This is a genomic window from Sphingomonas sp. BRN-1R (assembly GCF_057748035.1).
The window spans coordinates 2868520-2978695 of sequence record NZ_CM173236.1 but is presented as its reverse complement, the minus strand read 5'-3'; the positions used below and the strand labels follow the sequence as shown (position 1 = coordinate 2978695).

The window sequence follows — 110176 nt, the reverse complement described above, 5'->3', positions numbered from 1 at the left end:
CCTCACACCGGCGACCATTCGATCGAATCCTCGCCCTCGTCATCCGCAGCGACCGCTGCCGCCTCGGGGCCGATGGCTTCGAGCAGCCGGTCGAGCGCCCAGTCGGTGCCGGTGCCGGCAGCGCCCGAAATGGCGATCACCTCGGTGCCGCTTGCCTCTTCGAGTTCGCCGAGCAGCGCGGCGATCAGTTCTTCATCCAACGTGTCGATCTTGTTGAGCGCGACCACCACCGGCTTGTCGGTCAGCCCGCCGCCATAGGCTTCGAGTTCGTCGCGCACGATGCGGTAGCTTTCCGCCACGTCATCGTCGTTCGCGTCGACCAGATGGAGCAGCACCTTGCAGCGCTCGATATGGCCGAGGAAGCGGTCGCCGATGCCCGCGCCGTCCGCCGCACCTTCGATCAGGCCGGGGATGTCGGCGACGACGAATTCGCGTTGGTGGTGCCGCACCACGCCGAGCTGCGGGCGCGTCGTGGTGAAGGCATAGGCACCGACCTTGGCCTGCGCGTTGGTGACGGCGTTGATGAAGGTCGACTTGCCGGCATTGGGCAGCCCGACGAGCCCGGCATCGGCAAGCAGCTTGAGCCGGAGCCAGACCCAAGCCTCTTGATACGGCCAGCCGGTGCCGTGCTGGCGCGGCGCGCGGTTTGTGGAGGTCTTGTAGGTGGCGTTGCCGCGCCCGCCGTCGCCCCCGCGCAGGAACACCTCGCGCTGGCCGGCATGCGTGAAATCGAGCAGCACCTCCTCGCGCTCCTCGTCCATGATCTGCGTGCCGATCGGCACCTTGATAACGAGATCGTCGCCACCGCCGCCGGTACGGTTCGATCCCGAGCCGCCTTGCCCGCGCGGCGCGCGGAAGTGCTGGGTGTAGCGGAAGTCGATCAGCGTGTTGAGCCCGGCGACCGCCTCGAAGATGATATCGCCGCCCTTGCCGCCGTTGCCGCCGTCGGGGCCGCCATATTCGATGAACTTCTCACGCCGGAAGCTGACGGCGCCGGGGCCGCCCGCGCCCGAGCGGACGAAGATTTTTGCTTGATCGAGAAAATGCATAGGCGCGCTCTAGCGCTTTAGCGCAGCTAAAGCGAGACCAGAGCGCGCCCGGCCGGCGTCGCTACAAGCGACGACCGACGACGCGGCTTCGCCGCGGCGTAGCCCCGGCCTAACTCCGTTCGTGCTGAGCGCCTCCGGGCACGCCCTTCGACCACGCTCAGAGCGAAGGGGAGGGGCGGTACTAAACCTCCCCCACAGCCAGTCGCGACGCCACCAGCGCCCGCGTCGCCAGCCCGCGCGCGGTCTCGCGCGGCAGGCCCAGCGCCTTCGCCATCGCAGCGCCAAGCAGTGCATCCCCCATCGCCACCAGCACCAGTTGGAGCGTCTCCGCGCGGATCCGCTCGGCATCCGGATCTCCCTCGGCAAGATCGTCGACCAGGCGGTGGATTGCGCTCAGCACCGGATCGAGCGCATCGTGGTTGCCCGACAGGATCATCCAGCTCGCCATCGCGCCGGCGCCCTGCGCGAAAGCCTCGAAGGTGAGGTCGACGACTTCGCGCGGATCGGCCTCGCCGGCGCGCGCGCGTTTGGCGGCGTCGCCGATTCGCGCGGTGATCGTGTCGGCGAGATGCGTGATGAGCGCGCTCTGCAACCCGCCCGCGCTGCCGAAATGGTGGAGCAGATTGGCATGCGTCCGCCCGACCCGCGCGGCGACCGCTTTGAGCGTCACCGCTTGCGGCCCATCGGCGATGAGGATGTCGCGTGCGGCTTCGATCGCGGCGAGGCGCGACTGCTCGGGGCTGAGCCGTTTCGGTGTTATTGACACGAGTGTAAGTAGTACCTAGATCGCGGCTCGAAGCAATCTGTTTGGAGGTTTCCGTGGCGAAAGCAACCACGCCCGCCGATCTCACCATCACCCCGCGCGACCTTCGGTTCGGTCGCGGCACGCGCATGGCGCGTTGGTGGATGAACGGCGATCCGATCGCGACCGCGTTCTTCAACGCGCTCTCCATCACCTTCCCCAAGGGTGAAGGCTATTTCATCGACAGCGTGCGCGCGTTCCGCGAGGGCACGCCGCCGCGCCTCGCGGCCGAGATCAACGCCTTCATCAAGCAGGAGGTGATGCACACGCGCGAGCATGTCGCGTTCAACCGCCACGTCACCGATCAGGGTTATGACGTGTCGCTGCTCGATGCCCATGTCGACGAGGCGCTCGCGCTGACCGTAGGAAAGCCGCCGATCGCCCGGCTTGCCGCGACGATGGCGCTCGAACATTTCACTGCGATCCTCGCGCACGCGCTGCTCGCCGACCCGCGTTACCTCGAAGGCGCCGAGCCGGAGGCGGCGGCGATGTGGCGGTGGCATGCCGCCGAGGAGATCGAGCATAAGGGCGTTGCCTACGACACCTGGCTGCACGCCACGCGCGACTGGCCGCGATTGCGGCGCTGGGCGGTCAAGGCGCTGGTGATGCTGACGACGACGCGCAAGTTCTTCGTCGGGCGCTATCTCGGCATCCTCGAACTGCTGCGGCAGGACGGGATTACCGGCGTGCGGGCGCATCTCGACGTGCTGCGCTACGCGTTCGTGCGGCCGGGGATGGTGCGCCGAGTCTTCGGCGCATGGTTCGGGTATTTCCTGCCCGGCTTCCATCCTTGGAACAGCGACGACCGCGCGCTGATCGCGCGGGCGGAGAGCGAGTATGCGGCGGCGGTGCTGCCGGGCGCGGTGACGGCTTAGGTCCGACTGCGGCGAAGGCGCATTCCCGCTCCAGCCGTTCCTGCCGAGCGTAGTCAGTCGGGACACCCGCGTTACGCTGCGGGCCTGTCCCTCGCCTCCGCTTGGGAGGAATGGAACTGACCCCGGGCCGTCGCCCCGGCGCAGGCCGGGGCGGCTGCGTAATATCGCGACCGGCTTGCCCCACACGCAGCGGCCCCGGCCTGCGCCGGGGCGACGGTCAGGCGGCGAGGCTCATGTCGGGCATCGCTCGGTCCGCGTCGAGATCGCACGTCAGCAGCACGCTGGCGACCTCACGACCGCGCGCGCGCGAGAAGGTCGATACGGAACCGGTTTCGCGGAAGCCGAGCTTGCCGAGTACGCGCGCCGACGCCGCGTTGTCCTTGAAGTGGCGGGCGCGCAACCGCTTGAGGCCAAGCGCATGCCGCGCCATGTGCAGCACCGCATGGCCCGCCTCGGTGGCGTAGCCGCGCCCCCAGGCGCTCGGGGTCAGCCAATAGCCGAGTTCGGGCACGCCACCCGCCGCGGGTTCGAGCGAGATCGCGCCGATCAGGCGTGGGGCAGGGCCGTCGTGCGCGAGGATCAGCAGCGTCACGTCGTGCGGTCGGCGCGGGATCGCCAGCCAATCGTGGGCGTCGGCCTCCGCATAGGGCCAGGGCACGCGCGAAAGGTTGAGCGCGACGCTCTCATGCGCGACCGCGCGGGTGACGGCGGCCGCATCCTCCGGCCAGCCGGGGCGCAGCGTCAATCTCGGGGTCCGGGCGAACATCTCGAAAACTCTCCTCGTCGGTGCGCTGCGCCTGCCATGCCGGGATGACATGGGGGCGACAGCGCCGGGGAGGGAGCGTGAAAAAAGGGAGCCGGGGCGACCCGTCTCCCTTTTACGATGTCTTGCCGACATCCGGATCGCCCTGGTGGGCAACCCGGCCGGTTGCCCGTTATTCTGCGGCTTGCGCCAGTGCTTCGACCGAGCAGAACTTGCGGCCAAGCTTGCCTTCCTTGAACACCACGCGGCCCTCGACGAGCGCGAAGAGGGTATGGTCGGTGCCCATGCCGACGTTGGTGCCCGGGTAGAACTTGGTGCCGCGCTGGCGCACGAGAATGTTGCCCGGAATGGCGATCTCGCCACCGAACTTCTTCACGCCAAGACGACGGCCGGCCGAATCACGACCGTTACGCGACGAACCGCCTGCTTTCTTATGTGCCATCTCGTGAGACTCCTTACGCCTGCGCCGACTCACCGCCAATGGCGGTGATCTTCAGGATCGTGTGCTGCTGACGATGCCCGTTCTTGCGGCGGTAGTTGTGACGACGACGCTTCTTGAAGACGATGACCTTCTCGGCCTTCGCCTGCGCAATGATTTCCGCCGAGACGGTAAGACCGTCGACCGACTTCAGCTCCGAGCCTTCGCCCGCAAGCAGGACGTCGCCGAGCGTAATCGACGAACCGGCTTCGCCATCGAGCTTCTCGACGACGATCTTGTCTCCGGCGGCAACACGGTATTGCTTGCCGCCCGTGCGCACGATTGCGAACATGGCCCTCATCACTTTCAAAACAGCGGTACCCCACGCTCGGGACGCACCCGGCGCGGGAAAGAAGCGCCAGCTATGCCAAGGTGGCCGCGCTGTCAACCGCAGAAGCATCGAGCCGACGCGGCACGAGGCGCGTTGCAATTTTGCATCATATCGCTGCGAAACCAACTTTCTTCGCAATATGCATCCGGAAACGTGAAGTTTATATTGCATTGCGGCAAGGCTTATGGCCTGTTTCCTTTTGTCGGCAGAAATCGTGATGAATCGGCTGAGTGCCGGTTCGATGTGATCGAGTCGGCAAACGAATGCGCACGGTCGCACAGGCGTATTCGTTTTAGGGGTTCAAGTTCAGTCTCACGATTCTTTGTAGATGCTGCTTTGCGGCAGGGGACGTTGTGCGTGGAAGGAGCGTCGCGTGGCCGCTCCGTGAAAGTGAAATACATGGGCCGGGTAGGTGGCGACATGAACTAACGGGAATGAACGTCTGACATTTAATACTAGACCGGGGGACACCATTAGATGTTGAGGAACTCGATTTCTTTGTTCGCACTGGCTTGCGCGAGCGTGTGGGGCGCACCGGCCCTCGCGGCAACCGCGCCCGCTCCGGCGGTCGAGCCGCCCGCAGCGGCACCGCCCCCCGCCGACCCGGCGGAGGAGACCGCCGCGGCCGACAACGACATCATCGTCACCGGCACCCGCACGACGGGCATGCGCGCCGCCGACAGTCCCGCGCCGATCCAGATCCTCGGTAACGACGCGCTCAAGCGCACGGGTTCACCCGATCTGATCCAGAGCCTCGCGCAGAACCTGCCGTCGATCCAGGCGCAGTCGTTCGGCAGCGATCTCCAGGCGCACAACCTCCAGCTCAAGCTGCGCGGCCTGAGCCCCAACCACACGCTGATCCTCGTCAACGGCAAGCGCCGCCACGGCACCGCCAACGTGTCGGTCGCGGGCGGCCCCTATGGCGGCAGCGCCGCACCGGACATCAGCTTCATCCTGCCCGATTCGATCGACCACGTCGAAGTCCTGCAGGACGGCGCCGCCGCGCAATACGGCACCGATGCGATCGCCGGCGTCATCAACTTCATCCAGAAGACGGCGGACCACGGCGGCGTGCTGAGCGCGACCGGCGGCCGGTATTTCGATCAGGGCGGCCAGTCCTATACGGTCAGCGGCAACATCGGTATCGCACCGTTCGATGGTGCGTACCTCAACATCACCGCCGAGAAGAAGTTCAAGGATTACAGTTTTCGCGGCGACGTGAACCCGCAGGTCTATGGCACCACCGCCGGCGCGCTCGCCTATCTGGCGAAATATCCGCAGATCAAGAACCTGCCCTATTATCCCTACACCAACCGGATCGAGGGCGATCCCAAGATCGACCAGACCTCGGTGATGTACAATGCCGGCTACAAGTTCGGCGATTTCGAACTCTACAGCTTCGGCAGCTACGGCCACAAGATCGCCAGCGCCTATGAGAACACGCGCCCGCCCGACACGGTGGTGAGCGGCGCGAACACGATCGCGGCGGGCGGCGTCGCCGGCGTGCCGCTCTATCCGGGCGGGTTCCAGCCGCAGGAGTCGATTCGCGAGACCGATTATTCGTTCACCGGCGGCTTCAAGGGTGCGTTCGGCGACACGACCTTCGACATCGCCTCGACCTATGGGCGCGATTTTGTCGGCGTGTACGTGCTCAATTCGGCCAACGCGCAATTGTACCGCGACACCGGCACGACGCCGACCACCTTCCACGATGGCGATTTCGTCAACAGCCAGTGGGACAACACACTCGACCTGACACATCCGTTCGACATCGGGCTGGCGGGCGATCTCAACGTCGCGGGCGGCCTCGAATATCGGCACGAGAAGTACCAGCTCCTCGCCGGCGACCCTGCCTCTTATTATGGCGGCGGTGCGCAATCCTTCTTCGGGTACAGCCCCAATGACGCCAGCTCGCACACGCGTGACGTGTTCGCGCAATATCTCGACCTGAGCGTCAAGCCGATCGAGCCGTGGCTGATCGACGGCGCGGTCCGTCATGAGCATTACAGCGATTTCGGCGACACCACCGTGTTCAAGCTGACCACCCGCTTCGATCTGTCGAAGGCGTTCGCGGTGCGCGGCACCGTCTCCACCGGCTTCCGCGCGCCGACGCTGGCGGAGGGCTTCTACTCCGGCATCAACGTCGGCCCGAGTTCGGTCAGCGGCGTGCTGCCGCCCAATTCGGCGGGAGCGGCAGCGCTCGGCTTCGGCGGGTTGAAGCCGGAGAAATCGACCAACTTCAGCCTCGGCTTCGTCGTCAACCCGGCCCCGCGCGTGACCTTCACGCTGGATGGCTACTGGATCGAAATCCGGAACCGGATCGTCATTTCGAGCAGCTTCTCAGGCTTCAGCGGCGGCTATTGTCCGCAAGGGTACACCGCCACCGGTTGCCAGCCGTTCAACGCGGACAATTACGCGATCAACAACCAGCAGGTCGTGCTTAACGCGGTGGCCGGCGCGCTGGGCGGCAGCATCCCGAGTTACGTCCTTCTCAACAACCTCGGCACGCGCAACATCGACGGTTCGGTCTCGATCCAGTCGTTCGTCAACGGCGTGAAGATGCGCACGCGCGGCATCGACTTCGTGGCGAATTACTCGAGCGATTTCGACAGCCTCGGCCATGTCGATTGGGCATTCACCGCGAACTACAACGACAACAAGGTGCTCGGCATCAACCCGCTGCCCTCGGCGCTGTACACCAGCACGACACAGCCGACCAAGACCCAGTTGATCGACCGCTACAGCGTGAGCCAGCTCGAGGAGAGCACGCCCAAGTTCCGCGCGACCGCTTCGGCCTATTGGGAACTCGGCCGGTTCAGCGTGAACCTGCGCGAGAGCTTCTATTCGGTGACGAAGAACCTGACCGCGACACCCGGCAACAGCCCGCTGAAGGGCGCGGACTATGAAATCCGCATCGCTCCGGCGTTCCTGACCGATCTCGAACTGGGCGTTCAGGTGCTCAAGCCGCTCAAGCTCTCGATCGGCGCGAACAACCTGACGAACCATTATCCGACCAAGACGTCCTACGAGTACATTCGCGGGCCGCAGCTCGCCTCGGGGTCGCGCACCTACTCGACCAACGTCTATCCGACCTTCTCGCCGTTCGGCATCAACGGCGGTTACTATTACGCCCGCGCTACGCTGCGCTGGTGAGGTTCGCGGGCGGCGGCCGGCAGGTCGCCGCCCGGCACTCGCTGATCCCCGGCGAGGGCCGGGGGCCAGTTGAATAGGCGGTCGTAATAGAGTGCAGCGCTTCCCTGCCGCCGTTCCGGGACCGGACCCCGGCCTTCGCCGGGGATCAGCTAAGCGTCAGCGGGAAGGGCAACCTTGCCCCAGGCGTCGATCAGTGACGGTGTTCGCGGCGCAGCGTGTAGCGCCCATCGGCATAATCGGTGAACAGGCCGGAGATCGCGGGATGGTCGACCGGTTCGTCGGTGTCGTCCGCCACCAGGTTCTGCTGGCTGACATAGGCGACGTAGGTCGATTCCATGTTCTCCGCGAGCAGGTGGTAGAACGGCTGGTCCTTGCGCGGGCGGGCGCTCTCGGGGATCGATTCGTACCATTCCTCGCTGTTGGCGAAGACCGGATCGACATCGAAGATCACACCGCGGAAATCGAAGCTGCGGTGGCGCACCACGTCGCCGATCGCGAAGCGCGCGTGCGCGATGGCGGGGAGGGGCGTGCTGTCGTCGAAAGGGGGAACGGAAAGGGTCGATCGCTGCATGAACCCCAATCTAGGGCGTGTTCGCGGCTGCACAAGAAGATTGCGACGATCGGACTTGTGCGGGGAAGAATCTTCGATTAGTAGCGCCCGCTCACCGACCGGTACGGGGTCGCGGCTTCGGCTTGCGGACTCGTATCAACGACCTCGCGGAGAGGTGGCAGAGTGGTCGAATGTACCGCACTCGAAATGCGGCGTGGGTGCAAGCTCACCGTGGGTTCGAATCCCACCCTCTCCGCCACTTCCTGTTTTGATTGGGATCGTAAGACCGCCGCATGGCTTATAAGGAACCTTCGTTCAAAGATCGCGCGTCGCTGTCGGCGGATGCGAAGCAGCGCGCACTCGAAAAGCTGAAGGCCAAGCCGCCGCTCGACCCTGAAGTCGTCGCCCAGCGCCTGGCCGCGCGCGAAGCGAAGGAGGCCGCCGAGGCGCAGAAGCGGGCCGACAAGAAGGCCGCGATCGAACAGGCCAAGCTCGACAAGATCGCCAAGGCGGAAGAAGCCAAGCGTGCCGCAGAGGAAGCCGCGCAAAAGGCGCAGATGACCGAAGCCGAGAAGAAGGCCGCGCGCGACGCACGCTATGCGGCGCGGAAAGCCCGCAAGAAATAATCTTCGTCGCCCCGGCACGGGCCGGGGGCGCAGCCGTTCCCCGTCGCCCCGGCGTAGGCCGGGGTCGCTGGGTTAAGACCACCCGATTCGCCAAGCTAGACAGCGGTCCCGGCCTGCGCCGGGGCGACGCTCCGGCTCAGCGTTCCGGCAGATTGTCCGCCAGTTCCTTCAGCCACGCCGCCGCCGTCCCGTCCGACGGCGCGCGCCAGTCGCCGCGCGGCGACAGCGCACCACCCGCCGACACCTTCGGCCCGTTCGGGATCGCCGAGCGCTTGAACTGGCTCGTCACGAAGAACCGGTGAAGGAACTTCTCCAGCCACGCGCGGATCACCGGCAAGTCGTAGGCGACCCGCGCCGCCTCCGGCACGTCGCGCGGCCAGCGCCCCGCCGCCGCATCCTGCCACGCATGCAGCGCGAGGAAGGCGATCTTCGACGGCGCCATGCCGTGCCGCACGACATAGTGCAGGAAGAAATCGTTGAGCGCATACGGCCCGATCTTCGATTCGGTGCTCTGGATCAGCCCGTTGGCATCGGCCGGCACCAGCTCGGGTGAAATCTCGGTGCCGAGGATCGCGGCGAGGACGTGATTGGTTTCCTCATCAAACTGGCCGCTCGAAATGCACCAGCGGATCAGGAACTGGATCAGCGTCTTGGGCACGCCTGCATTGACGGTGTAGTGGCTCATCTGGTCGCCGACGCCATAGGTGCACCAGCCCAGCGCCAGTTCGGACAGATCGCCGGTGCCGACCACCAAGCCATTGTGGTGGTTGGCGAGACGGAACAGATAGTCGGTGCGCAAACCCGCCTGCACATTCTCGAACGTCACGTCGTACACCGGCTCACCCTCGGCGAAGGGGTGATGCATATCGGTGAGCAACTGGCGCGCGGCCGGGCGGATGTCGATCTCCTCGGCGGTGATGCCGAGCGCACGCATCAGCGTCCACGCATTGCCCTTGGTGCCCTCGCTCGTCGCGAAGCCCGGCATCGTATAGCCGAGAATGTCCGAGCGCGGTCGCCCGAGCCGGTCGAGCGCCTTGGCGGCGACGATCAGCGCGTGCGTCGAATCGAGCCCGCCCGAAATCCCGATCACCAGCCTCTGCGCGCGCGCCGCCTCCATCCGCTTGGCGATGCCCTGCACCTGGATGTTGAACGCCTCGTAGCAATCCTCGTCGAGCCGTTCGGGCGTGTTGGGCACGAACGGGAAGCGGCGGACTTCGCGGCGGAGCCCGACATCGGCGAAATTGGGCCGATGCTCGAACGCGATGCGGCGGAAACGTGTCTCCGGGTGGCCGCTAAGAATCGCCGAATCGTTGAACGTGCCGACGCGCAGCCGCTCCTCGATCAGTCGCCCGCAATCGATATCGGCATAGACCGCCGCATCCGCCTCTCCGAAGCGTGCCGATTCGACCAGCAACTCGCCCAACTCGTGGATCATGCCCTGGCCGTCCCAGGCGAGATCGGTAGTGCTCTCGCCCGGCCCGGCGGCGGAATAGACATAGCCGCATACGCCGCGCGCGCTCTGCGCCGCGCACAGCAGCGCGCGCTCGCGTGCCTTGCCGATCACGATGTTCGACGCCGACAGGTTGCAGCACACCAACGCGCCCGCCAGCGCGCCGGCGGTGGAGGGCGGGGTGGGCGCCCAGTAATCCTCGCAGATCTCGGCATGGAAGACGAAGTGCGGCAGGTCGGACGCGGCGAAGATCAGGTCGGTGCCGAACGGCACGGTCTGCCCCGCGACGTTCGTGTCGAGCCCGGTCAGCCCCATGCCGCTCGCAAACCAGCGCTTCTCGTAATATTCGCGGTAGTTGGGCAGGAACGTCTTGGGCACCACGCCCAGCACCCGCCCGCGCGCGATCACCACCGCGCAATTGTAGAGCCGGGCGTTTCGCACCAGCGCGGCGCCGACCACCAGCACCGGCCGCAACGCCGCGCTCGCCGCGACGATCTCGCCGAGCGCCGCATCGGTTGCGCGCCGGATCGCATCCTGCATGTGCAGATCGTCGATCGCATAGGAGGTGACGCCGAGTTCGGGGAACACCAGCAGGTCCGCGCCCTCGGCATCGCCGGCGCGCGCCAGCGCGATCGTCGCGGCGGCATTGGCGGCGGGATCGCCGACGCTGGCGCGCGGGGTGCAGGCGGCCGCGCGGATCATGCGGTGGTGGTGGATCGAGTGGAACGGATGCGTGTTCGCCATGGCCGGGCGTAACCTCCTTCACGCGGGATTGTCACGCATGCTAACGTCGCAAACGGCCTAACGGGAGCAAGAACCATGAAGATCAGCGCGCGCAACCAGATTTCCGGCACCGTCACCGCGATCACGCCGGGCGCGGTCAACGGCACGGTCAAGGTCGATATCGGCGGCGGCACCATCGTCACCTCGAGCATCACCGAGGAAGCGATCGCGGATCTCGGCCTCGCGATCGGCGACAGCGTAACCGTGATCGTCAAGGCGAGCGACGTGCTGATCGGCAAGTGAGCGTCCTGCGCGTCGGTGCGCTCAAGCTGAAGGCGCAGCTCTATTGCGGCGAGGAGCCGGCGATCGGGCCGGGTAAGGCCGATCTGCTTGAAGCGATCGATCGCACCGGCTCGATCTCGGCGGCGGGGCGCGCGCTCGGCATGAGCTATCGCCGCACCTGGCTGCTGGTCGACAGCATGAACCGCTGCTGGCAGCACCGGCTGGTCGACACCACCGCAGGCGGCGGTCAGGGGCGCGGCGCGCGGCTGACCGAGACCGGGCGCACCGTGCTGGCCGCCTACCGCGCGCTGGAGACGCGGCTGGCGGAGGCGGCGGCGAGCGACGACTTCAAGGATCTCAGCCGGCTGCTGCGCGACACGCCGCTGCCGCCCACCGCCTGAGCCGCACGCTTTTACGAGTTGACGCACCGCAGCAAGCACATAGTTTGCCCCGCATTCAACAAGGAGAATGTGGGTGGCGGTTTCAAACGGGGTGATACTGGCGGCGGCTGCGCTTGCGGCGCTCACACCGGCAGTCGCGGTGGCGGCGTCGCATCCGGCCGCCGAGGCGCAGGCGCTCGACATGGCGAAGAAGACGATCGCCTTCCGATCGGTGCGCGGCCCCGGTAACCAGACGCCGCAGGTGCTCGCCTATCTGAAGGATCAGCTCGTCGCCGGCGGCTTCAAGGCCGAGGACGTGACGATCACGCCCGTGGACGACACCGCGTACATGATCGCGCGCTGGCCGGGCAGCGACCCCAAGGCGAAGCCGCTCGTCATCTCCGGCCATATGGATGTGGTCGAAGCCAAACCCGCCGACTGGAAGCGCGATCCGTTTACGCCCGTGGTGGAGAACGGCTATCTGTTCGGGCGCGGCGCGACCGACATGAAGTTCGAAGGGGTGATGGCGGTCGCGTCGCTGATCGAACTCAAGCGCGAGGGGTATAAGCCGCGCCGCGACATCATCATCGAATTCTCGGGCGACGAGGAAACCGTGATGAAGTCCAGCGAGATCATCGCCGGCAAGCTCACCAACGCCGATATCGTCATCAACATCGACGGGGGCGGCGGCGAACTCGATGAGAAGACCGGCAAGCCGCTCTACTATAGCTGGGAAGGCGCCGAGAAAAGCTATTCCGATTTCGAGCTGACCGTCACCAATCCGGGCGGCCATTCCTCCGCGCCGCGCAAGGACAATGCGATCAACCAGCTCGCGGCGGCGCTCGTCAAAATCGGGCGCTATCAGTTCAAGCCGGAGGTGAGCGACCTCACGCGCGCCTATTTCGTACAGGCCGCGAAATATGAGAGCCCGCAGATCGGCGCGGCGATGCGCGCGTTCGCGGCGAATCCGGCAGACCCGGCAGCGATCGCGACGCTCACCGCCGACCCGTCGACGATCGGCAAGATCGGCACCACCTGCGTCGCGACGATGATCGGCGGCGGCCATGCCGAGAATGCGCTCCCCCAGCGCGCGACCGCCAACATCAACTGCCGCATCTTCCCCGGCCACAAGCCGGCCGACATCATGGCGGAGCTGGCGCGGGTCGCCGCCGATCCGGCGGTGACGTTCAAGGATGTGACGGCAGGCTCGGTCGCCACGCCCGCGTCGCCGATGCGGCCCGATTTCATCAAGGCGGTGACGACCGCGATCGGCAAGGTCTATCCCGGCGTGCCGGTCTTCCCCGCGCAATCCTCGGGCGCGAGCGACAGCATGTGGTTCCGCGCCAAGGGCGTGGACAGCTATGGTGCCAGTCCGCTGTTCATCAAGCCTTCGGACGAGTTCAGCCATGGCCTGAACGAGCGCACGCCGATCGCCAACGTGGCGCCGTCGATCACCTATTATCTCTCGCTGGTGACGGACCTCTCGAAATGACGATGCGCGGCGCGGGTGTTGACCCGCGCCGCGCCCGTGCGGCTTAGAACCAGGAGACGGCGGCCCAGATCAACGGCACCCATAAGGCCAGCGACAGCGGCACGGCGAGGGTGAGCGCGCGGATCACCTCGGTCTCATGACCGAGATCGCGCGCGATCGGTCGGCGCATCGGTGCGGCCCGCCACATCGGGCGCGGCAGCGCGCGGGCCCGGCTGGGATGTTGAGTGCTGCGGGTTTCCGCAAAGGGTTTCATCGGGCGACCTATCGAGTGGCGTTGCTACGTGTGATGTGATGGTTGCCCATTCACCCGTCAATGCCGCCGCAAGTCACGGTTTTTGCGAGACTTTATTGCATTGCAGCGTAGCGTTATGATGGCGTTGCCGATTGCCCGCATCGCGTGCCCGATTTCAGCCGTTTCTGCGCGCTTTGGATCGAAAATGGTGCGGCTTACCCATTTTGCGCCGCACTGTAGAAGACCGAAATAAATTTTTCGGTTCGTCGCTCGCCGGGCTCGTTTGGTCGCTCTTACGCCGGCCGCGTGATTCGGGAGCTTTGGCACCGGCGGGCAGAAAGCCCTTTTGCGCCGACATGGTTTATCGAGTCGCGCTACCTCTCTACCCCCGCTAAAAAGCGCGGCGATGCCCCGCTCCGTCACACACTCTGGGCCGACCCAGACCAGCCCCCGCTGGCCGCCGCGTCTGATCGAAGCCGCGCTCGCGCTGCACGACAACCGCCTGTCCGATGCCGAGCCGCGGCTGCGCGCGCATCTGAAGGACGACCCGTTCGACGTCGGCGCGATCCGCATGATGGCCGAACTGGCCGGGCGGATCGGGCGCTACAAGGATGCCGAAGCGTTGCTGCGCCGTGCGCTGGACCTGTCGCCCGGTTTCACCGCCGCGCGGGCCAATCTCGCGATCGTGCTCCACCGCCTCAATCGTCCGGTCGAGGCGATCGAGCAGCTCGATATCGTCAATGCGGACGAACCCGATCAGCTTGGTCACGCCAATCTGAAGGCGGCGGCGCTCGGCCGGATCGGCGGCTTCGACGAGGCGATCGCGCTGTACGAACAGGTGCTGGCGAAAGCCCCCGAGCAACCGCGCGTGTGGATGAGCTACGGGCACATGCTCAAGACGGTTGGGCGGCAGGCGGACGGCATCGCCGCCTATCGCCGCGCATTGTCGCTCGCGCCCGCACTCGGCGAGGCGTGGTGGAGCCTCGCCAATCTCAAGACGATCCGCTTCGACGATGCCGATATCGCCGCGATGGAGGGGGCGCTCGCGCGCGCCGACATATCGGACGAAGATCGCTTCCACCTCGATTTCGCGCTCGGCAAGGCGCAGGAGGATCGCCGCAATGCCGCCGCCGCCTTCGCGCATTATGCCGCCGGCAATGCGCTGCGCCGCGCGTCGGTGGTCTATGCGCCAGACGAGACCGAACGCTTCGTCGATGCCAGCATCGCGCTGTTCACGCCCGAGTTCTTCGCGGCGCGGGGCGGGCAGGGGCATCCCGCGCCCGACCCGATCTTCGTGCTCGGCATGCCGCGCGCCGGCTCGACGTTGGTTGAGCAGATCCTGTCGAGCCACAGTCAAGTCGAAGGCACGTCGGAGCTGCCGGACATTCCCGCGATCGCGCGGCGGATCGCCGGCTATCCGCAGGCGGTGGCTGATCTGACACCTGACCAGCTTGCCGCGATGGGGGAAGAATATCTCAAGCGCGCCGCGATCCAGCGCCGCACCGACAGGCCGTACTTCATCGACAAATTGCCCAACAACTGGGCGCATGCCGGGTTGATCCGGCTGATCCTGCCCAACGCGAAGATCATCGACGCGCGCCGCCACCCGCTCGGCTGCTGCTTTTCCAACTTCAAGCAGCATTTCGCGCGCGGGCAGGCGTTCAGCTACGACCTCGCCGAGATGGGGCGCTACTACCGCGATTACGTGCGGTTGATGGCGCATTTCGATGCCGCGATGCCCGGCCGCCCGCACCGGGTGATCTACGAGAGCATGGTGGACGATACCGAGGCTGAGGTGCGTGCGCTGCTGGTGGCGTGCGGGCTGGAGTTCGAACCCGCGTGCCTCGCCTTTCACGAGACCGAACGGGCGGTGCGCACCGCCAGTTCCGAACAGGTGCGCCGCCCGATTTTCAGCGAGGGCAAGGCGGCGTGGCTGCCGTTCGAGCCCTGGCTCGATCCGCTGAAAGCCGCGCTGGGCGACGTTTTGCCTTCCTACCCCGACGTTCCGCGCGGCTGAGCCCGAGCCTCCAGCAACAGAGCGTTGCAATTCTGCCACGCGCGCGTCGTGAAATGACACGGGCATGACATGGCCGATTGACGATTGCTGCACCGCCGCACACCCTTGGCAGGAACGATCGGTTCCTTGGGGGAATGGGAATGACTTTTCGGGGTGGCGCGGTCGCGTCGATGTTGCTGGCGTCGGCGGCCTTTGTACCGGCGCTCGCTCAGGCGCAGACGCAGGCCGACGTGCCACCGCCGTCCGCAACCGCTCCGGCAACCGACCAGCAGCCCGATACCGCCGACATCGTCGTCACCGCGCAGAAGCGCGAGGAGAGCCTGTCCAGCGTGCCGATCAGCATCCAGGCGATCGGCACCAAGCGACTCGATCAGCTCAACATCAGCAATTTCAACCAATATACCCAGTTGCTGCCCTCAGTCGCGTTCCAGACGACGCAGCCGGGCTCGACCACCGTCTATATGCGTGGCGTGGCATCGGGCGGGGACGGCAACCACTCGGGCTCGTTGCCCTCGGTCGGCTTCTACCTGGACGAACAGCCGATCACGACGATCGGCGGCACGCTCGACATCCACATCTACGATATCGCCCGGATCGAAAGCCTCGCCGGGCCGCAGGGCACGCTCTACGGCGCCTCGTCGGAGGCGGGCACCGTTCGCATCATCACCAACAAGCCCGATCTCAGCCACTTCTACGGACGTGTCGATGGCGAGGTGAACACGGTCGATCACGGTGGCGTCGGCGGCAAGATCGAGGGGATGATCAACGCGCCGATCAACGCGATCATGGCGTTGCGCGTATCGGGCTTCTACGAGCGCGACGCGGGGTACATCGACAACGTGGCCGGCTGCCGCAGCTACCTGCCCGAGCCGACCGCGACCGCCTGCACCGCGACCAACGGCGGCATCGTCGTCAACAATGCAGCTTTCGTGAAGAAGGACTATAACGAATCGGACCTGTGGGGCGGCCGCGCGGCGCTGAAGATCGACCTCGACGATAGCTGGACGGTCACGCCGACCGTTCTCTACCAGGAGGCGAAGTACCACGGCGCCTATGCGATGGACCCCAAGGTCGGCGATCTTGAGGTGCAGCACTTCTTCCCCGAATACCGCCACGACCGCTTCGTCCAGGCGGCGCTGACGATCGAGGGCAAGATCGGCAATTGGGATCTCACCTATGCCGGCGCCTATCTCGACCGGCAGGACCAGCAGTCGAGCGATTACACCGATTATGCCGAGGCCTATGACGCGCTCTATGCGTCGGTGGGCGGCAACGCCGGCTATTTCTACTTCCACGACAAGAACGGCAATACGATCGACCCGCGCCAGAACATCATCGGCACGGATCATTTCAAGAAGATGAGCCAGGAACTGCGCGTCGCCTCGCCGCAGGACGAGCGCTTCCGCGTGGTGTCGGGGCTGTTCTATCAGCGCCAGAGCAACCTGATCCACCAGGACTATCAGGTTCCCGGGCTCGCCCCCGAACTGTCGGTCAACGGCCGTCCCGGCACCTTGTGGTTCACGCAGCAGCACCGCGTCGATAAGGATTACGCGATCTTCGGCGAGGCATCGTTCGATATCGTGCCGACCCTGACGTTCACCGCCGGCGGTCGCGGCTTCATCTATGACAATTCGCTGATCGGCTTCTACGGCTTCGGTCGCAATCCGGGGGATGGCTTCACCGCCACCCCGTACAATGCGGCCGGCAGCTCGCGCACCGGTGCGGCGGCATGCTTCACCACCACCGGGCAGCGGCTCGGCGATGCGCTGGCGGCGGGAGTCGTCAACCCGACGCTGCTACCCTCCTCGGTGGCGGGCGCGCCGTGTACCAACCTCGGCAATTACGTGCTCGGTTCGGGGGTCGAGCCGGTCAAGGCGTCGGGGCAGGGGTTCACCCACAAGCTGAACCTGACGTGGAAGCCGAGCAAGGACTTTCTGCTCTACGGCACCTGGTCGCGCGGGTTCCGGCCGGGCGGCATCAACCGCCGCGCCGATTCGCCGCCTTATGCGTCCGACTTCCTGACCAACTACGAGATCGGCGCGAAGACGACGCTGCTCGGCGGCAAGATGCACGTCAACGTCGCCGCCTATCAGCAGAATTGGGACAAGTTCCAGTTCTCCTTCCTCGGCGCGAACAGCTTCACGATCATCAGCAACGGGCCGAACGCACGCATCCGCGGCGTCGAGGCGGACGCGAACCTCACGCTCGGCGGCCTCGTGCTGACCGCTGCGGGCGCGTACACCGATGCCAAGACGCTCAACGATCTGTGCGCCACGCAGGTGTGCAGCGGCGACGGCAGCGATATCCTCGCGCCCAAGGGCACGCGCCTGCCGATCACGCCGCGCTTCAAGATCAATGGCACCGCGCGCTACACGGTGCCGGTCGGCAGCGCCAAAGCCTATGCGCAGCTGCTCGTCGCGCACCAGAGTTCGGCCTCCTCGGACATCCGCCTCGTCCAGGCCGCGCAACTCGGCCGGTTGAAGCAATATACCACCGGCGATCTGGCGGTGGGCGCGGATTTCGCGAGTTTCAATCTCGAGTTGTTCGTGCAGAACCTGTGGGACGAACGCGCGCAGCTATCGCGCTATGAGGAATGCGGCAGCTGCGGGCAGCGGCCGTACATCGTCACCAGCACGCCACGAACGATCGGGGTACGCGGCGGGATGAAGTTCTGACGGGCTCCTGAGCGGAGGGAGCGGGCGCGCCGGAGCTTTGGGGAAGGCTCCGGCGCGCGATCGGGCGTGTCGCGGCTTCACCTGTCATATTTCAGGCGCGCGGCTAACATGGATCAGCACGATCGCCGCGCGGTCTTCACCCGTTGTTTAAGGCCGCGCTGATAGCCGTGTCTCGCGAGGGATGCCCCCCGCGCGAGGGTAAGCGTATGCAGTCAGGGTGCCAGGGTTGTCGGTCGGAAGGTCGCACGTTCGATATCGCGATGGCGTTCCAGCCAATCGTCGACGTCGAAACCGGACGCCCGTTCGCCTACGAGGCACTAGTTCGCGGCAGCAACGGCGAAAGCGCGGGCGAGGTGCTCGGCTACGTCACGCCCGACAACCGCTACGCGTTCGATCAGCAATGCCGCGTGGCGGCGATCGAGGGCGCGGTGGCGGCGGGCATCCTCGATACCGATGCACGCCTGTCGATCAACTTCCTGCCCAATGCCGTCTATTCTCCCGTCGCCTGCATTCAGCTGACGCTCAAGACCGCGCGTGCCTGCGGGTTTCCGACCGACCGGCTGATCTTCGAATTTACCGAGAATGAGGAGATGGCCGACACCGAACATGTTCGGAACATCGTCGACACCTATCGCAAGATGGGGTTCGGCACCGCGATCGACGATTTCGGGGCCGGCCATGCCGGGCTCGGGCTGCTCGCCAAATTCCAGACCGATTACATCAAGCTCGACATGGATCTGGTGCGCGGGATCGACGGGAGCTTGCCGCGCCGCATGATCGTCGAAGGCGTGCTGCGGATCGCCGCGTCGCTCGGCATCGTCGTCATCGCCGAGGGGATCGAGGCGGTAGCCGAGTATGACGTGCTGCGCGCGATGGGCGTCCGCTATATCCAAGGGTATCTGCTGGCACGTCCGGGCTTCAAGGTGCTGCCGGAGATCGTGATGCCGGGCGGGCGGTACGCGGCGGTCGCCTGAGGGATGTCGTAGGCGGTGTGATCGGGTGAGGCTGACACGAGAGGTAATCCCGCGTCTTCGTCGGACGGGTTCGGCTGCGCCGACCCGCCGGGCACCCCGCAAAGTCATACTTTGCGGGGTGCCCCTCGGCCGGTCGAGCACCGTCTCGCGAACAGCAGGGCTATTCGCGTGCGGTCAGCAAATGACGCGTAGCGTTATTTGCTTCGCTCGACCTGCTCGAATTCCAGCTCGACCGGCGTCGCACGCCCGAAGATCGACACCGAAACCTTGACGCGACTGCGGTCGAAATCGAGTTCCTCGACCACGCCGTTGAAGCTCGCGAACGGACCGTCGAGCACCTTGACCGAATCGCCGATCTCGAAATCGACCTTGACCTTCGCCTTGGGGGCGGCGGCGGCTTCTTCCTTGGAGTTGAGCATCCGCGCGGCCTCGGCCTCGCTGATCGCCTGCGGCTTGCCCATCGAGCCGAGGAAGCCGGTCACCTTGGGGGTGTTCTTGACGAGGTGGTACACGTCGTCGTTCATGTTGAGCTTGGCGAGCACATAGCCCGGCATGAACTTGCGCTCGACCGCGATCTTCTTGCCGCGCCGCGCCTCGGTGACGGTTTCGGTCGGTACTTCGATCTGCTCGACGAGCTGCTCGAGGCCCATGCGGGTCGCCTCGGCCATGATCGAATCGCGAACCTTGCCCTCGAAACCCGAATAGGCGTGGATGATGTACCAGCGTGCCATGTGTCGTCCCGTAATCAGTTTGCGAGGCTGAGCAGAAATTTGACGATCAGTTCGAAGATCGTGTCGATCCCGAAGAAGAACACCGCCAGCAGGGTGGTCATGATCATCACCATCACGCCGGTCATGATCGTTTCGCGCCGCGTCGGCCACACCACCTTGGCGGTTTCGGCGCGCACCTGCTTGTAGAACTCCATCGGGGTCGTCTTGGCCACTGTCTGCACTCGCCTTTGTTCGCCGAAAGCGGGACATGGGTCCGCCGTCCGGCCCCGCCAAGGGGCCGACGACGTATGTTCCCGATTTCGGAATGGGAAAGCGTTACTGCCGGCGATCCGGAAAATCAAGCGCGGCGCGTAAGAGAGTGGCAGGGGAGCTCGGACTCGAACCGAGGGCCTTCGGTTTTGGAGACCGACGCTCTAACCAACTGAGCTACACCCCTGTGCGGAGGCGGTCTTTAGCGCCGCCTCCGAAGGACTTCAAGCGGCGATATCGTATGGCTTGATCTCGCCGTTCAGATACAGGTTGCGCGCCTTCGCGCGGCTGAGTTTGCCCGAGGAGGTACGCGGCAGCGTGCGTGGCGGAATCAGCTCGATCACGCAGTTCATGCCCGTCACCGATCGCACGCGCTCGCGAATCTCGTCGCGCAGCCGCACGCGCTCGGCATCGTCGCTGCTGCGGCACTGGACGAGCACGGCGGGCGTCTCCTCGCCGCCGGGCGTGGTGATCGCGAACGCCGCGATATCGCCCGCCTTGAAGCCCGGAAGCTGCTCCACCGCCCATTCGATATCCTGCGGCCAGTGATTGCGGCCGTTGACGATGATCATGTCCTTGGCGCGACCGACGATGTAGATGTAGCCGTCCGACATGTAACCCATGTCGCCGGTGTCGAGCCAGCCGTCGGTGAGGCACGCGTCGGTCGCCTCGGAATCGCGGAAGTAGCCGACCATCACCGACGGGCCGGAACACCACACCTTGCCAATCGCGCGTTCGGGCAGAGGGGTGCCGTCTTCCTCGCGGATCTCGACCTTCATGTCGCGCACCGGCTTGCCGCAATTGACGATGGCGCGGTAGCGCTGCGGGCGGTCCTGCCCGGCGGCGACACCCGAAAGCTGCGTCTCCTCGACCAGCTCGACCCGAATGCCTTCGCCCGGCGGCATGATCGACACCGCCAGCGTCGCCTCGGCAAGCCCGTAGCTTGGCAGGAACGCGCTCGCCTTGAAGCCGGCATCGGCGAAGGCGTCGACGAAATCCTGCATAACGTCGGGGCGAATCATGTCCGCGCCATTGCCCGCAAGCCGCCAGCGCGACAGGTCGAACCGTTCGGACGCGCGCGTCTGGCTGGAGATGCGGCGCGCGCAGATGTCATAGCCGAAGGTCGGCGAATAGCTGATCGAATTGCCCGGATTGCGGCTGATGAGATCGAGCCAGGCGAGCGGGCGGCGCGCGAAATCCTCGGTCTTGAGGTAATCGGCCGAGACCTGGTTGGCGACCAGCGACAGGAAGCAGCCGACCAGCCCCATGTCATGATACCAGGGCAGCCACGAGATGCAGCGGTCCTGCGTGCCAAGCTGCATGCCATGGCTGTGCGCGGCGAGATTGTTGAGCAGCGCGCGGTGGGTGATGACCACGCCGTGCGGGAAACGCGTCGAGCCGCTCGAATATTGCAGATAGGCGATGTCGTCGGACGAGGCGGCGGGCAGCGGCGCCTCTGGCGCGGGGCGCTTGGCGAAACTGTCCCAGTCGAACCCTTCGGTGCCGACCAGCCGCGCGGCTTCGCCGGCCATCTGGGCCAGCTCGGGCGGATAGACCAGCATCTTGGGGTCGCAGCTCGAAAGCTGGACGCGCAATTGCTCGATATAGGATTCACGCCCGCCGAACGAGGTCGGCAGCGGCAGCGGCACCGGCCATGCACCGGCATAAACCACGCCGAAGAACAAGGCGGCGAATTCCGGCCCGGTTTCCGCCACCAGCGCGATGCGGTCCTGCGGCTGCACGCCCGCCGCGATCAGCCGCCGCGCGGCCGCCAGCGCATCGTCGCGCAGCTCGGCGAAGGGGTAGGGGCGCACCAGATTGCCGCGCGCATCGTGGAAGTTCAGGCCGCGCGCGCCGGTCGCCGCATAATCGAGCGCTTCGCCCAACGTCGCGAAGTCGGCAAAGCGCCGGACCAGCCCATCTTCGGTCGGGGTTGAGGCAAGTGCCAGTTTTTCCAGCGCTTCTCCTGAGCCCGCAATCTTCGTCGTCATTATCGTCTGCGCCCTTGGTTGCGGACTTCGTCCAGCTCCGCCGCGATCTAAGCGTGCACCCCTGCTCTCGCCAAGCGTTCAAAATCGGTTTCGACTGTGGCACAATGATGGCGCAATGTCTCGCCCCAACCCCGACAGCCGCCGCCAGGCGCCGCCGCCGCTCGATCAGGCCGCGCTGGAGCGGCTCGCGTTGCGCTATGTCGAGCGCTTCGCGACCACCCGCGCCCGGCTGGCCGAGTATCTCGCGCGCAAGATCCGCGAGCGCGGGTGGGAGGGGGCGAGCGCCGACCCGCGCGCGCTGGCGCAGAAGCTGGCGGACCTCGGCTATATCGACGATCGCGCGTTCGGCGAAGCGCGCGCGGGGGCGATGATGCGGCGCGGGCTCGGGCGGCGGCGGGTCGACGGGGCGATGCGCGCGGCTGGGCTCGATGCGGAGGACGCGGCGGCGATCGCGCCCGGCGTCGCCGCCGGTGCGGATGCGGCCGCACTCGCCTTCGCCAAACGGCGGCGGATCGGCCCGTTCGCGACCACGCTGCCCGATCGTCCTACCCGCCAGAAGCAGATCGCGGCGATGATCCGCGGCGGCCACGACATGGATCTTGCGCGAAAAATCGTGAATATGGCCCCCGGAGAGACGTTGGAGCCGTTCGACTGACCTTTTGCACGGAGCCCCGGCATGCTAATCTCCCGCCACGGGGGATTGTTATTCATGCGTAACGAGACACTCTCTGCTGCGGATCAGAGCGGCTGGAGCGAAACGGATGGAGGCGGCGTGCCGGGCGAACCGCAGGGGCTGCCGCATAGCGGCGTGGTCAAATGGTTCGACGTCACGCGCGGCTTCGGCTTTCTCGTCGCCGACGATCCGGCGGCGGGCGACATCCTGATCCATTTCTCGGTGCTGCGCCTGCACGGCCGGCGCAGCCTGCCCGAAGGCGCGCGCGTCGAGTGCCTGGCGGTGCCGCGCGATCGTGGGCTGCAAGCCAGCGAGATCCTGACGATCGACCTCACCAACGCCGTCGAGCCGCCGGTGCGGGTGCGCACGGGTGGGGAGCGGGTCGATCCGGTCGCGCTGATCGCATCGGCCGGCGCGTTCGAGCCGGTGCGGGTCAAGTGGTTCAACCGGCTGAAAGGCTATGGTTTCCTGCTGCGCGCGCGCGACGGCAGCGACGTGTTCGTCCATATGGAAACGCTGCGCCGCGCCGGGCTGGGCGAGGTCGAGCCCGACCAGCCGCTCAGCGCGCGCATCGTCGATGGCGGCAAGGGGCCGCTCGCCGTGCTGGTTCAGGGGCCGGCGGGTGATGATCGCGGTTGAAGGCGGCGGCGCCACAGGCTAAGCGGCGGATATGGGACTGAACCTCAATCCATTCACCTGGTGGACCGGCGCCACCCTCGGCACCGTCATCGGGCTACGCGGCAAGACGCAGGTCGGCGAAGATGCGCTCGGCAACGTCTATTACCAGGGCGGCCGCGACACCGCGGGCAACCCGCGCCGGTGGGTGATCTACAACGGGTCGAACGACGCGAGCCGGATCGCGCCCGAATGGTTCAGCTGGCTGCACCATCAGGTCGACGACGTGCCCTCGCGCGCGCTGCCCGCGCCGCGTGCATGGCAGAAGGAAGCGACGCCGAACCTCACCGGCACCGCGCTCGCCTATCGTCCGCCCGGCGCACTCGAAAAGGGCGGTCACCGCGCGGCCGCGACGGGCGACTACGAAGCCTGGACGCCCGACGCGTGACGATGCGGCTGCTGGGCGGGGCGGCGCTCTGCGCGCTGCTCGCCTGCGGCGGATGCGGCAAGGGCGATCAGGCGAGCCCCACGCCCGAGGAGAAGGCGACGCCGCGCACCGCGCTCGATGAGGAGAGCGGCCCGTCCGACATCGTCACCGTCGATGTCAACCACGATACCGATCCCTCGCTCGGCGCGACGCCGATGGCGCAGCGCGTCGCGGTGCTTGGCGTGCTCAACAAACGCAACGGTGCAACACGCGAGGTGACGCTCAAGCCCGGGCAGGCGGCACGGATCGGCGATGCGGTGATCCGCCTGCGCGCGTGCGAACAGACCGCCCCGTGGGAGCCCGACCATTATACCGGCGCGTTCGTCCAGCTCGACGTCAAGCAATATGATCTCAAGTGGCACCGCGTGTTCTCGGGCTGGCTCTACAAGGAGCGGCCTTCGCTCAACGTCGTGCTCAACCCGATCTACGACGTCTGGCCCAAGAGCTGCGCGATGACCTTCCCCGAAGGCGGCCCCGATTCGGTCGCGATCGGCAACGAGGCGGGCGCTGTACGGTCGAGCGCGAAGAAGTCGGCCGGGCCGGAGGGCGACACCGCCCCGGCGACGGCGACCGACCCCTCCAATGCGGCCGACAGCAGCCCGAGATAAGCCGCACGCGACACCTCCACCGCGCCGAGCGAGGCGAGGTGATCGGTCATGAACTGACAGTCGAGCAGCGCGAACCCACCAACGCGCAGCCGTGCCACCAGCCATGCGATCGCCACCTTGGAGGCATCGCGCGCGCGGCTCACCATGCTCTCGCCGAAGAACGCCCGGCCGAGCGCGAGGCCGTACAATCCACCGACCAGCCTGGCGCCGTCCCACACCTCGATCGAGTGCGCGAAGCCCATCGCGTGCAATTCGCAGAACACGCGTTCGATCTGGCCGTTGATCCAGGTGTCGGGGCGATTGGCGACGCTCTGCGCGCACAAGGCGATCATCTCGGCAAAGGCGGTGTCGGCGGTGACGCGGTAGCGATCGGCCGCGATCGTCTTCTTTAGTGAATGCGACAGGTGGAAGCCGTCGAGCGGCAGGATCGCGCGCTGGCGCGGCTCGACCCAATAGACGCTGTCGGCGTCGCGCGAATCGGCCATCGGGAACACACCGACCGAATAGGCGCCCAGCACCAGTTGCGGATCGAGCTGCGTCTTGCCGGCGGCGGGATCGCTGCGTGGGGCTCTCATCGCGTCGCTGTCATGCCGCGAGCCGGCGCTCGATCGCCTGCCACGTTTGCGCGAACGCCTTGCCGCTCGCCGATCTGGCGGCGAACGCGCCTACAGGCTCGCGCCGGGTCGTCATCGATTCGATCACGCTCGCCATCGGAATGACCGGCCAGTCGGGATGCGCGTCGAGCGCGGCGGCGTGGAGCTTGCGGCGGCGATCGACCATCGAGTGGACCGGCAGCACGTTCGCCTTCGCGCCGAGATGCCTGAGCACCTCGGCAAACGCGCGTTCGGACAGCGGCGAGGGGATGACCGGCACCACGATCAGATCGGCGGCGCGCATGACCTGATCGCTGGTTTCGGTGAGGCCGGGCGGGCAATCGAGCAGGATGCGATCGTAGCTCTTGCGCAGGCCGGCGAGCAGCTTCTGCAACCGCTTCTTGCGGTCGAGTTCGTGGAACAGCACGTCGAGCCCGCGCAGCGACGCGTCCGCACCGATCAGGTCGAGCCGCGGCACCGCCGTCGGGCGGACGAGGTCGCCTGCATCGGCATCCTTGAGGAACACCGATTGCGCCGTCGCGCGTGTTTTCGACGTGGCCAGCATGAAGGTGCTGGCGGCCTGCGCATCGAGATCCCACAGCAAAGTGAGCCGGGACGACAGCGTCGCGGCGCACCAGGCGAGGTTCACGGCGAGCGTCGTTTTGCCGACGCCGCCTTTGAGGCTATAGATCGCAATGGTCGACACGAACGAACCTCCCGGAGCCGAGACGCTATATCGTGGCGGGGCGATTGGCTAGGCGGCGAGCGCCGCCCGCGCGGTTCAGGCCTTGCAGGCCTGGGCCGGCTTGCCGGGCATGGTGAGCGTGATGCCGGTCTTGTCGCCCTTCACCTCGAAGCCATCCGCCTTATAGGCATCGCCGGCTTTGTCGGCGGTCAGCTTGGTGACGCTGCCTTCCTTCTCCGGCTTGATGAGCACCTGCTTGTCGCCCTGGAAGAAATCGACGATGTGGACGCTCTGATCCTTGCAGCGGAAAGTGACTTCCGAGGTCATCATCGGCGGCAGTTCGACCGGCTTGCGCTTGGCCAGTTCGGCGGCGTTGGGATCAGGCGAGGTCGAGGTGACTTCGGTCGGCTTGTTGTCGCACGCGGCGAGCGAAAACAGGGCCAGAGCGGCGGCGGGGAGGAGCAGCTTTTTCATGGTGCGACTGCTTCGCTCATGGCAAACAGCGCGTCAACTACCTTGTCCACGCAACAAAATGTTTTTGCTGTGCCGCGATAAGAATGGCGGTTTTGTCGGAGGCGTTCGTTCGACCGTGGATTAGAAGCTCATCCGTCGCAATACGCCCTCAGGCCCTGCCAGACCGCCGACTTCGCTGCCAGACCGATCGTGTGCATCGGGCTGCTCGACGGCAGCGCCAGTGTCGCGAAGCGCGCCGCTTCGACACCGAGCTGGCGCATGCCGTGCGTGTAGGAGGTCGCCCCGTTGAAGCCGATCGCGCGCAGCGCAGGCAGGGTGGCGACGAGCGCGGCAAGATCGTTGGCGCTGACGTCGCGCAGCGCGGCATCGGTGCTGCCCTGCCGCCGCGCGCTCGCCACCACGTCCCACAGCCCCACATGGCGTGCGAGCAGCCGCGCCAGCCGCGCGTCATAGTCGAGCGCGACAAGGTCTTCGCCCAGCACGTCCGACATCAGCCGCCAGAACTGATTCTGCGGGTGCGCGTAATAGCGCGCCGCCGCCAGCGACCGCTCGCCCGGCAGGCTGCCGAGCACGAGTATGCGGACGTGAGGATCTACGACGGGCGGGAAGGAGCGCTTCAGCGTCATGCGGCGGCGGTGATGTCGGTCCGCGCGAAATCCTCGCCCTTGTAGAGCAGCGGCTCTCCCGTCGCCTTGGCGAGCGCGTAGGCGAAACAGTCGCCGAAATTGAGCCGCGCGCCCTCGCCGATGCCGATGCCGTAGGTGCGATAGGCTTCGTGTCCGATCCTGGCCTGTTCGGCCGTAACGGATTCGATCGTAAGTGAGACCTCTGCGGTGAACGCGGCGAAACTCGTTTCGAGTAGCGGATCGCCGCGGCGCGTCAGCACGGCGGCAAGTTCGATCCACGTTCCTGCCGAGACGCGTCGCAGCGGTGCCGTCGCCATGCGGGCCGCGAAAAGCTCGGCGTCGGGCTCGTTCAGGATGACGGCCATGATCGCCGATGTATCGACGATCATTTCGGCAGGCCGTCCTCGTAGATCTCGTCCATGATCTCCTTGGAGGTTTTCCCCTCCCATTCCTTGGGAAGATGTTTCCGCAGTTCGGCAGCGGCGGCCATGATCCGGCGCACCTTCTCCTGCACCGCCGCGTCGCGTTCGCGGGCTTCGCGCTCCAGCGCCGCGCGGATCACCGCCGTGACCGATTCGCCGCGCGCGTCGGCCAGTTCGCGCGCCAGTCGGACCGTCGTCGCGTCCTTGATGTTGAGCTGCACACCCATGATCTACCTCCGCAGCACGGCTTATACCACAAGCACAGATTGCCGCCACCCAGACAAGCATGCATTGTCCAGCGCCGCCGCGTCGCTATTTGAGGGGCATGCACACCGCCCACGATACGCTCGCCCTGATCGGCAACACCCCCCTCGTCCTGCTGAAAGGCCCGAGCGAAGCGGCGGGTGCCGAAATCTACGGCAAGTGCGAGTTCGCCAATCCGGGCGCCTCGGTGAAGGACCGCGCCGCGCTCGGGATCGTCGAGGATGCCGAGGCGCGCGGCGTCATTGCGCCGGGCGGCACCTTCGTAGAGGGGACCGCCGGCAATACCGGCATCGGCCTTGCGCTGGTCGCCAATGCCAAGGGTTACAAGACGATCATCGTCATGCCCGAGACGCAGAGCCGCGAGAAGATGGACACGTTGCGCGCGCTTGGCGCGGAACTGGTGCTGGTGCCCGCCGCGCCCTATTCGAACCCCGGCCATTTCGTCCACACCTCGCGTCGGATCGCCGAGGAGACACCCAACGCGGTATGGGCCAACCAGTTCGACAATATCGCCAACCGCCGCGCACACATCACCGGCACCGCCGAGGAGATCTGGGCGCAGATGGACGGGCGGGTGGATGGCTTCACCTGCGCGGCGGGCACCGGCGGCACCATCGCCGGGGTCGGCATGGGGCTGAAAGCGAAGGACGAGCGCATCCGCATCGCACTCAGCGATCCGCACGGCGCGTCGCTCTACGAATATTATGCGTGCGGCGAGTTGCGCGCGGAAGGGTCATCGGTCGCCGAGGGCATCGGGCAGGGGCGGATCACCGGCAACCTCGAAGGTGCGCCGATCGACACGCAGTTCCGCATCTCGGACGAGGAGGGGCTCGAATGGGTGCGTCGCTTGCTGTCGGAGGAGGGGCTGTGCCTCGGCTTGTCGTCGGGCATCAACGTGGCGGGCGCGGTGCGACTCGCGCAGACGCTCGGGCCGGGCAGCCGGGTCGCGACGATCCTGTGCGATACCGGTTTTCGGTATCTGTCGTCCCTCTACAACAAGGACTGGCTGGAGGCCAAAGGCCTGCCGGTTTTCCCCTGGCTTGCGACGAACTGAGGCAGGGCATCGACAACAAGAAATTTTTGCGTTACATTTCTGCCACAGTATGAAAATCATCGTACAAGACCCAGGCCATGCAGGCCACCGCGCGAAGGTCGGGATGATCGGGCTGGCGGCCGTGCTGTTGCTGATCGGGTTGGCGGCCGCGGTGTTCGCGACCGCGACCAAGGAGCGCCCGATCGCAGTGCCCGGCACTGCCCGCACCCAGGCCGAGCGGCGCATCGCCGACAACGCCGCCGCGCCGAGCGACAAGGCGACCAACGAGCCGCTCGCCGAACTCGGCGTGGCGCCGAGCACTGCCATCGCCGATGCCACCGCGAACAGCGTGGATGCGGCGCAGGGGGCAAACCCCGCGCAATGATCGCGCCTCGCCGCCCGGCGGCGAATCCGGCCGGCTGCGGTTCGGGGAAAACCCGGGAAATCACACCTGAACGAAGGTCCGCACCGGAAAAGTCCGGGTGCGGCGTCGTGCGTTCGCGAACATTCGTGGAACGTGCGGCGACGTTCCCCGCAAAAGCTCCGGACAAACCCGGAGGATAGCCGTTCTCCCGTGAAATCCCCGGATTTCCCCTTGAATCCCCGCGTAGCCATATGTTAACTCCGTCTTCGACAGGGGCAGCACCATCTCGCCTGCGCGATTCTAACCGAAGCGGCTGAAAACAGCCGCTTTTCGGGCCGGGGTCGGCTTGCCTGTCGCTTTGTGGAGCGTCGCAAGTGGGGGACCGGCTGGAGTATCAGGGGAAAGGACTGGGCCTTGTCGATGACAAGGGCCGTGTCGCCATTCCCTCGTCACTCCGCGCCACGCTCGCCAAGAACGCCCCGCGCGACGACGGCAAGGATGGCGGCACCGTCATCATCGCACCGCACCCGACCTATCGCTGCCTGATCGCTTATGATCCCGGCTTCGTCGCGCAGTTGAAGCGCGAGTGCGAGACGCGCGACGACGCGCACGTCGCCGCGACCGGTGGGTCGGACTACAATATCCTCGCCCGCGCCGGTGCCGCCGAGGCGATGCCGTTCGACGGCAGCGGCCGCTTCATCATGCCCGCGTTCGAGCGCAAATATGCGCGCATCGAGGAGGTCGCCTTCTTCCACGGCACCTTCAAGTGGATCACGATCTGGTCGCCGCGCATCATGCTCGAGACCGACGGCATCGACCCGTTCCTCAAGGAAGCGGTCGAGTTTCAGTGTGCCGAAAAGGGGATCGCGCTGTGAGCGATGCTCCACATATCCCGGTGTTGCTCGACGAGGTGCTCGCCGGCCTCGCCATCGAACCCGGTTCGGTTCAGGTCGACGGCACGTTCGGCGCGGGCGGCTATACGCGCGCGATGCTCGGGCAGGGCGCGCAGGTGTTCGCGTTCGATCGCGATCCCGATGCGATCGCCGACGGGCAGGCGCTGGTCGAAGCGTCGGGCGGAAAGCTCACGCTGATCGCCGCCACCTTCTCCGCGCTCGAAGCCGAGCTGGCGGCGCGTGATGCGCTGCCGGTCGACGGCGTAGTGTTGGACATCGGCGTCAGCTCGATGATGCTCGACCGGCCCGAGCGGGGGTTCAGCTTTCAGCAGGACGGCCCGCTCGATATGCGGATGAGCCAGGCGGGCGAGACTGCCGCCGAGTTCCTCAACACCGCCGACGAGAGCCTGATCGCCGACGTTCTGTACGAATTCGGCGAGGAGCCGCGCGCCCGCCGGGTGGCGCGCGCTATCGTCTCCGCAAGACCCCTTACGCGGACCACCGAACTGGCGAATGTGGTTAAGAAGGCGTTAGGACATAAGCCGCATGACAAGAAGGACCCGTCGACACGGACCTTCCAGGCAATTCGAATTCACATCAACCGGGAGCTTGGCGAACTGGCCGACGGGCTCGCGGCGGCGGAGCGCGCGCTTCGTCCGGGAGGCATGCTGGCGGTGGTGACGTTTCACAGCCTGGAGGACCGGTTGGTCAAGCGCTTCTTCCGGGAGCGTAGCGGCGGTTTGCCGGGCGGTTCGCGGCATCTGCCGCAGGTCGCGGCGAAGGCGGAGCCGAGTTTCGAGAAAGTGGCCCGCGCCGTGCGCGCGGGCGAGGCCGAGATCGCGCGCAACCCGCGTGCGCGCTCGGCGACGTTACGGGTCGCGCAGCGGACGGCGGCTGCGGCTTGGGTCAATGAAGGGGCGTTGTAATGCTTGGGCTTGCGTGGAAGACGATGGGCTGGTTTCTGGCGGGTGTCGCGGTGGCGCTCGGCTTCCTGCTCGTGCCTTTGCAGGTCGCGGCGGAACGCAAGAAGCTCGACCATACCGTCGCCGATATCGCCCAGGCGCGCCGCGACATCCGCGCGCTGGAAACCGAGTTCGAGACGCGCGCCAACCTCGCCCAGCTCGACCAGTGGAACAACGATACGCTGCGGCTGGTCGCGCCGGGTGCGGCGCAGTTCGTCCCCGATGAAGCCGCACTCGCCTCGATCGACGTGCATCAGACTGGCGGGGCCGATATCCAGACCGCCTCGTTCGTGCCCTCGGGTCCGATGAGCGAGTCGATCGCGACGGCCGCCGCCAGTGCCGAGCAGCCGAAGCTGCAACCGGCGGTGGCGGTGCAGGCAAAGCCGGCGCCGGTGCTTGCCGCCGCGGTCGCCAAGGTGAAGGACGTCTCGGTGAAGCTTGCGCATGTGGAGGCGGTGGCGATGCTCGATCGCAAGCTGCTGAGCGATTCGACGGTCGGCGATCTTCTGTCCAGCGCACGGCGGGAGGCCCGTTCGGGCCGATGAGCACGCACCTCGCCCGCCCCCTGCCGCAGCGCCGTGTCAGCGGTCAGCGCCATGCGCTGATCGCCGTCGCGCATGTGCGGCTGATGATCCTGATGCTGTTCCTCGGCGCGGGGTTTCTGGTGGTGGTCGGCAAGATCGCGCTGCTCGGGCTGCTGTCGTCGCCGGCGGACGCGCAAGGGGCGGCGATCAACCCGGTGGTGCGCAGCGACATCCTCGACCGCAACGGCGAGCCGCTCGCCCGCACGATCGACGCGTGGACGGTGGGGGTGCGCCCGCACGATATCCTCGGCGACAAGCGCGCGCTGGCCGAGGCGCTGGTTAAGATCATGCCGGGTCATGACGAGGAATGGTATTATTCGAAGCTCACCATGAAGGGGAACTTCACCTATCTGGACCGGCACGCATCGCCCGCGCTCGTCAACACGATCCACGATCTCGGCGAACCCGGCATCGTCTTCGCGCAGGAGCCCGAACGGCTGTATCCGCAGTCGACGCTCGCCGCGCACGCGCTCGGCTATATCGGGCCGAGCGGCACCGATCCCAACATCAAGGGCCGCGCCGGCATCGAGCGTGCGTTCGACGACCGCCTGAGCAGCCCGGCCGAGCGCGGCACGCCGATTTCGTTGTCGCTCGACGCGCGCGTGCAAGCGGCGATGGAGAGCGAACTCGGCCGCGCGATGGTGACGTTCAAGGCGCGCAACGCGACCGGTATCGTGCTCGACGTGCATACCGGCGAGGTGATTTCGATGGCGTCGCTGCCGGTCTATAACCCCAACAAGATCGGCGGCACGCCTGCCGACGCGCTGCGCAACAACGTGACGCAGAGCGTGTACGAGCTTGGCTCGACCTTCAAACCGATCACGATGGCGACCGCGATCCAGAGCGGCACCATCACCTCGATGTCGCGACGCTTCGATGCGACCGCGCCGCTCAAGGTCGGTAGTTTCACCATCCATGACGAGCGCGGCGACCCCAAGCGCTGGCTCAACATTCCCGAGACGTTGATCTATTCGTCCAACGTGGCCACCGCGCGGATCGCGGATGAAGTGGGCGCGCAGCGGATGCAGACGATGTTCCACCTGCTCGGCTTCGACGCCAAGCCCGAGATCGAACTGCGCGAGAAGGCGCATCCGCTCTGGCCGCGCTATTGGGCGCGTACCACGACAATGACGACGGCCTACGGCCACGGCATCGCGATCACCCCGTTGCAGCTTGCCAGCGCTTATGCCGCGCTGGTCAATGGCGGCGTGTGGCGCCCTTCGACGCTGCTCAAGGTGAAGCCCGGCCACGAGGCGCCGGGGCGGCGCGTGCTGTCGGAGGCGACCAGCGCGCGGATGCGGCAGTTGCTGCGGCTGGTCTGTCTGTATGGCACCGGGCGGAAGGGCGATGCGGCGGGCTACCGCGTCGGCGGCAAAACCGGCACCGCTGAGGCGGCGGCGAACGGCGGCTACGACCATTCGCGCAACGTCGCCACCTTCGTCGCCGCCTTCCCGATGGATGCGCCGCGCTACGTCGTGCTGGCGATGCTCGACTCGCCTGAGGGCACCAAGGAAACCGGCGGCTGGAAGACCGCGGCGTGGAATGCCGCGCCGGTGGTGGGGCGCGTGATCGCCCGTACCGGCGCGATGCTCGGCGTAATGCCGGACGCACGCCGCGAGATCGACCTTGCCGATCTGCGGCCGACGCTTACGCTGGTGGCGGGCGCGACGCCCCCGACTGGTGGAGAAGAACAGTGAAACTTTCGATGCTGGTCCCCGGCGCGCCCGACGTGCCGGTGACGGGCTTCGCGATCGACCACCGCAAGGTCGCACCCGGCACGATCTTCGGCGCGTTTCCCGGCGCGCGCGTCAATGGCGAAGACTATATCGCGGCGGCGATCGCGGGTGGCGCGGTCGCCGTCGTGGCGCGTCCGCAAGCGGTGGTGGAGGGCCCGCTCCACATCGCCGATGCCGAGCCGCGCCGCCGTTTCGCGCAGCTCGCAGCGGCGTTTTTCGCGCCCTTTCCGACGACCGCCGTCGCGGTGACCGGCACCAACGGCAAGACTTCGACGGTCGAGATGGTGCGGCAGCTCTGGCGGATGGCGGGCCATCCCGCCGCGTCGATCGGCACGCTCGGCGTCACCACCGGTGACGACCGGGTCTCGACCGGGCTGACCACGCCCGACGTGGTGACGTTCCTGTCCAACGTCGCCGGGCTGGCGCGCGAGGGTGTGACGCACCTTGCGTTCGAGGCGTCGAGCCACGGGCTCGATCAATATCGCACCGAGGGCGTGCCGCTCAGCGCGGCGGCGTTCACCAACCTCAGCCGCGATCACCTAGATTATCACGGCACCATGGAGGCGTATCTCGCCGCCAAGCTGCGGCTGTTCGGCGAAGTGCTGCCCGAGGGCGGCACTGCCGTCGTGTGGGCTGACGATGCCGTGGCGGGCGCGGTCGTGGCGGCGGCGCGCACGCGGGGGATCAGAATCGTGTCGGTCGGCACGCAGGGCGAGACGCTGCGGCTGGTGTCGCGCGCGCCTACGTTGCTCGGCCAGACGCTGAGCGTCGAGCATGACGGCAAGGCGCACCGCGTCACGCTGCCGCTGATCGGCGCGTATCAGGCGGCGAACGCGCTGGTCGCGGCTGGGCTGGTGATCGCCACCGGGGGCGACGCGGCAGCGACTCTGGCCGCACTCGCACGGTTGCAGCCGGTGCGCGGGCGGCTCGAACGCGCGGTGATCGCGCGCAGCGGCGCGCCGGTCTATGTCGATTACGCGCACACCCCCGACGCGCTGGAGGCCGCGATCGCCGCGCTGCGTCCGCACGTCGGCGGGCGGCTGATCGTGGTGTTCGGCGCCGGCGGCGACCGCGACACAGGCAAGCGGATCGAGATGGGGCGGGTCGCCGCCGCGCAGGCCGATCACGTCATCGTCACCGACGACAACCCGCGCAGCGAAGACCCGGCGAGCATCCGCGCAATGGTCCTGGCGGGGGCGCCGGGCGCGGTCGAGATCGGTATGCGCCGCGACGCGATCGGCGCGGCTATCGCGGCGGCGGGGCCGGAGGATATCGTGCTGATTGCGGGCAAGGGGCATGAACAGGGCCAGATCGTCGGCGAGTTCGTGCTGCCGTTCGACGACGTGACGGTCGCACGGGAGATGGCGGCATGACTCTCTGGACCTCCGCCGCCATCGCCGCCGCGACCGGGGGCGAAGCCTCGGCCGATTTCGCGGTCGACGGCGTTGCTTTCGACTCGCGCGAGGTCGGTGCGGGCGATCTGTTCGTCGCGCTCGCGGGCGAGACCACCGACGGCCACCGCTTCCTCGACCAGTGTTTCGCGCAAGGTGCGGGCGGGGCGCTCGTCAGCAGCGACACGCCGCACTCACACGTCCGGGTCGCCGATACGACGATTGCGCTCGAGGCGCTTGCCCGCGCGTCGCGGGCGCGCACGCAAGCGAAGATCATCGGCGTGACCGGATCGGTCGGCAAGACCGGCACCAAGGAGGCGTTGTTCGCCGCGCTCGAACGTGGCGCGCGCGGGGCGGTGCACCGTTCGGTGAAAAGCTACAACAACCATACCGGCGTGCCCTTGAGCCTCGCGCGGATGCCCGCCGAAAGCCGCTTCGGCGTGTTCGAGATGGGGATGAACCATGCGGGCGAACTCGCCGCGCTGACCCGCATCGTGCGCCCGCATATCGCACTGGTGACGGCGATCGCGCCCGCGCACACCGCCTTCTTCTCGGGCGAGGAGGCGATCGCCGATGCCAAGGGCGAGATCTTCCAGGGGCTCGAACCCGGCGGCACCGCGATCGTGCCGTTCGACAGCCCGCATCGCGACCGGCTGATCGCTGCGGCCGCGCCGTATGCGGCACATATCGTCACCTTCGGTTCGGGCGCGGGGGCGGACGTGCGTGCGATCGAGGCGATGCCGGTCGCTTCCGGCGGCACCTTCGTGACCGCGCGGCTCGGCGACCATGAACTGAGCTACACGATCAGCCAGCCCGGCGCGCACTGGGTGTCGAACACGCTCGCGGTGCTGGCGGCGGTGCGCGCGGCGGGCGGCGACCTTGCGCTGGCGGGCCTCGCGCTTGCCGAACTCGAAGGGCTGGCCGGGCGCGGCGCGCGCTTCACCGCGGAGCTTCCCGGTGGCGGCGAGGCGCTGGTGATCGACGAAAGCTACAACGCCAACCCCGCCTCGATGCGCGCCACGCTGGCGGTGCTGGGGCAGGAGCGGGCGCGCAAGATCGCCGTGCTGGGCGAGATGCGTGAACTCGGCGCGGACAGCGCCGCCTATCACGCCGCGCTTGCCGAGCCGATCCGCGCGGCGGGCGTCGAAGCGGGCATATTGGTCGGTAAATCCATGGGCACACTCGCGAACATGCTTGAGGGGCAGGGCGATTTCGTCCATGTGCCCGACGCCGCAGCCGCGCGGGAGCGCCTGGCGGCGCTGCTCGCGCCGGGAGACGCGGTTCTCATCAAGGGTTCGAACGGCGTGGGGCTGTCGACGGTGGTCGCGGCCTTGCGAAGCGGGATTGTGTAATGTTCTACTTCATCGCCGAGCTGTTCCACTTCCACGGCTTGCTGAACCTGTTCCGCTATCTCAGCTTCCGTACCGGCGGCGCGGTGGCGACGGCGCTGTTCCTCGGCTTGCTGATCGGCCCGCGTTTCATCGGCTGGTTGCGCGTGCGGCAGGGCAAGGGCCAGCCGATCCGCGCCGACGGCCCGCAGACGCACCTCGCCAAGCGCGGCACGCCGACGATGGGCGGGCTGATGATCCTGACCAGCCTGACCGTGTCGATCCTGTTGTGGATGGACCTGTCCAACCCGTTCGTCTGGGCCTGCACCTTCGTGACGTTGGGCTTCGCCGCGATCGGGTTCCTCGATGATTACGACAAGGTCCGCAAGGCGAGCACCGCGGGCGTGTCGGGCCGGGTGCGGTTGCTTAGCGAATTCGCCATTGCGATCGTCGCGAGTGCGATGATCGTGCACCAGAACGGCACACATCTGTATTTGCCGTTCGTGACGGGTATTTCGGTTGATCTCGGCTACTTCTACATTCTGTTCGCGGCGTTCACGATCGTCGCGTTCGGCAATGCAGTGAACCTGACCGATGGGCTCGACGGACTTGCGACCATGCCTGTCATCATCGCCGCGGTCAGCTTCATGCTGATCGTGTACCTGGCCGGCAACTTCAAGTTCGCCACATATCTCGGCATCCCGCATGTGCCCGGCGCCGGCGATCTCGCGATCTTCTGCGGCGCCATCGTCGGGGCGGGGCTCGCTTTCCTGTGGTTCAACGCGCCGCCCGCAGCCGTCTTTATGGGCGATACCGGCAGCCTTGCGCTGGGCGGCGCGCTCGGCGCGATCGCGGTGGTGGCGCATCACGAAATCGTGCTCGGCATCATCGGCGGTCTGTTCGTGGTCGAGGCGCTGTCGGTCATCATCCAGGTCGCGGTCTATAAGCGCACCGGCAAGCGCGTGTTTCGCATGGCGCCGATCCACCACCATTTCGAGCAGCTCGGCTGGGCCGAGGCGACCGTCGTGATCCGCTTCTGGATCATCGCGCTGGTGCTGGCGCTCGCGGGCCTGTCGACGCTGAAACTGCGGTGAGGACGATGCTGAACGCAGCGTCATCACAGCATCCCCGCGCAGGCGGGGATCCAGTGCCACAGGCGGCGCCGCTTGTGGCGGGACGCGCGTGATCGTCTCGCCGCTCTGGCGCGGCAAACGCTTCGCTGTGCTGGGGCTGGCGCGCTCCGGCGTCGCGACCGTGCGCGCGCTGGTCGCGGGCGGTGCGGATGTAGTGGCGTGGGACAGCAAGGCCGAAGCCCGGGACGCGTTGTTCTCTCGCGAAAGCGGGAGTCCAGAGCCGCAAGCGGAGACGTCCGTGACTCTGGACCCCCGCCTGCGCGGGGGAACCGTCTCGCTGGAGGACGTGGAAGCGATCGACCTCGCCGGCTTTGACGGCCTCGTCGTGTCACCGGGCGTGCCGCTCAACCGGCATCCGATCGCGGCCAAGGCGCGCGCGGCGGGGGTGCCGATCCTCGGCGATATCGAGCTGTTCGCGCAGGCCCGCGCCAGCCTGCCGCCGCACAAGGTGGTCGGCATCACCGGCACCAACGGCAAGTCGACCACCACCGCGCTCGTCCACCACATTCTGCAAACCGCCGGTGTGCCGACGTTGATGGGCGGCAACATCGGCCTTCCGATCCTCGAGCAGACGGCGCTTCCCGAGGGCGGCGTCTATGTGCTGGAGCTGTCGAGCTACCAGATCGACCTGACCCACAGCCTCGGCTGCGATGTCGCGGTGCTGCTCAACATCACGCCCGATCATCTCGATCGTTACGACGGGTTCGCGGGCTATGCCGCTTCCAAGGCACGGCTGTTCGCGATGCAGACCGGCGATCATAGTGCCGTCGCCCATTCGAGAGACTGGTGGGGTTTCAATGGTGCCGAAGCCATCGGAAGCGTGAGCAACGCCGGATACCTCGACGTGTACGACGATGCATTCCATACATGGCAGGATGAGCCTGACGCGATTGGCGTGCTGGAGCAGGCGGATTGGCCATCGCTACAAGGCCCCCACAATCTGTTGAACGCATCGGCGGCCATGTCCGCTTGCTATTTGCTTGGCCTTGAAGCCGCACAAATCCGCATCGGCCTGCGCACCTTCGCCGGCCTGCCGCACCGCATGGAGCGCGTGCGCGAGCGGGGTGGCGTTGCCTTCATCAACGACAGCAAGGCGACCAACCCGGAAAGCGTCGCACCCGCGCTCGCCGCGTTCGAGCGGATTCACTGGATCGTCGGTGGCAAGGCCAAGGGCGCCGATCTCGATGCGTGCCGCCCGCAGTTCGGCCATGTCGTGCGCGCCTATACGATCGGCGAGGCTGGCCCGGTCTTCGCCGATTTGCTCCGCCACGATATGCCGGTCGAGGAGGCCGGAACGCTCGCCGCCGCCATCGCCAGCGCGGCCGCACAGGCACAGCCCGGCGAGACCGTGCTGCTGTCGCCGGCCTGCGCCTCGTTCGACCAGTTCCGCGATTTCGAACAGCGCGGCGACACGTTCCGGCAACTCGTGCAGGCGCTGGCATGAGCGAGAAGCGCACGATATGGAAGCGCATGCAGGGCAGCGGCGGCCGTTCGGACCGGTCGTGGCTGGGCATGTGGTTCTGGGATATCGACCGCGTGCTGCTGCTGCTGGTGCTGCTGCTGATCGGCGTCGGCGTGATCGCGGTCGGCTCGGCCTCGCCCTCGGCGGCGCAGCGTTATTCGGACGAGAAGCACCATATCGCGCCGCTGTATTATCTGTGGTGGCAGATCGCTTGGGTGAGCGTGTCGATCCCGGTGATGCTGCTGATCTCGATGCTGCCCGTGTCGGTCGCGCGGCGGCTCGCGCTGGTCGGGGCGGTGCTGTTCCTCGTCGCGCTGGCGGCGGTGCCGTTCATCGGCGTCTCGAAGAACGGCGCGACGCGGTGGCTCAATCTCGGCATCTCGCTGCTCCAGCCCTCGGAGTTTCTCAAGCCGTTCTTCATCGTCACGGTGGCGTGGGTGCTGTCGATGCGCGCGCAGGACGATGCGTTGCCGGTGGTGTTCATCACTGGCGCGATGACGGCTCTGGTCGGCGTGCTGCTGATGATGCAGCCCGATTTCGGCCAGACCATCGTGTTCGTCAGCGTGTGGTTCGCGCTGCTGATGATCTCGGGCACATCGACCAAGGTGATCCTCGGGCTGATCGCGCTTGCGCCGGCTGGGCTTGTGTCGGCCTATTTCTTCTATTCGACCGCGCAGAAGCGCATCAACGCCTTCCTGTTCCCGGACGTGGAGGGCGAGGGCGCGTCCGACCATTTCCAGACCAACGCCGCACGCGCGACCATCACCCATGGCGGCTGGCGCGGCACGGGGCCGGCGGGCGGCACGATGAAGTTCCGGCTGCCCGAGGGGCATACCGACTATATCTTTTCGGTGATCGGCGAGGAGTTCGGGCTGATCGCGTGCATGATCATCGCACTCCTGTTCTTCGCGATCGTGGTGCGGGTGTTCGTCAAATTGCTCGACGAGCTGGACGAGTTCCGTCTGTTCGCCGCCGCTGGACTTGCCACGCAGTTCGGCGTGCAGTCGCTGATCTCGATGTCGGTCAACACGGGGCTCGCACCCTCCAAGGGCATGACCTTGCCGTTCATCAGCTATGGCGGATCGTCGCTGGTCGCGCTGTCGGCGGGAATGGGCTTGCTGCTGGCCTTCACCCGGCGCAATCCGTTCGTGACCAGGTCCCCCTATATCGCCAAATGGAGCGGCGTATGAGCAAACCCCGTCACTTCGTCCTCGCCGCCGGCGGGACGGGCGGCCACATGGTTCCGGCGGCGGCGCTCGCTGCCGAGCTGATCCGGCGCGGCCATTATGTCGCGCTGGTGAGCGACGAACGCGGCGTGCGCTTCCCCGATCTGTTCGAGGGTATTCAGACGCATATCCTGCCCGCCGGCCGGCTGGGGGGCGGTCCGCTGGGCTATTACAAGGCGGCGCGTGAGATGTGGCGCGGTCGGGCGATGGCGATCGAGCTGTACAAGACGTTCCGTCCGGCGGCGGTGATCGGCTTCGGCGGATACCCGGCGCTGCCGGCTTTGCTGGCGGCGTTCAACCAGAAGATCCCGACTGCGATCCACGAACAGAATGCGGTGCTCGGCCGCGTCAACCGGCTGGTGGCGGGGCGGGTCGATGCGATCGCCACGTCCTATGCCAAGGTCGAGCGGCTTGCGGACAAGCTCAACGACAAGACGCACCTCGTCGGCAATCCGGTGCGTGATTCGGTGATCGCGATCCGCACCAAACCCTATCCGCTGCTCGAGGAGGACGGCATCTTCCGCGTGCTCGTCACCGGCGGCAGCCAAGGCGCGAGCGTGCTCAGCAAGGTCGTGCCCGAGGGGCTGTCGATGCTGCCGGTCGCGTTCCGCCGCCGCTTGCAGGTGACGCATCAGGCGCGTGTCGAGGATATCGATGCATGCCGCGCTAAGTACAAGGAACTCGACATCGCCGCCGATCTGGCGACCTACCTGCCCGATCTGCCCGAGCATCTTGCCTGGTCGCATCTGGTAATCGCGCGCGCCGGCGCCTCAACCTTGTCCGAACTGACCTGCGCTGGCCGCCCCGCCATTCTCGTACCGCTGCCGAGCGCGACCGACGACCACCAGACCGTCAATGCGCGTGAGATGACGCTGGCGGGAGGCGCGCGCACGATCGACCAGCGCAGCTTCACCGCGCCCGAACTGGCCAAGCAGATGCAGCGGCTCGGGCTCGACCCGGAAGCGCTCCAGAATGCGGCGGGGCGTGCGCGCGGTTGTGGCCGGCCCGATGCGGCGCGCGATCTTGCCGATCTGGTCGAGAGCCTCGGCCAGACAAAGAGCGAGCTGCCGATCGGCGTGCCGCTTCCCGCCACGTTCAAGAAGGCAGCACTGGCATGAAGGGCGTCGCGACCGACATCGGCACGATCCATTTCGTCGGCATCGGCGGCATCGGCATGTCCGGCATCGCCGAGGTGATGAAGAACCTCGGCTACAACGTGCAGGGCTCCGACGTGGCCGAGGGCTATGTGGTCGAGGGGCTGCGCGCGAAGGGCATACCCGTAGCGATTGGGCACAAGGCCGAGAACCTCGGCGACGCGGCGGTGATCGTCACCTCCACCGCGATCAAGCGCGGTAACCCGGAGGTCGAGGCGGCCTTGGCGAACCGCGTGCCGGTGGTGCGCCGCGCGGAAATGCTCGCCGAGCTGATGCGGCTGAAGTCCACCGTTGCGGTGGCGGGCACGCATGGCAAGACCACCACCACCTCGATGGTGGCGGCGCTGCTCGATGCGGGCGGGGTCGATCCGACCGTCATCAACGGCGGCATCATCAACAGCTACGGCTCGAACGCACGGCTGGGTGCGAGCGATTGGATGGTGGTCGAGGCCGACGAGAGCGACGGCAGCTTCCTGCGTCTGGACGGCACGATCGCGGTCGTGACCAACATCGACCCCGAACATCTCGATCACTATGGTTCGTTCGACAAGGTGAAGGACGCGTTCGTCGAATTCGTCGAGAACGTGCCGTTCTACGGCGCGGCCTTGCTGTGCCTCGATCACCCGGAAGTTCAGGGCATCCTGCCGCGCGTGCGCGACCGGCGCATCGTCACCTACGGCTTCTCGACGCAGGCGGATGTGCGCGGCGTCAACGTGCAGCCGATCCCCGGTGGCAATCGCTTCGAGACGATCGTGCGCCACCGTGATGGCACCACCCGCTCGATCGAGGGGATCGACCTGCCGATGCCGGGCCGCCACAACGTCCAGAACGCGCTCGCCGCGATCGGCGTGGCGCTGGAGCTGGGCATCGACGATGCGACGATCCAGCGCGGGTTCGCCAAGTTCGGTGGCGTCAAGCGGCGCTTCACCAAGGTGGGCGAAACCGGTGGCGTGACGGTGATCGACGATTACGGCCACCACCCGGTCGAAATCCGCGCGGTGCTGGCGGCGGCGCGCGAAGGCGTGGAGAACCGTGTGATCGCGGTGGTGCAGCCGCATCGCTTCTCGCGTCTCGGCAATCTGATGGAGGAGTTCCAGGGCGCCTTCAACGATGCCGACATGGTGTACGTGACGCCGGTCTATGCGGCGGGCGAGGCGCCGGTAGAAGGCGTCGATGCCGAGGCTCTGGTCGAGGGATTGAAGCGGCGCGGCCACCGCTCCGCCGCGACGATCGCCGATGCCGATGCGCTGGCGCAGACGCTCGCGGGCGTGGTGCAGCCGGGCGACATGGTGGTGTGCCTGGGGGCTGGGGATATTACGAAGTGGGCGGCGGGACTCGCGCCTGCTATTGACGCGTTGCGATGACCAACAACCTGTTAACCCACTCGCTCAAGCTCCAGAAGGAGATGCTCGACGCGCAGCGCGCGTCGGCTGCCGATGTTCGCGCGACGATCGAGACGGCGAGCCGCGAGATCGCCGAGGCGAACCTCGAAGCGATGAAGGCGTGGGCGCGAGTGTGGAACGCCTGGCTGTGACGGAAGGGGTCGCCTTTACCACCCCGTACTCCCGCAAAGGCGGGAGCCCCGGGCCGGGCGGCGCGGCGCTCGTGGCTGTGGCCCCCCGCTTTCGCGGGGGAGCGGCTGTTTCACGCCGCTACCTCACCAATCCGTTCGCCCTGAGCGCAGTCGAAGGGCGTGCCTCAAGCGCGGCGTTAGTGGCATGTGCTTCGACTTCGCTCAGCACGAACGGGTGTTGGGGTGCCGGTGTAAAGGCTGGCGTGCGATGAGCGCGATCAGAGCGATGCCAACTATAGCAGTACGCGGCCGGTTGACCCAGCACGCCCCGCTTGCGCCGCTTGTCTGGTTCAAGGCGGGCGGGGCGGCCGACTGGCTGTTCGAGCCGGCGGATGCCGACGATCTCGTCGCGTTCCTCGCCGGTCTCGATCCGTCGGTGCCGGTGATGGCGCTCGGGCTCGGCTCGAACCTGATCGTGCGCGATGGCGGCTGGCCGGGCGTGGTGGTGCGGCTCGGCAAGGCGTTCGCGGGGGTCGAGCGGATCGACGAGACCACGCTGCGCTGCGGCGGCGGGGCGTCGGGCATCCTCGTTTCGTCCACCGCGCGGGACGCGGGCATCGGCGGCGTCGAGTTCCTGCGGTCGATCCCCGGCACGGTCGGTGGGTTCGTGCGCATGAACGGCGGCGCCTATGGCCGTGAGGTGAAGGATATTCTGGTCGATTGCGACGTCGTGCTGCGCTCGGGCGAGCGGCGCACACTGGCGCTTTCGGATCTCGGCTACACCTATCGGCACAGCGATCTGCCCGACGGCGCGATCGTGGTGAGCGCGACGTTCCGTGGCTATGCCGAACAGACGGCCGTCATCCAGGGCGAGATGCTCCGTATCGCCGCCGCGCGTGAGGCGTCGCAGCCGCTGCGCTCGAAAACGGGCGGCTCGACCTTCAAGAACCCCGCCGGCCACAAGGCGTGGGAACTGGTCGACGCGGCCGGCTGTCGCGGTCTGCGGCGCGGGGACGCGCAGGTCAGCGAGAAACATTGCAACTTCCTGCTCAACCTCGGCGAGGCGACGAGCGCGGATATCGAGGCTTTGGGTGACGACGTGATCGAACGGGTGAAGGCGCAGTCGGGCGTGACGCTGGAATGGGAAATCCAGCGGGTGGGGGTGAAGGCGTGAGCGGCGGCATCCCGTCGCCCCGGCGCAGGCCGGGGCCGCTGCGTTACGACGCGCACCAGACGTTTCGAGCCCAACCGGCCGGCCCCGGCCTGCGCCGGAGCGACGTGATATGAGTACGCCCCTCCATATCGCTGTCCTCATGGGCGGCTGGTCGGCTGAGCGCGAAGTGTCGCTGATGAGCGGCAACGGCGTCGCCGATGCGCTGGAGTCGCGTGGACACCGGGTCACGCGCATCGACATGGGTCGCGATGTCGCCGCGAAGCTCGCCGCCGCCGCGCCCGACGTGGTGTTCAACGCGCTGCACGGCACGCCGGGCGAGGACGGCTCGGTGCAGGGCATGCTCGACCTGATGGGGCTGACCTACACGCACAGCGGGCTCGCCACCTCGGTGATCGCGATCGACAAGCAGCTCACCAAGCTGCTGCTCGTCCCCGCCGGCATCCCCATGCCGGGCGGGCGGATCGTCAAGTCCGAGACGCTGTACGAGGGCGATCCGCTGCCGCGTCCATATGTGCTGAAACCCGTCAACGAAGGTTCGTCGGTCGGCGTGGCGATCGTCACGGCCGAGGGCAATTATGGTTGCCCGATCGGCCGCGACGTGGCCGGGCCTTGGATGGAGTTCGAGGAACTGCTCGCCGAGCCGTACATCCGTGGTCGCGAGCTGACGACGGCGGTACTGGGTGGGCAGGCGCTTGGCGTGACGGAACTCAAGCCCAAGAACGGCTGGTACGATTTCGACGCCAAATACACCGATGGGCTGACCGAGCACGTCTGCCCCGCGCAGATCCCCGACGACATCGCCGAGGCGTGCAAGCGCATCGCGCTAGACGCGCATCGCGTGCTCGGCTGCAAGGGCGCGTCGCGCTCCGATTTCCGCTGGGACGACGAGCGCGGCGTCGAGGGGCTGTTCCTGCTCGAGGTCAACACGCAGCCGGGCATGACGCCGCTCAGCCTCGTCCCCGAACAGGCGCGCCATCTCGGCATGAGCTATGCCGAGCTGGTGCAGGCGATCGTCGACGAGGCTTTGGCAGAAGCCGGCGCTGAGGCGGGGGCGCCATGACCAGCAAGACGATCAAGCGCGGCACGCCGCGCCGCCCGGTCCAGCAGAAGCGGCGCAAGGCTCCCAAGGTTTCGATCATTGACCGCACGATTGCCGCGCTGCCGCTCAGCGAGGCGACGCTGACGCGGATCGCGACGTGGACGATCGTGGCTGCGGTGTGCGCGGGCGTGATGGCGATCGGCGTGTGGATGGGCATTCCCGGCGCGGTCGGCACGGCGGTGGGCGAGGGGATCGGTGAGGCGGGCTTCCGCGTCAACAACGTGCAGATCACCGGCCTGTCGCGGATGGATCAGAACACGATCTACAAGATCGCGCTCGAACAACCGTCGCTGGCGATGCCGCTGGTCGATCTGGAGAAGACGCGCGAGCGGCTGGTCGCGCACAGCGGCTGGATCGAGGATGCGCACGTTTCGCGGCGGCTGCCCGATACGCTTCTCGTCCAGATCGTCGAGCGCACCCCGGCGGCGGTGTGGCAGAACAACGGCCAGCTCGCGCTGATCGCGGCGAACGGCACCTATCTCGAACCCGTCCAGCCCGATGCGATGCCCGATCTGCCGCTGGTGGTGGGCGATCATGCCAACGAACAGCAGGAATCCTACGATCGCCTGCTCGCCGCCGCGCCGGCGCTGCGTCCGCAGGTCAAGGCCGCGACATGGGTGGGGAACCGACGCTGGAATCTGACGTTCGATAGTGGCGAGACGCTCGAACTGCCCGAAGGCGACGACGACTCTGCGCGCGCGCTGGTGAAGTTCGCGCAGATGGATGGCGTTCAGCCGCTGCTCGGCAAGGGCTGGATCGGGTTCGACATGCGCGATCCGTCGCGGCTGGTCGCGCGCAAGCCGGGCGATACCGCCGGCGGCACCGTGCCGACACCCGCGATCGCGCAACCGGCGATCGCAAAGCCCGCCAGACCCAAAGCGGCGGACACGCAGGCGAAACAGACCGCGCACTGGGCAGCGCAAGGGTAAAGACGGGCAACAGGGGTAAAGCAGATGGCGAAGATCGCACCGGAAGGACTGATTACCGCGCTCGATATCGGCTCGTCGAAGGTTTCGGCGATGATCGCGCAGAAGGGCGACGGCGGCGAGCTGATCGTGCTCGGCACCGGCCAGCGCGAGAGCCGTGGCGTCAAGCGCGGCTACATCGCCGATGCCGCCGCGACCGAGGCGGCGGTGCGCGAGGCGGTCGAGCAGGCCGAGCGGATCGCCGGCACCAATATCGAGAACGTGTGGGTCAGCTTCTCGGCGGGGGGCCTCGTGTCAGACGTCGCTTCGGTCGAGTTCGAACTGGGCGGTCACCGCGTCGAGCAGACCGATATCGACGCACTGTTGCAGGCGGGGCGCGATTCGATTGATCCGGCCGGACGCATCGTGCTGCACGCGCAGCCGGCGCTCTACACGCTTGACGGACTGACCGGCGTGAAGCGGCCGCTCGGCCTCCATGCCGATCGGCTCGGCGTGCACATCCATGTCGTCGCGGCGGACGGTTCGCCGGTGCGCAACCTCGGGCTGTGCGTCGCCAACGCGCATCTCGAGGTGAAGTCGATCATCGCCTCTCCGGTCGCGACCGGCATGGCGTGCCTGTCCGACGAGGAGCGCGAGCTGGGCGTGGCTTTGGTCGAACTGGGCGCGGGCATCACCAACGTCTCGCTGTTCGCGGGCGGGATGCTGGTCGGGCTGACCTCGATCCCGATCGGCGCCGCCGACATCACCGATGACATCGCCTCCGCCTTCGGCACGCGCCGCGCGCAGGCCGAGCGGATGAAGTGCTTCCACGGCTCGGCCAATGCGTCCCCGCGTGACAATCACGAGATGATCGACGTCGCGCCGATCTCGGCGGAAGACGGTGTCGGCGACGGCAGCCGCATCACGCGCGCGCAGCTGATCGGGGTGATTCGGCAACGTCTCGATCATCTGATCGGCGAAGTGCGCAAGGCGCTCGTCGAGCTGAAGTTCGAAGGTCCGGTCGGGCGGCAGGTGGTGCTGACCGGCGGCGGCGCGGAGTTGAACGGCATCGCCGATTATGCGCAGGCGGCGCTCGGCCGCTCGGTGCGGGTGGGGCGTCCGCGCGGGCTGTCGGCGTTGCCCGAGGCGCATTCGGGGCCGGCATTCGCGACGCTGGCGGGGCTCGCTTTCTACGCCGCGTCCGATCCGGTCGATCTGCGCGCGCTGTCGCGCAGCCACCAGACGGTGCACCGGCCCAAGGGTCTGGCGATCTTCCGCCGGATGATGGCGGCGGCGCGCGCGAATTATTAAGCAATTACGACAGGGCTGCATCATTCGGGCTGGAACCACGGCAATCGATAGTGCAGGATAGTTAAGCGTGAAGCGTGCCAAGTGTTGTGGGGAGGCGCGCAGGAGACCGGAAAATGAGTATCGAATTTCTTGCGCCCGAAGTGGATGAACTCACGCCGCGGATCGCCGTGATCGGTGTCGGCGGGGCCGGTGGCAACGCCATCGCCAACATGATGCGCGCGGACGTGCAGGGCGTCGATTTCTTCGTCGCCAACACGGATTCGCAGGCGCTCAAGCAATCGACCGCCAGCACCAAGATCCAGCTCGGCGCGAAGATCACGCAAGGCCTCGGCGCAGGTTCGCGGCCCGAGATCGGCCGCGCGGCCGCCGAGGAGACGATCGACCAGGTCGCCAAGATGCTCCAGGGCGCGCACATGTGCTTCATCGCCGCCGGCATGGGCGGCGGCACCGGCACGGGCGCGGCTCCTGTCATCGCCAAGGCGGCGCGCGACATGGGCATCCTGACGGTGGGCGTCGTCACCAAGCCGTTCGCGTTCGAAGGCAACCGCCGCGCCAAGAGCGCCGACGCGGGCATCGAGGAACTCCAGAAGTACGTCGATACGCTGATCGTCATCCCCAACCAGAATCTGTTCCTCGTCGCCAACGCGAACACCACGTTCAAGCAGGCGTTCGAAATGGCCGACGAAGTGCTCCAGCAGGGCGTGCGCGGCATCACCGATCTGATGGTCATGCCCGGCCTCATCAACCTCGACTTCGCCGACGTGCGTTCGGTGATGCAGGAGATGGGCAAGGCGATGATGGGCACCGGTGAGGCCGAGGGCGACAATCGCGCCATCGAAGCCGCGTCGAAGGCGATCGCCAACCCGCTGCTCGACGGCGTGTCGATGAAGGGCGCGAAGGGCGTGATCGTCTCGATCACCGGTGGCGACGACATGCGCCTGCTCGAAGTCGACGAGGCCGCGAACCATATCCGCGAACTGGTCGATGAAGACGCCAACATCATCTGGGGTTCGGCGTTCAACCCCGAGCTGGAAGGCAAGATCCGCGTGTCGGTCGTCGCGACCGGCATCGAGGCGGAGGTCCAGTCCGCGCCGCAGCCTGCCGCCACATCGTCGCGCTCGTTCAGCTTCGGGTCGGGCCGCCCGGCCGAGCCGACGCCGGTCGCGACGGCACCGGCACCGGCCGCTGCGCCTGAGCCGACGCCCGTGGCGCGAGCCGAAGCGCCCGCCGCACCGGCACCCGCCGTCGAGGAGCCTGACGAACTGGTTCTCGGCAGCGACACGCAGATGGCGCCTGCGCCGACGCCTGCTCCCGCGCCTGCGCCGACCGTGTACGGCGACGACGCGGCCGAGCCTGCACCGGAAGGCCCGGGCCGCCGCCGCTGGCTGTCCTCGGGCAGCGCGCCCGAAGCGGCTGCTGCGGAGCCCACGCCGCCGGCACCGCGCGTCAAGCTCGGCGGTACGCTGTTCGAACGCATGTCGAGCGTGTCGCGTGGCGTGGCGCGCGAGGACGATGCCGCCGCCGACAAGGATGCGGTCGAGATCCCGCGCTTCCTGCACCGCCAGAACAACCAGTGACCTGACGCGCGAGACGCCGGTGCGCCGGCGTCTCGTGTCGTTCCTGCGCACCGGGCGACCGCAAGAGACTTTCCGCCCACCTGCGTCCTGGGCTAGAGCGGTGGCGGTGGTGACACTCTATCCCACCCGTCCGGGTCGAGCGACGATGCCGGACGCGACTCTCATGGCATTACCCCGAGCGCAGCCGGGGCGAACGGATCGGGCGGTTCAATTCACGTGACACTCAGGCCAGGCACTGCCGGGATGCGACCGCTCCGTTCCCTTTCCGTCGCGCTGTTGCTCGCATCGGCCGCGCCGCTCCCCGCGCAATATGTCCAGCCGCTGCCGCAGACCTCCGCTCCGGAAGACGCCGATGCGCTGGCCGATCAGGTCCGTGCGCTTGCAGCCAATCCCAACGATCTCAATGCGCTGATCCGTGCAGGCGAACTGGCGACCAAGCTCGACGATCCCACCGCCGCCGGTACGTTCTTCGCGCGCGCGGAGCGGATCGACCCCCGCAATGCGCGCGTCAAGGCGGGCACGGCGGTGCTGCTGGTCCAGGCCGAGCGGCCGGGCGAGGCGCTGCGGCGTTTCGCCGAGGCGGAGAGCTATGGCGGCAGTGTCGCCAGCTTTGCTGCCGATCGCGGGCTCGCGTTCGATCTGGTCGGCGAGCAGGAGCGGGCGCAACGCGACTATCGGCTCGCGCTGAAGACGGGGCCGAACGACGAGACGACGCGCCGCTACGCGCTGTCGCTCGGCATCTCGGGCAAGCGTGACGAGGCGCTGGCACTGCTCGATCCGCTGCTGCGCAAGAGCGATCGCGGCGCATGGCGCGCACGCGCCTTCATTCTGGCGATGGGCGGCGACAAGGCCGGTGCCGAACAGATCGCGAGCACGATGATGCCCGCGGGCATGGCGCAGGGGCTGCAACCGTTCTTCGACCGGTTGCCGATGCTGCCGCCGGTCGATCGCGCCTTCGCCGTGCATTTCGGCGAGACCCGCCCCTCCGCGCAGCGCTACGCCGATGCGCGCATGGTGCCGGTGCTGCCCCCGCTCGGCCCCGATCCCGATGCGCGCGAACTCGCCGCCGCCGCCAAGGCGCGCGAGAAGCCGGTGCGCAAGGAGGAGGTCGCCAAGCCCGCCAAGCGCAAGCGCAACAAGCGCGAGCCGGTGGAACTCGCGGTGCAGGCGGTCGCGTCGCCCGCGCCGCTGCCGCTGCCCGCGCCGCCGACCTATATCGATCCCTCGGCACCACGGCCCAGCGCCGCACCGGGGCAGGGCGGTTATTACGTCCAAGCGTTGCCGGCGCCTCGCGCGTACACGCCGAGCTACAGTTACGGTGCGACCGCGCAGGCCAATCGCGCCGCTGCGGCGGCTACGCCGGTCAACCGCGCGCCGGTCGCCGTGCCGCAGACGCAGGTCACGCCATCCTATCAGCCGGTTCAGCCCGCCGGCGGACGCGTGATGCCGCTCGCGCCGCTTCAGCCGCAGCCGCTGCCCGCCGGGATCGCCGCGCCGGCACGGGTGCCCAGCCGCATGATGCCGCCGGTCGAATCCGCGACGAAGGTTACGCCGTTTTCCTCAACCGCCGCGCCGGTGCGCACGCAGATGGCGGGCGTGACGCCGCCTGTTCAAACCGCCACGCGCGCCGCGCCGACGCCGCAGACGATGACGGCCTATTCCGCGCCCGCGGGGACGGCGACCAGAATCGCGCCTGCGACGCAATCCTATGCGCCAATGCCAGCGCCGTTGCCGCCGCAAGGCCAAGCTCCTCTGACGCCAGCGGCCGAAACCGCGACCAGAGTCGCCCCCGCGCCGCAAGCCTATGCGCCGACGCCAACCCCGCTGCCGGCGCAGAGCGCGACCTCCTACCAAACTCCACAGCCCGCTCCGCAGCCCGGGTTTACCGCGAGCGCGCCGGCGACGTCCGCGCCGTCTTATCCGCCGACGACCGCGGCGTCCGGCGAACGGGCGCGCAGCGAGGATGCAATTCTGTCGGGCATCATCGCGGGGATCGGGGTGCCGGGTCGCGAACTCGGTGTCGCCCCAGTTGAGCCGGCGCGGCCCGCACCGATCGCGCAACCGACAGCCGAAGCGGTGCGGCCGGCACCGGTCGAGGTCGCCGCCAGCAAGGCGCCGATCCGGCCCGAGCCGCAGCGTCGCAAGTCGCTGGCCGATGATGCCGAGACCGGGGCCGCCGCTCACGCGCGAAAGTCCGCACCGACCCGAGCCGAGCCGGAGGATGAATCCGACCGCAGGAAGCCGGCCGACGTCCGTAGAGCCAACGGCAAGAAGCCCACCGAAACCGACGTTGCCACCGACACCCGGAAGGGCGCGGACGCGAGGAAGGCAGGCAGCAAGAAGGCTGCCGAAGCCGATGATGCGGCGGACGCCCCCAAGGGCGCGGCGGCGAAGAAAGCCGCTGGCAGGAAGACCGCCGGTGCCGAAGACGATACCGACGCGCGCAAGGGTGCCGCCTCGAAAAAGGCGAACGGCAAGAAGACGCAGGAAAACGACGACGAGGCTGACGCCGACGTCCGCAAGGGCGCCGACAAGAAGGCGGACGCTAAGAAAAAGGGCGCCGACGCGAAGAAGAAGGATGCCAAGCCGGTCGAACCGTCGCGCGTGTGGGTGCAGGTGTCGGGCGGCGCGAACGAGAACGATCTCTCCAAACAGTGGAACAAGCTGCGCACCGACAAGCCCGGCGCGTTCAAGGGCCGGCAGGGCTGGTCGACGCCGCTGCGCGCGACCAACCGCATCCTCACCGGCCCGTTCGCGAACGAGGGCGAGGCGCAGGCTTATGTCAACAAGCTGGCGAAACAGGGGCTTTCAGGTTTCGTTTTCACCAGCGAGGCCGGTCAGAAGATCGACAAGCTCCCCGCCAAGTGACTATCGCCCCGGGCGTGACCCAGCCGCTCGCCTTTCTCGCCGCCGATCCCGCCGCCAGCCGGGGCCGGCTCTATCCCGAACCGGGCGGCGATCTGCGCGGTCCGCGCGACGCGTTCCAGCGCGACCGCGACCGTATCATCCACTCGATCAGCTTCCGCCGGCTGCGCCACAAGACCCAGGTGTTCATGGCGCCCGACGGCGACCATTTCCGCGTCCGGCTGACCCACAGCCTCGAAGTCGCGCAGATCGCGCGGACGATCGCGCGCGCGCTCGGGCTCAACGAGGATCTCACCGAGGCGCTCGCGCTGGCGCACGATATCGGCCACCCGCCATTCGGCCATGCCGGTGAGAAGGCGCTCGGCGCGGCGCTTTCCGAGGTGGGCGGGTTCGACCACAACGGCAACACCTTGCGCGCGCTGATGGTGATCGACAGCCCGTACCCGCGCTGGCCGGGGTTGAACCTCGGCTGGGAAACGCTGGAGGGGCTCGCCAAGCACAACGGTCCGATCTCGCGGCCGGGCTGGGCGCTCGCCGAGGCGGATGCGACGTTTCCGCTGGAGCTGTCGCAATGGTCGTCGCTGGAGGCGCAGGTCGCGACGATCGCCGACGATATCGCCTATGACAATCACGATATCGACGATGGCCTGCGCGCCGGGCTGCTGACGCTCGACCAGTTGTTCGAAGTGACGCTGGTCGCGCGTGGCTGGGCAGGGGCGTGTGCGCGGTTCGAGGGGATCGCGCCGGCGCGGCTGACCGGGGAACTGATCCGCAGCCAGATCGGCGTGATGGTCAACGATGTGATCGCGGAAACGCAGCGTCTCGTGGCGGAGCACCGCATCGCCAGCGCGGCGGACGTGCGGGCGGCGGGGCGCTGCCTTGCCACGTTCTCGCCCGAGATGCAGGGCGAGGAGCGCGCGCTGAAACGCTTCATGTACGCCAACCTCTATTATCATCCCGCCCAGCTTGAGGCGGCGCGCGTGGCGGAGGGGATCATCTCCGGGCTGTTCGCCGCCTATCGTGCTGCGCCCGAGCTGATGCCGGCCGAATGGGCGATGCGGCTGCCGGCCGAGGAGCCGTGGCGCAGTCGCCATATCGCCGACTTCATCGCCGGCATGACCGACCGCTACGCCGTGTCGCGCTACCGCGAGTGCGTCGGCAAGATCGACCTGCCCGACGGGTTCTAGACTAAATTTTCCGGTAAAAATCAGACGCGTGTCGGCAGTCGGATCAGTCCCGGCCGGTGATGGCGACCGCGATCTCATAGGCGCCGACGAACGGATCGTAGTGCAGCTTCGAGCGAAGCTGGCGTGACAGACCTTCCATGACCCGGCCGTATCGCTCGGCGACGAGCGCCTGGAGGTCGTCGCTGTCGATCAGCCCGGGTGAGACCACCCGCAGCACCGCCCGGTCGGCCGTCTCGCCGTCGCGCACCGAAATGCGGATCGGGGCGGACGGGTTCGACGTCATCGACAGTTCGACGATCTCGGTGACGAGGAACGACACCGCGATGGCGATATCCTGCGTGGCCAGCACGGGCGCGATGTCGAGTGCGATGCTCAGCCGCGCGGCACCCTCCGGCGCGGTCGCGCGGATGTTGGAGGCGAGTTCGCCGATCACCGAGCGCAACGCGAGGCCACGGTTGACTTCCAGTTCGGCGAAATGGTGGCGATGCACCACCGCCAGCGCGTCGACGCGGCGCTGGATCGACGCATAGGCCGCAGTCGCCTCCGCGCTGCGCGCACCGCGCGCGTGGAAGTTGATGAGGCTCGAGATGACCTGGAGGTTGTTCTTGACGCGGTGATGCACCTCGCGCGTCAGCTTGGTCTGGCGCACCAGACCCTCGGCCAGCCCCGCTTCATGCTCGGTGACAGTGCGGCTGATCGCGCGGAACGTGTCGCCGAGTTCGCGGATCTCCTGCGCAGGCAGCATGGTGATCGCCTGCGGGTTGATCTCCTCGCCCGGGGTGAACGACGCGACGCTTGCGTTCAGGCGGCGCAAGGGGCGGATCAGCAGCCGGTCGACGATGAACCAGGCGATGCCTGCCGCCGCCGCCCACATCACGATCGGCAGCAGCATCGCGATCAGCACCGGCGAGGTGATCGGGGCGCTGCGGGCGCGCGTCTGAAGGGTGAGAGCGCCGATGCCGAGGTCGATACGCAGCGTTCCGCGCCGTTCGAGCACCTCGCGCGGGGGGAGGTCGAACAAGGTCAGTGCATCGTCGCCGCCGATCAGCTGCGCCTCGTAATCGGGCGCGAACTCGCTTGGGCGGGCGGTGCGGGCGAGGAAGGCGGCCGGGAAGAACGCCTCCGCATGCGTTCGGCCGTGCGCGCCGGCGATGGCGAGCGTGAGGCCGCGCCCGGCAATGACGCGCGCGGTGATCGGCGCAGCCGATTTGGGCGCGACGCTGAGCGCCGCCGGGAGCGCGGTGCCGCAGATCGCCCGGCCGCTCGCATCGGAAATCGAGAACAAGGCGCCGCCCGCCGCCTGCGGAGCGAATACGCCTTGCGCGCGCGCGCAGCTCGGCGCGTCGGCGTTGTCGGCATCCAGCGCGTTGAGCGCGACGCGAAGCGCAGTCATGTCGCCGATCAGTTCGATCGCGATCTTGCGCGCGCTCTCGGCCGACGCGATGCGCAGCGCGGCGCGCGCGCCGTCGTCGGCGATCTGTGTCGTGCGAAGCGAAGCGAAGAACGCGATGATCGCGAGTGGCAGCAACGCCGCGCTCAGGATCAGGAAGACCTTGGCGCCCGTCGGCATCCGCCCGGCCAGGCTGCGTCGCTCCAGCGATCCGTCCGCGGACGCGCCCATGTCCTGCGTCATGGCGTGATCAGTCGAGCTTGCCCAGGAGATCCAGCATCTCGGGCGGAACCGACTCATCGACCGTCTTCTGATAGACGGTACGAAGGGCCGCGCCCATGTCGCGATCCTTGCTTTGGACCTTCGCACGCACGCTCGGCGGCTTTTTTGAAGACTCGTCGCCCGAACGCAATTTCGTCCCCTTCGGCATCCGGCATCGCCGGGTTTTGAAACAAGACCCATCCGGTGATCCGGCGGGAAGCGGTGCTGATTACACGTCGTGTAGCCGCAATGAAACCAAAGACCGCTTCGATTGTTCCACCTGCGATGCGAAAAACGATACCCGTCGTTTTTCGAGCCATTCGCATTGCATTGGCGACCGGCCCCTTGCACATGGGCGGCGCTTTCTCACGGAGGACCCCCAAGGTCATGTCGCTAGGACAACAGCTCGCACCGCATCTTCCCTTCCTTCGGCGGTATGGCCGCGCCCTTACCGGCAGTCAGGCCCAAGGCGACCGTTATGTCCGCGCCACGCTCGAGGCGATCGTCGCCGCGCCGAACGAATTCCCGCGCGAGGTCGACCCGCGGCTCGGGCTCTACCGCATGTTCCAGGCGATCTGGACCTCGGCCAATTTCGACGAGACCGCTGACGAGTCGAGCGTCGATCCCAACGCCGACGCCGAGGCGATCGCGCGCGCCCGGCTCGCGCGGATGACGCCGCTGTCGCGTCAGGCGCTGCTGCTGACCGCGATGGAGGGGTTCACTCCCGAGGACGCGGCCTATCTGATCGACGTCGACACCGGCGAGGTCGAATCTTTGGTCGCCGAAGCGCTGACCGAGATCGAGAAGCAGACCCGCAGCCGCGTGCTCATCATCGAGGACGAGCCGATCATCGCAATGGATATCGAGACGATCGTGCGCGATCTCGGCCATGAGGTTACGGGCGTGGCCGTCACGCGCGACGAAGCGGTGGCGCTCGCGATGGAGGACCGTCCGGGTCTGGTGCTCGCCGACATCCAGCTTGCCGACGACAGTTCGGGCATCGATGCGGTGAAGGACATCCTCGCCGAATTCTCGGTTCCGGTGATCTTCATCACCGCTTTCCCCGAGCGGCTGCTGACCGGCGAACGCCCCGAGCCGACCTTCCTCATCACCAAGCCGTTCCAGCGTTCCACGGTCAAGGCGGCGATCAGCCAGGCGCTGTTCTTCGATTCCGCGACCGTTCCGGCCTGATATTTTTCACGGGTTCCACTCGATACGGAGCCAAAACGGCTTTGGTACGTTGGAACCCGTATGGCCGACGAAGACACACCCACGGAGATCAGCGCCACCGAGGCGCGTAGCGGCTCCACCCCGCATGTCACCCGCTACGTGCTGGTGATATCTCTCGTCATCGTCATCGTGCTGTTCGCGATCATCCTCATATGGGGGATGCGCTGATCCGTTTTCGGTTCGGTGGCAGATGGACTTTGCACTTCCCCCACACCATGTATCGTGCCGGGAATAGAAACGGATGTTGATGAACGACGCGCACGATATCGAAGACGAGGGCGAGGCCGCCGCTGTTGAGCACGTCGCGCTCTCCGATACGGAGTTCAAGGCGCAGCTTGCCCAGGTGATCCCGCATCTGCGCGCGTTCGGTCGCTCGCTGTCGGGCAGTCGCGACCTTGCCGACGATCTGGTGCAGGAGACGCTGATGAAGGCCTGGGCCGCGCGTCAGCGTTTCCAGGCCGGCACCAACATGCGCGCATGGACCTTCATCATCCTGCGCAATCTCTACCTTTCGCAGATGCGCCGCGCGCGCTTCAAGGGTGAGTGGGACGATCTCGTCGCCGACCGCATCCTTGCGGCCCCGGCAAGTCAGGATCGCCACGTCGAGCTCGGCGATATGCAGCGTGCGCTTCTGCACCTGCCGCAGCCGCAGCGCGAGGCGCTGATCCTGGTCGGCGCAGGCGGCTTCGCCTACGAAGAGGCAGCGGAGATCTGCGGTGTCGCGGTCGGTACGATCAAGAGCCGTGTGGCGCGTGGCCGCGTCGCGCTCGAGGCGTTGATGAGTGACAACACGCTTCCTTCGCGGCGCACGCACAGCAATGAACCCGGCATGACGGCGCTCGATACGATCATGGGCGAGGTGGATGATCTCAGCCGCGATCGCGACCGGGACGCCTGATCCTCAGGCGCGCCCGCGCGTTCGGTCGGCCTGATCGATCCGCGCGAGCAAGCCCGAGAAGTTCCGGTCTTCGAACGGAGCTTCGAACGCCTGGCGCAATGCGCCGCTGATCGTGTCGGTCCGGCGTGGAGCCACAATGGCGAGGTGGCCATCTTTCGCGTTTACCGCGTCGAGGTTCGACTTGATCGACATCATGAAGATCAAAACGGGTCAATCTCGCTTTTGTTGCTTACAGTGGTGAAACAACCGGGCAATCTGTTCTGCGTTGTATGAAAAGCACGGTCGGCCCCAACGAGATCATCGCCGCGCTCGATCGCGCGCAGCGGCACGCGCCCTTTCTGGCGTTGTTGCTGCAACGCGAGCCTGACCTCGCGGAGGACTTCGCCGCCGGCCGCTTGCCATCGCTCGACAATGGCGGCGACTATGCCAGTGGCGTACCGGTTGCGACACGGCTGCGGCTTGAGCGGCGGCGGCTCGCGTTAGTCGTCGCGGTCGCCGATCTTGCCGGTGCATATGATCTCACCGCCGTCACCGCCGCGCTGTCCGGTTTCGCTGATCGCGCGCTCGACACCGCGATCCGTGCCGCGATCGCCGAACGCACGCCCGATGCCGAGCCGCGCGGGTTCGCGGCGATCGCGCTCGGCAAACAGGGCAGCCACGAACTCAACTATTCGTCGGATATCGACCCGATCCTGATCTTTAATCCCGCCACGCTGCCGTGTCGCCCGCGCGAGGATGTCGGCGAAGCTGCGGTTCGGATCGCGCGGCGCGTGGTCGAAATCCTCCAGAACCGCGACCGCGACGGCTATGTGCTACGCGTCGATCTGCGGCTGCGGCCCTCGCCCGAGGCCACGCCGGTCGCGCTGCCGGTCGATGCGGCGATCTCCTATTACGAATCGCTGGCGTTGCCGTGGGAACGGGCGGCGTTCATCCGCGCGCGTGCGGCGGCGGGCGACCTTGCGCTCGGCACGCGGTTTCTCGATGCGGTGCAGCCGTTCGTATGGCGGCGCGCACTCGATTTCGGCGCGATCGGCGAGATCCGCGGCATCTCGAGGCGGATCCGTGACCATCACGCGAAAGGGCAGGCGTTTGGCCCCGGCTACGACCTCAAGCGCGGGCGTGGCGGCATCCGCGAGATCGAGTTCTTCGCGCAGATCCATCAACTGATCCACGGCGGGCGCGATTCCGCGCTGCGGGCGCCGGCGACGCGCGATGCGCTCGCCGCGCTGGCGGCGGCGGGGTGGATCGACCCCGGCGAAGCGGCGGCGCTGTCGGACGCCTATACGACGCTGCGCACGATCGAGCACCGCGTGCAGATGGTCGAGGATCGGCAGACGCATCGCCTGCCCGAAGGCGCGGCGCTCGATTCGCTGGCGCAGTTGCACGGGCTAGGCGATGGCGCGGCGCTGCTGGACCTGCTGCGCCCGCACGTCACACGCGTGGGCCGGACCTATGATGCGCTCGATCCTGTCGAAGGCAATGCCATGTCGTTCGATGCGGACCGTCTTGCCGCGCAGCTTGAGCAAGCTGGATTTGACGATCCGGCAGCGGCGGCGCGCGCGATCGGCCAGTGGCGGGCGGGCACCTATCCGGCGCTGCGCAGCGAGGCGGCGCGGTCGGCGCTGGAAGCGGTGCTGCCCGGCCTGATCGAGGCGCTCGGCCAGGCACCCGATCCGGGCGTCGCGATCGCCAGGCTCGATACGATGCTGTCGCATCTGTCGAGCGCGATCAACGTCTTCCGGCTACTCGAAGCGCGTCCCGCATTGGCGCGGCTGCTGGCGCTGATCCTCAGCCATGCGAAGACGCTGGCGGATGCGATGGCGCGGCGGCCCGAGCTGTTCGATGGGCTGATCGACGCGAGCGCGCTCGGGCCCGTCGGCGATGTCGCCGCGCTGGCGGCGGAGATGCGCGGCGGGCAGGATTATCAGGCGCAACTCGATCATGTCCGCCGCATCGTCGGCGAGAAGCGGTTCGCGCTCGGAACGCAGATCGTCGCGGGCGCGAGCGACCCGCTCGCTGTGGCGGCGGGCTATTCGCGCGTGGCGGAGGCCGCGATCGAGGTGCTGGCGGCGGCGACCATCGCCGAGTTCGTCGCGGTGCACGGCCGCGTGCCCGACAGCGAACTCGTCATCCTCGCGCTCGGCCGGTTGGGCGGAGCTGCGCTGACGCATGCGTCGGATCTCGACCTGATCTACGTTTTCACCGGCGATTACCGCGCGGAAAGCGACGGCGCCAAACCGCTCGGCGCGGTGCTCTACTACAACCGGCTGGCGCAGCGCGTGACCGGCGCGCTGTCGGCGGCGACCGCGTTCGGGCCGCTGTACGAGATCGATACGCGGTTGCGGCCGTCGGGCACGCAGGGGCCGCTCAGCGTCTCGCTCGACGGGTTCGCGCGTTACCAGCAGGAAAGCGCGTGGACGTGGGAGCATATGGCGCTCACCCGCACGCGGGCCGTGTTCGGCTCGACCGCCGCGCGCGCCGAGGTGCAGGCGGTGATCGACGGCGTATTGCGCGGCGCACGGCCGCAGCGCGATGTGCCCGCCGAAGCGCTGGCGATGCGCGCGGAGATGGCCAGGCACAAGCCGCCGACCGGACCGCTCGACGCGAAGCTGCTGCCGGGCGGGCTCGTCGATCTCGAGTTCGCGGTCCACATCCGCCAGCTCACTCGGCTGACCGGGTTCAACCCCAATCTCGCCCGCGCGATCGCCGCGCTGGTGGGCGAGGGGCTCGCGCCGCCCGCGATGATCGAAGCGGATGCGCTGCTCACTCGACTGCTCGTCACCTTGCGGCTGGTCGCGCCCGACGCGGCGATCCCGCCCGAGCCGACGCAGGCACTGATCGCACGCGCGCTCGGTATGGCGGACTGGGATGCGGTGGTTGCCTCGTTCGCCGCGACCCGGCAGGAGGTCGCCGACTTTCTCGCGCAGGTCGCGGCAGGAGATGACGATGGCGATTGAACAGGGCGGCGCGCTGCCCGATCTGGACCTCACCGGCGCGGACGGGGCGAAGCTGCGCCTGCGCACGTACGTCGGCAAGCCGTTGGTGCTGTACTTCTATCCCAAGGACGACACGACCGGCTGCACGCGCGAGGCGCAGGATTTCAGCGCGCTCGGCCGCGATTTCGCCGCGGCCGGCGTGGCCGTGCTGGGCGTCTCGCCCGATACGCCCGCCAAACACGCCAAGTTCACCGCCAAATACGATCTCACTGTGCCGCTCGCCAGCGACGCGGAGCATGTGGTGATGGACGCGTTCGGCGTGTGGGTCGAAAAGAGCATGTACGGCCGCACCTATATGGGCGTCGAGCGTTCGACCTTCCTGTTCGCCGTCGACGGCACGCTCGCGCAGAGCTGGCGCAAGGTGCGCGTCGCCGGCCATGCCGAACAGGTGCTGGCGGCGGCGAAGGCGCTAGCCAAAGACCTGAGATGAGCGAGAGCGTCTCCGCCGCGATCCGCGCCGTGCTGGAGACGGCCGATCCAAAGACAAAGGTGATGCGCGCGCGGGCGGTGGCGCGCGGCTGGCGACGCGGCGATTTCGCAGCCCCAGACGGCAGCGCGATGCCCGATCGTCCGGCGCGCCCGGCCGAGCCGGTGCTGCTGGCGCCTAATCAGATGCCGCGTCGCGGCAAGGGGTCGCTACACGGTCGGATCGCGCTGCTGCATGCGCTCGCACACATCGAGTTCGTCGCGATCGATCTTGCCTTCGACATGGCGGGCCGCTTCGGCGCGCAGTTCGCGCCCGAGTTCACCGGCGACTGGCTGGCGATCGGTGCCGAGGAGGCGATGCATTTCGCGCTGGTCGATCGCCGCCTGCGCGTGCTTGGCAGCCGTTACGGCGCGCTGCCCGCGCATGACGGCCTGTGGGAAGCCGCCGAGGAGACCGCCGGCGACGCGCTCGCCCGATTGGCGATCGTGCCGATGGTGCTTGAGGCGCGTGGGCTCGACGTGACGCCCGACATGATCGCGCGCGCCGATGCTGGCGGCGATACCGCTACCGCCGGGGTCCTGCGGCGCATTCTGAAGGACGAGGTGCGGCACGTCCACGCTGGAACCAAATGGTTCGAATCGGGTTGTGCGGCGCTTGGCCACCCTCCGGAAATATACTGGAAGGAGTTGCTTTCACGCCATTTTCGCGGCGGATTGAAGCCTCCGTTCAACGACTCGGCGCGCCACGCTGCCGGTCTGACGCGCGATTACTACGCCGCGCTTGCCCCGGGATGGTAAAAACAGCCACTACTTAGGCGTCCGGAGCGCGGAGGGGCTGCGAACCGGACGTCAAGGGGCGGGTGCCGTCGTCTTCCGGCAAACGCATTAACGGTCGCTGGGGACAGATGAGCAAATTTTCGAATGAATCGGGCGTGCGCTCCGCGCGGCTCGCGTCTCTCTTCACTACCCGCGATCTCGGTCGGCTAGACATGGTGGCGAAGGCGCGCGTGATGCTCGCCAGTGTCGTATCGGTGGTGCTGTGCTGCTCCGTGCCGGGTATCGCGCAGGCAGCGGAAGCTGCGGGCGCGACGGCTGGCGCGGCCGGTGGGCCTTATGAAGCCGCCGGCGGTTCCGAGGCGGCGGCCGACATGCGCGCCGACGTGCAGTTCCGCTCGCTGTTCCAGACCTGGAAGAACCTCGACACACTGCACCAGGGCACGATCGCGATCCCCTCGGTCCAGCCGGTCGAGCATCTCGCCTACACCAGCAATTTCGGCATCCGCACCGATCCGTTCCGTGGCACCGCCGCGATGCATGCCGGTGTCGACATTCCCGGCCCGGTCGGTACCCCCGTCTATGCCACCGCCGATGGCTTCGTCGATCGCGCGGAGCGTGCCGGCGGCTATGGCAACATGGTCGAGATCGATCACGGCAAGGGCATCCAGACTCGTTACGGCCATCTTTCCAAGATTCTCGTTCCCGCCAACACGCGCGTCCATCGCGGGCAGTTGATCGCCCTGATGGGGTCGACCGGCCGCTCGACCGGTCCGCACCTCCATTACGAGGTTCGCATCGACGGGCATGCGGTCAACCCGGTGCCGTTCCTCCAGAACGCCGACTATCTGCTCGCGGTGCAGGATCGCGCGTTGCACACAATCCCGGTCGGGGTCGGTCCTGCGGCGGATGACTCCGCCGACTGAGGCTTGCGTCAGTATGTCGAGAGAACGGGCGTCGGTCGCGAGACCGGCGCCTTCTTCTTGATGAGGTTTTCAGCCCTATCGCGCGCGACATCGAGCGAGCGCCTCGCGGCGTAAGTGTGACGCTTCTGGTGTCGCCCGACGCCTTCTCGCGCGGCTTGCGTGCCGGCTGGACGGTAACGGCGGGTCCGCTGGCGGCTTCGACCTGCGGAGACTATCCCTTGCGCGTGCCCTTCGTCGATCGCACCGGCGCCGCATCGGGGCTGAAGCCCAGCTCGCGGCTGATCGACAGCGCCGTTGCCAGAACGGCGGTGGCAAGCTCCTCCATCCGCGCGTCGTCGAGATATTGCGACTGCGCCGCCACGTTGATGGCGGCGACAATCCGTCCGGTCGCATCGCGCACAGGTGCCGCGACCGCGTTGATGCAGTCGGGCGCCGCTCCGATCTTTAGCACTACGCCGCGCGCGGCCGCCGTTGCCATCTCCGTCGCCCAGTCGCCGGTGTCCTGCGCAGGCAGCGCGGCGAACAGCCGGTTCCATGTCGCCGCATCGTCGTCGAGCAGCAGCGCCTTGCCGAGCCCGGTCTCGGGCAGGAAGCGGGTGCTGCCCGCATCGGTCGTCACCGCCACCCTCTCATTACCGGCGGCGCGCATCAGGTGGACCGATTTGTCGAGCTCGCGCCGCCCGAGGAACGCGCTGAGCCCGGTCTGCCGCGCCAGCGCGATCACCCAGGGGCGCGCGACCGAAACGAGATCGAGCCGTTGCAGCGACGCCTGGCTCAGCCGCAACAATTCGCCGCCGCCGCGAATCAGATTGTCGGGCGAAACGGCGAGGAATTCGCGCGCGATCAGTGTCTTGGCCAGCCGCCGCACGATGCTGAGCGGCAGGCCGCTGCGCTGCGCGAGGTTTGCGACGGTCATCGGTTCCGACGCGGCGAGCGCCAGCAACGTCAGGCCACGTTCAAGCGTCTGCGCGCCGAGATTGCGTTCGGGGGCAGGGCGTGCGGGCTCGACGCCGTCGCCGGCGGCTGGCTCGGCGGGGCTGATCGTGGTCGCCAAAACATCCTCCTCAAAACGTCACAAATTGGGATCGCGCGAGCGCGTCCATATCGGTCCGATCTAGGCGGAGTTGCGGCCCACGTCGAGCCGGGACGCACCGGTTGCCGTCGGCCCCGCCACCGCCTATCTGATGCGCATGGAAACGCTCGCACCCGACATCGCCCTGACTGACTCCGCTGCCGCCCGCGTCGCGACGATCGCGGCAAAGCAGGGCAAGCCCGCGATCCTGCGGCTGTCGGTCGACGGCGGCGGCTGTTCGGGCTTCCAGTACAAGTTCGGTTTCGCCGACGCGGTGGAGCAGGATGATGCCGTGGCGGAGAACGGCACGGTGCGGCTGGTGGTCGATGCCGTCAGCCTCGATCTCGTGCGCGGCGCGGCGGTGGATTATGTCGAGGAACTCGGCGGCGCGGCGTTCCGCGTCACCAACCCGCAGGCCGCCTCCGGCTGCGGCTGCGGCGCCAGCTTCTCGATCTGATGCGCAGTCCTAACGCGTGAAGATCGTCAGCTACAACGTCAACGGCATCAAGGCGCGTCTGCCGCGGCTGCTCGAGTATCTTGCCGAGGAACAGCCAGACGTCGCCTGTCTTCAGGAGCTGAAGACCACCGACGAGACGTTCCCGATCGCCGAGATCCGCGATGCCGGCTACGGCGCGGTGTGGCATGGCCAGAAGGGCTTTAACGGCGTCGCCGTGCTCGCCAAGGGTGCTGATCCGGTCGAGCGCAAGCGCGGTCTCGACGGGGAAAGCGAGGACGATCATAGCCGCTACCTCGAAGCCGAGGTCGGCGGCATGGTGGTCGCGTCGATTTATCTGCCCAACGGCAACCCGCTGCCGGGGCCCAAGTTCGATTATAAATTGCGCTGGATCGAACGGCTCGCGGCGCGCGCGCGCGGTCTGCTGGCGGAGGAGCGCGCGGTGGTGCTGGCGGGCGACTATAACGTCATCCCCAACGACGACGACACCTTCTCGGTGCGCGCGATGGCGAGCGATGCGCTGATGCAGCCCGAGAGCCGCGCAGGCTTTCGCGCGTTGGTCGCGCAAGGCTGGACCGATGCGCTGCGCACGCGGTATCCCAAGGGTGGCGTGTGGACCTTCTGGGATTATCAGGCAGGTGCGTGGCAGCGTGATGCGGGTTTCCGCATCGATCATCTGCTGCTGTCGCCGATCGCGGCGGACCGGCTTGTCGATGCGGGCGTCGACAAGGTGTATCGCGGGCGTGAAAAAGCGAGCGACCATGCGCCGACCTGGGCGCGCTTGCGCTAGGGGAACACGACGGCGCGTGGGCGCGAGCGTTTACCCGGCGAGGCCGTGCGCCGCGGCTTGTACCGCATGCGCCTCGACCCGGCCGGGCAATATGGTTTAGCGCGAGGCGACGTTCACGGTGCTGACGCTGGCGGACGCCGGTCCGCAAGCCTTCTCCACCCAGCGGCCCTTCTTGTCCCAGCAACGCGGATCGAGATTGGGGACGCCGGCTGCGCTGGTGATGACAGGGTGGCGCGGGAAGCGCTGGTCACCCCAATAGACGAGGCTGTTGCGCAGGGTGCCGGTCTCTTCCAGCGCGACCTTGTAGAATTGTCCGCGCGGCGCCATCGCCGCGCGCACCGCGACATCGGCCGCAGTCTGGCAGAAGCCGTATTGCGCATCCACTGCGGTGAATGTCGAATAGTTGCGCGTGTCGAAATGGTCGAACGCGGTCTGCCCGGCCTTGACCGTCTTATTGGTGCGGATGAAATATTTGGTGACGACGTCGTAGGACTTCTTGATCTCGTCCTTATGATTGAACAGCACCGCATTGTAATTCGGCACCGACAGCAAGGTCGGCTCGAACTGGCATTGCAGCGCCGCCACGTTGAGCGCGGCGCGCATCTGCCACACGAGCGCGGCGCGGACTTCGGTGGGGGTGGCGCCGGGGAAATCGGTCGCGAACTTGGCCTCGGTGCCGGTGATCGGCACGCCGGTCATGTCATGAGGGCTGAAAAAGAACTGTGCATGGGCAGGCAGAGCAAGCGTTGCTGCATACATCGCAGCCATTCCGCATAACGCACGGTACGGTTTCATCTTTTTCTCACTGGAAGAGCAGTCCCTTTACCATGTTTAGGTCGTTTTTCGCCGCAGCCCAAACGCTTTTTCGCGCGGGTGCGTAACGGTTCCGTAAAAAAGCGTCAGGAATCAAAAAGGCCGCCCGGACGATCCGGACGGCCCTCAAACCACCGTTGCCGGTGATTACATCGCGTTCGACGACTCGTTCGACATCGTCGCGCCGTTGTCGGCCATCGTGCCGTCGACTGCGGTCATGTTGTCCGACATCGTGTCCGTGCTCTCGGTCGAGTTCAGGTCGGTGACGGTGGTGTTGTCGGTGGTGCTGGTGGTCTTGCCGCAAGCCGACAGCGAAACCGCCGCAGCGGCGATCAGCGAGGCGGTGGCGACCTTGGAAATGAATGCACGCATGTAAAAGCTCCCTAGATAGGCGACCCGGGTGGCCGTCTGACCTTATTACCCAAATCGTGGTGGACATTAGTCGGATACGGCATTGCCCTCAAGTACAGTTTTCCGCACCGCCGCGAAGTCGTTCAAGAAAGGCCGGAAACGCTTGGGCAAGTGCTGCGTCGAAGCCGGCGAAATCGCTTGGCCGGTCGAGCGCCTGCGCGCTGGTGACGGCGAATTCGGGCAGACCGCACGGCACGATGCCAGCGAAATGGGTGAGATCGGGCGCGAGGTTGATCGCAAAGCCGTGCAGCGTCACCCAGCGCCGCACGCGCACGCCGATCGCGCCGATCTTCGCCTCCGCGCCGCTCGCGTCGCGCGTCCAGATGCCAATCCGGCCGGGCGCGCGGAACGCGGCGATGCCGAGCGTGGCGAGCGCCTCGATCAGCCAGCCTTCGAGCGAGCAGATGAAGTGGCGGATATCGCGCCCGCGTGCGTTGAGGTCGAGCACCAGGTAGCCGACGCGCTGCCCCGGCCCGTGATAGGTGAAGCGCCCCCCGCGCCCGGTCTGCACCACCGGGAAACGCGGATCGAGCAGCTCGGCCGGGTCGGCGCTGGTGCCGCCGGTATAGACCGGCGGATGTTCGAGCAGCCAAACCAGCTCGCGCGCCTCGCCTGCGGCGACGGCCGCAGCGCGCGCCTCCATCGTGGCGAGTGCATCTTCATACGCGATGCGCGTCGGTTCGACGCGCCATTCGATCTCGTTGGGCAAGTCCATCACTGCCGCCGATTGCGCCCAAGCGCGCCAGAGTGCAAGATTTCGCGCGATCGATTGGCAAGGGTCCGCCGCTTGCGCTAACGCGGAATGCATGGCGATTGGTCGCGGGGGTAACATGGTCAGCATCGAAGCGGTGTGGGACAGGACGTCCGAGTTCCTCGGCGATCATCTCGGCAGCGTGCTGCGCATCGCCGTGCCGCTCGTGTTCGTGCCGATGGCCGCGCTCAGCATCGTCATGCCGCTGATCGGACGGGCTGCGGGCGTCGCCAATCTCGGGCTCGGCCTCGTCGCGATCGCGCTCGGCGTGGTGATGATCTGGGGCAATCTCGCGCTCACCGCGCTGGTGCTCGACCCGGAGGCGCGGGCGGGAGCGGTACGCCTCGGCGCGCGGCGGCTGCCGGCGGCGGTTCTGGTGTCGGTGCTGGAGATGATCGTGGCTGTTGCGCTGGTGGTGCCGATCTTCGTCGCCTTTTACATCGGCGGTGGCGGCGCCGTGGCGGTGCGGATGCCGATGGCGGGCGGGCTGCCGACGATCGCGTTCGGGCCGGCGCTGTTCATCCTCCTCTACGGGCCGGTCTATGTACTCGGGGCGCTGGCGCTGGTCGCACGGTTGCTGCCGTTCGATGCGGTGCTGGTGGCGGAGGGGCGCGGGGTCGCCGCGCTGCTGCGCGCGTGCCGGCTGACGCACGGACTGACGCTCAAGCTGGTCGGCGTGCTGCTGCTCTACCTGCTCGTCTCGCAGGTGGCGGCGCTCGCCACCAAAACGGTGTGCGGCGCGATCCTCGGGCTGTTCACCATCGGTGACGATACGGTCAACCTCGCCACCATCGTCACCGCCATCCTCGTTGCGGTCGTCCAGACCGGCTTCTCCGTCCTTGCCACCGTCTTTGCCGCGCGCCTGTACGTCGCGGTGCGCGATGTCCGCGGGGACGTCGTCGAACTCGCATGAAAAGCTGCTTATGAAGATCAACGTCGGACGCGCGCTTTCCACCGCGTGGGATATGTGGCGCGCGGACTGGGATTTGCTCGTGCGGGTCGCCGGGCTGTTCGTGTTCCTGCCGCAATTCGCCTCGCTGCTGCTGGTGCCGCCCGGCCCGGCGATGCCGCAGGGTCAGGCCGACGAGGCGGCGGTGCGCGGCTGGGTGGAGGCGTTCAGCCTGTGGTTTGGCGCTTACGGGTCGTGGCTGCTCGCGGCGGAGCTGCTGACGCTGTTCGGGAGCCTCGTGCTGCTCTCGCTGTATCTAAGCGCCGGCCGCCCGCCGCTACGCGATGCGCTGCGGGGTGCCGTGCGGCTGTTTCCGCGCTATTTCCTCGCCGCGCTGCTGGTGTCGCTTCCGGCGGGGCTGTTCATGGTCCCCGCGATCGGCGTGGTGCTGGTGGTGCCTGCTCTGTACCTGTTCGGGCGCCTGCTGCTGAGCGGCGCGGTGATCGTTGCCGAGCAACCGGTCGGCGTGGTCGCAGCGCTTCAGCGCAGCGCGGCGCTGACGCGGGGCAACGGGCTGGTGATGATGGGCATATCGGGGCTGCTGCTGTTCGGCGGGCAGCTCGCCGCTATGCCGTTCGTGATGGCGGGGCGCGCGCTCGATGGCGCGCCGATGGCCAACCCGGTGGCGGCGGCGTTGCTCGACGCGATGGCCTCGGCCGCGCTGACGGTGACGGTGATCGCGACGGTGCTGGTGCGGATCGCGCTGTACCGCGAGGCGCTGGCGCTCAACCGCGGGCGCTGAGCATCGGTATGTGCGGCCCGGCATGCGTGGGCAGCACGCCGAGCACGCGCGGATCGGCGAACGTCTCGATCGTGCGCGCGATGGCGGTGAAGCCCGACGCACGGTAGAAGTTTAGGGCGGAGGGGTGGTCGAGCGTGCAGGTATGCACCCACACGCGCTCGACGCCCGGAGCCCAGGCGCGGGTGAGCGCCTCCGCCATCAGCCATCGGCCAAGGCGCTGCCCGGCGAGATCGGGAACGAGGCCGAAGTACGATAGCTCGCATTCGCGCGCGCGGCGGAAGTCGAGTTCGAGCATGCCGGCGTCGCGCCCGTCCGGACCCTGCGCGGCGAAGATCGCCACCTCGGAATCGTGGACAATCGCGGCGAGCGCATCGTCCGCCATAACCAGACGCGAGAACCACAGCCAGCGCTCGCCGACCACGCGGAACAGTGCGCGGTAGCGGTCGAGGGTCGGGCGTTCGAGCTGCGCCAGCCGCAGCGGCGATGCCGGGATCGGCAGGGCAGGCGGCCTGCGCATCTCCAGCGTGGTGACGACCGTCGCCAGCTCGCCGGGCCGAACCCCGGTCAGTCCCATGTCGCGACCGGCGGCAGGCTCATCAGGATCGCGTCGATATTGCCGCCGGTCTTCAGCCCGAACAGCGTGCCACGATCGTAAACGAGGTTGAATTCCGCATATCGCCCGCGCCACGCACGCTGCACGGCGAGATCGGCGTCGGTGAAGGGCAGGCCCATACGCCGCCGCACGATGCGCGGATAGATGTCGAGGAACGCGCGGCCGACATCCTGGGTGAACGCGAAGTTCGCCGCGAAATCGCCCTCGAGATGATCGTAGAAGATGCCGCCCACGCCGCGATGCACCTGCCGGTGCGGGATGTAGAAATAGTCGTCCGCCCACGCCTTGAAGCGCGGGTAATGCGCGGGATCGTGCGCGTCGCACGCCGCCTGCATCGCGGCGTGGAAGTCGGCGGTGTCCCCCGCGATCGGCAGCGGCGGGTTGAGATCGGCGCCGCCACCGAACCAGCGCTTGGTGGTGGTGAGGAAGCGCGTGTTCATGTGAACGGCAGGGACGTGCGGGTTGGCCATATGCGCGACGAGGCTGATGCCGGTCGCGCAGAAGGTCGGATCTTCGCCCGCGCCGTGGATGGTCTTGCCGAACTCGCCCTCGAACCGACCGCCCACGGTCGAGACATTCACGCCGACCTTCTCGAACACCTTGCCCTTCATCACCCCCCGTACACCGCCGCCGCCCGGCTCGCCCGACGGATCGGTGCGGTCCCACGGCGTGTATTCGAAGCGTGCGTCGGAGCCGGCCTCGATCTCGATCGCTTCGAACGCGGCGCAAATCTGGTCGCGCAGATGTTCGAACCAGGTGCGGGCGGTGGTTTGCTGTTCGTCGAGCGGTTGCATGGGGGGAGCCTTTGCGGCGCGCGGGCGCCCAAGTCGATGGGTCAATATGTCTCGTCGGCCGGCCAGCCGCCGGTCTGGCGCAGCGCCTCGCCGAGCGCGATGCCGCAGGCGACCGCGAGGTTGAGCGAGCGCAGCCCTGCCACCAGTGGGATGCGCACGGCGAGATCGGCGCGCGCATGGACATGCGGCGGCGCGCCGCTGCCCTCCGATCCGAACAGCAGGACGTCGTCGCTGTGGAACGTCGCCGCGTCGAGCCGGGTGCCGCCACGCGTCGTCAGCAGGACCAGCCGCCCGGTCGCATCCGCCTCGAATGCCGACCAATCGGCATGGCGGCGCACTTCGGCCGATGCGGTGTAATCCATGCCCGCCCGCGCGAGTGCGCGATCGCTGTAGGCGAAACCCATCGGCTCGATCAGATCGACCGCGACGCCGAAACACGCCGCCATGCGCAGGATGGTGCCGACATTGCCGGCGATTTCGGGCTGGTGGAGGGCGATCCGCATGGTGTGCGCACTAACAGAGGTAAAATGCTGTTGGCAAAGCCCGTTGCCTCCGTCTATCAGATCGAGGCCTCCCGTGGGGACGGAGGGGTTCAGGCTGGCGGGGCTTCGCAATCGTCATCTTAGAAAAGACCCCATCGTCAGCGCGACGAACATAAGGGCAGAGAAATGGCAACGATCGACAATGCCGTGCCACCCGGAGAGGATCCGGCCCCGTATCACGAGGCCGTCGACGATCCGCGCCGGCGGGACTTCATCAATATCGCGGCGGTCGCCTGGGCCGGCGTTGGCGGCGCGGTCGTGGTGCTGCCGCTCATCAACCAGATGAGCCCCTCCGCCGACGTGCTCGCGCTGTCGACCACCGAGGTCGACCTCTCGAAGATCGAGGCCGGGCAGGGCGTCGTTACCAGTTTCCGCAAGCAGCCGTTGTTCGTGCGCCACCTGACGCCCAAGGAGATCGAGGAGGCCAATGCCGTGCCGATCAGCGAACTGCGCGACCCGCAGACGCTGGCCGAGCGCACCAAGCCCGGCAAGGAGAACTGGATCATCACGCTGGGCGTCTGCACGCACCTCGGCTGTATCCCGCTCGGCATCCACGAAGGCGAGAATCGCGGGCAGTTCGGCGGCTATTTCTGCCCGTGCCACGGGTCGCAATACGATACCGCCGCGCGCATCCGCAAAGGCCCGGCGCCGAAGAACCTGGCCGTGCCGCCATACACCTTCTCGTCGGACACGACGGTCACCGTCGGTTGAGGATGCACTGAGATGAGCTTTCCCTGGGCGAAGCATTACGAACCGAAATTCGCGCTGACCAAGTGGGTCGACGAGCGGCTGCCGCTCCCGCGTCTGGTCTATAACGCGGTCGGCGCGGGCTATCCGGTGCCGCGCAACCTCAACTATTTCTGGAACTTCGGCGTGCTCGCCGGGGCCGCGCTCGCCGCGCAGATCGTCACCGGCATCGTGCTGGCGATGCATTATGCCGCGAACGGTGGCGTCGCTTTCGATTCCGTCGAGCACATCATGCGCGACGTCAACGCCGGCTGGTTTCTGCGCTATGCGCACGCGAACGGCGCCTCGATGTTCTTCATCGTGGTGTACACCCATATCTTCCGCGGGCTGTATTACGGATCGTACAAGGCGCCGCGCGAGATGGTGTGGCTGCTCGGTGTCGTCATCTTCCTGCTGATGATGGCGACCGCGTTCATGGGCTATGTGCTGCCGTGGGGGCAGATGAGCTTCTGGGGCGCGCAGGTCATCACCGGCTTCTTCTCGGCGATCCCGATCGTCGGCGACACGATCCGCGTGTGGTTGCTGGGCGGTTATGCGCCCGACGACGCCGCGCTCAACCGCTTCTTCTCGCTGCATTATCTGCTGCCGTTCGTGATCGCGGGGGTGATCGTGCTGCACATCTGGGCGCTGCACATCCCTGGCTCGAACAATCCGACCGGCGTCGATGTGAAGGGCGAACAGGATACCGTGCCGTTCCATCCCTATTACACGGCGAAGGACGGCTTCGGGCTCGGCATCTTCCTGTTGCTGTTCGCCTTCATGATCTTCTTCGAGCCGAACTACCTCGGCCATCCCGACAATTATGTGCCCGCGAACCCGCTGTCGACGCCCGCGCATATCGTGCCCGAATGGTATTTCTGGCCGTTCTACGCGATCCTGCGCTCGTTCACGTCGGACTTCATCCTGCCCGCCAAATTGTGGGGCGTGCTGGCGATGTTCGGGTCGATCCTGCTGCTGTTCTTCCTGCCGTGGCTGGACAGTTCGCCGGTGCGATCGACCAACTATCGCCCGGTGTACCGCACGTTCTTCTGGGTGCTGGTGGTCGACGTGCTGATCCTGGGGTGGTGCGGTGGATCGCCGGCCGAGCCGCTCTACGTCATCACCGCGCAGATCGCGGCGGCATATTACTTCGCGCACTTCCTCATCATCCTGCCGATCGTATCGCGGATGGAGCGTCCGCGCCCGCTGCCGACCTCGATCACCGAGGCGGTGCTGGCGAAACATGGTGGCACCAGCCCGAGCCATACCGCGGTGAGCGGTTCCGTGCTCGCAGCCGAATAAGGGGAAGACGACCATGATTCGCTGGATTTCCGGTGTCATCGGCCTTGGCGTCGTCGCCGTGCTCGCCTGGTCGCTGCTGTGGTCGGTGGTGGGGGTCATCACCGATCCGCCCGCGCCGACCGCCGAAGCCTATGTGCGCGCGCAGCATCCGATGCTCAGCGCCGAGCTTCCCTCCGAAGGCCTGCTCGGCAAGTTCGACACGCGCCAGCTCCAGCGCGGCTTCCAGGTGTACAAGGAAGTCTGCGCGGCGTGCCATTCGATCCGGCTGGTGTCGTTCCGCGATCTCAAGGCGCTCGGCTATGACGACGGTCAGGTCAAGGCGATCGCGGCCGGCTGGCAGATCGAACAGCCGAGCGTGAACCCGGACACCGGCGAAGTCGCGACGCGCAAGAACCTCCCGTCGGATCACTTCCCGCTGGTGTTCGCCAACGACGTCGCCGCGCGCGCCGCCAACAACAATGCGGTGCCGCCCGATCTCTCGCTGATCACCAAGGCGCGCCACGAGGGGCCGGATTATGTTTATTCGCTGGTCGGCCACGGCTTCGTGAACCAGCCCGCCGATCTGTTGGCGAAGTTCCCCGATATCAAGACGCCCAAGGGGCTGTACTACAACCAGTATTTCCCCAACCTTAACATCGCGATGCCGCCGCCGCTCAAGTCTGATGGGCAGGTCCAGTATCTCGATGGCACCCGCCCGACCGTCGACCAGATGGCGAAGGACGTGGCTGCGTTTCTGACGTGGACAGCCGAACCCAATCTCGATACCCGCCACGGCGCCGGCTTCGCCGTGCTCGGGTTCCTGCTGGTGTTCTGCTTCCTCGCATACGGCGCGTATCAGAACGTCTGGCGTAACATGAAACATTGAGATGACCGCTGGCGAGACGAACGACGATCTGAAAGCCCTGATCCGCACGATCCCCGACTTCCCCAAGCCGGGAATCCTGTTCCGCGATATCACCACGCTGCTGCTCGACGCGCATGGCTTCGCCGAGGCGATCGCGCGGATGGCGGCGCAGACGGTCGGCCCGGTCGATCTGGTCGCGGGGATCGAGGCACGCGGCTTCATCTTCGCCGCTGCGCTGGCAGCGCCGCTAAAAGCGGGCGTGCTGCTGATCCGCAAGGACGGCAAGCTGCCCGGCGCGACGATCGCCGAAGACTACGCGCTTGAATATGGCACCGACCGGATCGCAATGCACGAGGACGCGCTGGTCCCCGGGCAGCGCGTGCTGCTGGTCGACGATCTGATCGCGACCGGCGGCACCGCGCGTGCGGCGGTGCGGCTGCTCCGCAAGGCGGGCGCGGTCGTGGAACAGGTCCAGTTCCTGCTCGACCTGCCCGACCTTGGCGGGGCGGATGCGCTGCGTGGCGACGGGCTGAAGGTGGATTCGCTGATTGCGTTCGAGGGCCACTGACCTAAGCTCGCCCGGAGGATGTTGGTACACCGGGCGGGCTGTGCCGAGAGATGATCGCATTCTGCGCCGACACGCTTCGCGCCTCCATGTGAGTGGGTTCGACGTATCCGAAAGGGGATCGGCATTGCCCCCGGAAAATCGGAGGCGCGAAGCCCGGGCGGCTTCGTGACGACGCGCCGCGCGGCGCGGTTCGTGCCGATATGTGTCTCGGGTGTTTCAGCAAACGGAACTCCGCCTTCGCTCTGTCGTTGATCCGACACGATGCGCCGCGTGTATTTGCGGCCCTGCATCCTGTCGGAGTACGAACCATGATCCCCAGAAAACTCTTGATCGCCGGGCTTGGCCTGAGCGCCGCGCTCGGCTTGTCGGCGTGCGTGGACGATGGTTACGGCTATGGTGGCGGGGTCGGCTACGTCAGCGATGGCTGGGATCCGTATTATGGCGGCTTCAACGCCGATCCGTACTGGGGCTGGTACGGCGACTATTATTATCCCGGCACCGGCTATTACGTGTACGATCGCAATCACGGCCGTCACCGCTGGAATGGCGGGCAGCAGAATTACTGGCGTGGCCGTTCGCAGAACTGGAACAACGCCCACCGCGACATCCGCCCGATGTGGCGCGATTTCGGCGGTACGCGCGGCGGCGTTCAGGGTGGGCGTGGTCCCGGCGGCGGCTTCAGCGGCGGCAGGCCCGGTGGCGGCTTCCACGGCGGTGGCAGTGGCTCGCGCGGCGGGCACCAGCACTGAACGCACTTACGCCGTTCGTCGCTGCGTGAGCAGACGAGCGGCGCGCGTGCGAGCCTCCGGTGGGGCGGTGTGTCACGCGGCACACCGCCCGTTTTGCGTCAGCGCTTCAGCGCCGCGCGAAATGGCGCATCGTCACCATCGCGGTCGCTCACCGGCGGCAGGGCGAGCAGGTCACGGAGCAGCGGGTACACATCGACATTGTCGAACGCCGGCAGCGTGCCGAGCGGCCTGATTGCCGGACCGCTGGCGATGAATAGCGCACGCATCTCGGGCGCCATGTTATCGTAGCCGTGGTCGCCGCCGGTCTTCGGCTTGTCGGGCGTGGTCTTGGCGGTCTCCCAACCGGCATCGGCTAGGCAGAAATAGGGCTGCACGCGCGGATTGCTGCCGTAATGGAAGCGCGCAGGAATATCGCCCTTGCGCCAGCATTGCAGATGGTCGTGGTGGGCGAACAGCGCCTTCTCCAGCGCTGCCTCATGCCCCGGCACTGCCGACAGCGAGGCGAACGGCCCCGTCTCGAACACGCGATAGTCCGCCGGATTGGCGATCCGGTCGAGCGCTATCGTGCGCGTGCTGCTGGTCGCGGCCATGCCGTGATCCGCCACGATGACGAGATTGGCGGGCTGGCCGAGCGCGGCGAGACCATCGACGAGCTTCCCGATCAGCGCGTCGACGTCCGCCACCGCAGCGGTGGTCTCCGCAGCGTCGGGGCCGTATTCGTGCCCGGCGCTGTCGACCGTGTCGAAATAGAGCGTCACGAAACGCGGGCGGATCGCGGCCGGTCGGCGCATCCAGTCGAGCACGCCCTCGACGCGTTGCGCCCCCGTCACCGCCTGGTTGAACTGCATCCAGTCCTCCGGCCGCGTGCCGCCGGTCGTGGCACCGTGGCTGTTCGGCTTGAGCGCGCCGCCCCAGGCGACGTTCGCGCCCGGCCAGAACATCGTGCCCGTACGGATGCCGGCCTGCTCGGCATCGACCCAGATCGGCTTGCCCTCGCTCCACCAGAACGGATCGTCGGTCGCCATGGTGAAGGTCTCGCCGGGTCGCCGGGTATCCTCCATGCTGTTCGAGACGATGCCATTGCGATCGGGCCTGAGGCCGGTGACGAGCGCCCAGTGGTTGGGAAAGGTCTTCGACGGGAAGGACGGTCGCATCGCCGCGCTGATCCCGTGCGCCGCCAGTGCGGCAAGACGCGGGGTGACGCCGCGCGTGAGATAATCGGCGCGGAAACCGTCGATCGAGACGAGGATCGTCACCGGGGTACGCGCTTCCGCCTGTGCAGGTGCGGCGGGAGGGGGCGGGGCGGGGGCGGCTGCCGGCGGGGTGACACAGGCCTGAAGGCTCGCGCAGAGCCCGGCGACGACGATCTTGCTATACCAACGCATGGCCACGCCCCCTGCGCCCGCTTCGCGACATCTTCAAGACAGAGCGCGTGTCAGGTGCCCAGCATCAGCTTGGCAAACACCGTCGCGCTGATCGGGAACCCGCCGTACGCCGCGTCGAGCGCGGCGGGCTTCGCGTAGAAGCCGAGCGCGCCGCCCAGCGCGACCCCGGTGTCGCGCGTCAGGCGCAGACGGTGTGCATAACCGGCTTCGACATGGCTGATGCGGAAGGTCTGGCCGTGGAGCGGGCCGGCGGGGTCCGGGAAAAGTTCGTCATTGGCGACGTTCTCGAAGCGGCCGAACAGCGTCTCGCTGCCCGCGAAATCCCAGTTCACTTCGCCCAGGAAGGCGGTCAGCGTGCGGCCGGGCAGTTTGTTCTTGGCGGAAAAGCCCGCGAGCGCCGAGACGCCACCGCCGGCATATTGCACGCTCGCGGTGGTGCGCGCTTCGTCGGTGTCGGGCTCGAGCTGTTCGGGGCTGGTGATGTGACCGTGGCTGACCTGCGCGGACCAATGCGCGTTCGGGTTCCACGTCGCGCGGATGCTCCAGCTATCGAGCCCGGGCGTTTCGATGTTCCAGCGGTGCTGGTCGGGCTCGCGGCCGCGAAAGCCCGACGCCTCGACCTGCCAGTGCGGCGTCGCGGTCCCGCCCGTCACCACGCCGTAGCTGATGTGCGTGCTGTCGAACCAATGGTGCGTGATCGGGCTGAGCGGCTCGTACGCGGCCGAGGCGCGGTGCATGAAGGCGGAAGGGCCGAGCGCGGGTTCGGCGACCGGGCCGCCGTAGAGGAACAGGCTGGTGCCCGGCGCGACATCGCGGTCGACGCGCGCCGAGAGTTCCATGAACAGATCGTGCGGATGCTGGCGGTCGATCAGCGGGTCGCGGCCGTTAGCGGTCTCACCCGTCGCGAACAGATTGGGGTAGCCGCGTGGGCCCATCAGCGGATCGAGGCTGAGCATGGTGCGCAGTTGCAGGTGCGTATCGGGCGCGAGATCGTGCGCGGCCGAGAGCATCGCCATCGAGCTGACGAACGCCTCTTCGCGCCCGCGCGGGCCACCCTGGTCGGTGTAGGTGGCGAAGGCGTAACCGTGCAGCATCACCATCCAGTCGCCGGTGGCGAGGTGCAGGCCGCGCATCATCCCCTCCGCGCCCGGATTGCGCGCGGTGCCGGAGCCTTGCGCCGAGACGCCGCCGCTCATGGCCATGCCGGGCATCGCCGCCATGTCATCCGGCGCGGCGGTGGCGGCGGGCATCGCCATCTGCGGCATGGCCCGCGCGGGGGCGATGTTCTCGGGGATCGGTGACGGCGTGGCGGGCGACATTGCCATGCCGGGCATGGCGGCTGGTGCGGGCGGCGATGCCACCGGCATGGCCGGCGCGGGGTGGGGCTTTGTTTTCGCGGACATGGTTGCCGCAGCCGGATGATGTGCCGTCGCGACCGGCTTTGCTGTGCTACGTCGATGCGGCGCGGGCGCGGACGGCATAGGCATGGCCATGCCGTGCATATGAGGGTCCATCGCCTGCGCGGTTGCGGCGACGGGGAGGACAGGCACGGCAAGCGCGGCGCCGAACACCAATCGGATCATGAGAAGGCTTTCGCTGAAGGGAAGGACGGGCCCGAAAGGCCCGGCTCGCTTCAGGCGCGCGGCGGCGGTAGCGCGGGCGGCGTGCCGCGATCGGGATCGAACGTCGCCGGCAGAGACGCGACGGGTAGCGCCCGCACCACCACTCGTGCGGAGAGCGCCGAGGCACGCAGCGTTTCGGGCGGGATGCAGCCGACACAGGCATGCGACGGCATCGTTTCGTGATGGCGGTCGGCCGGGGTGTCGTGCTGCGCCGGCATCGCCATCGTTATGCCGCTGGCGTCGTGACATGGCATCGCCGCCGCCGGTTGGCAGCCGAGCGTGGCAAGCAGAACGCAGAGAAGCAGGCGCAGCAGCATCGCGCGCGTCTTAGCGGATTGCGGGCGGCAAATCGAGGCGTGGAGCGTTTGTGCCGAGCGAAGTCGAAGCGGAGTCCCGAGTGTTGGCTCAGGACGAGCGGGTGAGGTTCGCCGGCGGAGGCCGGGGTCCAGTCGGAAAGGTCGATGTGACGGCGCGCGAGACTCCGTTACGCCCGTTCCGTGACTGGACCCCGGCCTTGGCCGGGGAACAATTGTCGGAACCCGTCAGACGTTGAAGCGGAACAGCATGACGTCGCCGTCCTGCACGACGTACTCCTTGCCTTCCTGCCGCAGCTTGCCGGCGTCGCGCGCGCCGGCCTCGCCCTTGAAGGCGACGTAATCGCCGAAGGCGATCGTCTCGGCGCGGATGAAGCCGCGTTCGAAATCGGTGTGGATCTCGCCCGCCGCATTGGGTGCCTTGGCACCGACATGGACGGTCCAGGCACGCGCTTCCTTGGGGCCGACCGTGAAGAAGGTGAGCAGTTTGAGCAATTTGTACCCGGCGGTGATGACGCGGGCGAGGCCGGTCTCCTCCAGCCCCAGCTCGGCGAGGAACTCGCCGCGATCCTCCTGCGGCATCGTCGCGATCTCGGCCTCGATCGCGGCGGAAACGACTACCGCCTGCGCGCCCTCGGCCTTGGCCTTCTCGAACACCCGCGCGGACAGCGCATTGCCGTTGGCGGCGTCGCCCTCATCGACGTTGCAGACGTACAGCACAGGCTTGGAGGTGAGCAACTGCGCCTGCGCGAACACGCGCGCTTCCTCCTCGTCCTTGGGCACGGTCAGGCGTGCGGGCTTGCCCTCGCGCAGCCGCTCGAGCGCCTGCCCCAGCACGGCGACGCCGATCTTGGCCTCCTTGTCGCCCTGTGCCGCCTTCTTGGCGAGGTTGGGCACGCGCTTCTCGAGGCTTTCGAGGTCGGAGAGCATCAGCTCGGTCTCGACCGTCTCGGCGTCGGCGATCGGGTCGACCTTGCCCTCGACATGCGTCACGTCGCCATCCTCGAAGCAGCGCAGCACGTGGACGATCGCATCGACCTCGCGGATGTTGCCGAGGAACTGGTTGCCGAGGCCTTCGCCCTTCGAAGCGCCACGCACCAGCCCGGCGATATCGACAAAGGCGAGCTGCGTCTCGACGATCTTGGCAGACCCGGCGATCTCGGCGAGCTGGTACAGTCGCGCATCGGGCACCGCGACGTTGCCGACGTTGGGCTCGATCGTGCAGAACGGATAGTTCGCCGCCTGCGCCGCCGCCGTCTGCGTCAGCGCGTTGAACAGGGTGGATTTGCCGACGTTCGGCAGGCCCACGATACCACAGCGGAAACCCATTTTGTCGTCCTTGAATATTGGGGAGCGTCAAGCGCGTCGTTGCCTGCCCGATAGCGGTGGCGGAGCGAGATTGCCAGATAGCCTTCCGCCAACATCGTCACCCCAGCGCACGCTGGGGTCTCTCGGTGAAACGGGGAACGCTCGCCAAGCCACCACCAGATCCCAGCTTTCGCTGGGATGACGGTTCGGCGGGCGGGGTGACGGTCGTCGCGTCAGCTATAGTTGAAGCTGATGCTGATCCGGTCCTGCTTGGCGGTGCCGGCGATCACTTCGTGGCGCAGCCAGCTTTCCCACAGCAGCACCGTGCCCGGCTCGGGCGTGACGTGCGCGAAGGTGCGCAACGCCTCCGGCGCATCCTCGCGGCGGGTCGGGGCTGCCATCATGAAGGGCAGGCGCGGATCTTCGAAGCGGATCGCGCCCGCGCCCGGTGGCACCGCGACGTAGAGCGTGCCCGACACCACCGAATGCGGGTGGATGTGCCCGGAATGCATGCCGCCGGGCTTGAGGACGTTGACCCACAGGCTGTCGAGCCGGAGCTTGCGTCCGCCGAGATCGAACGCGCAGGCGTCCGCGAAGGCGGCGACGTGCTTGGCGAGTTTCCTGGCGAGATCGCCGAACGCCGGGTCGCGCTGCGGCAGATCGTTGAGCGAGGCGTAGCTGGTATAGCCGCGATAATTATGCGCCTTCGACCAGCCGCGCCCGGCGCGATCCTCGCTCGCGAACATCAGGCAGGATTGCTCGAGATCTTCGAGCAGGCGCGCATCACCGAGCGCGCCTTCGTAAACCGGGGTCGCGAACAGGTTGCGCACGCTCATTTCGTATCCCCCAGCCGCAGCGCCACGTCGTTCATGAAGCGCCCGTCGTCACCCTTGGCCAGCCACGGCGCCTCGGCCGCGACCGCGCCGAGCATGTCGGACAGCGGGTCCATCTCGGCCTTGGCATAATTGCCGAGCACATAGGGCGACACCTTGTCCTTGTGTCCGGGATGACCGATGCCGAGCCGGACGCGGCGATAAGCGTTGCCGATATGCGCCTCGGTCGAGCGCAGGCCGTTGTGCCCGGCGGTGCCGCCGCCGACCTTCACCTTGACGCGGAACGGCGCGATATCGAGCTCGTCGTGGAAGACGGTCACGTCGCCCTCGGCCAGCTTGTAGAAGCGCATGGCCTCGCCGACGCTGCGCCCGCTTTCGTTCATGAAGGTGGCGGGCTTGAGCAACAGGATCTTCTCCGATCCGATGCGGCCCTCCTGCGTCCAGCCCTGAAACGCCTTCTTGACGGCTGAGAAACCGTGCAGATCCGCGATCGTGTCGATCGCCATGAAGCCGACGTTGTGCCGGTTGAGCGCATATTGCGCGCCCGGATTGCCGAGACCGACCCAGATTTGCACGTCGCGGTGTTCCTCAAACGAAAAGGGCAGGGAAGCTTTACGCTGCCCTGCCCAAATCTTGCTCGAACCGAAAGGCTTATGCTTCCGGCGTCGCCTCGGCTGCGACGGCGGCGTCAGCCTCGTCGTCGGCTGCGGTCGGCACCGTCGGCGGCACGATCGTCGCGATGGTGAAATCGCGGTCGGTGATCGCCGGGGTCACGCCCTGCGGCAGGTCCACGTTCGAGATGTGGATCGAGTCGCCGATCTCGCGGCCAGCCAGCGAGATGGTGATGTCGTCGGGGATCGCGGCCGCGTCGCAGACCAGCTCGATCTCGTGCTGGACGATGTTGAGCACGCCCTTGCCGGTCTTGATGCCGGGAGCCTCTTCCTCATCGGTGAACACGACCGGCACGCTGACGTGGACGGTGGTGTGCGCGCCGATGCGCAGGAAGTCGACATGAACCGGGCGATCGGTGACGGCATCGAACGCGACGTCCTTGGGGAGCGTGCGGACGGTCTCGCCGCCGGTCTCGATCATGACCTGCGAGTTCATGAAGTGACCCGTCATGAGGAGACGCATCAGCGCCTTTTCCTCGACGTGGATCGCCAGGGGCTCCTGGTTGTTGCCATAGACAACGGCGGGTACGCGGCCTTGACGACGCAGCAGACGGGAGGCTCCCTTGCCAACCTGTTCGCGCGTCTCGGCTGCGAGCGTCAACTGTTCGCTCATTGCAATCTCCGAAATACGTGGGTCAAATGTCCGCTCAGGCCTCCAGGGATGACCCTGACCGGAAGCCGGCGCGCATAGCCGAAGCGGGTGAAAAGGGCAAGCGCTCGAAATCCGTGGCGGGGCATCCTATGTCCGTCGCATAACGAAAAGGAGAGTGACATGACCGACCACGTCGCCGAATGGAACAAGGAACTGCGCGTCCTGCTCGACAAGATGCAGGCCAGCCCGTCGACCGACTGGAGCGCCGAGCGCGAACGCGCGCGCGTGCTGACCGAGCTGATCGCCGCCCGCCAGCCGGCGACCGCGCAAGGCTAGGGTCCGGGGGCGCAACACACCGGCAACGAACCAGCAACGGTTTGTCGTTTGCGGCGCGTGGCGGCAGTCGCCAAAGCGGCGATGATGCTCAAGACCCTTCCGCTTGCGGCGCTGCTCGCCGCTGCCGTTCCCGCGCACGCGCAGTCGGTCCAGCCCTGGCCGGACCTGCTCGCGATCGTTCCTGTCGAGGGCGGCTGGAATCTGTCGGCCGAACTGATCGGTCGCGCGGGCGGCGACGAACGCGCGTCGCAGGTCGAATCGCGCTTGCAGATCGGCCATGCGCTGACGCGGCGGCTCGCCGCATCGGCGGGGTGGGTGCATTTCTCCACCTTCGTGCCGGGCGGCGCGAACTTCACCGAGGAACAGGCGGTCGAACAGCTCAACTGGGCGGTCGGCGCGGTCGGGCGGGTGCGGGTATCGGCGCGCACGCGGCTGGAGCAGCGCTTCATCAGCAATGTGGATGCGACCAACTGGCGCTTCCGCCAGCAGGTCCGCGCGGTCTATGCGACCGGCGGCCGTGGCGCGCCAGGATTGGTGGTGTGGGGCGAACCGTTCCTCGCGCTCAACCGCACGGCCGGGCAGCGGCATACGCTCGACCAGTTGCGCACGTTCGCGGGCGTGACCGTGCCGATATCTCCCGCGCTCGATGTCGAGACGGGGTATCTCAACCAGCGTATCTATCGCGCCAACGATACGCTGGTGAACCACGCGATCCCGCTGGTGGTGACGTACCGGTTTTGAGCTGAGGCCACGAGAGAGACCGTTCGTCCCAGGTGACTGCCGAGTAGGGCCGCTGGCCCGTATCGAGAGGTGTAGGCCCCGAGCACGACCCGTGCTTCGATACGGGCTCTCGATACGCCTTCGGCTACTCGATCCCTACTCGGCACGAACGGATGGCAGGGCTCAATATTTGATCCGCGTCACCGTCAGATGCTTTTTCGCCAGCAGCGTCTGCACGCTGTGGTCGCCGGCGAGGTGCCCCGCGCCGACCGCGATGAACACGGTGCCCGGCTGCTCCATCCGGTGCGCGATCCAGTCGGCCCAGCGCGCGTTTCGATCCCACAGCAGCACCTGGCGCAGCATCGGCTGTTTGGTGAGATCCTTGTTCATCATGCGGCCGAGTCCCTCGGGATCGCCCTTGCCCCACAGATCGACCATCCGGTTGATGTCGGCCGGGAATTTGTCGATATCCTCGATGCCGGACAGCAGGAAAGACACCTGCGCATCCTGCGGCAGATCGTGGAAATAGCCGAGCTGCTGCCCCAGCGTCTCCAGCCCCGAGACCGGCTTGCCCGCCGCCTTGGCCGCCGCGTCGAGCTGCTTTTCGACGCCGTCGTCGCGACCGAAGCCGGTCTTCTGCAATTCGAGCTGGCCGACCGTCGCGCCCGCGAACCAAGGCTCGAACCGGTCGAACGCGGCCGGCGACTGACCGAGCTTGGCGAGCGCGGCGGCATATTCGGCGCGCTTGGCCGCGGGGATCTTCTCGGTCAGCGTCGGACCGGTGGGGGAGAGCGCGAGCGGCAGCATCACCTTCTGCGCTTCCTCAGGGCTTGGCATCGGGATTTCGAGGACAAGGCTGTCGCTCGCGTCGAACGCCTTCTTCACCGCCTCGTCGAACCAGCTCAGGCCGGGCTTCAGCGCGTGGATGGTGCCGAACAGATAGATGGTGGTGTCCTTGTCCTTCACCACCCACAGAGCCGGATCGACGTCCTTCGCCGTGCCCGGCGCGGGCTGCGCGCAGGCGGGGGTCGCCATGATGATCGTCGCGGCGAGGAGGGTCTTCAGAAAGCGCATCATGGTTCCTACGCAAAGCCTTGGTGTGCGGGGATGATAGAAACCGCACCTTTGCGCCACCTTAATATGCGCCGTGCGCGGGTGGGACGCCCTACTGCACCCGCGTCACCTGCACGCCGCGCTGGCGCAGCAGCGCGAGCACCGAATCGCTGCCGACGAAATGCCCGGCGCCTGCCGCGAACAGCGCGGTGCCCGGCATGTCGAGCCGCCGCACCAGCGCATCCGCCCACGCGCGGTTGCGGTCGCGCATCAGCGGTGCGCTCAGTGCCTGGCTGCCGCTCGTCGCCGCCAGATCGAGCGTCAGCGCCGAGCCGGTATCGATCTCGCCTTTGGCCCAGGCGTGCGTCGGCGCGCGGCGTTCCGCGCGGCTCGGCGTGGCTGCGTCGAGCGCTGTGTCGAGCATGCGGCGCTGCTCGCGTTCGGGCACGGCGCTGACCTGCCGCATCACCTTCGCGCTGTTCTCGATCGCGACCACCGGCTTGTGCGCCTCACGGAAACGCGCCTCGATCCAGTCGTCCGCACCGGGGCCGGGCACTTCGCCGGCCTGCATGTCGCGTGTGAAGCCGACCGCGATCGCGGCGATCCAGGTCGGCATCTCGTTCATCACCCGCTCCGCGCCGGGCGGCAGCGTATCGACGAAGCGGCGCAACGCGGCGCGATGATCGGGCGAGACGCGCCGCGCGAGCGGCGGCAGTTTCGGGCCGGCGGCGGGTTCGGGCGGCGCGCCCTCGTCGATCGCCTCGACGATCAGCGTGTCGGCCTTCGCTACGATCGCCTCGATCCGTGCGTCGCGCCACGCGAAGCCGGGCGGCAGGATGTGGACCGTTCCGAACAGGTAGATCGTCGTGTCGGCGTCGCCGATCCGCCAGATCGCCGGATGCGGACGGTAGTTTTGCGAGAGTTGCGACAGCGTCACCTGATCGACCCCGCGCGCCGCCTCCTCCGGCGAGATCGCGTCACCGTCGAGCGGCACGGTGGAGAGCGCGGTCTGCCCGGCTGCCGGCGGTGCGGTATCGGGCGCGCGCCGGGCCGCGGCGGGCGTGGCGAGCCAGCACAGCAACGCCGCCAACGCGAGGCGCGCCGCCGCCGGTCGAGCCGTACGCGGCGAGGCGATATCGGTCTGTGCCATGTCGGGGCCCCGTGAAGCCGAAACGCCGCACGCCGTCAATCGCGGCCGGTGCCGATGGTTGACCCTGTCCGGGCCATACGCCAAAGCCCCCGACCATAACCACGTTGAGGGTGACGTTCCTTGGCCGCAAGCGCCCCAGTTCCCGAGCCGCTGAGCTTCCAGCGCATGATCCTGACGCTCCACGATTACTGGAGCAAACACGGCTGCCTGATCCTCCAGCCCTATGACATGGAGATGGGCGCGGGCACCTTCCACCCGGCGACGACCTTGCGCGCGCTCGGGCCGCAGCCGTGGAACGCCGCCTTCGTCCAGCCGTGCCGCCGCCCGACCGATGGCCGCTATGGCGAGAACCCCAACCGGCTCCAGCATTATTACCAGTATCAGGTGATCCTGAAGCCGAGTCCGGCGGACTTGCAGGAGCTGTACCTCGGGTCGCTGGCGGCGATCGGCATCGACTTCACCCGTCACGACATCCGCTTCGTCGAGGATGATTGGGAGAGCCCGACGCTCGGCGCGTGGGGGCTGGGCTGGGAAGTGTGGTGCGACGGCATGGAGGTGACGCAGTTCACCTATTTTCAGCAGATGGGCGGCTATGACTGCAAGCCGGTCGCGGGCGAGCTGACCTATGGACTGGAGCGGCTGGCGCTGTACCTTCAGAACAAGGCCAGCGTGTACGATCTCGCCTTCAACGACGCGGGCGTGACCTATGGCGAGGTGTTCCACGAAAATGAGGTGCAGATGAGCACCTGGAACTTCGAGGTGGCCGATACCGAGCGGCTGTTCGACCTGTTCCGCAAGGCGACCGCCGAATGCGAGAATTGCCTCGAGGCGAAGCTGCCGATCCCCGCCTACGAACAGGCGATCAAGGCGAGCCACGTCTTCAACCTGTTGCAGGCGCGCGGGGTGATCTCGGTCGCGGAGCGGCAGGCCTATATGGGCCGCGTGCGCGATCTCGCGAAGGGCGCCTGCGCGGCGTGGATCGAGAAGAACACGCCCGATTGGCAGGCGAAACATCCGGGGTGGACGGCGTGACGCGGGTTCGATTCCCGTTCCCCGCTCAAACCCGCGTCATCCCAGCGCAAGCTGGGATCTCCCGCGATGGCGCGGGGCAAGAGCCGCAAAAGACCCCAGCCTGCGCTGGGGTGACGATCGTTGAGATGGCCCATGACTGATTTCCTCCTCGAACTCCGCTCGGAAGAGATCCCCGCGCGCATGCAGGACAAGGCGCGCGACGATCTCGCCCGCCTGTTCGCCGCCGAACTCGCCAAGTCGGGCCTTCATACCGATGCGATCGTCACCTTCGCCACGCCGCGCCGGCTCGCGCTGATCGCGCGCGATCTTCCAGAGGCGACCGCCGCCGTCAGCGAAGAAACCAAGGGGCCGAAGACGAGCGCCCCTCCACAGGCGCTCGAAGGCTTCCTGCGCAAGACCGGCCTCACGCGCGAGCAACTGGTCGAGCGTGACGGCGTGCTGTTCGCGGTGGTCGAGCGTGCCGGCCGTGCCACGGCGGAGGTGCTCGCCGAGGCGATCCCCGCCGTGATCCGCGCCTTCCCCTGGCCCAAGTCGATGCGCTGGGGCGCCGCCTCGCTCAGCACCGAGAGCATCCGCTGGGTGCGCCCGCTGCAAGGCATCGTCGCGCTGTTCGGCGAGGATGTGGTGCCGTGCGAGATCGCCGGCGTCGCCTCGGGCGCGCAGACGGTCGGTCACCGTTTCCACCATCCCGGCGTCATCACGATCGGCTCGGCGAGCGATTATGTCGAGAAGCTCCACGCCTGTCATGTCGTGGTCGATCAGGACGAACGCCGCCGCATCATCGCGCTCGGCGCGACGATGGCCGCGCGCAAGGCCGGGCTGGAGTTGGTCCGCGACGAAGGGCTGCTGAGCGAGAACGCCGGGCTGACCGAGTGGCCGGTGCCGCTGCTCGGCCGCTTCGACGAGGTGTTCCTGTCGGTGCCGCCCGAGGTGATCCAGCTCACCGCGCGCGTGAACCAGAAGTATTTCGTGTGCCGCGACGGCGCGGGGCAACTGGCGAACGCCTTCGTCTGCACCGCCAACATCGATGCGGTCGATGGCGGCGCGAAGATCGTCGAGGGCAACCAGAAGGTGCTCGCCGCGCGGCTGTCGGATGCGAAGTTCTTCTACGAGACCGACCTCAAGGTGCCGCTTGAGGAGCAGGCCGCCAAGCTCGATCGGATCGTGTTCCACGAGAAGCTGGGCACCGTGGCGGACAAGGTCGAGCGCGTCGCCAAGCTGGCGCGCTGGCTGGTCGAGGAGGGGATCGTCGGGGGTGCGAGTTCCTCCGGGACTGCCACCGGAGCGGCTGCTGGTTCGAAACCAGCCCTGGAGTCCGTCGCCCCGGCGCAGGCCGGGGCCGCTGGATTATCTGGCGAGCCGCTCGCCCAAAACGAGCCGGCCCCGGCCTCCGCCGGGGCGACGAGTCCCTCCGAGGCCACCATCGTCACCCCAGCGCAAGCTGGGGTTTCCCGCGGTAGCGTGGGACAAGAGCCGCAAGAGACCCCAGCTTTCGCTGGGGTGACGACGGCGGAACTGGCCGACATGGCCGAGCTCGCCGCACGGTTGTGCAAGGCCGATCTCGTCACCGGCATGGTCGGCGAGTTCCCCGAGCTACAGGGCCTGATGGGCGGCTATTACGCCGCCGCGCAGGGCGAGCCCGCTGAGGTCGCCGAGGCGATCCGCGATCACTACAAGCCGGTCGGGCAGGGCGACGAGGTGCCGACCGCGCCGGTGACGGTGGCGGTAAGTCTGGCGGATAAGCTGGATACGATTGCCGCATTTTTTGCCGTTGGTGAACAGCCAACCGGTTCCAAAGACCCGTTCGCGCTAAGGCGAGCATGTCTTGCGGCGATCCGCATTATCCTCAACAATCAACTCAGCTTAAATCTTGATTTACCGATTTTTATTGCGGCGTTGAACCTAATCGACAATCAATTTTTAAATCCGGCGACAAATTATTGGAAAAACGTGCTTTTAGAAAAGGCTCGTGGTGAAAACATCCAAGTGGTCGAGGTCGATCGCTCCAAAGACCTCAAGTATCTTATGGAAAATGAGTGGAGGAACTGGGAGATCGCGGCTACGATTGTGGCAGTTGAGGTTCGGAGTTTTGCAGCCGACCGCCTCAAAGTCCAGCAACGCGAAGCCGGCATTCGCCACGACCTGATCGACGCGGTGTTCGCGCTTGGTGGCGAGGACGATCTTGTCCGGCTGCTCGCGCGGGTGCATGCGTTGCAGGCGTTCGTCGGCACCGAGGATGGCGCGAACCTGCTCGCCGGGTACAAGCGCGCGGCGAATATCCTCAAAAAGGAGGGCGTCGCCCCGGCGCAGGCCGGGGCCGCTGGCCTTGAGGCAACCGGGTCGCCAAGCCACGAAGCGGCCCCGGCCTGCGCCGGGGCGACGGCTGACGCCGTCGAACCCGCCGAGGCCGCGCTGATCGCCGCGCTCGACGCAGCCGAGCCCGCCGCCGCCGATGCGGTCGCGCGCGAGGATTTCGAGGCGGCGATGGCAGCGCTCGCGACGCTCCGTGCGCCGATCGACGCGTTCTTCGACGATGTCACCGTCAACGACGCCAATCCGGCCAAACGCGCGGCACGGCTGGCGTTGCTGGCGCGGGTGCGGGCGGCGGTGCACAATGTCGCGGACTTCTCCAAGATCGAAGGTTGACCTTGGCGATTGATCCTATTGCTCTGACAATTGGGCGAACACCTTCGATTACCCGGACAATTACCTGAACTCTTTCATCCAAAACGCGATCGATGTGTCGCGCGTATCTTGAATTACGATGTGCTGCGTTGCACAAGCGCGCGGACGAGACTTGAGGAGACAAGACATGGCGACCACACTGACCGACGCACCCACCGCGACCGATCAGCGCTATGTCTATCGCTTCGGCGGCGGCGTGTCGGATGGCGGCAAGGGCGATCGCAACCTGCTCGGCGGCAAGGGCGCGAACCTCGCCGAAATGGCCTCGATCGGCCTGCCGGTGCCGCCCGGCTTCACGATCAGCACCGAAATGTGTGCGCGCTATTATGACGAGGGCGGCCAGTTCCCCCCGTCGCTGCGCGACGAGGTCGCCGCCGGCATCGCGCATATCGAAGGGGTGACGGGCAAGATGTTCGGCGATCACGCCGATCCTTTGCTGGTGTCGGTCCGCTCGGGCGCGCGCGCGTCGATGCCGGGTATGATGGACACGGTGCTCAACCTCGGCCTCAACGACGAGACGGTCGAGGGGCTTGCCGCCACCTCGGGCGACGCGCGTTTCGCATGGGACAGCTATCGCCGCTTCATTCAGATGTATTCGGACGTGGTGCTCGAACTCGATCACGGCGCGTTCGAAGAAGCGCTGGAGATTGCCAAGGAAGATAACGGCTATTTCCTCGATACCGATCTGACCGCGCAAGATCTGCGCAAGCTTGTCGCCGAATACAAGGCGCTGGTCGAACAGCAATGGGGCAAGCCGTTCCCGCAGGACGTGCACGATCAGCTCTGGGGTGCGGTCGGCGCGGTGTTCGGCTCGTGGCAGTCCGAACGCGCCAAGGTCTATCGCCGGCTCAACGACATTCCCGCCGCCTGGGGCACCGCCGTCAACATCCAGGCGATGGTGTTCGGCAACATGGGCGAGACTTCAGCCACCGGCGTCGCCTTCACGCGCGATCCCGCCAAGGGCGACCGCGCCTATTACGGCGAGTTCCTCATCAACGCGCAAGGCGAGGACGTCGTCGCCGGCATCCGCACCCCGCAATATCTGACCAAGGCCGCCAAGGATGCGGCCGGCGCCAAGCCCGCCTCGATGGAGGAGGCGATGCCGGAGACGTTCACCGAACTCGCCAAGGTGTTCGACCTGCTCGAAACGCATTACCGCGACATGCAGGACATCGAATTCACCGTGCAGCAGGGCAAGCTGTGGATGCTCCAGACCCGTTCGGGCAAGCGCACCGCCAAGGCCGCGCTGAAGATCGCGGTCGAGATGGCGGAAGAGGGGCTCATCACGCGCGAGGAGGCGATCGCCCGGGTCGAGCCGCAGGCGCTCGACCAGTTGCTCCACCCGACGCTCGATCCACAAGCGACGCGTGACGTGCTGACCAAAGGCTTGCCGGCCTCGCCGGGCGCTGCCTCGGGCGCGGCGGTGTTCGACAGCGATACGGCCGAGAAGCGCGCGGCGGCGGGCGACAGCGTGATCCTGATCCGCGTCGAGACCTCGCCGGAAGACATCCACGGCATGCACGCGGCGAAGGGCATCCTCACCGCGCGCGGCGGCATGACGAGCCACGCTGCCGTGGTGGCGCGCGGCATGGGCCGGCCGTGCGTATCAGGCGCCGGCTCGATCTCGATCGACAGCAAGGCACGCGTGATGCGGGTCGGCGCGCGCGAGATTGCGGAAGGCGAGATCGTCACGATCGACGGCGCCACCGGCGAGGTGATGGCAGGCGAAGTCGCGACCGTGCAGCCCGAACTGTCGGGCGATTTCGGTACGTTGATGGGTTGGGCCGACGAAGTCCGTCGCCTCAAGGTGCGCGCCAACGCCGAGACCCCGCTCGACGCCCGCACGGCGCGCGAATTCGGCGCGGAGGGCATCGGCCTGTGCCGCACCGAGCATATGTTCTTCGATGCGCAGCGGATCACGAACGTCCGTCAGATGATCCTCGCCGAGGACGAGGCTGGCCGCCGCTCGGCGCTCGACAAATTGCTGCCCGAACAGCGCAGCGATTTCGTGCAACTGTTCGAGGTCATGGCCGGGCTGCCGGTGACGATCCGCCTGCTCGATCCGCCGCTCCACGAATTCCTGCCGAATGAAGAAGCCGAATTCGCCGAGGTGGCGACGGCCGCGGGGGTCGATATCGACACGCTCAAGCGCCGTGCGGCGGAATTGCACGAGTTCAACCCGATGCTCGGCCATCGCGGCTGCCGGCTCGGCGTGACATACCCTGAAATCTACGAGATGCAGGCGCGCGCGATCTTCGAGGCGGCGATCGAGGTTGCCGAGAAATCGGGTGCGGCGCCGATCCCCGAGGTGATGATCCCGCTGGTCGGCACCAAGCGCGAGCTGGAGCTGATGAAGGCGGTGGTCGATGCCGCGGCGCAGGCCGTGTTCGCGGATAAGGGCCGCACGATCGAGTATCTGGTCGGCACGATGATCGAACTGCCGCGCGCCGCGCTGATGGCGGGCGAGATTGCCGAGACGGGCGAGTTCTTCTCGTTCGGCACCAACGATCTCACGCAGACGACGCTGGGCGTGTCGCGCGACGACGCCGCGCGTTTCCTCGGCGCCTATGTCGAGAAGGGCATCTACGCGAAGGACCCGTTCGTCAGCCTCGATGTGGAGGGCGTCGGCCAGTTGATCGAACTGGCGGCGGAACGCGGTCGCAAGACCCGCCCCGGTATCAAGCTCGGCATCTGCGGCGAGCATGGCGGCGATCCCGCCTCGATCGCGTTCTGCGAGCGCACCGGGCTCGATTATGTCTCGGCCTCGCCGTACCGCGTGCCGATCGCGCGGCTCGCGGCGGCGCAGGCGGCGCTCGCCGCCAGAGGGTGAGGGGATAATGTAAGCCGATCCCCGGCGCGGGCCGGGGTTCGGCTTGCGGACCATCATCGAACGCGGGCTGCGCTTCGTACGCAAGCCTGACCGCGCCCCGCCGTTTGGCGGGGATCGGAAACATCGGTGAATGCTGATGCGCTCGCCTGATCCGACCACGGGCAATGTTTCTGCCCGCGTCGGTCTGCGGTTGGTCAGCCGGCGATGCGCAGCGCGGCGGCCTGCTGCCGCCACTGACGGCCGGTGATGGTGCCCGCCGGCAGCGCGAGGCGCAGTTCGAGCGCCATCTCGTCCTGATCGGACAGCTTCTCGATATCCGCGAAACGCGTGATCCCGAGGTTGGACAGGCGGGTGGCGAGCGCGGCGTCGATGCCGTCGATCCGCGTCAGCGCATCGCCTGCCGCCAGCGGGTGGTCGAAGGTCGCGAGTTCGGGAAACGGCTCCGCCTCCGGCGGCGGCGCGGCGGTCTCGCCAGGGGTGAGCGGCGGCACGATTGGGTCGGCCGGATCGTGGTCGAACGTCGCAAGCGCGGCGTCTTCGGTACGCGCGAGGGGCGCCTTGGGTGATTGTTCAGAGGCGGCCGATGTCTTGAACGCCGCGATCCGCGCTTCAGCCTCGGCGAGCCGGTCGGCGACGGTCTGGTACGACGTTTCCAGCGTCGCCGCATGCCGCGCGAGCGTGTTGAGCCGGTTCTGCGATTGCGTGCGGAAGGCCGCGAAGTCGTGCATCAGCTTGCGGACCGCCCTGCCACGGTTGACCGAAGTCGGGTTGGTCGCGAACCCCAACAGCCAGGCGACCACCGCCACCGCGCAAAGCACGAGCAATTGCAACGGCGAACTGAACAACATTACGCGAACCCTTAAAGGAATGATCACCATTCCTCTGGCGGTGCGGCCCCCGCGTAGCAACCCCGCCGCGCCGCCGGCGGCGCAGAGAATCTGCGCCGCTTCGGGACTCGGGCTCAGTGTCCGCCGTGGATGAAGGAGTCCGAGATCGAGCAGGCCGCCGGCCCGAGGATGACGACGAACAGCGTCGGCAGGATGAACAGGATCAGCGGAATGGTCATGATCGCGGGCAGGCGCGCGGCCTTTTCCTCGGCGCGCATCATGCGTTCGTTGCGGAATTCGGCCGAGAGGACGCGCAGCGCCGAAGCGAGCGGCGTGCCGTATTTCTCGGTTTGAATCATCGTCGTAACGACACCCTTCACCGCATCGAGCTTCACGCGCATGGCGAGGTTCTCGAACGCCTGACGACGTTCGGAGAGGAATCCGAGTTCAATCGCGGTCAGCGTGAACTCATCACCCAATTCGGGGTACGCCTTGCCGAGCTCGCGCGCAACGCGGCCGAACGCGGCGTCGACGGTCAGTCCCGCTTCGGCACAGATCACCAGCAGATCTAGCGCATCGGGCAGGCCCTTGCGGATCGCGTCCGAACGCTTTTTGATGGTGTTATTGAGGTAGAGGTCGGGCGCCTTGTACGCGAGGATGAAGGTGACCGCGACGACGCCATAGGCCTTGAGCGGCGACCATGTCGCGAACGCGTCGGTGCCATAGACCCAGTACAGCATCGGCCCGCCGAGTACGATCGGCAGCACGAGCCGGCCGAAGATCACCGCGACCGCATATTCCTTCGAACGGATGCCCGCCTGGAGCAGCTTGATCTGCGCGGCCTTGACCTGACTGTCCTGCAACACCTTGAGCGAGGACAGGATCGTCTTGATACGATCGGTCGTCTCGTTCTTGGTGACGAGCTTGGCGCGCCGCTTGGTCGATGCGGTGATGCCCGCCTTCAGCTGTTCGCGCCGGTCGTTGAGCGCCTTGACGCGCTTCGTCATAGGGTCGCGTACGGTGGTCGCCGCATAGATGGCGAGCAGGACCGCGCACGCCGCCACCGCCGCGAGCAGCGTCGCCACTGCGAAGACGTCGACCCCGAGGATCTTTGGTCCGGCTGTTGGTCCCATGATCTGCCCTGCGCGCCTTTACGATTAGATTTCGAAGTTGACCATCTTGGCCATGATGAAGGCACCGATGCCCATCCACAGCAGCCCGCCGATGCCGGCGACCATCAGTCGCTGGTCGGTGAAGAAGCTCTGCATGTAGCTGGTGTTGATCATCATGATCATGCCGAAGACGATGAACGGCAACGCGCCGACGATATAGGCCGACGCCTTGGATTCGGACGACATCGCCTTGATCTTGAGCTTCATCTGGCTGCGCATGCGCAGTACCGTCGCCAGGTTGGCGAGCGTCTCGGCAAGGTTGCCGCCGGTTTCGCGCTGGATCGCGATGGTGATGCAGAAGAACTGGAATTCGGGCGTGCCGAGCCGGTCGGCGGTGTCCTGAAGCGCCGCGTCGAGCGTGCGGCCGATCCGCATCTTGTCGGTGATCGAGCGGAACTCGACGCCGATCGGGCCGTCGACTTCCTGCGCGACCACGCCGATCGTCTCGGTGATCGGCAGGCCCGAGCGCAGACCGCGCACCAGCAGTTCGATGGCGTCGGGGAACTTGACGGTGAACTTGGCAATGCGCTTCTTGATGAAGAATCCGACCACCTTATGGGGCAGTCCCGCGCCGACGACGACACCGAGCAGCAGCGACAGGAACAGCGGTAGCCCGGCGATCTTGAGGGCGATCGCTACGATGATGGTCAGGATGAGCGTCGCCATGCCGTATTGACCGACCGTCCAGGTCTTGCCGGTCATCGCCAGCCGCTTCTTGAGCGCGGCCGGGCGCGGCAGGAAGCGCATCGCCGCGGCATCCATCTTGTTACCACGCGATGCGGAGATCCGGCGCGCCTGCACCGCAGCGAGCGCCGAGGCGTTTTCGCTGTGCCGTTCGCGCACCGACGACAGCCGACGCGCGCTCGCTCGCTCGGGCGACGGCCCGGTCAGCGCGAACGCCATCAGGATCAGCACGCCGATCGCGCCAAGGGCGACGGCAAGGATCGGCATCGTCTGCATCGCGGCTTCAATCGCTCCGGTGGTTCAGGATGGCGGTCACTTCTTGGGCGCGCGCTTGGGCAGCATGCCCTTAAGGTCGCCGAACTTGCCGAGGAGCGAATCGCCCTTGGCCTTCTTCTTGCGGCCGGGCTCCGCTGCACCCTCGCTGTCACCGATCGCCATGATGGTGGTCGTCAGCTCGATCAGCGGCGCGAGCGTTTTGGAGCCCTTGCCGGTCTCGCCCATGGTCTTGCCGAGCTTGGCGGACTGGGCGGCGAGCTTCTGGTCGTAGGGCACCAGGATATCGATCTTGCGTTCGATCGACCCTTCGAAATCCTTGCGGCTGATCTCGAGCGCGGCGGCCGGCAGCACCTTGTTGGCGACGACGAAAACCTGCGTCTGCGGCGCATTCGACTTCAGCCACGACAGGATGCGGATCGTGTCGCGTGCCGATGCCAGTGTCAGCTCGGTGACGACGACCGCGACCTGAATTTCGGCGACGAGGTGCGGATGCTGCACCAGCATGCCGCGCGGCAGATCGACGATGGTGCATTCGAAGGCGAGCCGCATCTCCTCCTGCAACTGATAGAAGGCGGAGCCATCGGTCATGATCGGCGCGTTGATCGGCGCTTCCGCCGACAGCACCGACAGGTTCTCGCCCGCCTTGACCATCGCGCGTTCGATGAACAGCCCGTCGATACGGCTCGGGTTTTCGATCGCGTCGGTCAGGCCGCGGCCGGGTTCGAGATCGAGCGCGAGCGCGCCGGTGCCGAAATGCACGTCGAGATCAAGGATCGCGGTGTTGCGGGGGCCGCGCTGGCTCATCAGCCACGCCATCGAGGTGGCGAGCGTGGAGGCGCCGACGCCGCCGCGCGTACCGATGAACGCGGTCGCGCAGTGCGGACGTCCGCCGACATCCTCGGTCACCTTGGGCGCGTTGAAGATCGCCTGCGCATGCGTGAACGCCTCGCGCAGCATGGCCGGGTTCAGCGGTTTGAGCAGATAATCCTGGATGCCGCTGACGACGAGATCGCGGTACAGCCGCACGTCGTTGACCTGCCCCGCCGCGATCACGACGGTGCCGGGCTCGCACACCTCGGCAAGCGCGTTGATGTCGTTGAGCGGATCGCCGCTTTCCGACAGATCGACCAGCAGGATCTGCGGGCTTGCCGAGACCGAGAGCGACTGGACCGCGTTGCGCAAGCCTCCCTTGTTCACCTTCTCGGGCGACCAGCCCATTTCCGAGGCGACGCTGCGGATCGTGTCGGCGGTGTTCTCGTCGCAGACATAGGCGACGAAGGGATCGCGCAGCCCGATCTTGCTCAAACTGAAAGGCGCGTTCATTTCGTGCTGCTCCCTGCCTTGAGGCCACCTTCGCCGGTCGGTGCGGTCTTGCGGAAGGACTGGATCGCCTTGGTTGCCGAGGCGGTGTCGATCAGGGTGCCGCCCTGCTGGCCGTGGACGAGATCCATCGGATTGGCGACCATCGCGGCGAGGTTCGCGTTGATCGCGCAGCCCTGGTTGGAGCCGGTATGGTTCTCGAAATCAGGCTGGCCGACGCGGCTGAAATCCGGGCAGCCCGGCACGGTCGCCTTCATGCGGCTGACCACCAGGCGCAGCGTGCCCGCGGCGGGCGGTGCATCGGTGGCGGGCGCATCGTCGGCGAGCAGCAGGCCGTAGCGTGCGACCTGCGCGGCGATCTGGTCATGCGCGGCGACGGCATAGCCGTTGGGGTCTTCAAGCGCGACATGGTCGCCATAGCCGAGCCGCAGCGACGCCATCCAGCCCGCGAGCCGCTGTGCCTCGCCGGGGGCAAGCCCCTTGCCGGCGGTCGCGACGTCGAACACGTAGTCGGTCTGCGAGACGACCGGCTGGTGAACCGATTCGAGCCCGCGGTTCTGCGTGCCCGTGCACGCGCCGAGCGCCAGCGCCGGGGCGAGGGCCGCGATCAGGGTCCAATGTTTGCGCATGGTGAAGTCCTTGCGAGAGAGCATCAGTTTGTGTCGAAGCCGGGCGCGACCGCTGCGGCGGGCTTGTGCGCGCGTGGTTCGGCCACGGCCTGCGCCCGATCGGCGGGCGCGACGGGCATGCCGGGCTGTTGCGGCGGTGCGGCCGGCACCGGCGCCACTGCGCCGAGTGCGGGCTGCGTGACCGGGGCCGCCATGCTCGGCTTGGGCCGCTGCGCGCCGGTGGTGCCGCCGCCCAACTGGCCGAACAGGATCTGGTTGAGATCGGTCGGTGCCTTGTAGCCGTCGGTCGGCAGCACGATCTGGTTCGCGTCGACCGGCTTGACGAGATACGGAGTGATGACGATCACCAGTTCGGTCTCGTTGCGCTTGAACGCGTTCGAGCGGAATAGCGCGCCGAGCACGGGCATGTCGCCGACACCGGGTGCCTTGGTGATCGAGTTGTTGTGATCGTTCTGGAGCAACCCGGCGATCATGAAGCTCTGACCCGAACCCAGCTCGACCGTCGTCTCCGCACGCCTGGTGCTGAGCGCCGGGATGGTCACGCCGCTGATCGTCACAGCGCCTTCGGAGGTGAGCTGCGACACTTCCGGGCGGACACGCAGCGAGATGCGCCCATCGGACAGCACCGTCGGCGTATAGGCGAGGCTGACGCCGTACTGCTTGTACTCGACCGAAACCGCGCCGAGGCCCTGGCTGATCGGGATCGGGATTTCACCGCCGGCGAGGAAGGTGCCGGTTTCGCCCGACAGCGCGGTGAGGTTCGGGTTGGCGAGCGTCGTCACCTGACCGTCCGTCTCGCCCAGATCGAGCGAGGAGAGCAGATCGAGCCCCAGTAGATGCCCGGCTATGCCGACCGTTGTGCCGGTGGCGGCGGTGGTGAGGAGGCTGCTGCCGGTGCTCGCGGTGGTGCCCCCGGTGAACAGCCCCCCCCCGACGGTATATTGCGTGGCAGCGCCGCGACCCTGGCCCAAACCGAACTGGAAACCGCCCGCCTTGTCGTACGTCGTGAGATTGACGCCGATGTTCTTGACGAAGCTGCGCGCCACCTCGGCGAAACGCACCTGTAGATTGACCTGAAGCGGCGTTGCGGTCTTCAGCCGCGACAGCACCTTCACGCTGTCGCCGACATAGGATTGCACCAGCCGCTCCGCCTCGGCGCCGTCGCCGGGGCTCGCGATCGAGCCGGTGAGCAGCACAAGGCCGTTCATCGTCGTCGCGGTGATGTGCGCATCCGGCATTGCCATGTTGAGCATCTGCTGGATGGTGTCGAAGTTGTTGCCGACCCGCACCGTCGCCGCATAGACGACGCCGCCACCCGCACCGGTTGCCGAGACGGTGGTCTCGCCCGCGCCCTTGCCGAAGATGTAGATCTGCGTGGGCGAGCGGACCTGCACGTCGGCGATCGCGTCGCTCGCGACGAACACGTCGGTGATCGGGCGGGGCAGGTTGATGAGGCGGCCGCGGCCGGTGCTCACCTGCAACACCGTGCTCGGTGCGGCGGTGGGCGCGGTGCGCCGGGGTGCTGCGGGGCGCTTGTACGGGGCGGCGGTGGCGGCCCCCGCCGCCAGCGCGACGGCCAGCGGCCAACCGATCGACTTCGACAGAGTGCGCATCTTACTTCTTCCCCCCAACCGCGACATCCGTCACGGCATTCCCCCGGGCGACCCGAACGATCGGGCCTTTCGCGAGCTGCGCGGCACCGGCCGGCGTGCTTGCATCGATCGGCTTGCCGGGCACGGTGCGGCGCTGGAAGCGCGACACGTCGGCACCCGTTTCGAAGGACGAAGCGCCTGCCGAAGGCTGGCCCGCGACCTTGACCATCATCGCCTTCTCGGCTTTCGGGTCGTTGCCGTTCGGCACGCTCACATCGCCGCTGGCGATCGCCTGTTCGAGTTCCTGCTGATTGTCCGCAAGGCTGCGCAGCGACAGCGACAGCGAGCCGAGCGTCTGCACGACCGCGATCTGCTCGGCCATCTTGGGCGTCGCCTCGAGCGTCACCATCGAGAAGGTGCGGACCTGCGTCTTGCCGTTCTCGTCGACCGTATTGTCGGTGCGCTGATCGGTGGCGAGGACGCGGACGTTGCGCATCACCGTCTCCGCGACCTTGAGCGGGGCGCCATCGCCACCGCCGACGACGCTCTGCGTCAGCACCAGATCGATACGGTCGCCCGGGAACACGAAGCCGGCGACGCCGCTCTGCTGCGACACCGGCACCGTCACCGCGCGCATGCCCGGCCCGAGGGCTGCGGCGAGGAAGCCGCGATCGCCCGGCTTGACCAGCGCGCCCTGCGTGATCGGCTGCCCGGCGGTGATCGCGTTGCGCACCACCGTGCCCTGAAGCGTCTTGGGATCGAAGCCGCCTTGGTGGAGGAAATAGGCGTTCTCGACCAGTTCCTTCGGCCACGGCTGGTATTTGACCGCCGTCGCATCGAGGATCGTGCCGATCGGCAGCGCGCGGGTCGCGACGAGCACCTCGGGGCCGTTGACCGGCGCCGCGACGACCACCGCGCCCGCTTGCGGCGCAGGCGCGCCGACCATCAGGCTGCGTGCCATGAACGCCGTGACGGCGGCGACCAGCAGCGCACTCACCAGCAATATCAACTTGCGACTGTTCATCTCAGGCCTTTCGACGCCCGGCTAAAATCCGGCTCAAACCATTATAGGAGAGTGGTTAAGATGCAGTTCACGCAGCGCGAGCAAAGCGGCGAAGGCGATCGCGACGCCGTAGGGCACCTCGATCTCGCCACCGCGCCGCGCGCCGCGGTCGAACAGCATCAGCACGGTCAGCACGCCGCCGGCGATCGACATCACCACCAGCATCCACACCAGCACCGGCAGCGGGAACCACAGGCCAAGCGCGCCGATCATCTTGACGTCGCCGCCACCCATCCACCCGCAGGCGAACGCGCCGCAGAACACCGCGAACACCAGCGCCGCGACGCCGAGCTGGATCACCATGTCGGGCCACGCCGCCATGCCGCTCGCCCACCACCAGGCGGGCGCGAGCAGCGCGATGGCGAGGTTCTTCCAATTGGCGATCTCGCGGGTGCGCGCGTCCTCGATCCCCGCCCACACCAGGAGCAGCGCGAGCGCGCATGGCAGCAATGCCAAGATTTCGGTCCCACCCATCGGAAAAGTTCCTAGACGGATTGGCTTTCAAAAAAGTAACCAAGCGCGATGCTGGCCCCGCAACTCTATCGCCGAGCGATCCCGGCCGGCGCGACGGTGAGCCGCTGGCGCGCGGCGGACGGCTGGATGCTGCGGCGGTTCGACTGGCCGGCCGACGGCACGGCGTGCGGGAGCATCCTGTTCCAGGCCGGGCGCGGCGACGTGTTCGAGAAATATCTGGAGACGCTCGCGCACTGGCACGCGAAGGGCTGGTCGGTCACCGCGTTCGACTGGCGCGGGCAGGGCGGGTCGGGGCGATGCTCACCCAATGCGCGGGTCGGCCATATCGAGAGCTTCGCACTCTACGTCGCGGATTTCGAACGGTTTTGGCAGATGTGGAGCGCGGCTGCCATCGCCCCGCGCGTCGCGATCGGCCATTCGATGGGCGGGCATCTTGTCCTCCGTGCGATTGCGGAGGGTGCGATTTCGCCCGATGCGGCGGTGCTGGTCGCGCCGATGCTGGGGCTCAACAGCCCGATCGGGGCGGGGCTGGGCGAATGGGGCGCGCGCGCGTTCGGGCGGATCGGCGACCCCGCGCGACAGGCGTGGCGTGGCAACGAAATCCCCGCCACCACCGAGACACGGCAGGCGCTGCTCACGCATGACGACGAACGCTATGCCGACGAAATCTACTGGCAGACAGCGCAGCCAGACCTGCTGCTCGGCCCGCCGAGCTGGCGCTGGCTGATCGAAGCGTTCGCCTCGACCCGGGCGATGCGGTCCGATTCGCGGCTTGCCGGCGTGCGCGTGCCGATGCTGATGCTGGTGGCGGATCACGACAAGCTCGTTTCCGCCCGCGCAGCGCGACGCATCGCCGCAAAGCTGCCCGATGCACGCGTGGTGCGCTTCGGACGCGAATCGGCGCATGAGATTCTGCGCGAAGTCGATGCGGTGCGGGACCGCGCGCTCGGTGAGATCGACGCGTTTTTGTCGGATCGGCTGACGGTGCGCGCGTGATGCGCCACGATATCGCGATCGTCGGCGCCGGCATGGCGGGCGCGAGTCTCGCCGCTGCGATCGGCGACCGCGCGCGCGTGCTGTTGATCGAGGGGGAGGACGCGCCCGGCTATCACGCCACCGGGCGATCGGCGGCGTTCTGGTCCGAAACCTATGGCGGTCCCGGCGTTCAGCCGCTCACCACCGCCTCGGGGCCGGTGTTGCGCGCGGGCGGGTTGCTTGCGCCCTGCGGTGCGCTGCACATCGGGCGCGGGAGCGATGCGGCGGCGATCCACGCCTTTGTCGCGGCGTTCGCGGGCAGCGGCATCGCGCTCGATCGCACCAACCCGGCCACGCATATTGCCGGGCTGAACCCGGACTGGTCGCTCGGTGTCGCCGAGCCGAGCACCGCCGCGATCGACGTCGCTGCGCTTCATGCCGCATATCTCGCCACCGCACGGCGCGCCGGGGCGATGCTGGTGACGGGTGCGCCGTTGCACGCGGCGACCCGCGACGCGGCGGGCTGGTCGATCGTCGCCGGCGATACGACCTACCGCGCGGATATCCTCGTCGACGCCGCCGGCGCCTGGGCCGATCCCGTTGCGGCGATGGCCGGGGCCGTGCCAATCGGCGTGCAGCCGTACCGCCGCACCGTCGTCCAGTTGCTGACCGATCCGCCCGCACCCGCCGACCTGCCGCTGGTCGTCGACATTTCTGGAGGCTTCTATTTTAAGCCCGCCGCCGACGGGCGACTGTGGCTCAGCCCGCATGACGAGACCGCGACACTGCCTTGCGATGCGCAGCCCGAGGAGATCGACGTGGCGCTGGCGATCGATCGGTTCGAGCGGGTGGTCGGCTGGCGCGTGGTCAAGGTCGAACGGCGCTGGGCGGGCTTACGCAGCTTCGCGCCCGATCGGCTGCCGGTCTATGGCTTCGACGCGCGCGTGCCGGGGTTCTTCTGGTGCGCAGGCCAGGGTGGTTTCGGCATCCAGACCGCGCCCGCCGCTGCCGCGCTGGCGGCCGGGCTGTTGCTGGGCGCTGCGCCCGATCCGATCGTCGCGACGATCGATCCGGCCCGCTACGCGCCCGATCGTTTCGCTGGCGTGTGAGTATGAGCGCGGCTAACCTCGCGCGGTTCAGACGGAGATCGACATGGCGCACAAATTCGTAATCGAGCAGAACAAGGCCGGCGAGTATGTCGCCAAGTTCAAATATAACGGCGAAGTGATCTTCTGGACCGAGGGCTATTCGAGCAAGGTCGCCGCGCGCAACGCGATCGCCTCGGTGATCAAGAACGGACCGGGTGCGGAGATCGAGGAGGCGTAAGCCGGCGTCACCGAATGTGCTCCCGCGAAGGCGGGAGCCCAGACTGGGTCCCCGCCTTCGCGGGGACACATAGTCTCGCTCACAGGATCGCGCGAACCGCCTCAGGCGGGCGCGCCAGCACCACGCCCTTGTCGGTCTCGACCAATGGGCGCTGGATCAGGATCGGCTCGGCCATCATTGCGTCGAGCACCTGATCGTCGGTCATCGTCGCCACATCGAGCCCGCGATCGGTCGCCTCCTTGGCCCGCACGCCGTCGGCCGGGCGCATTCCCGCCCTCGCATACAGCGCGGCGAGCGTGTCGCGCGTCGGCGGGGTCTTGAGATACTCGACCACCTCGACCTCCACGCCCGGCGTCTCCTGAAGGATCGCCAACGTATTGCGCGAGGTGCCGCAACGCGGATTGTGCCAGATCGTCGCCTTCATGCCGTTTGCTGCCCTTCCGCTTCCTTGACGAAGTCCACGTCGCGCCGCTCGGGGCCGATCGCGGTCCAGATGACAATCACGACCACGGTGATCCCCGCCACCATCGCCAGCGCGAGCCCGTAGTCGCCACCGTGGCGCTCGGCGATGTCGGCCTGAATCACGGCATTTCGCGCGGCGATCAGATTGCCGAGCTGATAGGCAAAGCCCGGGAACATGCCGCGCACCGCCGCCGGCGACAGCTCGTTGAGATGGACCGGCACGATCCCCCATGCGCCCTGCACCGCGACCTGCATCAGGAACGCACCCGCGGCCAGCATCAGCGGCGTCACCGAAAACGCCCAGAGCGGGATGACCGGCAGCGCACACAGCGAAGCGATGATGATCGCGCGCTTGCGCCCGATCCGCTCGGACCAGATGCCGAAGCCGATCCCGCCGACGATCGCGCCCGCGTTCATCACCATCGCGATCAGTCCCGCCGTCTGCGTCGAGAGGTGGTGCTGGACCTTGAGGAAGGTCGGATACACATCCTGCGTGCCGTGGCTGAGGAAGTTGAACCCCGCCATCAGCACGACGAGGTACAGCGCGATCCGCCAGTTGCTTGTGAGCGCGGCGATCGGGTTGACGCGTGGCTTCTTCGCTAGCGCTTCATAGGCCGGGCTTTCTTCGACATGCATGCGGATCAGGAAAACAAGGATCGCCGGGATCACCCCGACGAGGAACATGCCGCGCCAGCCGATCCGGTCGAACAACAGGAAGAACACGAGGCTGGCGAGGAAATAGCCCGATGGGTAGCCCGATTGCAGCAGCCCGGAGACGAAGCCGCGCATCTTGGCGGGAATGCTCTCCATCACCAGACTCGCGCCGATGCCCCATTCGCCGCCCATCGCGAAGCCGAACAGGAAGCGGATGACGAACAGCGAGGTGAGGCTCCACGCGAACGCCGACAGCACCGAAAAGGCCGAGAAGGCGAGGATGACGATCATCATCACCGGCCGCCTGCCGAAGCGATCGGCGGCGAGCCCGAACACGAACGCGCCGAACGGCCGCGCGGCGAGCGTGAAGAACGTCGCCTCGGCGGTGGTCTTCACGTCGGTGCCGAACTCCTTCGCCACCGCCGAGAACATGAACACCATCAGGAAGAAATCGAACGCGTCGAGCGTCCAGCCGAGATAGCTCGCCCAGATCGAGCTTTTCTGCGCGGGGGTGAGCGCCTTCAGGTCGGCGATGACGGCCATGTCGTGTTCTCCGGGTCGGCGCGCACCTTAGGGAGCGGCGATGCGGTTAAGCAACCCCGCGCCGCCCTTCGTTCGCCCCGGGCGAAGCCGAGGGCTTGTGAAACACCCTTCGTCATGCCGGACGTGTTCCGGCATCCACGGTTCGACACACTTCAAGGCAGGCGTTTGCGGCGCTGTGGACCCCGGAACACGTCCGGGGTGACGAAGTGTGTCGCGCGTTCGGATAACCGCGAACGTCTCACGGTTTCGATGACGGTAGCAAAAGCGGTGGTACGACTCATCGCCCTTATCACCGTCCCCCAACTGGGCCGCGGCGTTCGCCGGGGATCAGATCAGCCCTGATTCTCAGGCCGCGCGAGCCATTCCTCAAGCCACTTGATCGTATAGTCGCCGGCCTGGAACTCGGGATCGTCGAGCAGCGCCTGGTGCAGCGGGATCGTCGTCTTGACGCCGTCGATCACGAACTCCTCGAGCGCGCGGCGCAGGCGCATCAGGCAGCCCTCGCGGGTGCGGCCATAGACGATCAGCTTGGCGATCATCGAATCGTAATAGGGCGGGATACGATAGCCGGCGTACAGCCCGCTATCGACGCGGACGTGCATGCCGCCCGGCGCGTGGAAATAGTCGACCTTGCCCGGCGAAGGCGCGAACGTGCGCGGATCCTCGGCGTTGATGCGGCATTCGATCGCATGTCCGCGAAACTCCAGCTCGTCTTGGGCGACCGACAGCGGATGGCCCTCGGCGATGCGGATCTGCTCGCGCACCAGATCCATGCCGGTGATCGCTTCGGTGACGGGATGTTCGACCTGGAGCCGCGTGTTCATCTCGATGAAGTAGAACTCGCCGTCTTCCCACAGGAATTCGATCGTGCCCGCACCGCGATAGGCCATGTCGGCCATCGCCTTGGCGACGATGCCGCCCATCCGTGCGCGATCCTCGGGGCCGAGGACGGGCGAGGGGGCCTCCTCCAGCACCTTCTGGTGGCGGCGCTGGAGCGAACAGTCGCGCTCGCCCAGATGGATCGCATTGCCGTTGCCGTCGCCGAACACCTGGAATTCGATGTGGCGCGGATTGCCGAGGTACTTTTCGAGATAGACGGTGGCATCACCGAACGCGGCCTTAGCCTCGCTGCCGGCCTGCTGCATCAGCGTTTCCAGCTCGTCCTCGCTGGCGCACACCTTCATGCCGCGCCCGCCGCCGCCCGACGCCGCCTTGATGATGACCGGGTAGCCGATCCGGTCCGCGACGCGGCGCGCTTCCTCGATATCGCTGATCGCGCCGTCCGAGCCCGGCACCAGCGGCAGGCCGAGCGCGCCCGCCGTCCGCTTCGCCTCGACCTTGTCGCCCATCGTGCGGATATGTTCGGGCTTCGGCCCGACGAAGATCAGTCCATGCGCCTCGACGATCTCGGCGAACTTGGCGTTCTCCGACAGGAAGCCGTAACCGGGGTGGATCGCGTCCGCACCCGAAATCTCGGCTGCCGAGATGATGTTGGGAATGTTGAGATAGCTCTCCGCCGCCGACGGCGGGCCGATGCAGATCGCCTGATCGGCGAGCCGAACGTGCATCGCATCGGCATCGGCGGTGGAATGCACCGCGACCGTCTGGATGCCCATTTCATGGCACGCGCGGTGGATACGCAGCGCGATCTCGCCGCGATTGGCGATCAGCAGCTTCTTGATTTCGGGCATGTTACTCTACGACCACCAGCGGCTGATCGAATTCGACCGGCTGGCCGTTCTCGACCAGCACCGCCTTGACCGTGCCGGCCGACGCGGCGGTGATCGGGTTCATCACCTTCATCGCCTCGACGATCAGCAGCGTGTCGCCCGCCGCCACCTTGTCGCCGACCGACACGAACGCCTTCGCGCCCGGCTCGGCCGAGAGATAGACGGTGCCGACCATCGGCGACTTGACCGCGTTCGCCGCGACGGCTGCGGGTGAGGCGACGATCTCGGCCGGCGCGGACAGCGCGGGTGCGAGCGCTGGGGCGGGTGCGGTCGGCGCGGCATATTGCATCGGCGCGGCGGCCACGGCGGGCGCCTTGCGCGCGATGCGGATCTTGCGGTCGCCGTCCTCGACTTCGATCTCGGTCAGATCGGTCGCGTCCAGCATCTCGGCGAGCTGGCGGACCAGATCGACGTCGATCCGCATGGCATCGTTGGTGGTGTTCTCGGTCATACGACCCCTGCTATCCTGTTCTTGCGCTGAATTTAACGGCGCGTCCTGTCAGAACCGCGCCGCCGCTTCAAGCGCCAGCATGTAGGAAAGCGCTCCGAAACCCGCCACCGTGCCCTTTGCCGCCATGCCGACATAGCTTTTGTGGCGAAACGCCTCGCGCGTATGCGGGTTCGACAGATGCACCTCGATCACCGGCGTTCTAATGCCCTTGACCGCATCATGGATCGCGATGGAGGTGTGAGTATGCGCACCGGCGTTGAGCAGCACCGCCTTCGCGCCCGTCGCCTGCGCCTCGTGCAGCCAGTCGACCAGATGCCCCTCGTGGTTCGACTGGCGCACGTCGACCGACAGATCGAGCTCGCGCGCGCGGTCCTCAAGCATGCCGGCGATGTCGTCGAGCGTCTCGTGCCCGTAGATCTCGGGCTCGCGCGTGCCGAGCAGGTTGAGGTTCGGGCCGTTGAGGACGAAGATGGTGTCGGGCATCTCGGACTTTCGTTTGCGGGTGCGAGGCGCGCGCCTATATCGTTGCCGCCACCCTTACCCGCTCGGCCCCCGCGAAGTCGAGACGCTTGGCACAGCGTCTCGACTTCGCGGGGGGCGAGCGGCACAGGGGCTTCGCGCCGCGCGGCATGTAACGCAGGAATCGATATGCACACAGACGGAACCCTTTCGATCACGATTAACGGCGAGCATCGCCGCATCCGCGCCGGGCTGACGATCGCGGATCTCGCCGCGGACATGGGGCTGCTGCCCGAGAAGGTCGCGGTCGAACGCAACCTGTCGGTGGTGCCGCGCTCGACGCTGAAGGATGTATTGGTCGAGGATGGCGACGAGCTGGAGATCGTGCATTTCGTCGGGGGTGGCGACCACGCCGCCCCGGTTGCGGCGGATACGTGGACGGTGGCGGGGCGCACCTTCCGCTCGCGGCTGATCGTCGGCACCGGCAAGTACAAGGATTTCGCACAGAACGCCGCCGCGCTGGAAGCGAGCGGAGCCGAGATCGTCACGGTCGCGGTGCGCCGCGTCAATGTGTCGGACCCCAAGGCACCGATGCTGACCGACTATATCGACCCCAAGAAGGTGACGTATCTGCCCAACACGGCCGGCTGCTTCGATGCCGAATCGGCGATCCGCACGTTGCGCCTCGCGCGCGAGGCAGGCGGCTGGGATCTGGTGAAGCTCGAAGTGCTGGGCGAGGCCAAGACGCTCTACCCCGACATGGTCGAGACGCTGCGCGCGACCGAGGTGCTCGCCAAGGAAGGCTTCCTGCCGATGGTCTATTGCGTGGACGATCCGATCGCGGCGAAGCGGCTGGAGAATGCCGGCGCGGTCGCGATCATGCCGCTGGGCGCGCCGATCGGATCGGGGCTGGGCATCCAGAACCAGGTGACGATCCGGCTGATCGTCGAAGGCGCGGGCGTGCCGGTGCTGGTCGATGCCGGCGTAGGCACCGCATCGGATGCGGCGGCGGCGATGGAGCTCGGCTGCGACGGCGTGCTGATGAATACCGCGATCGCCGAGGCGAAGGACCCGATCATGATGGCGGCGGCGATGAAGGCGGGTGTCGAGGCGGGGCGGCTTGCCTATCTCGCCGGGCGCATGGGCAAGCGCCGCTACGCCGATCCGTCGAGCCCCCTGTCGGGGCTGATCTGAGGCTTAACCTCGATCACCCACATGGAACAAGTGCGGGCCTTGCCCGTTCTTTCCAACAGGTAGCGTCTCGCACTTGCGATGATGCGGCAACCGACAGGAGATTCCGTCATGGGTGAACTCGTCGACAAGATCAAAGGCAACGTGAACGAAGCGCTCGGCAAGGCCAAGCAGCAGAGCGACGATCCCGTAACGCAAGCCGAAGGCGCCGATCAGGAAGCGACCGGCAAGGGCCAGCAGCTCAAGGGCAAGGTCAAAGGACTGCTCGGCGACGACATCTGACCGCCGCGAGAGTTGCAGGAGAGTGCGCCGTCCCGGGAAACCGGGGCGGCTTTTTATATGGCGCGTTCTGGTCTCCGGCGAAGGCCGGGCGCCAGTTGGAGAAGGAGTCGTAACGGAGCGTAGCATCCGTTTAGCCGCGTTTCGTAACTGGACCTGGCCCTCGCCGGGGATCAGCATAAGGTCGGTCAGATGGTCCCCTCCGGCAGCATCGCTCCGGCGGTGATCGCGCGCATCTGGGTCTTGAGGTGGAGCAGCTTCACGCCCGGCGCGGCGAGTGCGCGCTCCAGCGCGGGCGCGAACGCCTCGGTGATCTCGACCGTCTCCGCCCAGCAGCCATAGGCCCGCGCGAGTGCGGCGAAGTCGGGGTTGTGCAACCGCGTGCCGCTCACCCGGCCGGGATAGTCGCGCTCCTGATGCATGCGGATCGTGCCGTAGCCGCCATTGTCGATCACCAGCACCAGCATGTCCGCGCCGTGCGCGACGGCGGTGGCGAGTTCCTGCCCGTTCATCAGGAAACAGCCGTCGCCCGCGAGCGCCACCACGCGCCGTTCCGGGTGGCGCAAAGCGGCGGCGGTGGCGGCGGGCACGCCATAGCCCATCGCCCCGGCGGTGGGGGCGAGCTGGCTCACCGGCCCGGTGTAGCGCCAGTAGCGATGCCACCAGCCGCTGTAATTGCCCGCGCCGTTGCAGATGATCGTATCCGCCGGCATCCGCTCGCGCATCGCCGCGACGCACAGCGCGAGATCGAGTGTGAGGTCGGCGCGCGGCGCCGGTGTCGACCATGCGCGGTACTGCGCATGCGCCTCCGCTCCGGCGGGGTGGCGCGGGCCGTCCGCAAGCAGCAGCGCCTCGGTGAACGCCGCCATGGTCGCGCAAATCGCGAGATCGGTGCGATAGGTCATGCCGAGTTCGCTCGCGTCCGGGTGAATATGGACGAGCCGCTGGCCGGGATAATCGGGGGTGATGAGCGTGTAGCCATCGGTGGTCGCCTCGCCGAGCCGCGGGCCGACGACGATCAGCAGATCGGCCGCCTGCACGCGCGCGACCAGCTTCGGGTTGGGGCCGTAGCCGAGGTTGCCGGCATAGACCGGGCAATCGTTGGCGATGGCATCCTGCCGCCGGAACGCCGCCGCCACCGGTAACCCGACCCGGGCCGCCCAATCGGCGAACGTCACCGAGGCGTTGACGTCCCACCCTGCGCCACCGACGATCGCGAGCGGGCGTTCGGCGGTGACGAGCAGGTCGCACAACTGATCGATCGCCGCTTCGTCGCAGCCTTGCGCGAGTGGCTCGACGCGCGGCCGGTCGACCGCTTCCACGACATCCTTGAGCATGTCCTCAGGCAGCGCGAGCACGACCGGGCCGGGTCGCCCGTTCATTGCGACGGCGTACGCGCGCGCGACATATTCGGGGATGCGGCGCGCATCGTCGATCCGCGCGGCCCATTTGGCGACCGGCGCGAACATCGCCTCGAAGTTGATCTCCTGAAACGCCTCGCGGTCGCGCGTGGCGCGATCGACATCGCCGATGAACAGGATCATCGGCTGGCTGTCCTGGCGAGCGACATGCACGCCGATCGATGCGTTGGTCGCGCCCGGCCCGCGCGTGACGAAGGCGACGCCGGGGCGGCCGGTCAGCGCACCATCCGCACACGCCATGAAGCCGACGCCGCCTTCCTGCCGACACACCACCAGGTCGATCGCAGGCGTATCATGAAGCGCGTCGAGAACGGCGAGGAAACTTTCGCCGGGGACGGTGAAGATCCGGTCGCAGCCTTGCGCGAGCAACTGGTCCACGAGGATGCGCCCGCCGGTACGGAGCGTGGGGAGGGTGGTCATGCGGGCAAGGTAGCGGCTCGCAATGCGCTTGTCGAAGCCGGTTGCGTCCGCTCGTCTTCGGCGAAAGTCGGGGGTCGGCGCGTGTCGGAAACGCTTACACTCGCCTCGTCCGAAATCGCGGCGCGTTCCGAAAACCCCAGCAATTCCGCCACTTCAGGAAACTGGCACGAGCCCTGCAATGATAGAGGCAGCCAAGCGGAAACGCTTCAGCAGGACGGGCCGATGCTGCCCCCCCGATCTCGCGTCGGCCCGTCCGCACCCGGCAAAGCTGCCGGGCGCGACGCGCCGAATCGCTCAGGCGGCTTTCACCAGACCCGCATCGGTCAGCAACTGCGACAGCTCGCCGCTTTCGTACATTTCCATCATGATATCCGACCCGCCGACGAACTCGCCCTTGACGTAGAGCTGCGGGATGGTCGGCCAGTCGGAGAACTGCTTGATGCCCTGCCGCACGCCCTGATCCTGCAACACGTCGACGCTGTCGAACTCGACACCGACATGGTTGAGGATCGCGACGGCACGGCTGGAGAAGCCGCACTGCGGGAACAGCGGGCTGCCCTTCATGAACAGCAGAACGTCGCTCTTGCCGACCATCTCGGCCAGACGGGCCTGGGTTTCGTCAGTCATTACGGGTTTCCTTCACTCTGGAACGGCGGTGGTAAGCTGAAGCGCATGGAGCACGCCGCCCATACGCTCGCCGAGCGCGGCATAGACGGCACGCTGCTGCTTCACGCGGGGCAGGCCGCGAAACGTCTCGCTGGTCACGCGCGCGGCCCAATGGTCGTTGTCGCCGGCGAGATCGGTCATCTCGACCCTGGCGTCGGGGATCGCGGCGACGATCAGCGCCTCGATCTCATGCGCGGCCATCGGCATGTTATTCGGACGCCAGCAGCTGGCGGCGCGCCTCGACGGTGCGCTCGTCGATCGCGCGGCGCACCAGCGCCTCGTCGCACTCGACCTGCGCGGCGGTGAGATCGCCGAGCAGCTTGCGCACCATGTCGTCGTCGCCACCCTCCTCGAAATCGGCATGCACGACCGAGGTGGCGTAGGTGTCCGCCTCCTCCTTGGTCAGCTTCATCAGATCCGCCGCCCAATAGCCGAGCAGGCGGTTGCGCCGCGCGTGGATACGAAACGCGACTTCCTCGTCACGGGCGAATTTCGCTTCGAACGCGCGCTCGCGTTCGTCGAAAGTGGTCATCTGGCGCTTCCCCTCGGGCCTGAAACTGTGGCTTAGGAGATAGGGAAGCCGGTGCGCCTGCGCAACGGTGCCGTGTCAGGCGCTCGGGCGGAAACGCTCGCCCGCCATCCACGGCCGGCTCTGCGCAAGCCCCGCCTCGTAGCCGGAGATCGCCGCATCACGCGCCAGCGTCAGCCCGACTTCGTCCAGCCCTTCCATCAGGCACTGGCGGCGAAACGGATCGAGCTTGAAGGGAAAGCGGTCCTGGAACGGGGTGGTGACGGTCATCGTCTCGAGATCGACCGTCACGGTGTCGGTCTTCGCCACCTCGATAAGCCGGTCGATCGCGTCCTGCGGCAGCACGACGGTGACGATGCCGTTCTTGAAAGCGTTCCCCGAGAAGATGTCGGAAAAGCTCGGCGCGATCACGGCGGTGATGCCGAGATCGGCGAGCGCCCAGGCGGCATGCTCGCGGCTCGATCCGCAACCGAAATTGTCGCCCGCGATCAGCACGGGGCTGCCGGCATAGCGCGGATCGTCGAAGATGTTGCCGCTCTCTGCACGCACCGTCTCGAACGCACCTTTGCCCAGCCCCTCGCGCGTGACCGTCTTGAGCCAGTGCGCGGGAATGATGACGTCGGTGTCGATATTCTTCGCGCCCCACGGATAGGCGCGGCCGGAGACTTGGGTGACGGGCTTCATCGGATCGTGCCTTCGCGTAATGTCATGGGCGTGTCGGCAGGCTTTACACCGCCGCCACCCGGCGTATCAGCGCTCGCCGACCATCGTCGCGGCGCGGATCGGCCGCGCGGTCGCGGCATAAGCGGCGACGCCGCTGACGATGGTGCCCATGATGAGCAGGATAAGTGCGCGCTTCATGCCTGTTTCCCCAATGCGAATTCGCGGACGTCGCTCAATCGGCCGTTGATCGCGGCGGCCGCCGCCATTGCGGGTGACACCAGATGCGTGCGCGCACCCGGCCCCTGCCGCCCGACAAAATTGCGGTTCGAGGTGGAAGCGCAGCGTTCGCCGGCCGGCACCTTGTCCGGGTTCATCGCCAGACACATCGAACAGCCCGGCTCGCGCCATTCGAACCCGGCGTCGACGAAGATGCGGTCGAGCCCCTCCGCCTCAGCCTGCCGCTTGACGAGGCCGGAGCCCGGCACGACCAAAGCGCGCACGCCCTCGGCGACGTGGCGGCCACCCGCAACGGCGGCGGCGGCGCGCAGATCCTCGATGCGGCTGTTGGTGCAGCTGCCGATGAAGACGTGCTGCACGGGCACCTCGGCCATCGGCGTGCCGGGGGTGAGGCCCATATAATCGAGCGACTTC

At 67.2% G+C, this 110176-nt stretch carries 114 protein-coding genes, 2 tRNA genes and 2 pseudogenes (1 of these 118 cut by a window edge); 62 read left to right on the top strand and 56 right to left on the bottom strand.

The window, feature by feature from the left end; genetic code table 11:
- Nucleotides 1–2: 2 nt before the first annotated feature.
- A complete protein-coding gene (gene obgE / locus AC3ANX_RS13875; protein WP_488333852.1) occupies nt 3–1049 on the bottom strand; it encodes a GTPase ObgE in 1047 nt (348 codons plus the stop codon).
- A gap of 181 nt (nt 1050–1230) precedes the next feature.
- Nucleotides 1231–1815 carry a TetR family transcriptional regulator gene (locus AC3ANX_RS13870; protein ID WP_488333851.1) on the bottom strand — a complete coding sequence of 195 codons (585 nt, stop codon included), beginning with the start codon at nt 1813–1815 and terminating at the stop codon, nt 1231–1233.
- Nucleotides 1816–1868: 53 nt separating this feature from the next.
- Here AC3ANX_RS13870 and AC3ANX_RS13865 point away from each other — a divergent pair, with 53 nt between their 5' ends.
- Nucleotides 1869–2726: a metal-dependent hydrolase gene (locus AC3ANX_RS13865; protein ID WP_488333850.1), complete on the top strand. Its 858-nt coding sequence runs from the start codon at nt 1869–1871 to the stop codon at nt 2724–2726.
- A 217-nt stretch (nt 2727–2943) separates the two neighbouring features.
- On the opposite strand, the gene AC3ANX_RS13860 is transcribed toward AC3ANX_RS13865, so the two are convergent.
- From AC3ANX_RS13860 to rplU, 3 genes are all read right to left on the bottom strand, one after another.
- Nucleotides 2944–3492, bottom strand: coding sequence for a GNAT family N-acetyltransferase (locus AC3ANX_RS13860; protein ID WP_488333849.1), 549 nt, complete (start codon nt 3490–3492; stop codon nt 2944–2946).
- Nucleotides 3493–3661: 169 nt separating this feature from the next.
- Complete coding sequence (rpmA, locus tag AC3ANX_RS13855; protein WP_242150837.1) at nt 3662–3931, bottom strand: 50S ribosomal protein L27; 270 nt, start codon at nt 3929–3931, stop codon at nt 3662–3664.
- A 13-nt stretch (nt 3932–3944) separates the two neighbouring features.
- Nucleotides 3945–4259 (bottom strand): 50S ribosomal protein L21, encoded by a 315-nt coding sequence (gene rplU, locus AC3ANX_RS13850; RefSeq protein WP_488333848.1) that lies wholly within the window; start codon nt 4257–4259, stop codon nt 3945–3947.
- 537 nt (nt 4260–4796) lie between these two features.
- On the opposite strand from rplU, the gene AC3ANX_RS13845 reads away from it, so the two are divergent.
- Entirely contained in the window at nt 4797–7451 is a 2655-nt protein-coding gene (locus tag AC3ANX_RS13845) for a TonB-dependent receptor plug domain-containing protein (protein ID WP_488333847.1), read from the top strand.
- A gap of 190 nt (nt 7452–7641) precedes the next feature.
- On the opposite strand, the gene hspQ is transcribed toward AC3ANX_RS13845, so the two are convergent.
- Entirely contained in the window at nt 7642–8022 is a 381-nt protein-coding gene (hspQ, locus tag AC3ANX_RS13840) for a heat shock protein HspQ (RefSeq protein ID WP_488333846.1), read from the bottom strand.
- 148 nt (nt 8023–8170) lie between these two features.
- On the opposite strand from hspQ, the gene AC3ANX_RS13835 reads away from it, so the two are divergent.
- Together AC3ANX_RS13835 and AC3ANX_RS13830 are read left to right on the top strand one after the other, a co-directional pair.
- Nucleotides 8171–8260 (top strand) — tRNA-Ser (locus tag AC3ANX_RS13835).
- Nucleotides 8261–8294: 34 nt separating this feature from the next.
- Nucleotides 8295–8627 carry a DUF6481 family protein gene (locus AC3ANX_RS13830; protein ID WP_488333845.1) on the top strand — a complete coding sequence of 111 codons (333 nt, stop codon included), beginning with the start codon at nt 8295–8297 and terminating at the stop codon, nt 8625–8627.
- Between the two features lie 136 nt (nt 8628–8763).
- Here the strand turns inward: AC3ANX_RS13830 and AC3ANX_RS13825 are convergent, their stop codons facing one another.
- Nucleotides 8764–10821, bottom strand: a complete 2058-nt coding sequence (locus AC3ANX_RS13825) for an NAD(+) synthase (protein WP_488333844.1) — start codon at nt 10819–10821, stop codon at nt 8764–8766.
- Nucleotides 10822–10896: 75 nt separating this feature from the next.
- Between AC3ANX_RS13825 and AC3ANX_RS13820 the strand changes: the two genes are divergently transcribed.
- The 3 genes from AC3ANX_RS13820 (at nt 10897) to AC3ANX_RS13810 (ending at nt 12954) form a co-directional block, all read left to right on the top strand.
- On the top strand, nt 10897–11103 hold the full coding sequence (locus AC3ANX_RS13820) for a TOBE domain-containing protein (protein WP_488333843.1): 207 nt from the start codon (nt 10897–10899) through the stop codon (nt 11101–11103).
- A gap of 5 nt (nt 11104–11108) precedes the next feature.
- Complete coding sequence (locus tag AC3ANX_RS13815; RefSeq protein WP_488336955.1) at nt 11109–11483, top strand: winged helix-turn-helix domain-containing protein; 375 nt, start codon at nt 11109–11111, stop codon at nt 11481–11483.
- 73 nt (nt 11484–11556) lie between these two features.
- A complete protein-coding gene (locus AC3ANX_RS13810) occupies nt 11557–12954 on the top strand; it encodes a M20/M25/M40 family metallo-hydrolase (protein ID WP_488333842.1) in 1398 nt (465 codons plus the stop codon).
- Nucleotides 12955–12997: 43 nt separating this feature from the next.
- Here the strand turns inward: AC3ANX_RS13810 and AC3ANX_RS13805 are convergent, their stop codons facing one another.
- Nucleotides 12998–13207, bottom strand: coding sequence for a hypothetical protein (locus tag AC3ANX_RS13805; protein WP_488333841.1), 210 nt, complete (start codon nt 13205–13207; stop codon nt 12998–13000).
- 385 nt (nt 13208–13592) lie between these two features.
- On the opposite strand from AC3ANX_RS13805, the gene AC3ANX_RS13800 reads away from it, so the two are divergent.
- The 3 genes from AC3ANX_RS13800 (at nt 13593) to AC3ANX_RS13790 (ending at nt 18852) form a co-directional block, all read left to right on the top strand.
- A complete protein-coding gene (locus AC3ANX_RS13800) occupies nt 13593–15203 on the top strand; it encodes a sulfotransferase family protein (RefSeq protein WP_488333840.1) in 1611 nt (536 codons plus the stop codon).
- 140 nt (nt 15204–15343) lie between these two features.
- Nucleotides 15344–17878 carry a TonB-dependent receptor gene (locus AC3ANX_RS13795; RefSeq protein ID WP_488333839.1) on the top strand — a complete coding sequence of 845 codons (2535 nt, stop codon included), beginning with the start codon at nt 15344–15346 and terminating at the stop codon, nt 17876–17878.
- 206 nt (nt 17879–18084) lie between these two features.
- Entirely contained in the window at nt 18085–18852 is a 768-nt protein-coding gene (locus AC3ANX_RS13790; RefSeq protein WP_488333838.1) for an EAL domain-containing protein, read from the top strand.
- 194 nt (nt 18853–19046) lie between these two features.
- Here AC3ANX_RS13790 and nusG read toward each other — a convergent pair whose 3' ends face one another.
- The 4 genes from nusG to AC3ANX_RS13770 form a co-directional block, all read right to left on the bottom strand.
- The gene (gene nusG, locus AC3ANX_RS13785) at nt 19047–19583 is read right to left on the bottom strand and encodes a transcription termination/antitermination protein NusG (protein ID WP_488333837.1); all 537 of its coding nucleotides are present in this window, start codon (nt 19581–19583) and stop codon (nt 19047–19049) included.
- 14 nt (nt 19584–19597) lie between these two features.
- Complete coding sequence (gene secE, locus AC3ANX_RS13780) at nt 19598–19795, bottom strand: preprotein translocase subunit SecE (protein WP_488333836.1); 198 nt, start codon at nt 19793–19795, stop codon at nt 19598–19600.
- Nucleotides 19796–19942: 147 nt separating this feature from the next.
- Nucleotides 19943–20019 (bottom strand) — tRNA-Trp (locus AC3ANX_RS13775).
- Between the two features lie 37 nt (nt 20020–20056).
- Nucleotides 20057–21823, bottom strand: coding sequence for a fatty acyl-AMP ligase (locus AC3ANX_RS13770; RefSeq protein WP_488333835.1), 1767 nt, complete (start codon nt 21821–21823; stop codon nt 20057–20059).
- Nucleotides 21824–21938: 115 nt separating this feature from the next.
- On the opposite strand from AC3ANX_RS13770, the gene AC3ANX_RS13765 reads away from it, so the two are divergent.
- From AC3ANX_RS13765 to AC3ANX_RS13750, 4 genes and pseudogenes are all read left to right on the top strand, one after another.
- Nucleotides 21939–22478, top strand: a complete 540-nt coding sequence (locus tag AC3ANX_RS13765; RefSeq protein WP_488333834.1) for a regulatory protein RecX — start codon at nt 21939–21941, stop codon at nt 22476–22478.
- A 54-nt stretch (nt 22479–22532) separates the two neighbouring features.
- Entirely contained in the window at nt 22533–23135 is a 603-nt protein-coding gene (locus AC3ANX_RS13760) for a cold-shock protein (RefSeq protein WP_488333833.1), read from the top strand.
- Nucleotides 23136–23166: 31 nt separating this feature from the next.
- A complete protein-coding gene (locus AC3ANX_RS13755) occupies nt 23167–23559 on the top strand; it encodes an NADH:ubiquinone oxidoreductase subunit NDUFA12 (RefSeq protein ID WP_488333832.1) in 393 nt (130 codons plus the stop codon).
- A gap of 2 nt (nt 23560–23561) precedes the next feature.
- Nucleotides 23562–23987 (top strand): annotated as a pseudogene (locus tag AC3ANX_RS13750) (DUF2155 domain-containing protein); the annotation flags it as partial.
- Between the two features lie 35 nt (nt 23988–24022).
- Here AC3ANX_RS13750 and aat read toward each other — a convergent pair.
- The 6 genes from aat to AC3ANX_RS13720 all read right to left on the bottom strand — a co-directional run bounded on the left by aat (nt 24023) and on the right by AC3ANX_RS13720 (nt 27227).
- Nucleotides 24023–24781, bottom strand: a complete 759-nt coding sequence (aat, locus tag AC3ANX_RS13745; protein ID WP_488333831.1) for a leucyl/phenylalanyl-tRNA--protein transferase — start codon at nt 24779–24781, stop codon at nt 24023–24025.
- Between the two features lie 10 nt (nt 24782–24791).
- Complete coding sequence (locus AC3ANX_RS13740; protein WP_488333830.1) at nt 24792–25505, bottom strand: ParA family protein; 714 nt, start codon at nt 25503–25505, stop codon at nt 24792–24794.
- Nucleotides 25506–25580: 75 nt separating this feature from the next.
- Nucleotides 25581–25958, bottom strand: a complete 378-nt coding sequence (locus AC3ANX_RS13735) for a hypothetical protein (RefSeq protein ID WP_488333829.1) — start codon at nt 25956–25958, stop codon at nt 25581–25583.
- Between the two features lie 128 nt (nt 25959–26086).
- The gene (locus AC3ANX_RS13730; protein ID WP_488333828.1) at nt 26087–26584 is read right to left on the bottom strand and encodes a DNA-deoxyinosine glycosylase; all 498 of its coding nucleotides are present in this window, start codon (nt 26582–26584) and stop codon (nt 26087–26089) included.
- Complete coding sequence (locus tag AC3ANX_RS13725) at nt 26581–26973, bottom strand: type II toxin-antitoxin system VapC family toxin (protein WP_488333827.1); 393 nt, start codon at nt 26971–26973, stop codon at nt 26581–26583. The genes AC3ANX_RS13730 and AC3ANX_RS13725 overlap by 4 nt, the downstream gene beginning before the upstream one ends.
- Nucleotides 26970–27227, bottom strand: a complete 258-nt coding sequence (locus AC3ANX_RS13720) for a type II toxin-antitoxin system VapB family antitoxin (RefSeq protein WP_488333826.1) — start codon at nt 27225–27227, stop codon at nt 26970–26972. The genes AC3ANX_RS13725 and AC3ANX_RS13720 overlap by 4 nt, the downstream gene beginning before the upstream one ends.
- 104 nt (nt 27228–27331) lie before the next feature.
- On the opposite strand from AC3ANX_RS13720, the gene AC3ANX_RS13715 reads away from it, so the two are divergent.
- The 21 genes from AC3ANX_RS13715 to AC3ANX_RS13615 all read left to right on the top strand — a co-directional run bounded on the left by AC3ANX_RS13715 (nt 27332) and on the right by AC3ANX_RS13615 (nt 52167).
- Complete coding sequence (locus AC3ANX_RS13715) at nt 27332–28324, top strand: cysteine synthase A (RefSeq protein WP_488333825.1); 993 nt, start codon at nt 27332–27334, stop codon at nt 28322–28324.
- A 103-nt stretch (nt 28325–28427) separates the two neighbouring features.
- Complete coding sequence (locus AC3ANX_RS13710; RefSeq protein ID WP_488333824.1) at nt 28428–28688, top strand: hypothetical protein; 261 nt, start codon at nt 28428–28430, stop codon at nt 28686–28688.
- A 353-nt stretch (nt 28689–29041) separates the two neighbouring features.
- Nucleotides 29042–29542, top strand: coding sequence for a division/cell wall cluster transcriptional repressor MraZ (locus tag AC3ANX_RS13705; protein ID WP_488333823.1), 501 nt, complete (start codon nt 29042–29044; stop codon nt 29540–29542).
- On the top strand, nt 29539–30486 hold the full coding sequence (gene rsmH / locus AC3ANX_RS13700) for a 16S rRNA (cytosine(1402)-N(4))-methyltransferase RsmH (RefSeq protein ID WP_488333822.1): 948 nt from the start codon (nt 29539–29541) through the stop codon (nt 30484–30486). Before AC3ANX_RS13705 ends, rsmH begins: the two co-directional genes overlap by 4 nt.
- On the top strand, nt 30486–31067 hold the full coding sequence (locus AC3ANX_RS13695) for a hypothetical protein (protein ID WP_488333821.1): 582 nt from the start codon (nt 30486–30488) through the stop codon (nt 31065–31067). Before rsmH ends, AC3ANX_RS13695 begins: the two co-directional genes overlap by 1 nt.
- Nucleotides 31064–32803, top strand: a complete 1740-nt coding sequence (locus tag AC3ANX_RS13690) for a peptidoglycan D,D-transpeptidase FtsI family protein (protein ID WP_488333820.1) — start codon at nt 31064–31066, stop codon at nt 32801–32803. The genes AC3ANX_RS13695 and AC3ANX_RS13690 overlap by 4 nt, the downstream gene beginning before the upstream one ends.
- Before the next feature lie 8 nt (nt 32804–32811).
- On the top strand, nt 32812–34215 hold the full coding sequence (locus tag AC3ANX_RS13685; protein ID WP_488336954.1) for a UDP-N-acetylmuramoyl-L-alanyl-D-glutamate--2,6-diaminopimelate ligase: 1404 nt from the start codon (nt 32812–32814) through the stop codon (nt 34213–34215).
- The gene (locus AC3ANX_RS13680; RefSeq protein ID WP_488333819.1) at nt 34212–35585 is read left to right on the top strand and encodes a UDP-N-acetylmuramoyl-tripeptide--D-alanyl-D-alanine ligase; all 1374 of its coding nucleotides are present in this window, start codon (nt 34212–34214) and stop codon (nt 35583–35585) included. Before AC3ANX_RS13685 ends, AC3ANX_RS13680 begins: the two co-directional genes overlap by 4 nt.
- Nucleotides 35585–36655 carry a phospho-N-acetylmuramoyl-pentapeptide-transferase gene (mraY, locus tag AC3ANX_RS13675; protein WP_488333818.1) on the top strand — a complete coding sequence of 357 codons (1071 nt, stop codon included), beginning with the start codon at nt 35585–35587 and terminating at the stop codon, nt 36653–36655. The genes AC3ANX_RS13680 and mraY overlap by 1 nt, the downstream gene beginning before the upstream one ends.
- A gap of 88 nt (nt 36656–36743) precedes the next feature.
- On the top strand, nt 36744–38138 hold the full coding sequence (gene murD, locus AC3ANX_RS13670) for a UDP-N-acetylmuramoyl-L-alanine--D-glutamate ligase (RefSeq protein WP_488333817.1): 1395 nt from the start codon (nt 36744–36746) through the stop codon (nt 38136–38138).
- The gene (locus tag AC3ANX_RS13665) at nt 38135–39346 is read left to right on the top strand and encodes an FtsW/RodA/SpoVE family cell cycle protein (protein ID WP_488333816.1); all 1212 of its coding nucleotides are present in this window, start codon (nt 38135–38137) and stop codon (nt 39344–39346) included. The genes murD and AC3ANX_RS13665 overlap by 4 nt, the downstream gene beginning before the upstream one ends.
- Complete coding sequence (murG, locus tag AC3ANX_RS13660) at nt 39343–40500, top strand: undecaprenyldiphospho-muramoylpentapeptide beta-N-acetylglucosaminyltransferase (protein ID WP_488333815.1); 1158 nt, start codon at nt 39343–39345, stop codon at nt 40498–40500. The genes AC3ANX_RS13665 and murG overlap by 4 nt, the downstream gene beginning before the upstream one ends.
- A complete protein-coding gene (gene murC, locus AC3ANX_RS13655; RefSeq protein ID WP_488333814.1) occupies nt 40497–41900 on the top strand; it encodes a UDP-N-acetylmuramate--L-alanine ligase in 1404 nt (467 codons plus the stop codon). The genes murG and murC overlap by 4 nt, the downstream gene beginning before the upstream one ends.
- Complete coding sequence (locus AC3ANX_RS13650; RefSeq protein ID WP_488333813.1) at nt 41897–42070, top strand: hypothetical protein; 174 nt, start codon at nt 41897–41899, stop codon at nt 42068–42070. Before murC ends, AC3ANX_RS13650 begins: the two co-directional genes overlap by 4 nt.
- Before the next feature lie 247 nt (nt 42071–42317).
- On the top strand, nt 42318–43223 hold the full coding sequence (murB, locus tag AC3ANX_RS13645) for a UDP-N-acetylmuramate dehydrogenase (RefSeq protein ID WP_488333812.1): 906 nt from the start codon (nt 42318–42320) through the stop codon (nt 43221–43223).
- Nucleotides 43224–43332: 109 nt separating this feature from the next.
- Complete coding sequence (locus AC3ANX_RS13640; RefSeq protein ID WP_488333811.1) at nt 43333–44283, top strand: D-alanine--D-alanine ligase; 951 nt, start codon at nt 43333–43335, stop codon at nt 44281–44283.
- Entirely contained in the window at nt 44280–45251 is a 972-nt protein-coding gene (locus AC3ANX_RS13635) for a cell division protein FtsQ/DivIB (protein WP_488333810.1), read from the top strand. The genes AC3ANX_RS13640 and AC3ANX_RS13635 overlap by 4 nt, the downstream gene beginning before the upstream one ends.
- A 24-nt stretch (nt 45252–45275) precedes the next feature.
- Nucleotides 45276–46538 (top strand): cell division protein FtsA, encoded by a 1263-nt coding sequence (gene ftsA / locus AC3ANX_RS13630; protein ID WP_488333809.1) that lies wholly within the window; start codon nt 45276–45278, stop codon nt 46536–46538.
- Nucleotides 46539–46651: 113 nt separating this feature from the next.
- Nucleotides 46652–48115, top strand: a complete 1464-nt coding sequence (gene ftsZ, locus AC3ANX_RS13625) for a cell division protein FtsZ (protein ID WP_488333808.1) — start codon at nt 46652–46654, stop codon at nt 48113–48115.
- Nucleotides 48116–48358: 243 nt separating this feature from the next.
- The gene (locus AC3ANX_RS13620; RefSeq protein WP_488333807.1) at nt 48359–50983 is read left to right on the top strand and encodes an SPOR domain-containing protein; all 2625 of its coding nucleotides are present in this window, start codon (nt 48359–48361) and stop codon (nt 50981–50983) included.
- Nucleotides 50980–52167, top strand: a complete 1188-nt coding sequence (locus tag AC3ANX_RS13615) for a deoxyguanosinetriphosphate triphosphohydrolase (RefSeq protein ID WP_488333806.1) — start codon at nt 50980–50982, stop codon at nt 52165–52167. Before AC3ANX_RS13620 ends, AC3ANX_RS13615 begins: the two co-directional genes overlap by 4 nt.
- A 43-nt stretch (nt 52168–52210) precedes the next feature.
- Here AC3ANX_RS13615 and AC3ANX_RS13610 read toward each other — a convergent pair whose 3' ends face one another.
- Both AC3ANX_RS13610 and AC3ANX_RS13605 read right to left on the bottom strand, forming a co-directional pair.
- On the bottom strand, nt 52211–53800 hold the full coding sequence (locus tag AC3ANX_RS13610) for a sensor histidine kinase (RefSeq protein ID WP_488333805.1): 1590 nt from the start codon (nt 53798–53800) through the stop codon (nt 52211–52213).
- A 7-nt stretch (nt 53801–53807) separates the two neighbouring features.
- On the bottom strand, nt 53808–53987 hold the full coding sequence (locus AC3ANX_RS13605) for a NepR family anti-sigma factor (RefSeq protein ID WP_488333804.1): 180 nt from the start codon (nt 53985–53987) through the stop codon (nt 53808–53810).
- A 218-nt stretch (nt 53988–54205) separates the two neighbouring features.
- Between AC3ANX_RS13605 and AC3ANX_RS13600 the strand changes: the two genes are divergently transcribed.
- From AC3ANX_RS13600 to AC3ANX_RS13590, 3 genes are all read left to right on the top strand, one after another.
- Nucleotides 54206–55009: a response regulator gene (locus tag AC3ANX_RS13600; RefSeq protein WP_488333803.1), complete on the top strand. Its 804-nt coding sequence runs from the start codon at nt 54206–54208 to the stop codon at nt 55007–55009.
- Nucleotides 55010–55069: 60 nt separating this feature from the next.
- Nucleotides 55070–55216 (top strand): hypothetical protein, encoded by a 147-nt coding sequence (locus AC3ANX_RS13595; protein ID WP_488333802.1) that lies wholly within the window; start codon nt 55070–55072, stop codon nt 55214–55216.
- A gap of 79 nt (nt 55217–55295) precedes the next feature.
- On the top strand, nt 55296–55946 hold the full coding sequence (locus AC3ANX_RS13590; protein WP_488333801.1) for a sigma-70 family RNA polymerase sigma factor: 651 nt from the start codon (nt 55296–55298) through the stop codon (nt 55944–55946).
- A gap of 3 nt (nt 55947–55949) precedes the next feature.
- Here the strand turns inward: AC3ANX_RS13590 and AC3ANX_RS13585 are convergent, their stop codons facing one another.
- A complete protein-coding gene (locus AC3ANX_RS13585; protein ID WP_488333800.1) occupies nt 55950–56141 on the bottom strand; it encodes a hypothetical protein in 192 nt (63 codons plus the stop codon).
- 74 nt (nt 56142–56215) lie between these two features.
- Between AC3ANX_RS13585 and AC3ANX_RS13580 the strand changes: the two genes are divergently transcribed.
- The 4 genes and pseudogenes from AC3ANX_RS13580 to AC3ANX_RS13565 all read left to right on the top strand — a co-directional run.
- Entirely contained in the window at nt 56216–58903 is a 2688-nt protein-coding gene (locus tag AC3ANX_RS13580) for a bifunctional [glutamine synthetase] adenylyltransferase/[glutamine synthetase]-adenylyl-L-tyrosine phosphorylase (protein ID WP_488333799.1), read from the top strand.
- Complete coding sequence (locus AC3ANX_RS13575; protein WP_488333798.1) at nt 58893–59372, top strand: peroxiredoxin; 480 nt, start codon at nt 58893–58895, stop codon at nt 59370–59372. The genes AC3ANX_RS13580 and AC3ANX_RS13575 overlap by 11 nt, the downstream gene beginning before the upstream one ends.
- Nucleotides 59369–60166, top strand: coding sequence for a ferritin-like domain-containing protein (locus AC3ANX_RS13570; protein ID WP_488333797.1), 798 nt, complete (start codon nt 59369–59371; stop codon nt 60164–60166). The genes AC3ANX_RS13575 and AC3ANX_RS13570 overlap by 4 nt, the downstream gene beginning before the upstream one ends.
- A 299-nt stretch (nt 60167–60465) precedes the next feature.
- A pseudogene (locus tag AC3ANX_RS13565) lies at nt 60466–61068 on the top strand (M23 family metallopeptidase); the annotation flags it as partial.
- Between the two features lie 211 nt (nt 61069–61279).
- Here AC3ANX_RS13565 and AC3ANX_RS13560 read toward each other — a convergent pair.
- Complete coding sequence (locus tag AC3ANX_RS13560; protein ID WP_488333796.1) at nt 61280–62122, bottom strand: IclR family transcriptional regulator; 843 nt, start codon at nt 62120–62122, stop codon at nt 61280–61282.
- Nucleotides 62123–62258: 136 nt separating this feature from the next.
- On the opposite strand from AC3ANX_RS13560, the gene erpA reads away from it, so the two are divergent.
- On the top strand, nt 62259–62597 hold the full coding sequence (gene erpA / locus AC3ANX_RS13555) for an iron-sulfur cluster insertion protein ErpA (protein WP_488333795.1): 339 nt from the start codon (nt 62259–62261) through the stop codon (nt 62595–62597).
- 16 nt (nt 62598–62613) lie between these two features.
- Nucleotides 62614–63384 carry an exodeoxyribonuclease III gene (xth, locus tag AC3ANX_RS13550; protein ID WP_488333794.1) on the top strand — a complete coding sequence of 257 codons (771 nt, stop codon included), beginning with the start codon at nt 62614–62616 and terminating at the stop codon, nt 63382–63384.
- Between the two features lie 96 nt (nt 63385–63480).
- Here xth and AC3ANX_RS13545 read toward each other — a convergent pair whose 3' ends face one another.
- The 3 genes from AC3ANX_RS13545 to lipB all read right to left on the bottom strand — a co-directional run bounded on the left by AC3ANX_RS13545 (nt 63481) and on the right by lipB (nt 65323).
- Complete coding sequence (locus tag AC3ANX_RS13545; RefSeq protein WP_488333793.1) at nt 63481–64083, bottom strand: hypothetical protein; 603 nt, start codon at nt 64081–64083, stop codon at nt 63481–63483.
- 261 nt (nt 64084–64344) lie between these two features.
- Nucleotides 64345–64569 carry a hypothetical protein gene (locus tag AC3ANX_RS13540; protein WP_488333792.1) on the bottom strand — a complete coding sequence of 75 codons (225 nt, stop codon included), beginning with the start codon at nt 64567–64569 and terminating at the stop codon, nt 64345–64347.
- Nucleotides 64570–64657: 88 nt separating this feature from the next.
- The gene (gene lipB / locus AC3ANX_RS13535) at nt 64658–65323 is read right to left on the bottom strand and encodes a lipoyl(octanoyl) transferase LipB (RefSeq protein WP_488333791.1); all 666 of its coding nucleotides are present in this window, start codon (nt 65321–65323) and stop codon (nt 64658–64660) included.
- 115 nt (nt 65324–65438) lie between these two features.
- Here lipB and AC3ANX_RS13530 point away from each other — a divergent pair, with 115 nt between their 5' ends.
- Complete coding sequence (locus AC3ANX_RS13530; protein ID WP_488333790.1) at nt 65439–66272, top strand: hypothetical protein; 834 nt, start codon at nt 65439–65441, stop codon at nt 66270–66272.
- Nucleotides 66273–66282: 10 nt separating this feature from the next.
- On the top strand, nt 66283–67050 hold the full coding sequence (locus tag AC3ANX_RS13525; RefSeq protein ID WP_488333789.1) for a hypothetical protein: 768 nt from the start codon (nt 66283–66285) through the stop codon (nt 67048–67050).
- Here AC3ANX_RS13525 and AC3ANX_RS13520 read toward each other — a convergent pair.
- The 3 genes from AC3ANX_RS13520 to AC3ANX_RS13510 are packed head-to-tail and all read right to left on the bottom strand — an operon-like array spanning nt 67034 to nt 68960.
- Entirely contained in the window at nt 67034–67624 is a 591-nt protein-coding gene (locus AC3ANX_RS13520; RefSeq protein WP_488333788.1) for a GNAT family N-acetyltransferase, read from the bottom strand. The two genes, AC3ANX_RS13525 and AC3ANX_RS13520, sit on opposite strands and share 17 nt — an antisense overlap.
- Complete coding sequence (gene hemF / locus AC3ANX_RS13515; protein ID WP_488333787.1) at nt 67615–68457, bottom strand: oxygen-dependent coproporphyrinogen oxidase; 843 nt, start codon at nt 68455–68457, stop codon at nt 67615–67617. The genes AC3ANX_RS13520 and hemF overlap by 10 nt, the downstream gene beginning before the upstream one ends.
- A gap of 41 nt (nt 68458–68498) precedes the next feature.
- Nucleotides 68499–68960, bottom strand: coding sequence for a tRNA (cytidine(34)-2'-O)-methyltransferase (locus tag AC3ANX_RS13510; protein WP_488333786.1), 462 nt, complete (start codon nt 68958–68960; stop codon nt 68499–68501).
- 165 nt (nt 68961–69125) lie between these two features.
- Here AC3ANX_RS13510 and petA point away from each other — a divergent pair, with 165 nt between their 5' ends.
- The 5 genes from petA to AC3ANX_RS13485 all read left to right on the top strand — a co-directional run bounded on the left by petA (nt 69126) and on the right by AC3ANX_RS13485 (nt 73188).
- Nucleotides 69126–69710, top strand: coding sequence for a ubiquinol-cytochrome c reductase iron-sulfur subunit (gene petA, locus AC3ANX_RS13505; protein ID WP_488333785.1), 585 nt, complete (start codon nt 69126–69128; stop codon nt 69708–69710).
- Nucleotides 69711–69722: 12 nt separating this feature from the next.
- A complete protein-coding gene (locus AC3ANX_RS13500) occupies nt 69723–71027 on the top strand; it encodes a cytochrome b (RefSeq protein ID WP_488333784.1) in 1305 nt (434 codons plus the stop codon).
- A gap of 13 nt (nt 71028–71040) precedes the next feature.
- On the top strand, nt 71041–71892 hold the full coding sequence (locus AC3ANX_RS13495; RefSeq protein WP_488333783.1) for a cytochrome c1: 852 nt from the start codon (nt 71041–71043) through the stop codon (nt 71890–71892).
- A 1-nt stretch (nt 71893) separates the two neighbouring features.
- Complete coding sequence (locus AC3ANX_RS13490) at nt 71894–72439, top strand: adenine phosphoribosyltransferase (RefSeq protein ID WP_488333782.1); 546 nt, start codon at nt 71894–71896, stop codon at nt 72437–72439.
- 308 nt (nt 72440–72747) lie between these two features.
- On the top strand, nt 72748–73188 hold the full coding sequence (locus AC3ANX_RS13485) for a hypothetical protein (protein WP_488333781.1): 441 nt from the start codon (nt 72748–72750) through the stop codon (nt 73186–73188).
- Nucleotides 73189–73286: 98 nt separating this feature from the next.
- Here the strand turns inward: AC3ANX_RS13485 and AC3ANX_RS13480 are convergent, their stop codons facing one another.
- On the bottom strand, nt 73287–74573 hold the full coding sequence (locus AC3ANX_RS13480; RefSeq protein WP_488333780.1) for an alkaline phosphatase family protein: 1287 nt from the start codon (nt 74571–74573) through the stop codon (nt 73287–73289).
- A gap of 50 nt (nt 74574–74623) precedes the next feature.
- On the bottom strand, nt 74624–75775 hold the full coding sequence (locus AC3ANX_RS13475; protein WP_488333779.1) for a hypothetical protein: 1152 nt from the start codon (nt 75773–75775) through the stop codon (nt 74624–74626).
- Here AC3ANX_RS13475 and AC3ANX_RS13470 point away from each other — a divergent pair.
- Nucleotides 75768–75995, top strand: a complete 228-nt coding sequence (locus AC3ANX_RS13470; protein WP_488333778.1) for a hypothetical protein — start codon at nt 75768–75770, stop codon at nt 75993–75995. The genes AC3ANX_RS13475 and AC3ANX_RS13470 overlap by 8 nt on opposite strands.
- Before the next feature lie 211 nt (nt 75996–76206).
- Here the strand turns inward: AC3ANX_RS13470 and AC3ANX_RS13465 are convergent, their stop codons facing one another.
- From AC3ANX_RS13465 to AC3ANX_RS13445, 5 genes are all read right to left on the bottom strand, one after another.
- A complete protein-coding gene (locus AC3ANX_RS13465; RefSeq protein WP_488333777.1) occupies nt 76207–76512 on the bottom strand; it encodes a hypothetical protein in 306 nt (101 codons plus the stop codon).
- Between the two features lie 225 nt (nt 76513–76737).
- The gene (gene ychF / locus AC3ANX_RS13460) at nt 76738–77838 is read right to left on the bottom strand and encodes a redox-regulated ATPase YchF (protein ID WP_488333776.1); all 1101 of its coding nucleotides are present in this window, start codon (nt 77836–77838) and stop codon (nt 76738–76740) included.
- Between the two features lie 212 nt (nt 77839–78050).
- Nucleotides 78051–78653: a TIGR02466 family protein gene (locus AC3ANX_RS13455; RefSeq protein ID WP_488333775.1), complete on the bottom strand. Its 603-nt coding sequence runs from the start codon at nt 78651–78653 to the stop codon at nt 78051–78053.
- The gene (pth, locus tag AC3ANX_RS13450; RefSeq protein ID WP_488333774.1) at nt 78650–79225 is read right to left on the bottom strand and encodes an aminoacyl-tRNA hydrolase; all 576 of its coding nucleotides are present in this window, start codon (nt 79223–79225) and stop codon (nt 78650–78652) included. The genes AC3ANX_RS13455 and pth overlap by 4 nt, the downstream gene beginning before the upstream one ends.
- 76 nt (nt 79226–79301) lie before the next feature.
- On the bottom strand, nt 79302–79934 hold the full coding sequence (locus AC3ANX_RS13445) for a 50S ribosomal protein L25/general stress protein Ctc (RefSeq protein ID WP_488333773.1): 633 nt from the start codon (nt 79932–79934) through the stop codon (nt 79302–79304).
- Nucleotides 79935–80093: 159 nt separating this feature from the next.
- Between AC3ANX_RS13445 and AC3ANX_RS13440 the strand changes: the two genes are divergently transcribed.
- Nucleotides 80094–80249 carry a hypothetical protein gene (locus AC3ANX_RS13440; protein WP_488333772.1) on the top strand — a complete coding sequence of 52 codons (156 nt, stop codon included), beginning with the start codon at nt 80094–80096 and terminating at the stop codon, nt 80247–80249.
- Nucleotides 80250–80333: 84 nt separating this feature from the next.
- Entirely contained in the window at nt 80334–80990 is a 657-nt protein-coding gene (locus tag AC3ANX_RS13435; protein ID WP_488333771.1) for a DUF2490 domain-containing protein, read from the top strand.
- 162 nt (nt 80991–81152) lie between these two features.
- Here AC3ANX_RS13435 and AC3ANX_RS13430 read toward each other — a convergent pair whose 3' ends face one another.
- Both AC3ANX_RS13430 and AC3ANX_RS13425 read right to left on the bottom strand, forming a co-directional pair.
- Nucleotides 81153–82043 carry a TraB/GumN family protein gene (locus AC3ANX_RS13430; RefSeq protein ID WP_488333770.1) on the bottom strand — a complete coding sequence of 297 codons (891 nt, stop codon included), beginning with the start codon at nt 82041–82043 and terminating at the stop codon, nt 81153–81155.
- Between the two features lie 91 nt (nt 82044–82134).
- A complete protein-coding gene (locus tag AC3ANX_RS13425; protein ID WP_488333769.1) occupies nt 82135–83172 on the bottom strand; it encodes a TraB/GumN family protein in 1038 nt (345 codons plus the stop codon).
- A 165-nt stretch (nt 83173–83337) separates the two neighbouring features.
- On the opposite strand from AC3ANX_RS13425, the gene AC3ANX_RS13420 reads away from it, so the two are divergent.
- From AC3ANX_RS13420 to ppdK, 3 genes are all read left to right on the top strand, one after another.
- On the top strand, nt 83338–84204 hold the full coding sequence (locus tag AC3ANX_RS13420; RefSeq protein WP_488336953.1) for a glycine--tRNA ligase subunit alpha: 867 nt from the start codon (nt 83338–83340) through the stop codon (nt 84202–84204).
- 132 nt (nt 84205–84336) lie between these two features.
- Complete coding sequence (gene glyS / locus AC3ANX_RS13415; RefSeq protein WP_488333768.1) at nt 84337–86850, top strand: glycine--tRNA ligase subunit beta; 2514 nt, start codon at nt 84337–84339, stop codon at nt 86848–86850.
- Between the two features lie 166 nt (nt 86851–87016).
- On the top strand, nt 87017–89719 hold the full coding sequence (gene ppdK, locus AC3ANX_RS13410; protein WP_488333767.1) for a pyruvate, phosphate dikinase: 2703 nt from the start codon (nt 87017–87019) through the stop codon (nt 89717–89719).
- A 194-nt stretch (nt 89720–89913) separates the two neighbouring features.
- Here the strand turns inward: ppdK and AC3ANX_RS13405 are convergent, their stop codons facing one another.
- From AC3ANX_RS13405 to AC3ANX_RS13370, 8 genes are all read right to left on the bottom strand, one after another.
- Nucleotides 89914–90567, bottom strand: a complete 654-nt coding sequence (locus AC3ANX_RS13405) for a hypothetical protein (RefSeq protein WP_488333766.1) — start codon at nt 90565–90567, stop codon at nt 89914–89916.
- A gap of 113 nt (nt 90568–90680) precedes the next feature.
- Nucleotides 90681–91679 (bottom strand): type II secretion system F family protein, encoded by a 999-nt coding sequence (locus AC3ANX_RS13400; RefSeq protein ID WP_488333765.1) that lies wholly within the window; start codon nt 91677–91679, stop codon nt 90681–90683.
- Nucleotides 91680–91703: 24 nt separating this feature from the next.
- Nucleotides 91704–92678, bottom strand: coding sequence for a type II secretion system F family protein (locus tag AC3ANX_RS13395; protein ID WP_488333764.1), 975 nt, complete (start codon nt 92676–92678; stop codon nt 91704–91706).
- A gap of 36 nt (nt 92679–92714) precedes the next feature.
- Nucleotides 92715–94001 (bottom strand): CpaE/TadZ family protein, encoded by a 1287-nt coding sequence (locus AC3ANX_RS13390; RefSeq protein WP_488333763.1) that lies wholly within the window; start codon nt 93999–94001, stop codon nt 92715–92717.
- The gene (locus tag AC3ANX_RS13385) at nt 93998–94627 is read right to left on the bottom strand and encodes a CpaD family pilus assembly protein (protein ID WP_488333762.1); all 630 of its coding nucleotides are present in this window, start codon (nt 94625–94627) and stop codon (nt 93998–94000) included. Before AC3ANX_RS13385 ends, AC3ANX_RS13390 begins: the two co-directional genes overlap by 4 nt.
- A 23-nt stretch (nt 94628–94650) precedes the next feature.
- Nucleotides 94651–96240, bottom strand: a complete 1590-nt coding sequence (locus AC3ANX_RS13380; RefSeq protein WP_488333761.1) for a type II and III secretion system protein family protein — start codon at nt 96238–96240, stop codon at nt 94651–94653.
- 1 nt (nt 96241) lies between these two features.
- Nucleotides 96242–97243: a Flp pilus assembly protein CpaB gene (cpaB, locus tag AC3ANX_RS13375; protein WP_488333760.1), complete on the bottom strand. Its 1002-nt coding sequence runs from the start codon at nt 97241–97243 to the stop codon at nt 96242–96244.
- A gap of 33 nt (nt 97244–97276) precedes the next feature.
- A complete protein-coding gene (locus AC3ANX_RS13370) occupies nt 97277–97756 on the bottom strand; it encodes an A24 family peptidase (protein WP_488333759.1) in 480 nt (159 codons plus the stop codon).
- Between the two features lie 48 nt (nt 97757–97804).
- On the opposite strand from AC3ANX_RS13370, the gene AC3ANX_RS13365 reads away from it, so the two are divergent.
- Genes AC3ANX_RS13365 through AC3ANX_RS13355 form a run of 3 tightly spaced genes read left to right on the top strand, consistent with a single transcriptional unit; the run spans nt 97805 to nt 100057 of the window.
- Nucleotides 97805–98752: an alpha/beta hydrolase gene (locus AC3ANX_RS13365; RefSeq protein ID WP_488333758.1), complete on the top strand. Its 948-nt coding sequence runs from the start codon at nt 97805–97807 to the stop codon at nt 98750–98752.
- Nucleotides 98752–99840, top strand: coding sequence for an NAD(P)/FAD-dependent oxidoreductase (locus AC3ANX_RS13360; RefSeq protein ID WP_488333757.1), 1089 nt, complete (start codon nt 98752–98754; stop codon nt 99838–99840). Before AC3ANX_RS13365 ends, AC3ANX_RS13360 begins: the two co-directional genes overlap by 1 nt.
- Nucleotides 99841–99883: 43 nt before the next feature.
- Nucleotides 99884–100057, top strand: coding sequence for a YegP family protein (locus AC3ANX_RS13355; RefSeq protein WP_488333756.1), 174 nt, complete (start codon nt 99884–99886; stop codon nt 100055–100057).
- Between the two features lie 79 nt (nt 100058–100136).
- Here AC3ANX_RS13355 and arsC read toward each other — a convergent pair whose 3' ends face one another.
- From arsC to aroQ, 5 genes are all read right to left on the bottom strand, one after another.
- Nucleotides 100137–100481 carry an arsenate reductase (glutaredoxin) gene (gene arsC, locus AC3ANX_RS13350; protein ID WP_488333755.1) on the bottom strand — a complete coding sequence of 115 codons (345 nt, stop codon included), beginning with the start codon at nt 100479–100481 and terminating at the stop codon, nt 100137–100139.
- On the bottom strand, nt 100478–101716 hold the full coding sequence (locus AC3ANX_RS13345) for an MFS transporter (RefSeq protein ID WP_488333754.1): 1239 nt from the start codon (nt 101714–101716) through the stop codon (nt 100478–100480). The genes arsC and AC3ANX_RS13345 overlap by 4 nt, the downstream gene beginning before the upstream one ends.
- Nucleotides 101717–102048: 332 nt before the next feature.
- Nucleotides 102049–103407, bottom strand: coding sequence for an acetyl-CoA carboxylase biotin carboxylase subunit (gene accC, locus AC3ANX_RS13340; RefSeq protein WP_488333753.1), 1359 nt, complete (start codon nt 103405–103407; stop codon nt 102049–102051).
- 1 nt (nt 103408) lies between these two features.
- Nucleotides 103409–103897 carry an acetyl-CoA carboxylase biotin carboxyl carrier protein gene (gene accB, locus AC3ANX_RS13335; protein WP_488333752.1) on the bottom strand — a complete coding sequence of 163 codons (489 nt, stop codon included), beginning with the start codon at nt 103895–103897 and terminating at the stop codon, nt 103409–103411.
- A 48-nt stretch (nt 103898–103945) separates the two neighbouring features.
- Nucleotides 103946–104380, bottom strand: a complete 435-nt coding sequence (aroQ, locus tag AC3ANX_RS13330) for a type II 3-dehydroquinate dehydratase (protein WP_488333751.1) — start codon at nt 104378–104380, stop codon at nt 103946–103948.
- A 165-nt stretch (nt 104381–104545) separates the two neighbouring features.
- Here aroQ and thiS point away from each other — a divergent pair, with 165 nt between their 5' ends.
- On the top strand, nt 104546–105550 hold the full coding sequence (gene thiS / locus AC3ANX_RS13325) for a sulfur carrier protein ThiS (RefSeq protein ID WP_488333750.1): 1005 nt from the start codon (nt 104546–104548) through the stop codon (nt 105548–105550).
- A gap of 108 nt (nt 105551–105658) precedes the next feature.
- On the top strand, nt 105659–105829 hold the full coding sequence (locus AC3ANX_RS13320; protein WP_488333749.1) for a CsbD family protein: 171 nt from the start codon (nt 105659–105661) through the stop codon (nt 105827–105829).
- 185 nt (nt 105830–106014) lie between these two features.
- On the opposite strand, the gene AC3ANX_RS13315 is transcribed toward AC3ANX_RS13320, so the two are convergent.
- From AC3ANX_RS13315 to leuC, 6 genes are all read right to left on the bottom strand, one after another.
- Nucleotides 106015–107667, bottom strand: a complete 1653-nt coding sequence (locus AC3ANX_RS13315; protein ID WP_488333748.1) for a thiamine pyrophosphate-binding protein — start codon at nt 107665–107667, stop codon at nt 106015–106017.
- Nucleotides 107668–107961: 294 nt separating this feature from the next.
- Complete coding sequence (grxD, locus tag AC3ANX_RS13310) at nt 107962–108294, bottom strand: Grx4 family monothiol glutaredoxin (protein ID WP_488333747.1); 333 nt, start codon at nt 108292–108294, stop codon at nt 107962–107964.
- Nucleotides 108295–108306: 12 nt separating this feature from the next.
- On the bottom strand, nt 108307–108540 hold the full coding sequence (locus tag AC3ANX_RS13305; protein WP_488333746.1) for a BolA/IbaG family iron-sulfur metabolism protein: 234 nt from the start codon (nt 108538–108540) through the stop codon (nt 108307–108309).
- A 1-nt stretch (nt 108541) separates the two neighbouring features.
- On the bottom strand, nt 108542–108865 hold the full coding sequence (locus tag AC3ANX_RS13300; RefSeq protein ID WP_488333745.1) for a DUF1476 domain-containing protein: 324 nt from the start codon (nt 108863–108865) through the stop codon (nt 108542–108544).
- 75 nt (nt 108866–108940) lie between these two features.
- Nucleotides 108941–109546 carry a 3-isopropylmalate dehydratase small subunit gene (gene leuD / locus AC3ANX_RS13295; protein ID WP_488333744.1) on the bottom strand — a complete coding sequence of 202 codons (606 nt, stop codon included), beginning with the start codon at nt 109544–109546 and terminating at the stop codon, nt 108941–108943.
- A gap of 173 nt (nt 109547–109719) precedes the next feature.
- Nucleotides 109720–110176: the 3' end of a 3-isopropylmalate dehydratase large subunit gene (gene leuC / locus AC3ANX_RS13290; protein WP_488333743.1), read on the bottom strand. The gene runs 983 nt beyond the window's last position; the window shows 457 of its 1440 coding nt (coding positions 984–1440); its start codon lies off the right edge, out of view; its stop codon occupies nt 109720–109722.

Bases quoted from the DNA above. Each gene is read 5' to 3' on its own strand.
- obgE (WP_488333852.1), bottom strand. From the start codon at position 1,049: ATGCATTTTCTCGATCAAGCAAAAATCTTCGTCCGCTCGGGCGCGGGC.
- AC3ANX_RS13860 (WP_488333849.1), bottom strand. From the start codon at position 3,492: ATGTTCGCCCGGACCCCGAGATTGACGCTGCGCCCCGGCTGGCCGGAG.
- rpmA (WP_242150837.1), bottom strand. From the start codon at position 3,931: ATGGCACATAAGAAAGCAGGCGGTTCGTCGCGTAACGGTCGTGATTCG.
- rplU (WP_488333848.1), bottom strand. From the start codon at position 4,259: ATGTTCGCAATCGTGCGCACGGGCGGCAAGCAATACCGTGTTGCCGCC.
- hspQ (WP_488333846.1), bottom strand. From the start codon at position 8,022: ATGCAGCGATCGACCCTTTCCGTTCCCCCTTTCGACGACAGCACGCCC.
- AC3ANX_RS13830 (WP_488333845.1), top strand. From the start codon at position 8,295: ATGGCTTATAAGGAACCTTCGTTCAAAGATCGCGCGTCGCTGTCGGCG.
- AC3ANX_RS13825 (WP_488333844.1), bottom strand. From the start codon at position 10,821: ATGGCGAACACGCATCCGTTCCACTCGATCCACCACCACCGCATGATC.
- AC3ANX_RS13820 (WP_488333843.1), top strand. From the start codon at position 10,897: ATGAAGATCAGCGCGCGCAACCAGATTTCCGGCACCGTCACCGCGATC.
- AC3ANX_RS13805 (WP_488333841.1), bottom strand. From the start codon at position 13,207: ATGAAACCCTTTGCGGAAACCCGCAGCACTCAACATCCCAGCCGGGCC.
- AC3ANX_RS13800 (WP_488333840.1), top strand. From the start codon at position 13,593: ATGCCCCGCTCCGTCACACACTCTGGGCCGACCCAGACCAGCCCCCGC.
- AC3ANX_RS13795 (WP_488333839.1), top strand. From the start codon at position 15,344: ATGACTTTTCGGGGTGGCGCGGTCGCGTCGATGTTGCTGGCGTCGGCG.
- AC3ANX_RS13790 (WP_488333838.1), top strand. From the start codon at position 18,085: ATGCAGTCAGGGTGCCAGGGTTGTCGGTCGGAAGGTCGCACGTTCGAT.
- nusG (WP_488333837.1), bottom strand. From the start codon at position 19,583: ATGGCACGCTGGTACATCATCCACGCCTATTCGGGTTTCGAGGGCAAG.
- AC3ANX_RS13770 (WP_488333835.1), bottom strand. From the start codon at position 21,823: ATGACGACGAAGATTGCGGGCTCAGGAGAAGCGCTGGAAAAACTGGCA.
- AC3ANX_RS13765 (WP_488333834.1), top strand. From the start codon at position 21,939: ATGTCTCGCCCCAACCCCGACAGCCGCCGCCAGGCGCCGCCGCCGCTC.
- AC3ANX_RS13760 (WP_488333833.1), top strand. From the start codon at position 22,533: ATGCGTAACGAGACACTCTCTGCTGCGGATCAGAGCGGCTGGAGCGAA.
- AC3ANX_RS13755 (WP_488333832.1), top strand. From the start codon at position 23,167: ATGGGACTGAACCTCAATCCATTCACCTGGTGGACCGGCGCCACCCTC.
- aat (WP_488333831.1), bottom strand. From the start codon at position 24,781: ATGAGAGCCCCACGCAGCGATCCCGCCGCCGGCAAGACGCAGCTCGAT.
- AC3ANX_RS13735 (WP_488333829.1), bottom strand. From the start codon at position 25,958: ATGAAAAAGCTGCTCCTCCCCGCCGCCGCTCTGGCCCTGTTTTCGCTC.
- AC3ANX_RS13730 (WP_488333828.1), bottom strand. From the start codon at position 26,584: ATGACGCTGAAGCGCTCCTTCCCGCCCGTCGTAGATCCTCACGTCCGC.
- AC3ANX_RS13725 (WP_488333827.1), bottom strand. From the start codon at position 26,973: ATGATCGTCGATACATCGGCGATCATGGCCGTCATCCTGAACGAGCCC.
- AC3ANX_RS13715 (WP_488333825.1), top strand. From the start codon at position 27,332: ATGCACACCGCCCACGATACGCTCGCCCTGATCGGCAACACCCCCCTC.
- AC3ANX_RS13710 (WP_488333824.1), top strand. From the start codon at position 28,428: ATGATCGGGCTGGCGGCCGTGCTGTTGCTGATCGGGTTGGCGGCCGCG.
- AC3ANX_RS13695 (WP_488333821.1), top strand. From the start codon at position 30,486: ATGCTTGGGCTTGCGTGGAAGACGATGGGCTGGTTTCTGGCGGGTGTC.
- AC3ANX_RS13690 (WP_488333820.1), top strand. From the start codon at position 31,064: ATGAGCACGCACCTCGCCCGCCCCCTGCCGCAGCGCCGTGTCAGCGGT.
- AC3ANX_RS13685 (WP_488336954.1), top strand. From the start codon at position 32,812: ATGCTGGTCCCCGGCGCGCCCGACGTGCCGGTGACGGGCTTCGCGATC.
- AC3ANX_RS13680 (WP_488333819.1), top strand. From the start codon at position 34,212: ATGACTCTCTGGACCTCCGCCGCCATCGCCGCCGCGACCGGGGGCGAA.
- mraY (WP_488333818.1), top strand. From the start codon at position 35,585: ATGTTCTACTTCATCGCCGAGCTGTTCCACTTCCACGGCTTGCTGAAC.
- AC3ANX_RS13665 (WP_488333816.1), top strand. From the start codon at position 38,135: ATGAGCGAGAAGCGCACGATATGGAAGCGCATGCAGGGCAGCGGCGGC.
- murG (WP_488333815.1), top strand. From the start codon at position 39,343: ATGAGCAAACCCCGTCACTTCGTCCTCGCCGCCGGCGGGACGGGCGGC.
- murC (WP_488333814.1), top strand. From the start codon at position 40,497: ATGAAGGGCGTCGCGACCGACATCGGCACGATCCATTTCGTCGGCATC.
- AC3ANX_RS13650 (WP_488333813.1), top strand. From the start codon at position 41,897: ATGACCAACAACCTGTTAACCCACTCGCTCAAGCTCCAGAAGGAGATG.
- murB (WP_488333812.1), top strand. From the start codon at position 42,318: ATGAGCGCGATCAGAGCGATGCCAACTATAGCAGTACGCGGCCGGTTG.
- AC3ANX_RS13640 (WP_488333811.1), top strand. From the start codon at position 43,333: ATGAGTACGCCCCTCCATATCGCTGTCCTCATGGGCGGCTGGTCGGCT.
- AC3ANX_RS13635 (WP_488333810.1), top strand. From the start codon at position 44,280: ATGACCAGCAAGACGATCAAGCGCGGCACGCCGCGCCGCCCGGTCCAG.
- ftsA (WP_488333809.1), top strand. From the start codon at position 45,276: ATGGCGAAGATCGCACCGGAAGGACTGATTACCGCGCTCGATATCGGC.
- ftsZ (WP_488333808.1), top strand. From the start codon at position 46,652: ATGAGTATCGAATTTCTTGCGCCCGAAGTGGATGAACTCACGCCGCGG.
- AC3ANX_RS13620 (WP_488333807.1), top strand. From the start codon at position 48,359: ATGCGACCGCTCCGTTCCCTTTCCGTCGCGCTGTTGCTCGCATCGGCC.
- AC3ANX_RS13610 (WP_488333805.1), bottom strand. From the start codon at position 53,800: ATGACGCAGGACATGGGCGCGTCCGCGGACGGATCGCTGGAGCGACGC.
- AC3ANX_RS13605 (WP_488333804.1), bottom strand. From the start codon at position 53,987: ATGCCGAAGGGGACGAAATTGCGTTCGGGCGACGAGTCTTCAAAAAAG.
- AC3ANX_RS13600 (WP_488333803.1), top strand. From the start codon at position 54,206: ATGTCGCTAGGACAACAGCTCGCACCGCATCTTCCCTTCCTTCGGCGG.
- AC3ANX_RS13595 (WP_488333802.1), top strand. From the start codon at position 55,070: ATGGCCGACGAAGACACACCCACGGAGATCAGCGCCACCGAGGCGCGT.
- AC3ANX_RS13590 (WP_488333801.1), top strand. From the start codon at position 55,296: ATGAACGACGCGCACGATATCGAAGACGAGGGCGAGGCCGCCGCTGTT.
- AC3ANX_RS13585 (WP_488333800.1), bottom strand. From the start codon at position 56,141: ATGATGTCGATCAAGTCGAACCTCGACGCGGTAAACGCGAAAGATGGC.
- AC3ANX_RS13580 (WP_488333799.1), top strand. From the start codon at position 56,216: ATGAAAAGCACGGTCGGCCCCAACGAGATCATCGCCGCGCTCGATCGC.
- AC3ANX_RS13575 (WP_488333798.1), top strand. From the start codon at position 58,893: ATGGCGATTGAACAGGGCGGCGCGCTGCCCGATCTGGACCTCACCGGC.
- AC3ANX_RS13570 (WP_488333797.1), top strand. From the start codon at position 59,369: ATGAGCGAGAGCGTCTCCGCCGCGATCCGCGCCGTGCTGGAGACGGCC.
- erpA (WP_488333795.1), top strand. From the start codon at position 62,259: ATGGAAACGCTCGCACCCGACATCGCCCTGACTGACTCCGCTGCCGCC.
- AC3ANX_RS13545 (WP_488333793.1), bottom strand. From the start codon at position 64,083: ATGACCGGCGTGCCGATCACCGGCACCGAGGCCAAGTTCGCGACCGAT.
- AC3ANX_RS13540 (WP_488333792.1), bottom strand. From the start codon at position 64,569: ATGCGTGCATTCATTTCCAAGGTCGCCACCGCCTCGCTGATCGCCGCT.
- lipB (WP_488333791.1), bottom strand. From the start codon at position 65,323: ATGGACTTGCCCAACGAGATCGAATGGCGCGTCGAACCGACGCGCATC.
- AC3ANX_RS13530 (WP_488333790.1), top strand. From the start codon at position 65,439: ATGGTCAGCATCGAAGCGGTGTGGGACAGGACGTCCGAGTTCCTCGGC.
- AC3ANX_RS13525 (WP_488333789.1), top strand. From the start codon at position 66,283: ATGAAGATCAACGTCGGACGCGCGCTTTCCACCGCGTGGGATATGTGG.
- AC3ANX_RS13520 (WP_488333788.1), bottom strand. From the start codon at position 67,624: ATGGGACTGACCGGGGTTCGGCCCGGCGAGCTGGCGACGGTCGTCACC.
- hemF (WP_488333787.1), bottom strand. From the start codon at position 68,457: ATGCAACCGCTCGACGAACAGCAAACCACCGCCCGCACCTGGTTCGAA.
- AC3ANX_RS13510 (WP_488333786.1), bottom strand. From the start codon at position 68,960: ATGCGGATCGCCCTCCACCAGCCCGAAATCGCCGGCAATGTCGGCACC.
- petA (WP_488333785.1), top strand. From the start codon at position 69,126: ATGGCAACGATCGACAATGCCGTGCCACCCGGAGAGGATCCGGCCCCG.
- AC3ANX_RS13500 (WP_488333784.1), top strand. From the start codon at position 69,723: ATGAGCTTTCCCTGGGCGAAGCATTACGAACCGAAATTCGCGCTGACC.
- AC3ANX_RS13495 (WP_488333783.1), top strand. From the start codon at position 71,041: ATGATTCGCTGGATTTCCGGTGTCATCGGCCTTGGCGTCGTCGCCGTG.
- AC3ANX_RS13490 (WP_488333782.1), top strand. From the start codon at position 71,894: ATGACCGCTGGCGAGACGAACGACGATCTGAAAGCCCTGATCCGCACG.
- AC3ANX_RS13485 (WP_488333781.1), top strand. From the start codon at position 72,748: ATGATCCCCAGAAAACTCTTGATCGCCGGGCTTGGCCTGAGCGCCGCG.
- AC3ANX_RS13480 (WP_488333780.1), bottom strand. From the start codon at position 74,573: ATGCGTTGGTATAGCAAGATCGTCGTCGCCGGGCTCTGCGCGAGCCTT.
- AC3ANX_RS13470 (WP_488333778.1), top strand. From the start codon at position 75,768: ATGGCCATGCCGGGCATCGCCGCCATGTCATCCGGCGCGGCGGTGGCG.
- AC3ANX_RS13475 (WP_488333779.1), bottom strand. From the start codon at position 75,775: ATGGCCATGAGCGGCGGCGTCTCGGCGCAAGGCTCCGGCACCGCGCGC.
- AC3ANX_RS13465 (WP_488333777.1), bottom strand. From the start codon at position 76,512: ATGCTGCTGCGCCTGCTTCTCTGCGTTCTGCTTGCCACGCTCGGCTGC.
- ychF (WP_488333776.1), bottom strand. From the start codon at position 77,838: ATGGGTTTCCGCTGTGGTATCGTGGGCCTGCCGAACGTCGGCAAATCC.
- AC3ANX_RS13455 (WP_488333775.1), bottom strand. From the start codon at position 78,653: ATGAGCGTGCGCAACCTGTTCGCGACCCCGGTTTACGAAGGCGCGCTC.
- AC3ANX_RS13445 (WP_488333773.1), bottom strand. From the start codon at position 79,934: ATGAGCGAACAGTTGACGCTCGCAGCCGAGACGCGCGAACAGGTTGGC.
- AC3ANX_RS13440 (WP_488333772.1), top strand. From the start codon at position 80,094: ATGACCGACCACGTCGCCGAATGGAACAAGGAACTGCGCGTCCTGCTC.
- AC3ANX_RS13435 (WP_488333771.1), top strand. From the start codon at position 80,334: ATGCTCAAGACCCTTCCGCTTGCGGCGCTGCTCGCCGCTGCCGTTCCC.
- AC3ANX_RS13430 (WP_488333770.1), bottom strand. From the start codon at position 82,043: ATGCGCTTTCTGAAGACCCTCCTCGCCGCGACGATCATCATGGCGACC.
- AC3ANX_RS13425 (WP_488333769.1), bottom strand. From the start codon at position 83,172: ATGGCACAGACCGATATCGCCTCGCCGCGTACGGCTCGACCGGCGGCG.
- AC3ANX_RS13420 (WP_488336953.1), top strand. From the start codon at position 83,338: ATGATCCTGACGCTCCACGATTACTGGAGCAAACACGGCTGCCTGATC.
- glyS (WP_488333768.1), top strand. From the start codon at position 84,337: ATGACTGATTTCCTCCTCGAACTCCGCTCGGAAGAGATCCCCGCGCGC.
- ppdK (WP_488333767.1), top strand. From the start codon at position 87,017: ATGGCGACCACACTGACCGACGCACCCACCGCGACCGATCAGCGCTAT.
- AC3ANX_RS13405 (WP_488333766.1), bottom strand. From the start codon at position 90,567: ATGTTGTTCAGTTCGCCGTTGCAATTGCTCGTGCTTTGCGCGGTGGCG.
- AC3ANX_RS13400 (WP_488333765.1), bottom strand. From the start codon at position 91,679: ATGGGACCAACAGCCGGACCAAAGATCCTCGGGGTCGACGTCTTCGCA.
- AC3ANX_RS13395 (WP_488333764.1), bottom strand. From the start codon at position 92,678: ATGCAGACGATGCCGATCCTTGCCGTCGCCCTTGGCGCGATCGGCGTG.
- AC3ANX_RS13390 (WP_488333763.1), bottom strand. From the start codon at position 94,001: ATGAACGCGCCTTTCAGTTTGAGCAAGATCGGGCTGCGCGATCCCTTC.
- AC3ANX_RS13385 (WP_488333762.1), bottom strand. From the start codon at position 94,627: ATGCGCAAACATTGGACCCTGATCGCGGCCCTCGCCCCGGCGCTGGCG.
- AC3ANX_RS13380 (WP_488333761.1), bottom strand. From the start codon at position 96,240: ATGCGCACTCTGTCGAAGTCGATCGGTTGGCCGCTGGCCGTCGCGCTG.
- cpaB (WP_488333760.1), bottom strand. From the start codon at position 97,243: ATGAACAGTCGCAAGTTGATATTGCTGGTGAGTGCGCTGCTGGTCGCC.
- AC3ANX_RS13370 (WP_488333759.1), bottom strand. From the start codon at position 97,756: ATGGGTGGGACCGAAATCTTGGCATTGCTGCCATGCGCGCTCGCGCTG.
- AC3ANX_RS13365 (WP_488333758.1), top strand. From the start codon at position 97,805: ATGCTGGCCCCGCAACTCTATCGCCGAGCGATCCCGGCCGGCGCGACG.
- AC3ANX_RS13360 (WP_488333757.1), top strand. From the start codon at position 98,752: ATGCGCCACGATATCGCGATCGTCGGCGCCGGCATGGCGGGCGCGAGT.
- AC3ANX_RS13355 (WP_488333756.1), top strand. From the start codon at position 99,884: ATGGCGCACAAATTCGTAATCGAGCAGAACAAGGCCGGCGAGTATGTC.
- arsC (WP_488333755.1), bottom strand. From the start codon at position 100,481: ATGAAGGCGACGATCTGGCACAATCCGCGTTGCGGCACCTCGCGCAAT.
- AC3ANX_RS13345 (WP_488333754.1), bottom strand. From the start codon at position 101,716: ATGGCCGTCATCGCCGACCTGAAGGCGCTCACCCCCGCGCAGAAAAGC.
- accC (WP_488333753.1), bottom strand. From the start codon at position 103,407: ATGCCCGAAATCAAGAAGCTGCTGATCGCCAATCGCGGCGAGATCGCG.
- accB (WP_488333752.1), bottom strand. From the start codon at position 103,897: ATGACCGAGAACACCACCAACGATGCCATGCGGATCGACGTCGATCTG.
- aroQ (WP_488333751.1), bottom strand. From the start codon at position 104,380: ATGCCCGACACCATCTTCGTCCTCAACGGCCCGAACCTCAACCTGCTC.
- thiS (WP_488333750.1), top strand. From the start codon at position 104,546: ATGCACACAGACGGAACCCTTTCGATCACGATTAACGGCGAGCATCGC.
- AC3ANX_RS13320 (WP_488333749.1), top strand. From the start codon at position 105,659: ATGGGTGAACTCGTCGACAAGATCAAAGGCAACGTGAACGAAGCGCTC.
- AC3ANX_RS13315 (WP_488333748.1), bottom strand. From the start codon at position 107,667: ATGACCACCCTCCCCACGCTCCGTACCGGCGGGCGCATCCTCGTGGAC.
- grxD (WP_488333747.1), bottom strand. From the start codon at position 108,294: ATGACTGACGAAACCCAGGCCCGTCTGGCCGAGATGGTCGGCAAGAGC.
- AC3ANX_RS13305 (WP_488333746.1), bottom strand. From the start codon at position 108,540: ATGCCGATGGCCGCGCATGAGATCGAGGCGCTGATCGTCGCCGCGATC.
- AC3ANX_RS13300 (WP_488333745.1), bottom strand. From the start codon at position 108,865: ATGACCACTTTCGACGAACGCGAGCGCGCGTTCGAAGCGAAATTCGCC.
- leuD (WP_488333744.1), bottom strand. From the start codon at position 109,546: ATGAAGCCCGTCACCCAAGTCTCCGGCCGCGCCTATCCGTGGGGCGCG.